This window comes from uncultured Desulfobulbus sp., assembly GCF_963662935.2.
In the GTDB taxonomy this organism is placed as follows: domain Bacteria; phylum Desulfobacterota; class Desulfobulbia; order Desulfobulbales; family Desulfobulbaceae; genus Desulfobulbus.
The window spans coordinates 345,911-461,253 of sequence record NZ_CAXXTL010000003.1 but is presented as its reverse complement, the minus strand read 5'-3'; the positions used below and the strand labels follow the sequence as shown (position 1 = coordinate 461,253).

Below are 115,343 nucleotides of genomic sequence, written 5' to 3'. Positions count from 1 at the left end.
TGAGCGGTGCAGATCTGGCAGCAGGGTACATTCGAGAGAAATATCGCAATAATAATTCGATAGCAACTGTTAAACAAGCCAGTTATGTGGCCTTGTCCTTCCTGCATTTCCTGAACAAAACAGGTACTAATCTTTATAAGGTTACCCGCCAGGATATCTGTGCCTTCGTGGAGCATGAACAGGATCGTGGATTGAAGGCCAACTCAGTCATAAGCAACTTGAGGAGTGTGTATACGTTTCTCAACTTTCTGGTTGAGCAGCAGATTCAGACACAAGCAATTCTGTCCAAGAAAATCCATCTGAAGTTGCCTGATTCCTTACCCAGAGCCATTCCGCCGGAACATATCACTCTTTTGCTTTCAGCAACAAGCAACACTCGCAATCGCACCTTAATCCTCCTTTTGTTGCGGACAGGCCTGAGAATTGGCGAATTACTCAATGTCAAAGCCTCAGATATTATTCTACCGGAAAGGAAGATCCTGATTTACCTGGCAGAAAAAACCGACCAGGGCCGTGTGGTTTACTTCAGCTCGGACGCTGACATTGCCCTTCAGGAATGGCTGAAGATGAGAAACCAACAAAAGGACTACCTTTTTTACAGCTCGAAAAGAGAGAAGATTACATATGCGGCAGCGAGGAAGGCATTTGTGAAAGTTCTCGAAAGGGCTGACTTATCTCACTATGGATACAGTATCCATAGCCTGCGCCATACCTTTGCCACAGACATGCTGAATGCCGGGTTACGAATAGAGGTTTTACAGCAAATCCTTGGTCACCAATCAATCGAGATGACCTTGCGTTATGCAAGGCTATCGGATGCGACACGGGAAAATGAATATTTTCGTGCAATGACCGTTATTGAAAAAGGAGGGCATCATGCATCTCACCGAATCAGTACTCAATTACAGGCGGTATTTGAAGAGAAAAAACTACTCACCTCACACCGTGAAAAATTATCTGCATAGACTGCAGGGATTTTTCACATGGCTCTCGGTTCCTCTCGAATTGGCGAGTCCGGAGAATGTAAATGGTTATATAGACTTCCTGCTCGGACAACAACTCTCTGCCCAGACTATCAATGGCCATCTTGTCGTAATCAGAATGTTTTACGATTATCTGAAGGATGAAGGAGAGGTCCAGATAGTCAATCCTGTCCTCAGAGGCATGCTGTTACGAGTTGGCAGACCGTTACCCCGACATCTACGAGACATTGATGTGCCTATATTTTTTGACGTCGTCACAAGGCATCGGGACCTGGCAATATTTATGCTTATGTTACGATGTGGCCTCAGAGTTGAAGAAGTAGCTGATCTCACACTCGGTGCCATTGATTATCAGCGCAACCGGATCTTGGTCAAATCAGGCAAAGGAGGAAAGGATAGAGTCGTTTTTATCAGCAACGATGCCACCGACGCTCTGGCGGCCTATTTGCGGATAAGGTTTCACACTCATGAACAGAAAGTCTTTTTAGTTGAGAAAGGTATCCATAAAGGAAAGCCCATATCGGTTCGAGGCATCCAGAAACGGATTGAGTACTACTCAAAGAAATGCGGTATATCTGTATCATGCCATCAATTGAGACACACCATGGCAACCCAACTCCTCAACGCTGATGCAGACCTGGTCACGATTCAATATTTGCTCGGCCATACAAGGATCAAAACGACCATGAGGTATTGTCATCTTTCTAACATAAAGGTACAGCCCGATTATTATAAGGCCGTTGCCAGGGTAATAGAAAAAAGCAAAGACGCTCTCACATAGAGCACGAGGTATTAACCCGCCCCGCCAAGGGCCGGCTGCTCCGACGAGCAATAAGTAGATGCCCATTCTCGCAGCCGGCCCTTGGCGGGGCTCCCTCTCGGAAAAAACTTGACTTATTAGGAGCTAAAAGAGAAAATAGCATTAAGCAACAGCTTAATATAAAAAGAAAAAACAGGTTTTGTTACGTATACTTCCAATACATCGGAACCATGACCTGGCCTGCAAATTCCACAGGGAGAGTGCCCAGCAGCAACTGCTTCCTCTCTCAATCGATACTTGAAAGTGCAGCTTAAACTCAAGGAATATTTGTCTTGACCAAGGGGCCCAGTTTAAAAAAAATAGTTCTAAAACTCCCGCGAGGTTACTTTAAGCCCCAGGTGATCCCACCGTAAACATTTGAGAAATACTGGTAGGCATCTGCTGTGTCCTGAGGGGGATAATTGAGTTGAGTTGGTTGGGAGTGCACTAAATCTGCACTAAAAACGAAAAAAGCACTTGCCGAATTAACGGTAAGTGCTTGAATTTGCATGGCTGGGGGACAAGGATTCGAACCTTGATAAGCGGAGTCAGAGTCCGCTGTCTTGCCGTTAGACCATCCCCCAGCAAAGTGCTGGAGAAAATAGAAGGATTCATCCCGGTTGTCAAGGGAAAATCCATTGCTCACACGGGGTAAGCCAAACTCACCAAGGGAGACTGCTGCGCCTCTCAGGAGATGATTAATCCGGCATAGCCGACGACCTGGCTGGTATCTCCGCTGGCCTCGCCGGAATCGGTGTAACGAACCAGTTCAGCCTGGGTCGCACCCAACTCGAGGGCGGTCAGGAGAGCGATGGTGGTGGGAATAGCGCCGCACATTGAGATCCGGTTACCGAGTACGGTGGCATATAACCCCTGCGGGTCGAGAGCGAGAATCCGCTCGATCGCCAGGCTGTCCTTTTGAGTCGCTTGCTGCCGCGATTCATAGTGGCTCATGTCAGTCGAGGCCACGATCAGCACCGGTTGGCGATGCGTCCGGATCGCTGCGGCCAAATCATGGGCTACGGTCAGGCAGAGGGCGTAGGGGATGTGCGAGACGACCATTGGTACAATCCGAAGCTGCTGCTGCACCTGCTGGAGAAAAGGAACCTGCACCTCAAGCGAGTGCTCAAAAAGATGCGCTTCCTGGTCTTCGACAATGGCAGACGATTGCTGGAGGATAGAGGCCGCAAGGTGATGGTCGACCGGAACCACGCCCATGGGCATGCGCCAGTCCTCGGTGCCCAGAGCAAGGGCAGCACCTCGGCCGTGATGGTTAGGTCCCATGATCAGCACAGTCTCCGGCACCCGGATTTGACTGATGGTTGCCCCGGCGGTAGCCCCGGAATAGACATACCCGGCATGGGGCAAAACTACTGCCATCGCCTGCTTTTTCACATCTTCGGCCACCTCGGGCACGAGGATGTCCATGGCGGATCGCAACTGTTCAGGGTTTCCGGGATAAAAACGGTCGGCAACAGCGGGTGTGCGCGTCATGGGGGTTCTCCCTTGTCCTCACGACCCCAAGATGGGGCTGCAGTTATTTCTTCACTTCCCAGGTGGTGCCTTCGGGGCTGTCTTTGAGGACAATCCGATGTGCCAGCAGAGAGTCGCGGACCTTGTCGGAAGCAGCCCAATCTTTGGCGGCCCGCGCCTGATTGCGCTGAGCAATGAGTTGCTCAATCATCTCCTCACTCAGGTCGATCCCTACCATCTCCTTGGCTTTATTACCAGCTACCACTGCTGCCGGGTCCCGTTGGACTAATCCAAGCACCCCGGCTAGATCGCGGAAGACGGCTGCTGTGGTCCGCAAAAGTCCTAAATCTTCAACCGTCGGTTGTTCCGGCAGGGCCCGCAATATTTTATTCAGAGATTTGACGGTGTCAAAAAGATGGGCTAGGGCTTGGGCCGTGTTAAAATCGTTGTCCATGGCCTCATGGAACCGGGTTGTTAGCGTTTCCAGGCCAAGCCGATCCTGCTCAGCGATACTGGAAGGCCCGGCCGAACCTTCGGCGGGCAAACAATCAACCTGGGCTAAACACTCGTACATCCGCTCCAGACCCGATCGGGCATCCTGGAGCGCGGTTTCGGTGAAATCAAGCGGGTTGCGGTACTGGGTGGAAAAAATGAATAATCGCAGCACCTCCGGTTCGTACTGTTTGAGCACGTCGCGGATAGTTAAGAAATTCCCCAACGATTTCGACATCTTTTCATCTTTGATGGTGACGAACCCGTGGTGCATCCACAGGTTGGCAAAGGGCTTGCCCGAAGCACCGCAGCTCTGCGCAATTTCGTTCTCGTGGTGGGGAAAGACCAGGTCTTTACCGCCGCCGTGAATATCGAAGGTTTCACCCAGGTACTTGCGGCTCATGGCTGAACATTCGATGTGCCAGCCGGGCCGCCCCTCACCCCAGGGGCTGGGCCATTTCGGCTCGCCCGGCTTTGCCCCTTTCCAGAGGACAAAATCCATGGGATGCTCTTTCTTTTCGTTGACCTCGATTCGGGCACCCGCCTGCATATCCTCTAGTCCTCGACCGGAAAGGCGACCGTAGCCGGTGAACCGTTCCACCCGGAAATAGACGTCACCATTGGACGGATAAGCCATGTCCTTACTGATCAAATCCTCGATCAGGTTGATCATTTCCGGGATATGCTCGGTGGCCTTGGGCTCAAGATCGGGGCGCAGGGTGCCAAGGGCATCCATGTCGGTATAGAATTCGTCGATGAACCGCAAGGCCAGGCTGGCGCTGTCGATGCCCTGTTCGTTGGCCCGGTTGATGATCTTGTCGTCAATATCGGTAAAATTGCGAACAAAGGTAACCTGGAGGCCACGGTGACGCAGGTAGCGCACCACCATGTCGAACACCAGGGCGGAGCGGGCATGGCCGATATGGCAGTAATCGTACGAAGTGATGCCGCAGACGTACAGTTTAACATGGCCCTCTTCGATGGGACGGAGCGGCTCCTTTTTGCGGGTCAGGGTATTGTAAATTTTGATAGACATCTGTTGTTCCGATAGAATAATCAAGGGACGGGGTTGGCGAATAGTCTGCCTAATGTACTACAACCGGACAAGAACTCAAAATGTTATTGCGAGTCCCGCCGGTATTGCCCAGCCACCAGAGGCAGGAGCAGTAAACCTGGAATCGCGGCCACCGCGCATCCAAAAAAAAACAGGGGCCACCCCACGAGCTCGGCCAGCCAACCGGCCGGAGCGGCGATAATCACCCGTGGGATGCCCATGCAACTAGACAGCAGAGCATACTGTGTGGCGGTGAATTTTTTGTTAGTCAGCGAAGCCATATAGGCCACATAGGCGCAGGTGCCCATACCGCTGGTCAATTGTTCCAGAACGATCGCAACAATCAACCCGGTGATTGTGTTCCCCATAAGGGCCAAGGCAGAGAAGCTGAGGATGCTCACCGCCTGGAGGATGCCGAATATCCAGAGACTCTTGATGATGCCGATGCGCAGCAGAATGGTGCCCCCAACCAGCCCGCCGACGATTGTTGACCAGAAGCCGAAGAGCTTGGCCACTGCGCCGATCTGGGTCTTACTGAAACCGAGATCCAGGTAAAACGGCGTGGTCAGGGTCGAGGCCATCTGGTCGCCTATTTTATAGAGAAGAATAAACAATAGGAGCAGCAGAGCCCGGTCACGGTTGAAATAGTCAACAAAAGGCTCCACGACCGCTTCCCGGAAATTCCGTGGTGTGCCCCTGGTTAAAGGCGGCTCACGGCAGACGAGGGTCGTGACGATGCCGACAAGCAGCGAGGCCGCCATCAGCAGATACACCTGATCAAAGGAAAGATAATCAGCCAGAATGAGGCCGCCGCTCCCAGCAAGGAGCATGCCGACCCGGTAGCCGTTGACGTAGAAGGAACTACCCAGGCCCAGTTGGTTATCGCTTAAATCCTCACGCCGGTAGGCATCGACCACAATATCCTGGGAGGCGGAAAAAAAGGTGACGAAAAAGGCGGCTAGGGCGACCAGCCATGGAGTCTGTCCTGGATCGGTCAACCCCAAACCGATCAGTGCCAGGATTAACGTCAGTTGCATCAGCAACATCCACCCGCGCCGACGGCCTAAAAAAGGCAGGGTGAAGCGGTCGAAAATCGGAGCCCAGAGGAATTTGAGGGTATACGGCAGGCCCACCAGAGAAAAAAAACCGATCACAGTAAGATCGACGCCCTGCTCGGTCATCCACGCCTGGAGCACGGTGGAAGTCAGGAGCAGTGGTGCCCCACAGGAAAACCCCATGAGAAAGGCAACCAGCATGCGGGGGGAGAAGAGTTGGCGGGTCAGGCGAGCATCCATAATTGGTCCGGTAGGGGAGCGACGGCAAGCAGCAAAGGCTCTCTTCTACCATAACAGCCTTGTTTGCAAAGCATAAATCAAGCTTTCCCTTCGTCCGGGAAGGAGAAAAAGCGGCCAGTCCCATCTTTATCGGGGAGCAAAGGGTCTGTAGAGGGGATCGCCGATCAGCACCATCTGCCAGGACAGGAAGGGAAGGCTGATCAAATAGCTCTCGCCGAGACTGAGATAACCTTCGGTCAGAGCAGTGAATAAGAGCTCTGGCAGGGGAAAGCCCTGGACATAAGGTTCATAGACTGGCCCGATGGTCGCTGCCACCCCATCCTCGAGCATGCGTTTGCACCAGACCGGCGAGTCTTTCTGTTTGAGGGTGACGCATTCGGAACTGGCGATGTGAAACCCGATCGCGCCGCGCACCCAGTCAAAGGCATCGACGTACCGCCCCAGGCTATACCAGCCGCAATAGAGGGCGGCCTTTGGGAAGTCGCCCGGTTGAAAGAGCTCGTTGCGCTCATCGAGCCGCACCTCCATTCGCCCACCTTTGCGGACGTTTTCCGCAGCCGCGTGGAGGGAAGCGTCGTAGAGAGCATAACCTTCAAGATTGTTGCCAGCGGGTTTGGGCCAGCGGGCATCGAAATAGGCCCGGCCCTGCAACCCCTCCTTCTCGGCCAACAGGGCGTCATCAACCAGCCGCCGCACCGTGGCTGGGTCCGGGCCGTCGAGCCGGCTGACCATCAGCACCGCATCCCGCTTGAGCAGGGTAGACTGATCGCGAAAGCCAAGAAAATAGGGATTGGGCAACCAGCCTTCCAGGGAATAGTCATCGGTTAAAACCAGGGCCAGCTCGGAATCGACCGCTGCCCGTGTGTCCATCTTTTCGTCTTGGGATAGTTGCTTGGCCTCCTCCGATTCGGGCGAACGGATAGCCAGCGGCACGCCGTACATCACTACCAGGCAGCGGATGAGGCTGCCTGATCCAAGCTTGGCAAGGGCCTGCCGAACCGGTTTTCGGATCGCTTCGTTATACTCCAGCCGTGAACACCGTTCCTTCCCTGTGGTGTTGATCCGAACCAGATGCTCGATGGGAATCTGGCGCCGCTGCATATAATACTCGGCCAGTTCCAGGCTGTCGTTGGCCCTGACATTGGCAATCACCAGCACCTCGCCGGGTTCAAGCGCCTCGCCGGGGGCCGGATACAGAATAAGCCACACCAGAACAAGGAGTATGTTGACCGGATTTTGACTGGCGCGGATGTTCATGACAGCTTACCTTTGGGCCGATGTTGTTCACACATTCCACCCAACATAGAGGAAGCACACGGTGATTGACAAGGAAAATGCGGCGGAGATCGATGACTGGCGGCACCGGCTGCTCGAGTGGTTCGCCACTCACCAGCGCCCTTTACCCTGGCGGACGACCTATACACCCTATCACGTTTGGATCTCGGAAATCATGGGCCAGCAGACCCAGATGGAACGGGTGGCCCAGTATTTCATCCGATGGATAGAACGTTTTCCCGATCTCGCTTCAGTGGCCGCTGCTCCGGAGCAGGCCATTCTCAAGGCCTGGGAAGGGTTGGGGTACTACAGCCGCGCCCGCAACCTTCAGCGGGCAGCCGTCCGGCTTCTCGAGACCGGACCGGGAGAAGTGCCGGCGGATTACCAGCAACTGATCGATCTTCCCGGCATCGGTCCCTACACCGCCGGGGCTATCCTTTCGATTGCCTTCAATCTGCCCTATCCTTTGCTCGATGCCAATGTTGAGCGGCTGTTCGCCCGCCTGGCAGATATCGACCGGCCGCTCAAGCAAGGGACGACCAAGAAACGGCTGACAGCTATGGCCGAGACCCTGCTTGACCGAAAAAATCCACGCAATTACAATCAAGCCCTCATGGAACTGGGCGCCCTGGTCTGCACTCCGAAAAAACCGACCTGTGCTCTCTGCCCGGTGCAGATGCACTGCCGGGCCTACCGGGCTGACACCGTCGAATTCCGTCCCCTGCCCAACAGTAAAAAACAAAAAATCGACATCGTCATGGCCTGCGTTATTCTCCGCAGCGGCTCGGAATACTTTATTCAGCAACGGCTACCCGACGATATCTGGGGCGGTTTGTGGGAATTTCCCGGCGGCCGGCTTGAGGAAGGGGAGTCGGCCCGGGAAGCGGCGATCCGAGAAGTTATGGAGGAAACCGGATGGCAGGTCAGCGACATAGCCACCTTCACCACGGTTACGCACCATTACACGCGCTATCGTGTAACCTTGCATGGGTTTCTCTGCACGATCCCTCCCTGTTCGACGGAACCGGTACTGACCGCCGCCAGTCAGTGCGCTTGGGTATCCCTCGAGCAACTTTCGGAGTACCCGTTTCCCGCCGGACATCGCCAGCTGGTTTCCGCCCTTCACACTACTATTTTTCCGGAAATTAGGTAAATTTACCTATTGGTATTTTTCTTTTTATTTCAGAGGGATGACGTAAAAATAAAAATATAAAATACGATTTACCGGAAAAAAATTGTCATTCACTGTCGGCGATGTTATCGTGCGCAACCACTCCTTTTCCCCTTCATTAGCGGATAGTGACAAAGTGCCATATAATCAACTGATTGTACCAAACATGCAGGACGAGGTTCTCCGCCTCAGTACCAACTGGCGGACCCTGCTTGACGCCATGCCGGAGATGGTCTTCCTGCTCAAGAACGATGGTGCCGTCCAGTACATGAATAGAAGCGCGAAGGCCTGTTTCGGTAACGCCTGCTCGCAAACTGTGACCGAGAGTCTTAAAATAATAGGTAAAAAATGTCGGGAAAGACTGCCGCACTCGGCGAGATCTTCTGTTGACGACGAGGTCACCGAAGCGTTTGTCGATACCACGCCGGTGGAGTATTCATCGGTTCCTTTTGTCGGCTACACGGGAGAAACGCTGATCATGCTGGTAATGCGCAATATCACTCAGCGCAAAAATTTTGAACGCGAACTCCTGCAGTTCAACACCAGCATTGAAACCATCCTGCAGCAGAAGATCGGTGAGTTGCAGGCCAGCGAAGAGATGCGGCTCCGGCTCTCCCGGCAGGTCAATAGTCTCAAAAGCCAGCTGGGCCACCACCACAAGGCGGACAAAATGGTGGGACGTAGCCGCAAGATGCGGGAATTGCGGGAAATGATCCATCAGGTTTCCGGATCTGACGCGACCATTCTCGTCACCGGCGAATCGGGAACCGGTAAGGAACTGGTGGCCAACCTGATCAAGGCGACCAGTTCCAGGGACGACAAACCCTTCCTCAAAATCAACTGCAACGCCATCAACGACTCCCTGCTTGAAGCCGATCTTTTTGGGTATGAAAAAGGCGCTTTTACCGGGGCCACGACCCGCAAAATTGGCAAATTCGAAGTGGTCGACGGCGGCACCATTTTACTCGACGAGATCGGCGACATCAGCCCCAGGATGCAGGTCTCCCTGTTGCGAGTCTTGCAGAACGGCGAGATCATCCGGGTCGGCGGCAATGAACCGTTGCGGGTGAATGTGCGGGTGATTGCCGCCACCAATGTTGACCTCGCCCAGGCTGTGAAAGAGAAAAAATTCCGCCTTGATCTCTACTATCGCCTCAATATCATCAATATCGACATTCCGCCTCTCCGGGATCGCAAGGAAGACATCGTCGAATTGGTTTCCTACTTTGTCAATCACTACCGGGAGGCATTTAAAAAGGAAATTGATTTTGTCCCCAAATCAATCATCAACCGCTTGTTGGCCCATGACTGGCCGGGCAATGTCCGAGAGCTGGAAAACGTCATCCAGCGGGCAGTGCTTATGGCCAAGGGCAAGATGATTACCGAGGCCGACCTGGTTTTTGATCAGGACCCCCGCGTGGAGCAGCAGCATGTGGATGGTTTTAACATCGACGAGAAAATCGGAGAATTGCCACTCAAATCGATAGTGGCAGAATTTGAAGCAACCATCATCCATCGCGCTTTGAACAAATTCAGCGGCAACGTCTCCACCGCCGCCGATCAACTCAAGCTCGGCAAGACAGCCCTCTACGACAAGATGAAGCAACACGGTATCTCCGCGAAAAACATCAAGCAGGTCAAAAAGGCATGAGGGGAAGGGGAAACGGTTGCCCAGAAAAATGTCAGGTAATGGCAGCTTTTGCTGTTCCATGTTGATCCTCTGTTTTTTCAATGAACAGGCTGGCTCGTCAATAAATCGGGCGGGAAATTGCCTCGTCAAGGTGTGGGCATGTTCACCGTCGTGATACAGCCATGAACCTCCTCCTGCTTGACTCAACTGAAATCACCAGCAACACGGCCATCCTCACCGGTCGTCGGGCCGAGCACCTGCTGAAGGTCTTACGGGTAACTCCGGGGGATACGGTTAGGGTAGGGGAGGTCAATGGCAACATCGGCAGCGGCCGGGTGTTGGCGATAGAGGGCGAGACGGTGCGGCTGGCCTTGGAGTTGGAGCGGGAGCCTGTCTGCGACCTCCAGGTGGAGCTGATTCTGGCCCTGCCGCGGCCGATCATGCTGCAGCGCATCCTCAAGCAGGCGACGGTGCTTGGTGTGCGGCGGTTTCATCTCATCCGTTCGCGGCGTGTGGAAAAATCGTTTTTCCATAGCCCGGTCCTGGAGCCGGAGAAAATCCGCACCATTCTTCTTGATGGCATGGAGCAGGCCATGGACACCTGGCTGCCCGAGGTGGCCATCCATCATCAGTTCAAGCCCTTTGTCGAGGATGTGGTGCCGACCCTTGCCGGTCAGGGCTTGATCGCACATCCCGATGGAAAAGGAACGTTGGCCGATGTCCCGGTGTCAGGTGTGCCGGGGCAGCGGTTGCTTCTGGCGGTCGGACCCGAGGGCGGCTGGTCTGACTATGAGTTGCAATGCTTCGTTGATCACGGCTTTCATAGTTTCACCATGGGCAACCGTATTCTTCACGTCGACACCGCAGTGGTCAGCCTGTTGGCCCAGCTGCAACTCCTTTACGATCTGCGAAAACGCTGAACCAGTTTGCCGGACAGCAGGGTGAATTCCGGTAACCCTAACAGCTGCAATCCCGCCACATACATCCCCACCGCCACTCCGATCAGCACCGTCAGCGCACCGATCTGCACCAGTATTGATCCGATCATCCAGGGGGCCAGCAATCGCTGCAACCCCCAAATCCCGCCACTCATCAGGGCCGTGGCCACAAGAATTTTGGCCAGTCCCTTCAGCAGGTAGCCGACTGGATATCCGGCAAGCTTGCGATACAGAATCACGCTGAGGAAAAGAAAATTGAGGATCATGGCGCAGGAAGTGGACAGGGCAATGCCCCGGTGCTGTAACTGATCGATCACCAGGGTGATGGTGAGGATGTTGATGGCCACGCCGAGAAAACTGCCAATGACCGGATACTTGGTGTTGCCGATGGCGTAAAAGACCGGCACCATCACCTTGATGGCCGAATAGGCGAAGAGGCCGACAGCGTAAAAGGTGAGAGCGTCGGCAGTTTGCAGGGTGTCGGCGGCGGTGAAGGCGCCGTGTTCGAAGATCAGGCGAATGATCGGCGTGGAGAGGAGCATCAGACCGGCAGTTGCGGGGATAGCCAGGGAAAAAACCAACACCAGGGAAGAAGTAAAGGTCTGCTTGAGGCTGGCCAGATCCTTCTCGGCCGCCTGCTTGGCCAGCACCGGCATGATGGCGATCGACAGGGCTACGCCAAAGACGCCGATGGGCAGTTGCACCAGGCGGAAGGCGTAGTTGAGCCAGGAAACTGAACCCTCCACACAGGAGGCGGCGAAGTTGGTGTTGACGAAGATGTTGATCTGGGTGGCGGACAGGCCGATGGTGGCCGGCAGCATCAGCAGCAGGATCCGCCGCAGACCGGGATCGGTGGGGTTGCAGTTGAAGCGGAATTGAAAACCCACCTGGCGTAGGGTGGGCAACTGCATCAAGAGCTGCAGCGCGCCACCGAGCAGGGTGCCCCAGGCCATGCCGGCAATGGCCGGTTGCCCGAACCCGGGAAAAAGCCAGGCCAGCGACAGGCCGCCGATGATCGAACCGAGGTTGAAGAAGGTCGACGACATGGCCGGTACGAAAAACTTGCCCTTGGTGTTGAGCATGCCCATCACCACCGCCGCCAGCGAGACAAAGAGCAGGAAGGGAAACATGATCCGGGTGAGTTTGACGGTCAGCTCGGTCTTGCCGGGAATCAGTTCGAAATCCGGGGCCAGCAGGTTGACTATCGGCTCGGTCCAATAGAGGCCCACAAGGGTGAATGCGCTGATCAGCAGGGCGAAAAAGATAAGGACATTGCCGGCCAGGCGCCAGGTAGCTTCGGCACCGCGGTTGGTGGTGTAATCGGTGAAAACAGTGACAAAGGCGGCGGAGAGCGCTCCCTCGGCAAAAAGATCCCTCAATAGGTTGGGGATACGGAAGGCGACGACAAAGGCGTCGTAGGCTAAACCTGCACCGAACAGTCCGGCAAAGACCTGTTCTCGGATCAGACCAAGGACACGGCTGCACATCACGGCGATGCTCACCGCCCCGGCGGAACGGGCTATTTTTCCGGTGGAACCTGAGGGTTGGACAGCGGGTTGCGTGGTCATTGATTGTTCAATTTTTCAGGAGGTTATCGCTTGACTTTGCAATCTTAATAAGAATATAACAAAGGTCGTTTTTGTGGACTCGATGGTTACCATTCCTGCCGCGAAAGAGCGAGGGCTTTTCATCGGTTTTCGGGCTTGAATGGACACCGTGAACATTGATACAGCACTCGTTGCACTCACTGGAGGTCTTCATGCAGGACGTACAGCAGATCAGGAATGTGGTTTTTTTCGGCCATGGCAACAGCGGTAAATCGACCCTTGCCGAAGCCCTCTTGTTTACCGCCGGTTCCCTGAAACGGCAGGGTAAGGTGGATGAAGGCACCTCTTCCATGGATTTTGAGCCGGAAGAAACCAAACGCAAGATCTCCATTGGTGCGGCATTCAACCATCTGAACTGGCAGAAGAACGATGTGTATCTGATCGATACCCCCGGTGACGATAATTTTTTCAACGAGACCCGATTCGCGGCTCAAGTGGCGGACAGCGCTCTCCTTACCGTCGGTGCGGTACTGGGCGTGCGGGCGCAGACGGAGAAATTCGTTGACCTGATTAAGGACAACAATCTGCCCTGCCTGGTCTGCGTCACCAAAATGGATCGCGAGCGAGCCAATTTCCAAAAGACGGTCACGGGCATTCGTGAAGCCACCGGCCTCAATCCGGTCATTCTCTATCTGCCCATTGGCGCCGAAGACGCGTTCGCGGGAGTGGTGGACATCCTGGCCAACAAGGCCCTGCTGTTTACCGAAGGCGGCAAAGCTGAGGTCGCCGAGATTCCGGCGGATCTGGCGGACGAGGCGGCAAGCCTGCGGGAAAGCCTGATGGAGAGTGTGGCCGAAACCGATGATGAACTGATCGAAAAATTTCTCGAGGAAGGCACCCTGACCGACGAGGAGCTGAAAGGTGGATTGGTTGCAGCGGTCAAGGCTGCCAAGGTGGCACCGGTTTGCGCCTGCGCCGCCCTGGGTAATAAAGGCTCCAGTGTGGTGCTCGATGCCCTCGTCAGTCTGCTGCCCTCGCCTGATCAGCGTCCCGCCCGAGTCGGGACCCATCCGAAAAGCGGCGAAGCTGTTGAACGCCCAGGTAAGGCCGATGCACCTTTCTCCGCTCTGGTGTTCAAAACCATGGCTGACCCCTTTGCCGGCCGCTTGACCATTTTTCGAGTTTTCTCTGGGACCCTGAAGGGCGATACCTTTTACAATACCTCCAAGGCCACTTCCGAGCGTTTTGGTCAGTTGTACATCATGGCCGGCAAAGAGCAGAAACCCGTGGAGCAGGCTCTGCCGGGGATGGTGGTGGCGGTAGCCAAGCTCAAGGAAACCACTACCGGCGACACTCTCTGCGAGGAGGGCAAGCCCATCCTCTACTCGATGATTGAGCCCCTGCCGTCAGTAATCGCCTATGCCGTCAGTGCAAAAAAAGGCGATGAGGAGAAGCTTTTTTCTTCCATTACCCGCCTGCTCGATGAGGATCTGACCCTGAAATTGACCCGTGAACAGCAGACCCATGAGATCCTTATTTCCGGCGTCGGCCAGGTGCACCTCGAAGTCATAGGCGAGAAGATCAAGCGAAAATTTGGGGTTGAAATGGAACTGCGACCACCCCGTGTTCCGTACCGAGAGACGTTGAAAGGAAAAGTTACCGTTCAGGGCAAGCATAAAAAACAATCCGGTGGGCGTGGTCAGTTTGGTGATTGTACTATTGAGATGGAGCCGTTGCCTCGGGGCGAGCAGTTTCAGTTCCTCGACAAGATAGTTGGCGGCGTTATTCCGGCGCAGTATCGGCCGGCGGTGGAAAAGGGTATCATCGAAGCCATGGAGCGGGGAGTTATAGCCGGGTATCCCTTTGTTGACCTCAAGGTTAGCCTGATTGACGGCTCCTATCATACCGTCGACAGTTCAGAGATGGCCTTCAAGGTTGCTGGATCACTCGCCTTCAAGAAGGGTGTGGTCCAGGCCAATCCGGTTCTGCTTGAGCCGATCATGGAGGTTGAAGTCCGGGTGCCTAAGGATTTTGTCGGTGATGTCATGGGTGATCTCAACAGCCGGCGTGGCCGAGTGCTGGGCATGGACTCGACCAGTAAGTATGAGGTCATCAACGCCAACGTGCCCCAGTCCGAAATCCTGCTCTATGCCCTCGATCTGACCTCAATGACCGGCGGGCGCGGTACCTTCCTGGTTAAGTTCTCCCATTATGAGGAGGTGCCCGCCCAGATCGCCGAGAAGATCATCGCTGACTACAAGGATAAATCGGAGGAATAGTGCCATCACCCGGCCAGCCGTACCGGTGCGGTGTCCTGACGCTGAGCGATAAGGGATCCCGTGGCGAGCGTGAAGACACCAGCGGTCCCCGAATCCAGGAGATGCTCCGGGCCGAGGGGTATGCGATAGCCGCCTATCAGATTATTCCAGACCAGCAGGCATTGATCGAACAGACCCTGATCGCCTGGGTGGATGAGCAGCAACTCGATCTGGTCGTCACCACCGGCGGTACTGGGGTTTCGCCCAGTGATCGCACGCCGGAGGCGACTAGAGCGGTGATCGAGATGGAGATACCTGGGTTGGGCGAGGCGATGCGGTTGGCTAGTTTGCGCAAAACGATGCAGGCGGTTTGGTCGCGCGGCATAGCCGGCATCCGCAAGGGCTGCCTGATTCTCAACCTGCCCGGCAGCCGAAAGGCGGCGCAGGAAAATCTCGAGGCAGTGTTGCCGGCCCTCTCGCACGGGCTCTATAAGCTGAAAGGTGGAGATGCCGACTGCGGGCGGCCAGAGTGAGGAGGATACAAAAAAAGCTCCGGTTGACTGAGAGACTCAGTCAACCGGAGCTTTTTTTGTCTATGCGTGGCTAAAAGGTCTGTGTCTCGCCTTACGGGATCAACACACTCCGTCGATCATAACCTGTTTTCCGTTGCTCCCCTGGGCGGCTTTGATTTCGCCGATCAGATAGGGTTGCTCACCGTGGGCCTGGAACTGTTGGAGCATGTCCTCAACGCTGTTTTCCGGGACAATAACCATCATGCCGATGCCCATATTGAAGGTTCGATACATCTCGTCGATTGAGATGTTGCCGTTCTTCTGGAGATAGGAAAAGGAGGGCAGTATGGGCCAGCTGTTCGGATACAAACGAGCCGCACAGCCAGCGGGTAGAATGCGGGGAATATTGTCGATGAAGCCGCCTCCGGTTATGTGCACCAGGCCGTGAATCTTGCAGCGCCGCAGGGTGTTGATCACACTGTCCACATAGATGCGCGTGGGCCGCAGCAGTTCTTCGCCCACGGTACAGCCGAATTCTTCGATATAATCGTCGACCTTTTTTCCTAGCTCCTCAAAGAAGACCTTACGGACCAGCGAGTAGCCGTTGGAGTGGAAGCCCGAGGAGGCAAGGCCGATAATCCTGTCGCCCACTCGGATGTCGCTGCCGTCGATGATGGCGTTCCGGTCGCCGATGCCAACCACGAAACCAGCAAGATCGTAATCCCCCGGCTGATACAAACCCGGCATCTCCGCGGTTTCGCCACCGATCAGGGAGCAATGGGCCTGTTTGCAGCCATCCGCGATTCCTCGCACCACTGCGGTGGCGACATCGAGGTCCAGGGCGTTGCAGGCAAAATAATCGAGGAAAAAGAGCGGTTTTGCGCCGCTGACAATGACGTCGTTGACGCACATGGCCACCAGGTCGATACCGATGGTGTCATGTTTATTGCACAGCTTAGCCACGTTGAGTTTGGTGCCGACTCCATCGGTGGAGGCGATCAGCACCGGATTTTTCAGGTCTTCGTTGCCGATGGCGAACATTCCAGAAAAGCCGCCGATATCGGAGAGCACGCCCCGTCGATGGGTCTCGGCAACGATGGATTTAATCCGGGAAACAAAAAGATTGCCCTTGTCGATATCGACTCCGGCTTCGCTGTATTTGGAGGGTGATTGCGTCATGAATAGTCGTTGCGTGTCTGCCTCCTGCGTTCAGATCGTCCAAAAAATACACATTACGAACCGCATCAAGCGCAAGAGTTATCAATTTATCAATAAATGTCGGGTCAAAGTACTTTTTTTGACCGTCCATTGTCAACACCTTTGTGGTGTATTGCACCGCATGCTGGTTTCTGGTAAGGCTCTGCCATGAAACTCTTGATAACACTGATAGGACTCGTTTTGGTTCTCGAAGGATTGCCGTATGTTGCTTCGCCCGAATCCATGCAGCGCTGGCTCCGGCAGATTCTGGAAATGCCGCCTCATCACTTGCGCCGGGTGGGGTTGGTCGCCATGGCCGTGGGGTTTTTGCTGTGTTATCTCGCCCAAAAGAGCAATTTTTTTAATTAAATCGAATTGTTTTGTGTTGGGGTTGGCGCGATTTACCCGAAGCCTTCCCCTGCACCTTTTCCCGATTGACTTTTCTCAGGGCCGGTCATTACAATAGATTTTTTTCTCTGGCACGGCTGGAATATTCCGGCGTGAACAGGGGGTGACCATTGCCGGACAGGGTTTTCTCCCGACATAAGCATCTCTCCCCAACAATTAATTGGATCCAGGAACGCTCTATGGTCAATTATTTTTTCTTAGAAAACAAGATGGTCAAGATGGAAAGTGGCAACAGTTCCGTCAGCCCTAACATTTTCTGGATCGATTTGATCAAACCCACAGAGGAAGAAATCCATCAGGTGGAAAAGGATTTCCGGGTGGAACTCTTTACCAAACAGGAGAGCGAGGAGATTGAGTCCAGTTCGAAGTATGTCGAAACTGAGGACGAAATCGGCATCAACCTCAATTTCCTGATTCCGGAAAACAATACCTTTTCCAGTGAACCGGTCTCGTTCATTCTCAAGGATAAGATTCTCATCACCCAGCGCTCCCGTGAGTTTCGTTCCTTTTCTGAGACCTATCGCAAACTGCGGGCGATTAAACCGGTGGATGGCGAGGACATCTTTCTCACCATTCTTGAGACCCGGATCGATTATGATGCGGATCTTATCGAACATGTCACCGATAGAATTACCGAAATCAGCAAGCAGATGATTGGAGACAAAGATCCCAACCGGGAACTGTTGCTTAAAATTACCGCCCTGCAGGAAACGACCATCGCCATCCGCGAGAATATTGTGGAAAAACAGCGCATCATCTCATCCTTGCTCAAAAGCAAGATGTTCCCCAAGGAAGACTACGAAAACATGCGCATCATGATCAAGGACGTGGGCTCGCTTTTGGACCATACCTCGTTTAATTTCGAGCGCCTTGAATTTCTGCAGAACACCTTCCTCGGTTTGATCGATATGGAACAGAACCGGGTGATCAAGATTTTTACCGTGGTTACTGTGATTTTCATGCCGCCGACCCTCATTGCCAGTGCCTACGGCATGAACTTCAAGTTCATGCCTGAGTTGGATCAATTGTGGGGGTATCCCTTTGCCATCTTGCTGATGATTCTCTCTTCGGTTATGACCCTGCTCTTTTTTCGGCGGAAAAAATGGCTTTGATGCGCGGGTGTCCCAGTTGTTTGGAAGCGGTTAGACTCTGCATTGTTTCCCTTCTCCGCGGGTAAAAAAATGAAGACTCTGTACCTCATCGTTTTCGCCTGTGTGATTGGTTGGCTGTTTTTTCAGACCTTTCAACCCGCGTTGCTCGATCCCAAAGCCGTTTCCCGCCCGGTCGAGGCCAGGGGGGATTTGGCCAGCGATGAGAAAAACACCATCGACATCTTCCGTAACGCCGCCCCTTCCGTGGTCTACATCACCAGCATTGCCGTACGCCGCAATTTGTTCAGTCTCAATGTGTATGAGATCCCCCAGGGTACGGGTTCAGGGTTTATCTGGGATAAGCAGGGCCGGGTCGTCACCAATTACCACGTCATTTCCGACGCCAGCCGCCTGGAGGTCACCCTGGCCGATCGCTCCTCCTGGAAGGCAGTGCTGGTCGGTGCGGCTCCGGACCGGGATCTGGCGGTCGTGCAGATCAGCGCCCCGGCCGACAAGTTGCGCCCCATCGTCCTTGGTGAATCCAAGGATCTGTTGGTTGGGCAGAAGGTCTTTGCCATCGGCAATCCCTTCGGACTTGACCAGACCTTGACCACCGGAATTGTCAGTGCGCTTGGCCGGGAGATCACCGCCGTCACCGGCCGCACCATCCACGATGTTATCCAGACCGATGCCGCCATCAACCCAGGTAATTCCGGAGGGCCGCTCTTGGACAGCGCCGGCCGCCTAATCGGCGTCAATACGGCCATTTACAGCCCATCTGGTGCCAGTTCTGGGATTGGTTTTGCCGTGCCGGTCGGCGAAGTGAACCGGGTGGTGCCGCAGATCATCAGCAAGGGCAAGCTGATCCGGCCGGGCCTGGGCATTACCCTGGCCAACCGCCGGCTGACCGAGGAATTGGGGCTGGAGGGGGTGATGGTGTTGCAGGTGCAGCCTGGATCATCGGCTGAAAAGGCTGGTTTGCGTGGCACGACTCAGGCGCGCGAGGGATTGGTGCTGGGAGATGTTATTGTTGCGGTCAACGGCAAAGAGGTCAAGGATTACGACAGCCTGCGCGATGAGTTGGAGCGGCACGAGGTTGGAGAGAGCGTGACTCTCAGTCTGATGCGGGATGCCTCGACGGTTGAGGTGGGTGTGGCGTTAGAGGCAATGAACTGAATGTCCTGCCGGCCGGGTTTTCAGGTAAGCAATGACGGCTTTTTTTTGCGGCCGTTACCGGTCAACCGGCCGACTAACCATCCCAACAGCAGGACAATGCCACCGGTAAAAAACCATTTGATCGATTGATTTTTTTTCAAGACTGTACATTCGATCTGGGCGGCAGCCAATTTCTGCCGCAATTCCTCGATTTGCCGCTGCGCCTCGCCAAGGGAAGTTTTGGCGTACAGGGCGCTGTCCGGGTCACTCGCCATGGTCTGATATTTATCAGCCAAGGTGCTACGGTCGGTGGTACAAGCAGCCAACTCTTTTCTCAGCCGGTCGTTGTCTTCAGCCCCATCCCTTAAACGCCCCTGAACATCGATGACCGCTCCGTCCGGTCCCACTCCCGGCTTGATATTGGCCACCGGAATAAGGGGAGAGCTCCCCAAAAAACGGCTTCGTACCCAACCGTCGCTTCCATCCTGCAAACGGATATGGGACCATTCTTTTCCGCCCTGGATCAGGTTCACGGCGGTGCCCATGGGTATGGTGGCGACTATCCTGGAGTTGTCACCCTGGTTTTTGCGCATGAGCACTTCCAGGCTCGGCTTGATGTATAGGATCTCAGCACAAGCCGGTGTGGCGGTAAACCAGGCAAGCGAAAGCAAGGCGAGGGCGGTGCATAAGGGCCGTTGAAGGGAAGATGGTCTGGTATTCATGAAACAGTCCTGGGTGGACGGCTAGGAAAAAACCGGGTTAAAAGTGTTATCCTGAAGCTCTCTTCAGTCAGGAACGACAATCGAGGGATACCAACGGTTACCGGCGAGGTAATTCTTTTTTCGGTGAGCATACTGGACCCCGCAGGGGTAGGCCATTGCCCCTACTGGGCGGCAAACTACCACAAATTGTTAGAGAAAGCCAGATTCGGCTGGATGCGGTTTTGATTTTTTAGGCTTTGTTCAGACAGTATGGAGCTTTTTTTTTCTGATCATGGCTAGTTCTCGCATATTGCGGGCCTTGTCGGATTCATCGACAATCTCCCGGCCGATGATCTCCTCCAAAATATCTTCCATGCTGATGACGCCGGTGACGCTGCCGTACTCGTCGACCACGACAAAAAGATGCTGGTAGCGTTCAAAAAAATCGATAAAAATTCGGTCGAGCGGCGCGGTTTCCGGGACAAAATGGACCGGCCGCATGATTTGCGACAACTGAATGGTGTCTTGGCCGACGGCGGCCGCCATGAGCACATCCTGGCTGAGGACGATGCCCACCACGTTGTCGGGCTCGCCTTCGTACACCGGCACTCGGCTGTGCATTCGCCATTTGCCCTCCATGCGTGCTGCTTCTTTGATGGTGAGGGTTTGGGAGGCTGAAAAAGTGACAGTGCGCGGGGTCATCACCTGGCGCACGTTTTTTTCTCCGAGTTGCAGGATGTTGGCAATCACCTTTTCCTGGTCGGCTTCGATTTCTCCCGATTTTCTGCTGAGGGTGGCAATGACTTTCAACTCTTCCGCCGAGATTTGATGGGACTTCTGACTGTTGGGCACCAGTCGGGTCATCAACTGCGCCATCCAGATAAGTGGTTTAAGAAGAGTGATCGTTATCTGAAGTGGAACAACAATATAGGGTCCCAGTTGCCTGGCAAAAGTCACACCGATGGTCTTAGGCAAGATCTCGGTGAACAGGAGGATGGCCAGGGTAAAGGTTAGGGAAAACCAGACCAGGCCGTTCTGGCCAAACAGGGCGACGGCCGAGGCGCCGGCTACTGTGGCACCGATGGTGTGGGCTGCGGTGTTGAGGGTGAGGATGGCAGTGATTGGTTGTTCAACGTTTTCCTTAAGCTTTTTTAAGTTTTTTGCTTGGCGAGGATGGGTTTCGAGCATCATTTCGACCTGTGAGGTCGATAAAGAGAGGAACACGGCCTCGAAGAGCGAACAGGTGGTTGAAACCAGCAGTGCGCTGCCCACGGCAAGAATGAACACAACCAACACGGGAAACCTCCGCGAAGTCTTAAAAGTTTTTTCGGGCTGTCGGCAAACTGAAGTTTTGCCGATTGAGGTTCAACCCGGTTTAGTGTATGAAAACCTACAATAAACAGTTCTTGCTACTTTTGAAAGTAGAATGCCGCCATCCCAAGGGGGAGGAAAAGATACCGTGCACAATCAGGTCGTCACCATCCAGTTGTTCGATAACGAACCGCACCTTTTTTCAGGCGATCTGCTGGTGTGTCCAGTAGAGGAAGATATTCCCCATCTTGGTTCGGATGCGGCCGCAACTGTCAACAGGTTGCTGCAACAGGTCAGGGAAACCGGCGACTTCAAGGGCGCCAAGGACCAGGTTTTTCTCGTCTACCCCGGATTGATGGAGCGGGAAAAAGAACAGGTTCTCCAAGCAAAAAGGGTGTTGTTCGTGGGCCTGGGTAAACAGGACGACGCCATCAATGTCCGCCGGGAACAGTTGCGGCATGTCGGCGGGACGATTGCCAAGCAGGCTGGTCTGATCAAGGCAAAAGAAATTTTAGTCATCTTGCCGAAAGATTTCCTCCTGGATGCTGTTGAGATTGTCCAATGTCTCACTGAAGGTTTGCTGCTGGGCAATTATTGTTTTGACCTGTATAAAAGCCTTAAAGAGGAGAAAGACACTCCGATCCGGATTGAACGGTTACACCTGCATGCTGGTGGTCTCGCCGTCAGCGCGGTACATACAGGCCTGGAGCGTGGCCGCGTGCTGGCCGAAGCAACCTGTGCGGCCAGAGATATGGCCAACCAGCCTGGTAACTACTGGACGCCCGCCGATTTTGCCGAATATGCCAAAAAAATAAGCAAAAAGACCAGTCTCAAATGCAAGGTGCTGGATAAGGGGGCCATGCAGAAACTGGGCATGGGGGGCATTCTCGGCGTCAATCAAGGGGCAGCCCTGCCGCCGCATTTGGTGATTCTTGAGTACCGGGCGAACAAAAAAAATCCAACTCTCCTTCTGGTAGGCAAGGGCTTGACCTTTGACTCCGGCGGCATCTGCACCAAACCGCCGGCCGGTATGGAGGATATGAAATATGACATGTGCGGCGGCGCGGCGGTGATCACTGCCATGCAGGCCATTGCCGAGGTCGGCATCAAGGGCGTCAATGTGGTGGCTTTGATTCCGGCCACAGAGAACCTGTCCGGCTCAGCGGCCCTTAAGCCCGGCGATGTCATTCGTCACTACGGCGGCAAGACCTCGGAGATTATCAACACCGACGCCGAGGGACGGTTGATCCTGGCCGATGCCCTGGCCTACGGCATCGAGGTGTATAAACCTGAGGCCGTGATTGATCTAGCGACCTTGACCGGGGCAGTGATCATCGGCCTTGGCCACCATTACACCGGCCTATTGAGCAACAACGATCAACTGGCCCTTCAGTTGACTGAGGCTGGAGCCCAAGTCGGGGAGCCCCTGTGGCGGCTGCCGCTGGGGCCGGAATACCGCAAGCAGATCGACTCACGGGTGGCTGACATCAAGAATGCCGGCAGCGACCGGAGTGGGGGCACCATCACCGCCGCCTGCTATTTGCAGGAGTTTGTCGGCGAGACTCCCTGGGCACATCTCGATATTGCCGGAACCGCCTGGGACTTCACCGAAAAAACGTATATCCCCAAAGGGCCGTCCGGTACCGGTGTCCGCACCCTGGTTGCCTGCCTAAGTCAATGGAAGTCGTTGCTTTCTTCCGAAAAGAAAAAATAAGGAGGGGGGCTGGCTGTGGCGCACGAATTTGATGGCAAGGGGTACAGCGGGGCGTCAACACACCAAAAAGAATGGGGATCTCAACTCATTAATGAGTTAGCCCTGCAAGGGCATGAGCATATTCTTGACCTTGGGTGCGGTGATGGCGTGTTGACCAAGGTTTTAGCGGACTTAGTCCCAAGGGGCGAGGTGATAGGAGTAGATGCATCCCGTGGGATGCTTGAGGCTGCGCAAAGCAAAACTTGCGGTAATTTGCAGTTTCTGCTGATGGATATTGATGATATTGATTTTCTTGACCGGTTCGACATTATCTTCTCAAATGCTGCTCTTCATTGGGTTAAGGGGCACGAACGACTGTTTTCAAATGTTTACCGTGCGTTACGTAACGGCGGTCGGATTCGTTTCAATTTTGCTAGTGACGGGAACTGTGCCCATTTTTTCAAAGTGGTCCGGGAGGCGATGGCGCGAGATGAGTTCCAACCCAGCTTTGTCGAATTCATATGGCCGTGGTACATGCCGACCCTTGACGACTACCATGCGCTGGTTGACGAGATTGGGTTTGATAATGCGTTGGTATGGGAAGAAAATGCAGACCGTTTCTTTTCGGATGAGTTAATGATGGTCCGGTGGATCGATCAGCCCAGTCTTGTCCCTTTTCTCCCGTTCTTGACGGGGCAGCAGCAAAAGGACTTTCGAGATTATGTTGTACAACGGATGATAGAGGAAACTCGACAGCATGACGGCAGGTGCTTTGAGACCTTTCGCCGAATGAATGTATCGGCTTGTAAGTAACCGATATTAAGATTCATCAGCCTCGTAAAAGCAGCATCAATCAATGGATGATAAAGCCAGAAATGGCCGCCGGTGAATGCCCGTATGCTTCGGGGTGGTTTAGAATAGATGATTTTCAAGGAGAACACGATGCTCGCCAAGCGAAAAGGAATTACCGTTAGCCGACAAATCATGGATGACCAGTTGTTGCATCCGGGGGCCACCGGCGAACTCACCGGTCTGCTCAACGATCTGGTTGTTGCCGGCAAGATTATCAGTGCTGAGGTCAATATGGCTGGACTGGCCGATATCCTGGGGCAGTCGGGCCGAACCAACATTCAGGGGGAGAGTGTTCAGAAGCTCGACGTCTTCGCTAATCAAACCATCAAGCGGCGGATGGAGCAGTGCGGTCACGTCTGTGTCATGGCCTCGGAGGAGGATGACGATATTATCCCGGTGCTGGAGGGTTATGAAGGCAACTACACCATTGCCTTTGATCCCCTTGACGGCTCCACTAACATCGACGTCAATATCAGCATCGGCACCATTTTCTCGATCCACCGTCGGCTCAGCCCCTCAGGGCAGGGCAACGCGGGCGACCTGCTGCAGAAGGGCAGCGTGCAGGTGGCGGCCGGCTACATCATCTACGGTTCTTCGACGGTGATGGTCTACACTACGGGTTCCGGCGTCTATGGCTTTACCCTGGATCCGAGCGTCGGTGAATTTTTCCTCTCCCACCCTGATATTAAGATACCCGAGGCCTCACTCTATTACAGCGTCAATGAGGCTTATGCCAACCACTGGTTTGACAGCACCCGCAATTTCGTCAATTATATCAAGAACGCCGACGGCGGCAAGGGACCGTATAGTTTGCGTTATATTGGGACGCTCGTCGCCGATTTTCACCGCAACCTGATCAAGGGCGGTATCTTCCTCTATACCCGTGACAAAAAAAGCGGCGAAAAATCCGAGGGTAAGCTGCGACTGCTCTATGAGGCCGCGCCTCTGGCCATGATTGTTGAGCAGGCCGGAGGGCGAGCGATCACCGATGATGGTCGGCGCATTCTCGATATCGAGCCCAGGAATCTACACCAGCGGGTACCGTTAATCATCGGCTCCAAGCGCGATGTCGATCTGGCGGAGAAATTCCTCCGCGGAGAAATGTAACTCTTCTGGAAAGGTGCTGGAGTTCCTGGTTTTCTTGCTTGACAAATAAGGCTGGGGCTTTACTATGAGGAAAACCTTAACGATGGACTGGATCATGACACAAACACTCGCTCTCCTTCTTCTAAGCCGACTGCACGGGAAAACCGTGGCAGGGAAGGGTGGTTTGTCCTGACGGGCCGAATCGAATCTGAACCTTTAAGCCACGGTTTTCAAAACCGTGGCTTTTTTTTTGACGTGTTGAAGGAGATGAATATGGATCAGGAAAAATTGCATAAATATCGTCCTTACCCGCCGGTCCGGCTGACGGACCGCACCTGGCCGGACAAGATCATTACCAAGGCGCCGGTCTGGTGCAGTGTTGATTTGCGTGACGGCAACCAGGCCCTTGTCCAGCCGATGAACCTGGAGGAAAAACTGGAGATGTTCCAGCTTCTGGTGCGGATCGGTTTCAAGGAGATCGAGGTCGGCTTTCCCTCGGCCTCGCAGGTCGAGTACGATTTTCTTCGCTTGCTGATCGACGGTAACCATATTCCCGACGGGGTAGTACCCCAGGTGTTGACCCAGGCCCGTGAGCAGTTGATCAAGAAATCCTATGCTTCCGTGCAAGGCGCTCGCGAGGCCATCGTCCATCTCTATAACTCCACCTCGACCCTGCAGCGCGATATCGTGTTCAAGAAAGGACGCAAAGAGATCATCGATCTCGGGGTGGCCGGGGCGCGGATTATCCGCGAGCAGGCGGGGCAAACAGCAACCAAGATCCGCTACGAATATTCGCCGGAGAGCTTTACCGGCACCGAGCTTGATTTTGCCCTGGAGATCTGCGAGGCGATCATGGACGTCTGGGAGCCAACCCCTGAAAACCCGGTGATCATCAATCTGCCGGCTACGGTGGAAATGTCCACGCCGAACATCTATGCCGACCAGATTGAATGGTTCTGCCGCCAGATGAAAAGCCGCGACTGCGCCCTGATCAGCCTCCATGCTCACAACGACCGGGGTGAAGCAGTGGCGGCCACTGAATTGGCCCTGATGGCCGGCGCCGACCGGGTGGAAGGCACCTTGTTTGGCAACGGCGAGCGCACCGGCAACGTCGATATCGTCACCCTGGCGCTCAACATGTTCACCCAAGGGGTTGATCCCGGCCTCGATCTGTCGCGGATCAACCGGGTGATCAATGTGTACGAGCGCTGCACTAAAATGGAGGTGCATCCGCGCCATCCCTATGCCGGCGAGTTGGTCTACACCGCCTTCTCCGGCTCGCACCAGGACGCGATCAACAAGGGCATGACCGCCCTCGATTTGACCGAAAGTGGTCTCTGGGAGGTGCCCTACTTGCCGATTGATCCCCAGGACGTCGGTCGTACCTATGAGTCGATTATCCGCATTAACAGCCAGTCGGGCAAGGGCGGGGTGGCCTACATCATGGATCATGAGTTTGGTTTTAAACTGCCCAAAGATATGCATCCGGGATTTGGCCGGGTTATTCAGGAGGTTTCGGACGCCCATGGCGACGAGCTGAGCGCGGAGATGGTTTTTCACACCTTTGAAAAGGAATATCTGCTCAACAGTAATGGCTACCACTTGAAATCCTTCAATGTTCTTAAACGCCATTTTGATAAGGATGAGGAGAGTTCGATTGCCGAGATAGCGGCGGTGGTGGTGGTCAAAGGCGCGGAAAAAAACATTGAAGCTGTAGGCAATGGCCCGCTCGATGCCTTCTGCAGCGCACTGCGGGACGGTCTCGGGTTGCGGTTCACGCTGAATTCGTATCACGAACACGCCCTGACCCGCGGTAGTTCCTCCAAGGCGGTGAGTTATATTGAGATTCTCGATCAGGATGAGGAGAGCTGGTGGGGTGCCGGCGTGGATACGGACATTATTGTCGCCTCAATCAAATCACTGCTCAGCGCCCTGAATCGCTCGGCGGCAAAACCCAAGAAGGAGTAGGTTATGCGGGAAAAACATCTGTTGGGACTGTGGTGCGGATTGCTGTTTTTGGCCGCAACCTCGGTTGGGGCCGAGGAGATCGGCCAGGTCAGCACCACCTTTAAGTTTGTCGGCGCCAACGATAAGATTGTTATTGAGGCTTTTGACGACCCTGATATCAACGGCGCGACTTGCTATGTCAGCCGGGCTAAGACCGGCGGGATTAAGGGGACGATCGGGGTGGCCGAGGATACCTCGGACGCCTCGATCTCCTGCCGCCAGACCGGGCCGATTAACCTGCCGGAACGGGTGCTTTCAGGTAAGGATGACGGCAAAGAGGTCTTCAAGAAGTCAACCTCTCTGCTGTTTAAAAAAATGCAGGTGGTACGCTTCTTTGACAAGAAGCGCTCCACCCTTGTCTATCTCACCTACAGCGACAGGATCATCGAAGGCTCGCCGAAAAATTCCATTTCCACCATTGTTCTGCCCCAGGCGATTCAGGGTGGAGTGCCGGTGGTGCCGGGTAACTGAAGCCCGAACAGTAGTTCGTCGCTGTATCTCTCACGGCGCTTCCTGCTTGCTAAAGGCTGCAAACAGGCAGGAAGTGCCGATCATGTTGGTTCCCTGGGCGCAGGCATCAAGGATGTCGCTGTCCTTCCAGCCCAGATCGCGCAGGCGGTGGACTTCGGCTTCGGCGATCTTTTCCTTGCGCAACACCTTGGCAACAATCAGCAGAAGAGTGTTCTCGGCCTCACTGAAGGCCTCCACGTTGCGACGGGCGGCCAGATCGGCCATGTCCTGTTCGGATAACCCGGTTTTGGTCAGCCAGAGTCTGTTCAGGTTGGTGCAATGGTCAAAACAGACCTCCTGAGCAGCGAGAAACCGGATGGCGGCCAGGAGGGGAAAAGTGAGCACCGGATGGTTCATAAAGTATGTGATTTGATCAAAGAAGACCTTGAGCAAGCCTGGACTGGTGCTCATAAGTTGCAGCGGCGCCGGAACCGGGCTTCGCTTTTTGGTGAAGTGGTCATAGATTTCGGCCACGCTTGCTGTTGCCTTTTCCGGTGTTTGATAATCGAGAATAAACATAGCGTTCCTCCTGGTAGTAGACTGGTCGTCTATTGAAATGATGCGGCTTGGCGGCAGCATGGGATTGAAAAATCTATGCCAACAAGACCTCAAAGGTCATGGTTTGAAAGGTATCCAGTGGTTCGGGGCCGGCAACGGCCTTCATCCGGATCAAGGATCCCTGCCAGGCCGAAATAATGAAGCGCGCTGTTGCCTCCGTTTCCAGGCGGGCGGACAGGTGCCCCTGGTCCTTAGCCTCTTGCAGCAGTCGAGCGATGAAACTGATCAGGCCATCAAGAGAGGCCTTGAGTTTTTCCCGGAAGGCCGGATTGATATCGCCGAGTTCCTGGGTGAGATTGCCGATGGGGCAGCCCTTGATAAATCCCTCTTGTTCAAAATAGTGCTGGAACCAGAGAAAGAATCCGGCCAACCGATCAAGCGGCGGCCGGGTTTCATCCTTAAGAATGGGGCGCACCTGTTCGGCAAACCAGGCCTGATAATAGTCCACCAGGGCCAGCCCGAACTCTTCCTTGCTTTTGAAATAGAAATAAAAGGAGCCCTTGGGCACTTCTGCTGCCTGGAGAATTTCTTGCAAGCCGGTAGCGGTGAATCCTTTGTGATGGATGATGCGGCCGCCGCAGCTTAGAATATGTTCTCGGATTGTTGAAGACATGGCGGATAATAGACCGGTCGTCTTGTGATGTCAAGTGGAAGGATGCGTTTGAAGAACTGGCCCCGGTTTGTCCAGAGGAAGAAAAAACACCAAGAAAAAAGCTGCGGAACGTAACAAGCGGACCGGAATGCCAGCGGCAGCAATGACGATGGCTACTGTTAAGAAAAAAGACCTTTTTCATATACCTTTTCCGGCGGACGGCTTTCATGGTTCCTGCCGGTTCTTCTGCACCAACAGGAAGGTGTTGACTGAAGAGAAAGGGGTTTGTAGAAGATGCCCATGATTTCGGTGACCAGAATACATCCAGAGGGGGCGTGGCGGCAAGAATGATTGGTGCATGCGTGTTGTTCTTTAAACCCCAAAACTAGCACCTCCTTTCTGTCCGTGAAGCGTGGGTGAAACCTATGCCTGACATTCTGATTGTTGAAGATGAACCGTCCATAGCAGACAACATCACCTATGCCCTTTCGACAGAGGGGTACAACGCTCACTGGCGTGCAAGCGGCGGGGAAGGCCTTGCTGTCCTGGAAGCGGGAGGGATCGATCTTGTCATTCTCGATGTCGGGCTTCCTGATATCAATGGCTTTGACTTAGCCAAAGAAATCAGAAAGCGTTTCGAAGTTCCTCTTATTTTTGTCACGGCCCGCAACAGCGAGATCGATCGGGTCGTCGGCCTTGAGATCGGGGGGGATGATTATGTGGTGAAACCGTTTAGTCCTCGCGAACTGACCGCCAGGGTGAGGGCCGTGCTCAGGCGAACCGCCGGCAGAACCGTGCCAGCACAACCGGCCGCGTCTTTGCCGGGTTGTCCGTTTGTGGTCGATGAGGCGCGATACATCATCTCTTTCCAGGGAAGCCCGCTTGAACTTTCACGGTATGAGTATCGGCTCCTCCGTGTTCTGGTGCTCAATCAAGGTCGGGTGTATAGCCGTGAACAACTCATGGAGAAGGTCTGGGATGAGCCGGACATGAGCCTTGAGCGCACCGTCGATACCCACATCAAAACGCTCCGACAGAAATTGCGTGCTTTCTCGCCCGGCGAAGAATGGATCGTCACCCATCGCGGCGTCGGCTATTCCCTGAAAGATCCCTCATGAAAACCAGGGTTCGCATCTTTCTTACCATCCTCGCAACCGTGGGGATCGGTTTTTTCCTCCTGGTCTACTGGATCACGAAAGATTTAAAACCCCAGTTCCGGGCCTCCACCGAGGAGCCTCTCGTCGACACGGCTTGGGCGCTGGCAGCCCTCGCCTCGGCGCAGGTGCGCAACGGCGCAGTTGACGTCACCTTGTTTCGGGAGATGTTTGCCCATATCTCCTCGGAGATTACGCCGGCGCCGATCTACGATTTTATTAAAACAACGATGGATTTGCGGGTTTATATAACCAATGCCACCGGGAAAGTCGTGTTCGACTCGATAGGCCGGGACGAGGGCATGGATTACTCCCGCTGGAATGATGTTGTGCTCACTTTGCAGGGCAAGTACGGCACCCGCACCTCCTCCGAGCCCTTCCTGGATCCGAAGTTGAGCATCATGTATGTGGCCGCCCCGATTAAAGTGGGGGAAGCCATTGTTGGTGTTGTCAGCGTGGGAAAACCGACCCGAAACGTCAACGCCTTTGTTGAAAAATCCCGGGATAAAATCATTCTCGGCGGCGTGCTCACATTCGTCGCCGTTGTCATTGTCACCATGGTGATCTCTAGCATGATCACCCGGCCGATTGAAAGGTTGATCGCCTATACCCGCTCGGTCAGCCGAGGTGGCCGTGAACCTTTGCCTTTGTTCGGCGGTGGCGAGATGGGTCAGTTGGCAATGGCTTTTGAGGAAATGCGATCAGCCTTGGAAGGCAAAAACTATATAGAAAACTATGTTCAATCCTTGACCCATGAGATGAAAAGTCCCATCGCCGCCATCCAGGGTGCGGTGGAGCTCCTGCGGGAAACCATGCCTGCCGAGCGTCGGGAGCGATTCCACGGCAACATCGAGAGCGAGATAGGACGGATGCAGCGCTTGATTGAGCACTTGCTCCTGCTTGCCGCCATCGAAAACAGACCAACCCTGCAAGAGCGCGAGATGATCGATTTGTTGACATTGGTTAAGCAAACAGCTCAAACCCTCGGCACCATTGGCTTGGCCAGGGGCGTTGCCATTCAAGTCAAGGGAGAAGCCCCTGCTCTCCTGCAGGGTGAAACCATGTTAGTGGAACAAGCCGTGTCGAATCTGCTCCACAATGCGCTGGAGTTTTCCCCACGGGGCAGTTTCATCCTGGCCACGGTCAAGAGGATTGGTGACGGCGTCCAGCTGACGGTGGAAGACCAGGGGCCAGGAATTCCCGATTACGCCCTCCATCGGGTCTTCGAACGTTTCTACTCCCTTAATCGCCCTGATACCGGGAAAAAAAGTTCCGGACTCGGCCTGAGTCTGGTGCGTGAAATCATGCTCCTCCATGGTGGGAGCGTCCTCTTGGAAAATCGCCATGGTGGGGGGGCGAGAGCGATACTTCTTTTCCCCTCCTGACACCTTCCTGCTTTTTCGCTGGACTTCTTCTATTCAACGCTTCTTTTCACCGTACGTTCTTCCGCTCTTCAAAGAATCTTCACAATGGCCTGCTATCTTTCTCCTGTAAATCGATCGTCATTCACTTTTAATTTCTTTCCAGGAGAAGACCATGAACACCACCCCGACAAACGAATCGCAATCACATCAAAACGAACAAGCGGAGAAAAAGAACAGTTATTCTGAATTATTAAAACCGATCGGCTCTCTCCGGGGCTCACAGATGACTAAAATCGTCATGATCTGCGTTCTTATGCTGCTGTTGCAGATCCCAATATACAAAATCGACGATACCATCAGGGAGCGACAGGTTCGAAGCAGCCAGGCCATGGAGGAGATCGCCTCCAAGTGGGGCCGGCAGCAGTCTGTTATCGGGCCGATCATTACCGTGCCTTTTGAGAGGAAGGTGGTGCGGGAAGCGGTTGGCGCCAACTTTCCAGGCAGCAAGACGGAGGAGGTGATTGTTGAGTATGCCCATTTCCTGGCCGAGGATTTGCGGATAGACGCTCAAACCGATAATTCGCTCCGCCATCGAGGGATCTTTGAAATACCGGTGTATCGGGTCGATATAACCTTGGGCGGCCGGTTTCATCGGCCGGATTTCTCGGATCTGGGGGTGGAACCCTCCCGAATCCTCTGGGAAAGAGCAACGCTCACTGTGCTCATCTCCGATCCACGGACCATCACCAATCAGGCGTCCCTGCTCTGGAATGAAGAAAAAATCGATTTTCAGACAGGCTCGCGGGACATATTGGGAGCCGGCAAGGGCATAGAAGTGTCACTGAAAGATAAACTCGGGGCTGACTCGTTCACCTTTTCGTGTCAGCTTTCCTTGCAAGGCAGCCGAGGTCTTTTCTTTGCGCCAATGGGGCGGAACACGACGGCTACCATCGTGTCAAACTGGCCGGACCCGAGTTTTCAGGGCGACTGGCTGCCGATCGAGCACACTATTGACACCACCAGCTTTCGCGCCAACTGGCAGATTGCTTCCCTTGGCCGGAAATACTCTCAACATTGGATCGACAAGCCTAATACGGATCAACAGGCTGTCGGCGATCTGTTTGGGGTTAATTTTATCCAACCGGTTGACACCTACCGGATGGCTGAGCGCAGCGTCAAGTATCAGTTTCTCTTTCTTGCTCTCACTTTTATCACGCTGTGGCTCATTGAGGTGCTGACCAAGACTCGTTTGCATGCACTCCAATACCTCTTGGTGGGCGGCGGGATGTGCCTTTTTTATCTCCTTGAACTGTCCCTTGCAGAACAGATGGGGTTTGCCGCGGCCTATTTTTTGGCGGCAGCGGCAATAGTAGCCCTGGAGAGTTGCTATTGCATGGCCATCCTCAAATCTTCACGGCGTTCGGCCATTGTCGGCGCTTTTATCATGCTTCTTTACGGCTATCTGTACACCCTTCTCGTGAACCAGGATTATGCGCTGTTGGCCGGTTCGGTGGGTCTTTTTCTGCTCCTGGCAACCATTATGTACCTAACCAGGAAAATCGATTGGTATGCCCTGAGAGCATGAAGACGCTTTTGGGATCAGGGGAGCGGTGATTTCTTTGCCTGAGATCGGTTTTCAGAGCCGGTCTCAGGCAGGGTGACCGTGCTGGCTCTCATGATCTGGAACCGGTAGGCCAGCAGCCCGAAACACACTATTCCGCCGTAATCGGCTGCGAGGTCGACGACGGAGAAGGTCCCGGTGGTGAACAACATCTGGGCCAACTCTTCGGCCGTAACCAGGATCGCAACGGCAGCAGAGGCCAAGAGAGAACCGAAAGGTCTGGTGACGGCCCAACGCACCGGCAGGCTCATGTTGACCAGGAAGTTGAGACCGCCCATGAGCAAGAAATGACCGACTTTATCCCCTCCCGGAAAGGCATACACGACCCGCAAGGCCCCTGGTAACCTGCCGGTGTCTGCCAGGAAGACGACGAGGCACAAAAAACAGAAAAAGACCAAGCTGAACCATTTCATGGGAGTGTGTATTTCCAGAGGATGAGTGCAATGGAGCTGCATCAGTTCTTTGCTTGCAGAAGATGCGAGCATTGTGCCTTGCGGTGCGGAGCAAGGCAATTCTTTTTCTTGCCTCCTTTGTGCTCAGGAGGACTTTCCTCACCATTCTGCCGGCTACCACCGGTGTTCAAGGACCGCTTGTTTTGGCCTTGCATTGATGGTAGTTTACTTTGGTAGTTCAACCTCTTACCCAAGGAGTTTCCATGGAACGATTTTCCACCAGTCTCCTCGGCGAGGCCAAGACCTTGCTGCTGGCTACGGATGGATCCCATTTCAGCGAGGGCGCCATTCAGGAGGCCATTTTTTTTGGCCAGGCCTGCCGTGCCCGAGTGATTGTCCTGCATGTGGTCAATGCTCAGGCGGAATCGATCGGTGCCGCCAATTTCGCGGTCAGGCAAGGCCGGGAGGCACTGGCGCCGCATCTTGACCATATCCGCATCATGGCAAGAGACAGCGGGGTGGAGGTCGAGGTGGTAGTGATCGGTTCCACCAAGCCGGAGAAGACTATTGTCGAACAGGCCCGGTTGCGCCAGGCCGATGTCATTCTCATGGGGCGCCACGGCAGGACCGGCCGCGTGTCACTTTTGGTAGGCAAGATGACTGCCAAGGTGATAGCCCAAGGCTTTCCCCGAGTGCTGGTGGCGCCCAAGGATTTCATTATCACCGGTTCCCATATTCTGCTGGCTGTGAATGATTTCCCCAACAGCCGCCGGGCGGCGCAAGAGGCCTTGAGTCTGGGGCGGACCTGCACCACGCTCCAACGGATGACGGTCATGGCCGTGGCGAGGCGTGAGGGTGAACGGTTGCCGGCCCAGGCATTGGTCGATGAGGTCTGCGCCCAGGCTCACCGGGAGGAAATGCCTCTCTCCTGTGATTCCCTGGTGGAGGTGGGCGACCCGGTGGAGATGATCGTTGCGGCGGCCCGTGAACGGCGCGCCGATATGATCCTCCTCGGGGGCCGGGGCAAAGGGGGGGTGGCCAAGATGCTCAAGGGGCACGTCACCGAGAATGTCATCGGCCGGGCCCATTGCGCGGTGCTGGTGGTGACCACCTGATGCCGCTTCGGCTCTTTCCTCAAGCCAATGAACCCCTTCCATCGGATCTCGTCTCATGGTAACTCAACTGGCTGTGCGCTTCTTTCCGTTTCTTGCCTGGTTTCCCCTCTCCATAGTTATTCTGCGCGGCGACTTGATCGCCGGAATCATCGGTGCTTTGGTGCTGGTACCCAAGGCCATGGCCTATGCCCAGCTTTCCGGTCTCCCTCTCCAGTTTGGCCTTTACACAGCCTTGGTCCCTGCTGTCCTCGGGGCCTTATGGGGTTCGTCGCGGCAGTTGGCCACCGGGCCAGTGGCCATCGTCTCGCTCATGACCGCAGCTGCCGTTACACCTCTGGCCATTCCCGGATCCGAAGAGTATATCGGCTTGGCGCTGCTGCTCACCCTCATGGTGGGCTGTGTCCAACTCGTTCTTGGAGTGGTCAAGCTCGGCAGTGCTGTCAATTTTGTCTCTCATCCGGTTATTCTCGGTTTCATGAATGCGGCGGCCCTCATTATCGGCCTCTCTCAAGTGGACCTGCTGCTAGGGATTCCCAAGGGCCGCAGCGAGTTTTTTCTCAAGGATATCTGGGAAATGCTCGGATATCTGCCTTTGGTGCACTTGCCCACCCTGGTCATGTCGGTCTTCAGTCTGGCGCTGATGTTGGTCGTGAAAAAGATATCGACTCTGGCGAAGCCCGGCGTCCTGATCGTCGTAGCCGTCACTACCCTGCTGAGCGCCTTGGCCGGTTTTGAACACAATGCCACCGGAAAAATAACCGAGATCGCCACGCCGGAGGCCAGGGAAATGGTCAAGGGCTATAATGATACCGCCCAGCGGATTGATGAACTGAGCGCTGGCTATACCAGCCTCTCCACACGATTACGGCAGGCAGAGAAAGAACAGGGCTCCCGGGCGGCAGCTGATCTGCGCTATCGGCTCGATCTGCTGGATCTCGACATCAAGGCTCTTGAAGTTGAAAACCGCAGCCGGTTGCGCGGTATCCGGAAGCTGTATTTTGTCCGGGGTAAGGTAGAGGAAGGCCGGGCCGCCGTTCTCTATCAGATGGGCCAGGCTCCGGCTGATCTGCAAACGGATGGCCGCCAGTGGCACATCAAGAAGATCGAGAAGGGGGATATGAAGCTGATCGGCGGTGGCGATGTGGTCGGCACGATTCCTTCCGGTCTGCCTTCGTTCCGTCTGCCCGCTATCAGCATTGAAGGTGTGCTCCAACTGTTGAGCGCGGCCCTGGTCATAGCCCTGGTTGCCTTTATGGAATCCATCTCCATGGCCAAGGCCATGGCCGGCAAGGCCAAACAGCGTGTCGACCCCAACCAGGAGCTGATCGGCCAGGGGATAGCCAACATCGGTGGCTCCTTTTTTCAAGCGTATCCGGCATGCGGCTCTTTCACCGGTTCAGCCATTAACCTGCAGGCCGGGGCAAAGACCGGACTGGCCATGGTGTTCAACGGTTTTTTTGTGGCTGTCACTCTGCTGTTTTTCACCCCCCTCATCCATCATCTGCCCAAGGCCGTGCTGGCGATGATTATTCTGCTGGCGGTAGCCGGGCTGGTTACCCCTAAGGCGTTCAAGCATACCTGGAAAGCCAGCCGGCCTGATGGCATCGTTGCGCTGATCACCTTTGTTGTCACCATGCTGGCCGCGCCTCATCTCGACAAGGGCATCATGATCGGCGCAGCCCTGGCCATCGGACACTATCTCTACCGCACAATGGCGCCGCGCGTCGCCATCCTCGGCCGCCATTGTGACGGTACATTGCGGGATACCAAGGTCCATCCCGACCTTGCCACTTCGACGCGGATGGTGGTCATACGATTTGACGGTTCGCTCTATTTCGCCAATGTCGCCCATTTTGAGGATGCGGTACTCGGCGCCATGGCAGATCATAGAGAGGCCAAGTATCTGCTCGTGGTCGGGGACGCCATCAACTCTATTGATTCCTCGGGAGAGGAAATGATCCATAATATGGTGGCGCAATTGCAGCAATCGGGGGTGGAAATCGTTTTTTCCGGGTTGAAGAAGCAGGTGCTTGATGTGATGCGGGCCACCGGGTTGTTCGGATTTGTCGGGGAGGCCAATATTTTTGCCACCGAGGACCAGGCCTTGGCCGCCATTTCCCTGCGGCTGGGCGATGAAGCCAAGTGCGACGCCCTGTTCTGCCAGCCCTGAAGGGGGACGAAAGCGGAGGACAGCACATGGAAAAAGAGGCTGGCCACGAGAGGGCATGCGAACGCGTTGCCGGTTATCATCAGCGGAGCAAGCATCATCTGGACCGCTACGCTAAGGGACCTGACCAGATGGACTGAGCGGCCCAACCCGATCCGTTCCGCCGTTTTCCAGTGAATCGGAGGTGCATTTGCCTCTGGCGGAATTCGACGCGGCGCTGAGCGCCGGGACCTGGTGGTATCGCCGTCTGTTCTGGGAAGCCGGGATGGATCGGTCAGGCTCTCTACCTGGAAGCCGAGGCGGCGGGGTTGCGGGGTACGGGCATCGGTTGTTTTTTTGACGATGCCGTTCATGCGTTGTGCGGCTTAAACGAAATCCGTTTCCAGGATCTCTATCATTTCACCCTTGGCGGTCCTCGCACTGACTCGCGAATTCAGACCTTGCCCCCTTACGGGCATCTGCGCCGGGCTTGACGACGGCTTTTTTTATTCCTTACTGCTTGCCGGTCCATGAAAGGAGAAGAGGGGCGTCACCTCAAATGGCGCCCCTCTTCTTGCTGATCAGTTCAATCCGGCCCGGTGTCCGGCGCTGTTAAATATTTGTTCAGGGCAGATATTTGACCCGCAGGGTCTTTTTGTCGGTCTTGCCGACGCTGGTCTTGTCGATGGCCTCGACCACCTTGACCTTGAGCAGCATGGCCTGCTTGGAGAGCAGTCCCTTGTCAATGAACTGATTGATATGGCTAACCAGTTGCCGAGGTGTGGGCATGGTTGCATCTTTTTTCGGCACCACTAGAGCCAGGGGCCGTTCCCCCCATTTTTTGTCGTTCATGCCGATTACCGCCACTTCACCGACTGAGGGATGGAGGCCAATGACATCTTCCAGTTCCAGCGAGCTGAGCCATTCGCCGCCGGTCTTGATCACGTCTTTGATGCGATCGGTGATGTTGACATAATTTTCATTGTTGATATTGGCGACGTCGCCGGTGTGGAGGTAACCGCCTTTCCACAGATTTTCTGAATTACGCTGATCCTTGAGATACCCCTGGGTCAGCCAGGGGGCGCGGACCACAAGCTCGCCCACCTGTTCGCCATCACGGACCACATCGTTCATCTGTTCATCTACCAGCCGTAACTGCACCAATGGGATAGGACGGCCAGTCTTGCAGCGCACGGTGACCTCATCGTCTGCTGCCAAATCTTCCTGGCTGACATGGGCGATGGTGAGGATCGGGCAGGTTTCGGACATGCCGTAGCCGGTGAAGACGTCGATGCCGCGGCTCAGCACTTTCTGGCACATCACCTTGGTCAGCGCCGATCCGCCGATCATTACCTTCCAGCGGGATAGGTCGATCTCCTCGAAACTGGGGTGATTGATCAGCATGTGCATGATAGTAGGCACGCAGTGGGAAAAGGTGACCCCTTCCCGGGCGATCAGCTGCAAGATCGAGCCCGGAGCGTATTTGCCCGGATACACCTGTTTGATGCCGAGCGAGGTGGCAACATACGGCAAGCCCCAGGCATGGACATGGAACATCGGCGTTAAGGGCATATAGACATCTTGCTGGTGGAGCCTGCCCTGGGTCATTGGGGTACCCAGCGCTGCCAGGTTGCCGAGTGTGTGCAGCACCAATTGCCGGTGGCTGAAGTAAACGCCCTTGGGCATGCCGGTGGTGCCGGTGGTATAGAAGGTGGTGGCCCGGGTGTTTTCGTCGAAATCCTCGAAATCGAAGGTGCTGGCAGCCTTGGCCAGCAGGGCCTCATACTCGCCAGCCAGAGGAATTGAGGTCTGGGGCGGAGTGTCGAGATCGGTGAGCAGGACATAGCGCTTGACCGTATCGATACGCCCTTTGATCTGTTCGATGATCGGCAGAAACTCGTCGTTGACCAGGATGTAATCGTCCTCGGCGTGATCAATGGTGTAGAGAATCTGTTCCGGGGAAAGCCGGACATTGATGGTGTGCAGGACCGCGCCGAGCATCGGTACGGCGAAAAAACATTCAAGATAGCGGTGGCTGTCCCAGTCCATCATTGCAACCGTGTCGCCCGGTTTGACGCCCAAGGCGGTGAGGGCATTGGCCAGGCGGCAGACGCGGCGGCGCATTTCGCTGTAGGTGGAACGGAGCTGGTCGCGGTAGATAATCTCCTGGTCAGGATTGTCGACGACCGGAGCAAGGAACATGTTTTTAATCAGCAGGGGATAGTCATAGGCCGAGGCTGTGCGTTGGATGAGCGTGTTGGTCATGTGATCGGTCCTTTGTGTGGGAAACAGGAGGAAAGAGAACGGTCTTAAAACCAGGTGCTCACCAATACTGAACTGACGCTTGCTTGTCAAACAGGTTCAGTGGGGCAGTTGAAATAACGAGGAGCGTTTCTGGTATTCTTGTCCCCCAAGCTCCGGATTGCAACTTCGGGTTCAGCCGCTGTGCCTCTCGATGGTGGTTGTGGGCTAGTGAGGAGTGTCTTGGTGTCTTTCTGATGGTGTGAAATGGGTTGGTGTGTACATGGGTAAGCGCAACGCAGCGGGTCGAACCAGCGGCGACTATGGAGCTGTTCGCGGCAAAAGATCCCCTGCAAGCATTCTGACGAGCATCTTTGGGGAACCCTAATGAGAGCGAAATTTAGTGTTTTATGGCACTCAAGAAGGGTAAGGAATATTTTCACGAATGCTATTTATTAAGGCGCTAGGGTACCATGTGGTGGTAGGAGAAATATATTGACGGATTAGTTTTCCGTTATGATAATGTTTGTGCTTGATAAAGAGCTTATGTCTGAAGTGTGATCGACTCTTTTTCGTCCTCCGAACCTCTTCCATTCACCTGTCGTCCTATCTGATTGTCCATGGCTGCCACTTGCATCGCCGCAACTCTTGCGCTGAAAGCGCGTTTTGTTGCCAATAGAACCGCGTATCTGCTTTTTAACCGTTATACTGTCTTTCTTCTCGGTGTGTACGCATACTCCCTAATCATCCTTGCCTTGGGTGGCCTGGGCGGCATGTTTGGCGCCATTGAGGTCCAGTCAATGTGGTTATTTCAGTTGGACGAACTCAGGGGAGTCTATCTGAAAAGAGAGTACCTGGAGCTGATTCTGCTGTTCTATTTCTACTGTTACTTCAATATGATCCTGCGGCCCTCCCGCTGGCAGGCGCTATTGGCGGCGGTGCCGCTGTTCTTGGCCTATCTTGGCCAGGATATCTATTTTCTGATGTACAGCAGTGTCTTTCGGTTCGCCGAACTGTCCGAGGTTCCAGAGTTGTTCAGGGTGCTGTCGTGGCCGTATATCGCCATGTTACTGGTGTTTGTCGTGCTTCCGCTGGGCTTTTTTCTCTGGTCCATCAATTATCGCCGGTTCGTGGTTCTTATTGCAGGGGCCTTGCCGCCCGCCCTGTTGATTTGTGCCGCCGTCTATTTTCCCGAACAGTACACCAGCACCTACCGGAAGGTGGGCGAGGAAATAGTCTACTGGTCCGATGCGGACAGCGCGGAAAACAACGGCCGCTTTATGATGCTGCTTTTCCGGGAGGCCGAACGGCATCTTATGCGGGTCAAGACCGAGACTTTTCGCAATCGCCCCCAGTACGATGAGCAGGCCCAACAACTGGCCGGCTGGATTCGGACCAATGGCAATAAGCGCAATGTCCACTTGGTGGTGATGGAGAGCTTTCTCGACCCGACGCTGTTCAAGGGCGCCACCTACACCAAGGACCCGTTTCACCCCAATTTCAAGAAGCTTTTCGGCAATAAGATGGGTTTTTCGCTTTCCCCCGTGGTCGGCGGCAAAACCGCCCAAGCGGAATTTGAGATCTTGTGTGGCGCCCCCGCCTTTGAGGAGATGTCGGGGGTGGAATTTAACAGTTTCACCGGATCGGCCGCCCACTGCCTGCCGGGTACGCTGCAATTGGCCGGCTATCAGACCATGGCCTCCAATGCCTATAATCCGAGCTTTTTTAATGCTCCCACCGCCTATAGAGGAGTGGGGTTTGCCAAGATGTTTTTTCCCCGCGAATATGCCAACGGCAGTGATACCTACCTGGCCAAGGGCGACACTTCGGGCGAAAAGGAATATATGTTTGATGGCACTATCTTTTCTCAGAATATCGATTTTATCACCCCTTTTCTCAAGGACAACGACGGGCCGCCGCTGTTTAATTACGTTCTGACCATATATGGGCATTTCCCTCATCTCCTCAACGAGGAAAAACGGCCGCAACTGTTGAAGATGATTTCCGATTTCAAAGATCCGCAACTTGAACGGGCCGCCAACCAAATGTTTTATCGTTCCGAGGCGGTGGCCGACTATGTCAATCGCCTACTCACGCTCGATGCCAAGAGTTTGATCATTTTGGTGAGCGATCATCTCCCGCCCGGTCAGCACGGCCGCAGGAGTTTTCAGAAGCTCCGCTACCTCAACAATACGGATGATAGTCTACGCATGAACCGGATTATGATCATTGAGGAGGGCAAGGTGAAGAAGTTTGCCACTATCCATCATTACGACATCCCGGCCATGGTGCTCAATTCGATCACTAAGGGGGCTTATTGCAAAGAGCACAGCTGTGGTTTTGCCGAGAATAAGCTGCTCGATGACCGCATGAAACGACATGACGACTACATGCGGGTCATGGCGCATGCCTCAGAGTGATTGGGGAGGGACGCATGGATGCCATGAAAAAGAAACGGGTGTCGTCGGGGATTCCACAGCTCGATAGTCTGCTCGGCGGTCTCTATATCGGTGACAATGTCCTCTGGTACGAGGATGCGGGCAGCTTTTCCGCCACCTTCTGCGTCCATTTTATTCGCGAATCGCTGGCGCTCAAAAAACCGACGATTTACGTCAGCTTTGATCGTTCTCCAAAAAACGTCGTTTCTTTTCTCGGGCCGCTGGCCGAAAGCCAGAACTTCACCATTCTCGACTGCTTCACCAACGGTAAAGGGAATCGCTCCGAGGTTTTTAATAGATTCTACGAGAAGGACGGCGCCCAGTGGCCGTATCAGGTGATCAGAGTCAACGATCCTGCCAATCCTGCTCAGGTGGGAGAAGCCATTTATGGCCTACACGGCAATCTTTCCGGCGATATCCGTTTCATCATGGACAGTCTCACCGGCATGCAGGATCTCTGGGGTGGCGAGGAGCAGGTAACCAAATTTTACGCCCGGACCTGTCCCCGGCTCTACGAACTCGACACCATCGCTTATTGGATTGTCGAGAAAAGCGCCCATACCAGCCGCTTGAAGGCCAATATCAACAAGATCGCTCAGGTGGCCATCGACCTGTCGGTGAAAAATAGCCAGCCGGCGCTGAAGATTCTCAAGGCGGAGAAACGCAATTCGCAGTTTCTCAACGACCCACAATCCTTCAGTTGCGAGGAGGCGGAGATCGCCTTCGACCTGCCGAAGACCCTGCCGGGACGATTCGATCTTGGCGGTACAATCAAGGCGATGCGCAAAAAACAGGGTCTGAGTCAAAAAGAGCTGGCCGAGAAGACCGGCGTTACCCCCAGTAGTATCTCCCAGATTGAGAAAAACCTTATCTATCCGTCCATCCCGGCCCTGTTTCGTTTGGCCGAGAGCTTGTCAGTTGAGGTGGCCTCTTTTTTTGAAGATCTGACAACCGACCGGCAGGGATGTGTCTATCGCGGCAGCGAGGGCGTGAGCGTCAGCCTGGAAAAGGCGCCCAAGGGGTTAATTTCCGGGACCCGGCTGCTTCCGCCGGACACGAAGGACGCAAGCGTTGACCCCTACCTTCTCAAGATCGAGCCGGGCAGTAAGCTGGTGAATCATTTTTTCAGCCACAAGGGCGAAGAAATGGGCTATGTCGTGAGTGGAACACTCGCCCTGTGGGTAGATGGGCAGAGGCACGAGGCGGGAACCGGTGATTTCGTCTATCTGACCAAGCAGATTCCGGAGCAGTGGGAGAATGTCGGCGAAAACGCTGCCGAGCTACTGTGGTTGAAAATCAAATAATTGCTTTTCATTGCCGGGCAGGTTGCCCCTGCCCGGCAATGAAAAGGTGGTGCATCAAGCGGCCAAGATTTTTTTGGCGCTCTCATCCTTGGCATCGGTGATATAGGTGATGCCGGTTTCACTCGCTGTTTCCCGGTTGCCGGCAAACAGATCATTGCGGGTAATTTTGTTGAGTTGGAACTTTCTTGCTCCGGCCATCAACTGCTGCAGGCCGCAGGCCAGTTTGTCCGCCATAGTCCACATGGCGATCGCCCCGTACGGAATATTCTTCATTTCATCCTTGCCCACTTTTTTCTGAACATCGTAGTAGGAGGCAAAGATCTCTTCCGGCGTTCCACCCATGGCGCTGATGCTGGCCGGCAGTTTATCCCAGTTGCCGTTGAGCTTTTCCTTTCTTTCCGGATGCAGTGCACCCTCGATGTTGGCGCCCAGAAATCCTGGGATCATGATGCCGCGTCCCATGCAGATCAGCTTGGTAAAAGGGGCGCCGAGTGCGATCCCTTTGAAGATGCTGTCTTCAAGCGCGAAACCGCCGGCAAAGGAGAGGTCGACCACCCGTTTTCCCTGAGCGGCCAGGATGCTGGCGTATTCGTAGGCCTTGGAATGGAGGTTGATCGAAGGCACACCCCAGCTCTGCATCATGTTCCAGGGGCTCATGCCGGTGCCGCCGCCTGAACCGTCGATGGTGAGGAGGTCCAGTTTGGCGTCGGTGGCAAATTTGATGGCCATGGCCAGCTCTTCCATGCCGTAGGAGCCGGTTTTGAGCGAGATGCGTTTGAAGCCGATTTTGCGCAGGTAATCAACCGACTTCATGAAATCCTCGCGGACCAGTTCAACGGAATCGAGATTGGTGCCGCCCAGCCGGCTGTGACGGGCAAAGGATTTGATCGCTCCTTTTTCATAGGCCATCTGGACTTCAGGCGAAGTCGGATCAGGGTCAACGATATAGCCGCGATTTTTGAGGAACTGGGCATACTTGATGCTGGATACCTGAATCTCGCCGCCGATATCTTTGGCGCCCTGGCCCCATTTCAATTCAACGATGCAACGGTCGCCGTATTTGCCGACCACATATTCAGCCACGCCATTTCGGGTGTCTTCGACGTTCAGCTGGACGATGATCGCCCCAAAATCTTCCTGGTAGCGCAGGTAGGTGTCAATGCGGCGGTCCAGTTCAGGAGCCTTGGTGATTTTACCGTTATTGATCTCAGAGGCCTTGTCGACGCCGACCACATTCTCACCGACCACGATCGGAATACCGACCAGTGCGCCGCCAATGGCAAAGGAATCCCAGTACTTGGCCGCGATGAAGGTCGAGCCCAAGGCACCGGTCATCAGGGGGATTTTGCTTTTGGTCTTGACCTCGTTGCCGAATTCCGTGGTCAGGTCGACATTGGGGAAGATACAGTTGTCCGCATCATTGGAAAGACCTTGGGCCATGCCATGGGCGCCATAGGCGTATCCCTGGATCCGCAAGGAATTGTAGGAAACGCCCACATGGGTGGTGTTATTAGCCCCAGCCGTGACAGTGCCAAAGTCGCGCGGGTATAGGAGTTTTCGGCCGACGAGGCTCGATTTCCAGGTCTCACACTGGCCCATACAATCGGCGCGGCACAGGGTACACAGGCCCGATTCTGCTGGATTTCCTCTGTTGGTGGTGCCCAAAACATCGTTACTTTTTGCAAAGCGCATAATTACCCTCTTGTTTTTTGATTAAAATACCTGCAGTTACCATTGTGCAGGCGTATGTGCCGACAAAAAAAGGCGTCTGTCCCTGGAAGAGGGGGACAGACGCCTTTGTCTTGTCATGGTATCGAAAAATTGAACCGAACGCACGCCGTTGTGGGTTCAGTTTGCTAGTTAGAATTTATTATAACTTAATTTATATGTCAATACATAAGTCAATGTCGAGTGTTCTTTCTCTGGTCTCGACCACTGCATTTGGTTGTGGAAGCAGGCGGGGGCTAATAGAGTTCATTCGAAAGGAGAATGGCTTCGGCCACCTCCAGCATGGTTTTGCGGGAATCCATACTCCGCTTTCTGATCCAACGATAGGCATCGTCACCGTTGAGTGACTGTCGCTCCATAATGATTTCCTTGGCGCGCTCAATTTTTTTTCGTGCCTTCAACTCCTCCTCAATAATCTTGGTGTTGATGATCAGTTCGGTGTTGAGAATGGCGACGGCCGCCTGATTGGCCACTGTGGTGAGTAGGTTGATGTCGGTTTTGGAAAACTCGTGGGGAACGGACGTGAAGCAGTTGAGCACCCCGATGATCTTTTCCTTTTTCCCCTGGAGCGGTACACCCACCATGGAAACCAGGCCCAACTTTCTCGCCATCTCCTTTTCCTTGAAAATCTCGCACTGCAACACGTCCGGTATGACCAGGGGTTTTTGGGTGGAGATAACATACCCCACGACCCCCTCATCCAGATTCAGAGAGCGATCGATCATATATTCCGGTTCAATGGCCTGGGTGGCTTTGAGACGGATTTTCGGCGGGTTGGAGTTCTCGTCCACCAGCCAGAGGGAACAGATGTCGACCCCTGTGACTTTGGCCACCACCATGACGATCAGCTTGAAGACATCCTCGAGAAAGAGATCCGAGGTGACGGCCTGACTGATGTCCATCAAGGCCTTGATGTAATGATCGTAACTCTGGTGATGGTTGTCTGGCATGGTGTGGGGCCAAATGCGTTAATGGGTGGTTTGTTTTTCCAGATAGTGCATCCCTTTCTGGGTAATGAGAGAGAGCTGGTTGTCCACGTTGCTTTCGATGACGCCCATGTCGTTGAGTACCTTGAGCAAGAGATGGGTTTCGGGCAGGCTGAGATTGAGTTGATTGGCAATGTCGTTGGAGTTAACCAGTTGAGGGTTGGGATTTTTCAGATTTTGCGAGAGAATGTGCAGGATCTGGAGTTTTCTGGTGGCGATCGACATAAGGAGCCTCTTTTTTGGAATGCAGTGCTTTCTCTTGTGGTTGGGTGATCCTCTGGTCAGGCTGAAGAGGGGGCCTGGTTCTGTTTTTGATTGCTTGGCAAAAGGGGCAAGTCAGGAATAGGTCGGAGGGTTGTTTTCCGGCCGCTCTACTGATCAGTCGCAATCGGAGAAGTATTACCGTGACTCAGCAATCCAGGCAACAAAAATTCATTTAAAATTAATTTTTAAATACTTAAATAATTTTAAATGAATTTAGCAGCCGGTGCGGTGGGTCGTCGAGAGGAAATGCGGGTCGTTGGTCCCTGGGGAGAAGGGCAAAGGGGGGAAATCTATTGCGGAGTGCGTGGAGGCACTTTGAAGAGCGCTGCAGAGAGGCAGCGAAGGAGTGTCTCTTGGCTAAAGAGCGATTTCCGGGCAGCGGATCCGTTCATCCTCTTCAGAGAAGAAGGTGGCCATGGCCTGCAACAGATACCAGCCGTCGAGATGGCCGACGGTTTCGCGGATTGAGTGCATGGCCAGTTGCGGCACTCCGACGTCAACAGTGGGAACACCGATCTCGGCGGCAGTCAGGGGGCCAATGGTGGAGCCGCACGCCAGGTCGTTGCGCATGACGAATTGCTGGCAGGGTACCTTCGCATTTGTGCAGAACTGGCGGAACAGGGCTGCGGTCAAGGCATTGGTGGCATAGCGCTGGTTGGCGTTCATTTTGATGACCGGGCCCCGATTGAGCAGCGGCAAGTGGTCTGGGTCATGTTTGCCGGCAAAGTTGGGATGGACCGCATGGGCGTTATCCACCGAGACGAAGAGCGAGCCCGCGATGGCCCGTTGCCTGAGGGCAGAGTCGGGGTAGATACGTTCCAGCACACTTTTGAGAAAGGGGCCTTGTGCCCCAGCCGTGGAAACGCTGCCCACCTCTTCGTGGTCATTAAGGACGATGAGGCGGTTTTGTTGGGTCTCGGCCTGCACGAGCGCCTGAACAAGGGCATGGCAGGAGAGGAGGTTGTCCAGCCTGGAACCGGTGATCAACTCGTTGTTTAGCCCAACCCGGCAAAGCGGCTGGGTGTCGTAGAGGAACAGGTCAAAGGCGAGAATCGTCGCATCGGCGGCGGTCGGGTCCTGGCGAGAGAGCTCGCTGGCAAGGAGGGTGTGAAAATCCGGAGGCGATGATTCGCCGGAGAGCATCAGCAGAGGCACAAGGTCGGTTTGCTTGTCAATACTCCGCTTGCTGTTGACTTCGCGGTCCAGGTGAATGGCCAGACTGGGTATGGTTGCCACCGGGCGTTGGAAATCGATCAGGCTGCAGTGCAGGGGACCGCTGTTCCGGCACCAACTGACCCGTCCGGCGATGGACAAATTCCGGTCAAACCAGGGGGCAAGAAGGGCGCCGCCGTAGATTTCGACTCCGATCTGCACAGAGCCATGCCGTAACTGCATAGGATTTGGTTTGATCTTCAGACCGGGACTGTCGGTGTGGGCACCTGCCATGCGCAATGGCCTTCCGGATTGCGAGCTATGGGCCAGGGTGAAGGCTACCAGGCTGGCGTCGTTGCGGATGACGAAGTAGGAGCCAGGCCCGAGTGTCCCCCATGCCTCACCTTCGTGCAGGCGTTGAAACCTCTGGCCGCTGAGGATGTTTACACTGCTGGCCACTGCATGATACGAGGTCGGTGCTTGGTTGATATAAGAAAAAAGATCGTCGAGGTAGTCGCTTGTTGGCGTCATCGGATTCGGTGTCGGTTAGTGGAGGAGAGGATGAGATGGGAATCGCTCAGGCGACAATGTGCAGGGCCGGGCTACGACGGGTGGCGAAGGCTGCTTTTTCGTTGGTTTGGTCAGGAACTTCGTTGTTGGTCTCCGAAGTACTTTGTTGTTCCGTTTGCCCTTGGGCAGGGTTTGCCTGCTCGCTCTGCAGTTCTTGGCGGGCTTGGCTTTCCAAGGCGGTGGCGGAAGCGGCGATACTGCGATCCGCAGATGAAGGATCAGCCGGTGCCAGAGCAGCGCGTTTGACGGCCTGCATTTTTTGAATGGTCTCTTCCGGCGTTTTTTCCTGGCTGACATCGATCGGCACTTCACCGCCAACGGCATATCGTCGACCATCGGGCCCCTGTTGGTAGGAATAGGTGGGACCACCCCGGGCATATTGGCCAGCGCTGGCCAAGTGGGCCATTTCGTGGGTCTTGACTTCCTGGTCGCGGTCTTGCAATTGTTGGGTTATCTTTGCCTCGGCGGCGGAGAGTTCCTGGACCCCGGATCGTTGTCTATCGGCCCCTTCCTCGGTGCTGATTTTGCCTGCGGCTGCTGTTGACGCTTCCTCGGTTCCTGTGGCGTCCATCTGCCGTGATTTCGCAATGCCTCCCTCTGATAAGGTAACTTTATCTTTGGGATTTTCAGTTGTTGTGCTACTTTTATCAGGGACAAGTGCGATGCGCCGTGCCGGTTCTGACTGGAGGAGGGAGGGCACCCGTCCGCTGCGGTCATAGGTGGCAAGAAACGATGTGTTGGTGGTGGCAGGTGCGAGCATGGGCAAGAAATGGTTAAAGGATTTTTAAGATATTATACGGCACGGCAAGGGACGGAGACAAGCCGAATTTTTCGTGATGACGGAGTTACCGAATTTTTTGGTCGGGCGAAGTAAAAGTTGCGAAACCATAGACAGAAACGAAAGGGCGGACACCGGTTCAATTGGGAGTCCGCCGGAGATTAAACCTCCATGAGGGTGAATCCATGTTTGATGCGGAAAAATTGTTGGGGAAAATAGTCGGCGAGGTCGTGGGCAAAGGTAGTGGTTCCTGGGGTGGTGGAAACAAGTCAATACTGGGCAGCCTTGGCTCTGGTAGCGGGTTGATGACCATGATTGGTCTCGGCGTCGGTGCTTTCGAAATTTTGAAACAGCAGCAGGAGCAGAAAAGTCAAACCGGAGGAATGGGCCAGGCACCTCCGCCTCCACCCGGCTCCGGATCCTTCGGCACGGGTGCACCTCCTCCGCCTCCGGGTGGGTTTCAGGCTACTGCTCCCTCACCGCCGCCACCAATGCCAAGCGGTGCACCGGTCATATCCTCGCCGATGAGTGCTCCAGCCACTGGCGGTCTCGCTGGTGCTGAGCTAGCAGTCCGCATGATTCAGGTGATGGTCGCCGCTGCCCATGCCGACGGCGCCATGGATGCCGAAGAAGAGCGGGCGGTGCTAGATAAGCTGCGGGGTGCGGATCTGAACCAGGAAGAAAAGATGTTTCTGCTTGGTGAGTTGCATCAACCCAAAAGCCTTGAAGCCCTGACCGCTGGTGTCAGCGATCCTTCGGTGGCGAAAACCATGTATATGCTGGCTGTTGCCGCCATCGAGATTGATTCCGAGGCCGAACGGGCCTGGTTGAACGAGCTGGCCAGGCAGCTTGGTGTCAGTAGGGAAATACAGGCCTTCATTGAGGAGCAGCGGTGATGGTTGGGATTGGCAACGAGTGGGTTTCCTTAGGGAGAAACCCACTCGTTGCTGTTTGCTGGACTCTTACCGTTTAAGAATATTAACCAGGCTACCAAGGGCCGAACCTTCATCTTGACCTCCGCCTCCGGTCTGCGGTGCCGCTTCCCAGATACGGCCAGCCAGTCGTGAGAACGGCAGCGATTGCAGCCAGACGTGCCCAGGTCCGCGCAGGTTGGAAAAGAAAAAACCCTCGCCGCCAAAGATAGCCGATTTGACGTTGCCGACGAATTCGATGTCATAGTTGACTGAAGCGGTCAGCGCCACCAGACAGCCGGTATCAACTCGCAGTGTTTCGCCGGCGGCCAGCTCCTTTTCGACGATGGTGCCTCCGGCGTGGACAAAGATCATGCCGTCACCATCGAGTTGCTGCATGATGAACCCCTCGCCGCCGAAGAGAGCCACCCCGATTTTCTTTTGAAAGGCAATCCCCACCGATACACCCTTGGCCGCGCACAGGAAGGCGTCCTTTTGGCAGATGATCCGGCCGTTGTACTTGGCTAGGTCAAGCGGAATGATCTTGCCCGGATAGGGAGATGCAAAGGCAACCTTGCCCTTGCCGGCGCCGGTATAAGTGAACATGGTGATGAACAACCCCTCGCCGGTGATCAGCCGTTTGCCTGCGCCGAGCATCTTGTCGAAAAAAGTCCCGGAACTTGAGGATCGGGAGGCGTCGCCGAACACCGTCTCCATAACCACCTGATCGTGCATGTACATCATGGCCCCTGCCTCTGAAATGACGCTTTCCTGCGAATCCAGCTCAATCTCGACAAACTGCATTTCGTTGCCGAAAATGGTGTAATCGATTTCATGCGCTTCTTTGCCGGAATAAGGCGGGGGGGCAAACGTTGCCTGGCCAGGCTGCAGTTCCTGCACCCTGCCTGCGGGTTGCCAGTCGGCGAAGCCATCGCGCCAGACCATAGTGGCCTCGTTGTATTGCCCCGCAGCCAGGCCGCTGAGAATCTGTTGGGTGGTGAAAGGGCCAAGGGATTTGCCGTCCACGGCAACAAACCAGTTCGACATGAAACACCTCAATTTTGTTGAAGAAAAGGAAGGGGAAGGGAAAAGCAGCGAGTCTTTGTAATGGTATACGGATTATCCGTTGGATGAAAGAGAATATTTATTCTGTGTGGTTGTCGGTAATCCGCTACAGGCCGCTGTGGGACAGGGGGAGAGATATTTTTAATCTGGTCCTGTTTAGGATTGCAATAGCTGAAAGAAGATATATAAAATCGCGAAAATTAATTGGTTCCTGCGTGTCGATGGAGTGGTTTGCTCAATCAGCCTCAACTTTGTTGGAATTTATTTCAATTGATTGAAATAAATAAGATTTTTTTATACCGAAAAAACGACGAGAGAAACGAACGATACGGCATTAGGTGGGTCTGGATTTGGAAAACAAAGCTCGTGAGGATGGGAAAATTTTTTGCGGGTCAGGGACGAGGCTCAATAACCAATTTCTGCGCAGGTGGGTATGTAATACTCCTACCTCGAGGAGAAGGATCGTCTTTGTTAGGAAAGATGTAATATCAGTACGTTATTCCGTTTGTTAAATTTCGAAAATCGTTGTTAAAAATGCTTGTCAGCTGTTCAGAATAACTGTATTTAGCGTCCTTATTTTTTCACCTACCTCCTGTCAACAGATGTGCTGTCGATGGGTTTGGATTCCTTCACGTTCTAGGAGAACATGCACATGCTTTACCCGGACCAGTTTGGAAAAGATCCCCTTTTTCCAAAACATTCTGATTTTGCTGTTGTTTTTAAAGATGAATTGGCCGGTAGAGGAGTGATCGCCTACCGCGCCTTTTCAAAAGGCGAGATCGTCGCCAGAATGGCAGGGTATGTTGTGCATGAAATTCGGCAGCATACACTTCAGCTAACCCCGGAAACCCACTTGTATGACCCCTATTTTTCAGGATTTTTTCTTCATTCGTGTTCCCCCAACATTTCCTTGAACATGGTTGACCTGACTATTGTCGCCCTCAAGGATATCCAGGCCAACAATTTTCTTTATATGGATTATGCTGAAACCGAAGATATTCTGTTTAAGCAGTTTCCCTGCTCGTGCGGTTCATCGAATTGTCGCGGCTGGGTCACGGGCCGAAAAGAAATGATCAGTGGTGAGATGGTTCAGCCGGAATTGCTGAATATCAATCAGGCAATGCGTTGAATCAGCAGTCCTACTATGGCTGGTGGCAGAGAGACGATCTCTGTTACCAGCACCAGCACCTCTTTTTCGCCGGCCGTTCGGTCCAATCGTTGGCCGATCAATTCGGCTCCCCAACCTTCGTTTATTCCGCCGCTCGGGTGAAAGAAAACCTTGAGCGGCTGCATGGTGCTTTGATTGCATCCGGATTGGCGGGCCGTTTTTCCCTTTGCTACGCCATGAAGGCCAACCGTTTTGCGCCACTGTTGACCTTCCTTAAGCAGACCGGGTTGTGCGGTATCGATGCCTGTTCGCCTGCCGAGGTCGAGCACGCGGTCAGTTGTGGCTTCTCTCCTGCGGAGATTTCCTTTACCGCCTCTAGTCTTTCCACGCGGGACCTGCATGTACTGGCTCGTTACGACGGCTTGTTCATGGATTGCGATTCCCTGCATGCCATCCGAAGTTGGGGCGCACTCAAGCCGGGAACCAAGATCGGTATCCGGATCAATCCTGCCATGGGGATCGGCCGGGCAGCCAACGACAAACTGCAGTATGCCGGCGAGACAACGACCAAGTTCGGCATCTATTGGGAGCAGTTCGCCGAGGCTCTGGAGCTTGCCAGGTCCTATGGTTTAAAGGTTGCGAAAATTCATTTTCATACCGGATGCGGCTATTTGACACCGCAACTGGAGCAGCTGGAACGGATCATCGGTCACTGTATGCGGTTCGTCGATGCTGCGGGCGGAGTCGAAAGGGTCAATATTGGCGGAGGGTTGGGGGTGCCCCATCTGGCCTCTGACCAATCTTTGGATCTGAAACGGTGGGCAGAGGTGCTTCACCGGCAATGTGCGGGGCGCGGACTGCATCTCGAGATTGAACCAGGCGATTATATCGTTAAGGACGCGGGCATCTTCCTTCTGGAAAAGACCTTTGTCGAGCAGAAAAAAAACACGGTTTTTGTCGGTGTCGATGCCGGGTTCAACCTTGCGCCGGAACCCGCCTATTACAGCCTACCCTTTCAACCGTTGCCGCTGCGCTACGATCAATCGCCCTGCACCCCGATGAACGTGGTTGGCAATGTCAATGAGGCCTTAGATGTGTGGTACGAACAAGCCTTACTGCCGAATTTAACCGGGCATACCCACCTGGTCCTGATCAACGCCGGCGCCTATTCTTCCTCCATGGCCTCAAATCACTGCATGCGCGGTCAATTCAAGGAATTCTTACTGTTCTGATCGTGGCCTTGCGGCAGTCAGGGATTTTTCACCTTTCTGTGTTTATTCATTTTTTTTGCAAACTCCAGCTTTAGTGAAAAAAGATCAGTAAAAAATATCGCAATATCAACCTATCCCTAATGCCCGCTGGACTGGCTTTAACGCAACCCTCTCTTCGATTTCTTTGGCTGTCCCCCAGCCCTTCAACCGAGCCTCGGCAATGTCCGGGGCTCATCGCACTGGATCCCGATGGCGTCACCGGGACACCCTTCCAAATCCACGCCCTTCAAGAGATGTAATCGCGGACTCTCTTTGCAACTGACACCAATCCGCTCCAACTCCTCAATATTGAATCCGACCAATTGAACTCCGTTGACCTCCATCAGGGGGCGGCGAATCAAGAGCGGATCAGCCAGCATAACATCCAAAGCCTGCTCCTCACCCATGGCCGCAATATCAATCTCACCTGATTTGACACGCGGTGCCAGACCGTTGAACCACTGGGCAACGGAGAGGGCACCGAAGTAGGAGCGCAGTTCTTCCCTGGTAAACGGGTAGGCAAGAAGATTTTCGATGATCAGCCGGTGGCCGGCGGAAAGCAGGATCGCTTTTTGGCGGGCATTGCCGGTGCAGTTGGGTTTCTCGAAAAAACGGATCGTCGCTTTCATGGCACATTCCTCCGTAGTCTATGACTATCAATGGGGGTGATTTTGGAACCCTGGCGCAGTTGGTTCCGGATGGCGGCGTGGATATCGTCAAGCGCTTCCAGGTCGGCGAGGAGGGCTTCCTCCTCATTGGTCCGATCATGGAGCGAATGCATGGCCCCGTTGCGCATGCACAGGCGGCGCGGCGCCAGCAGGGCGAGCAGCGGGTCGTGGGTGGCGGAGAGGACGATTTTGTCCTGCGACAACAGGAGGTTGAAGGCGGCTCTCCGGTCGATGCCGGCGTTTTCGATCTCGTCGATGAGCACTATCGGCGAGCGGCAGACCAGCGCGGTGTCGGCCACCATCAGGGCCCGAGTCTGGCCGCCGCTGAGGCTGGTGAGGGCGGTGGTGCCGAAAAAAGGTTCGCCCGACAACTCGTTGGCCGCTTCGATGGTATCGATGACCACGGATGCGGCCATGCCCCGGCTTTCTACATGCAGGCTGAGCAGTTCCTCGACGGTGGCATCGAGGACAAAGGACATGGTTTGCGACAACTGGGCGATGAGTTGGTCGCCGCCGGTGGAAAATCGTCTGTCTGCGGAGGGTTGACCGTCGATCAGGATCATCCGTCCGCTCGGGGTGTCTCCGGTGGCCAGCCATTCGATGTCGGCCAACAGGCGGCTCTTGCCCGATCCGGTGGGCCCGACAATGGCCAACAGGTCGCCTCGCTTGAGGAGGATGCGCTCGACCTGCTCCGGCTGGCCTGACTTATCGCGGCCGGCAACGATCTCCAACTGTTCAAGCGAGGTGGTGGAGGCGAGCAGGGCACCCAGTTCGTTGATCCGCGCCAGCATTTGATCGAGAAATCCTTCCGCCGAATGGTGGCGCAGGGCAGACCACTGGGCCAGCTTGGCCGCAAGGGTCACCTCTTCGGCCGGGTCGAATTCGATGCCCTGCTCCAGCAGCACCGATTCGAGCAGCGGGTAATCGGCCAGCAGGGCGGCGAGGCTGGTTTGGGTCAGCTTTTCTTGGGTGAGGGGTTGCACAATCATCCTTTGTCCAAAGCAAGGTACGGTTCAATGGCAGCGAGAGGGAGGCGTAGACCCCACCGAGCTGGTCATTTTGACCGCAGAGAGAAAACTCCGTGTTCCAGGGTGCCGAGATCTCTCCCCGGGGTCGAGATGACATTCGAGTAGATGCAAAAATTCCGGATTCACATCGCGGGCATGGCCCGCTCCTACCCCACGGGGTATCGCTTCTGCCGGTAGGAGCGGGCCATGCCCGCGAACAAGGTCCTGAACCACGATTTCAATCAATGCTCAGCTTGCGAAACTGGCCGATCTGGTACTCCGGGCCGACTCGGGTTTCGCCAAGACAATAGGAGCAGAGCGCCGCCGGCATGGGAAAGCGCAGGCGCAGGGTTTCAGAAGAATCCTGCAGTTCCGGGGCATCAATAAACATCCGCGCTAAGGCGTGCGAGCCCTGGCCGGTGCGGCCGTTGATCTGGATGATTCTGGCGCGCGGGGCCACGCTCTGTACCCGGTAGGCAAAGACCTCGCGCTCGGCCTGGGAAACGATGTCGCCCTTGGTGATCACCACCGCGTCGGCCAGCTTGAGCATTGGGCCGATTTTCTTTGGAGTGTTGAGGCCGCTGACGTTGTCGATGACGCAGACCGCGAGCGACCCCTTGATATGCGGTGAGCAGCGGTTGCACAGGCCGGCGCTCTCGATCACGGTCAGGTCCAGTTGGTTCTTGGCCGACCACTCCAGCACCCGGTCGATGTTGCTGACAAAATAGTGGTCCGGACAGAGCACGCCCGACAATCCTTTCTGCACCGGGATGCCTGCCGCCTGATAGAGGGCGTCGTCGTCGGTGAACAGACAGTCGAACTTGATCACCCCGGCCTTGACTCCGTCGGCAGCAACCGCCTCCAGGGTTTTGATCAGCACCGAGGTCTTGCCGCTGGAGGGCGGACCGGCAACCGTGATCAGCCGCATCCTGCCCCGCCTGTGCGCTGGTATTCTGCGGTGAATGTTTCGCCAACCGATTGCTTGACCTGTTCCAGGTCGTTGGCGTAGATGAAATTCCAGCCGATCCAGAACAGTCGTTTGCCCGCAGGGAGGATGTCGGCCACCTCGGGATGCGGGGTGGGAAAGAAATTGTCGCTGCAGTGCTGGTGCAGAGCCTTGCCCATGAGAAAATCGATCACCTGCGCCAGCTCCTTTTGTTTTGACTTTTTGACCAGCAGCTGCACCGGACTGACAAAGGCCCCTTCCTCGGGAAAGAGAATCTCAATCCGCTCTGCGGCCTTGATCTTTCGGGCAAAGAACCAAGGCATGATGAAAAAGGGCGGGCAGCCTTCGGCGCGGGCATCGATCATCTTGACCATCTGGGCGGGGTGCGTGCCGCCGCAGACATTGGCCGCCAGGCGGGGGATGGCCTCCATGCCGAACAGGCGGAAAAAGGGCACGAGCACCCCGGAGCAAAAAAAGCTGTCCTGGCCGCGCATGATGATCGATTTGCGGTACTCGGGTTGCAGGAGATCGGACCAGGACACCGGCGGCGCCAACTCGGGGCGTACATCCTTGACGTGCACCGCCACCAGGGCGTTGGCGCAGAACTGGGTGAAATGGCCGCGCGGGTCGGTATAGCCCATCTCGGCCATGCGCGGGTGCATCGGGCCGTTGACGCTGACAAAGTGGCCGGGGAGAACGAAGCGCTCCAGAAACCGACGGTGATAAAAGGCGTTGAGGTCCGAACTGAGGATCAGGTCCGGCAGTTCGTCCACCGACTCCACCGAATCGACGTAGGGGTAGTAGGACATTTCGTGATTGACGTTGCCTTCGGCCAGGTAGGCCAGCGGCGCGTTGCTGGCGGCCAGTTGCTCGGCAAAGGTCTGCAGGGCGCGATCGAGTGAGACTTTCAAGCCGCAGGGGAGCAGGGCCAATAAGGTCGGCTGGGCGGTTTGGATGTCGGCGGCGGAACTGGCCAGCTCGCTGGTGGAATCGGCTTCGGCTGCCTGGCAACAGCGCGCAAGGAACAGTTCCGGGTCGATCCGCTTGAATTTCAGCAGGGTGCGCAGCTTGAGAAACGGCCCCAGTTTGTCGCGGACCTGCGGGCTGTCGAAATCGTGAAAGCCGAAGCTCTGGAAAACCGGCAGGGTCTCCGGGTGGCCGTCAAGGCACTCCTTGACAGAGAGATCGAGGTGGATCGGCGGCATTGTTGTATCCTTGGCTTACTGGTCTTTGGTCTGAGGCGCCACTTTCCTGGAAGTTGCAACGAAAGGGCTTCTCGGTTCGGTTCAACCCAGCCCGTCTGTCATTCCGAACGCTTGTGAGGAATCTGGAGATTTCACCCTTCGGTTGAAATGACACAACCCTCCCATCGGTTGTTTGCTGCACCCAGGATCCTGGCGGGCAACGCTTTGGGTTTGATCGAAGAAAAAAAAGGGGCACAAGTCCACCGGGCCGGGAGCAATCCGGCCCGAAACCCTGTGCCCCGAGCGTTGGGAGGTGTGGTGACCGAGGGGGATCGATCAGCCGCACCCGTTCCCACCGCCGGCACAAGCGCCTTTGGACGAACATTTGCGCATCCGTCCCTGCAGACTGGAGAGTCCCTTGCCGGTGTAGACCGCCTCCAGGCCGCGCTCGATAAAGCCGACCATGGTCACCGGGAGCACGCCTCGCTTCTTCAACATTTCCTTGGGCGAGTCGCCGAGATCATTGACCAGGATGGCCCGGCAGTCGCTCAGGATGCGGCTAATGTTGAGCCAGCGCTGGCTGCCTCCGCCGGCGGGCGGGGCCTGGCGGTCCTCGACGTGATGGTAGCCGCCCTGACCGTCCTCGGCCCAGATCTGAAACCGGGTCGCCTCACCCAGATGCTGGTTGACCAGCACTCCCTCCAGGGTCGCGACCGCGACATAGGGGCGAACGGTTTCTTCCGGTTTGGGTAATTGGGCACAGGCGCTGAGGCAGCCGCGCATCTCGTCTGTGCGGTCGTTGTCAAGCAGGCCGACTGCATCGGCCCGGCAACGGGTGCAGTGGCGCATCTGCGGCAGGAACTGCTCGGCCTGGTTGCGGAGTGTGTCCATATGCTCCTTGGAAGGCTCGGCAATATTTTCAAAGGCTGTGTCCGCATTGGGGAACATGGCCATGCAGTTGAGCAGATCCACGCCCAGTTCCTTCATGCTCGCGGCCAGCACCGGGATGTGGTGATCGTTGATCCCCGGAATGACGATGGTGTTGACCTTGACCGTGATCCCGTGCTGCTTCAACAGGGAAATCGCCTGCAACTGACGGGCGAGCAGCAGCTCCGCGCCTTGGCGGCCGCGATACAGCACCTTGCCGTCCCGCACCCAGGCATAGATGTGCTGGGAGATCTCCGGATCGACAGCGTTGATGGTGATGGTCACATGAGAAACGCCGATCTCGGCCAGCTCCGGCACATGCGGCGCCACATTCATGCCGTTGGAGGAGAGGCAGAGAATGGTGTCCGGGTACTCTTTGCGGATCAGGCGCATGGTCTCCAGGGTCTCCTCGGCGTTGGCAAAGGGGTCGCCCGGACCGGCGATGCCGGCCACCGAGATGCGCGGTTCCTTTTCCAGCACCTTGCCCATGTAAACCAGGGCCTGATCGGGGCTGAGCAGGGTCGAGGTGACGCCGGGCCGCGACTCGTTGACGCAGTCGTACTTGCGGTTGCAGTAGTTGCACTGGATGTTGCATTTCGGGGCAACTGGCAGATGCACCCGGCCGTACTGGCCTTTGGCTTTGACGTTGAAGCAGGGGTGGCGATTGAAATCTTTTTCGTTAAGCATAACGGGGCTCCTTTATTACGGGGAAAGTGACCGTTGTCATTACATGTAGAAATAGCCGACCGGGGAATCGTCCTGTTTTTTCTCGATCATCGCATTGGCGACCAGATCGAACAGGTGTTGCGCGCCGGCATACCCGAGATGGAGAATGCGTTGGCCGCCGACCCGGTCATGGATGGGGAAGCCCACCCGGATGAGCGGGATGTTCAATTTTTTCGCCAGCGGGTAGCCCTTGGAATGACCGACTACCAGATCGAGGTCGAGCTGTTCCGCCATCTCGCTGATCTCGAAGAAATCCATGCCCTCGAAGACCTGCGGCTGTTCGAGCAGGGTATCACCGGTAGCGGCCGCAATCGCGGCTTTCAGCTTGCCCGAGGTGCCGCCCGAGGCGCAGAGCACCGGCTGGACGCCGATCTCGGCGAGGAAGGAGCACATGCCCACCAGCAGATCTTCCTCGCCGTAGAGGATGGCCCGTTTGCCGAAGATGTACTTGTGGCCGTCAACATAGGCGTCGACCAGACGGCCGCGCTGTTTGGCGTATTTTTCCGGGGTCGGGCGGCCGCTGATGGTCTCTAGCAGGCTGAAAAAGGCGTCGGTTTCCCGGATGCCCACCGGCATGCCGATCCGGTGATACGGCACGCTGAATTTTTCCGCCAGGACCGTGCCGCCGGTTGCGGCCAGGGTCGGGCCAAATTCAATGGTCGCCTGGGACTGGCCCATGGCTTTGATCGCCGCTATCGGGGTGCCGCCGCCCTGGATTTTTTCGTATTCGAGCAGGGCCGGGCCGTCCATGGTCTCGGAGAGATCGGGCAGCAGGGTGCAGCCCAGGCCGAAGTCGGTCATGGTTTCAGCGAGCAACCGGTAATCGGCCGAGCTGACGAAACCGGGCAGGAGATTGACGACATCGTTGCGTGGTCCGCCCTCGCTCAACTGAGTCACGACCTCACGGATGGCGGCGTGGAAGCCCTCCATGTGGGTGCCCGAATAGCTGGGGGTGGAGACGTTGACAAAGGTGGGCAAACCCACCGAGCCCTTGGTGTCCTCGGCGTACTGGTGCAGGTACATCTTGACGTCGTCGCCGATGGTTTCGGTCAGGCAGGTGGTGGCGATGCCGATCAGCTGAGGCCGGTACTTGGCGGCCACATTGGTCAGGCCGAGCTTGAGGTTGGGGCCGCCGCCGTAGACCGCGTGCTTCTCGGAGAGCGAGGAGGAGGCGATGTCGATCGGCTCGTTGTAATGGCTGATGATGTAGCGCCGCATATAGGTGGCGCAGCCCTGGGAGCCGTGCAGATAGGGCACTGCGCCTTCAATGCCTTTGAAGGCCAGGCAGGCGCCGAGCGGCGTGCACAGCTTGCAGGCGTTGGTGGTTGAAATGTAGTTGGGTTTCTTGGGCTTTTTGAATGTAGGTGGATTCGTGCTCATGGCGTTTTCCTTGGTCTCATATACTTTGCGCTGTCATCTCGACCAGCGGGAGAGGTCTCTTTCCTTGCTCGTCCGGGGATTTCTCCCTGCGGTCGAAATGACAAGCCGGGGAGTATCAGTGCAAAAACAATTTGGCGCTCTGTCGATCTTTCAGCCGCTGTGCTCGGCGCTTTTCTTGCGCGGCACGAACTGCCAGACCGGGCTCATCACCGAGGAGTAGACCTCGCGGGCAAAATTGAGCATGCCCTCGAATCCGGCCAGGGCCTCTTTGCGTTCATGGTTGTGGTCGCAGAAGCCGATGCCCAATTTGTAGGCAATGGGCCGTTCCTTGACCCCGCCAACGAAGATGTCTACCTCTTTTTCGGTGAGAAAGGAGGTCAGCTCCAGCGGGTTGGAATCGTCGACAATGATGGTGCCGGGATCGGTGATCGCGGCCAGTTCCTCGTAATCTTCCTTGGTGCCGGTCTGCGAGCCGACCATGACCACCTGCATGTCGATCAAGCGGAAAGCCTTGACCAGGGAAAAGGCCTTGAACGAGCCGCCGACGTAGATGGCCGCCTTCTTGCCGGCCAGGGCCTTGCGATAGGGCTCCAGGGCTACGGCCAGGGTTTTGACCTCGCCTTCGACGATTTTCTTGGTACGCTCCATCATCTCCGGATCCTTGAAGAAGCGGGCAATGTCGTAGAGGGCCTCGGCCATGTCCTCGATGCCGAAATAGGAGACCCGGATCGAGGGGATGCCGTATTTTTCTTCCATCATGTTGGCCAGCTGCATGGTCGATCCCGAGCACTGAACCACATTGAGGGCGGCGCCGTGGGCACGCTGGATGTCTGCCACCCGGCCATCGCCGGTGATGTTGGCCACCACCTGGATGCCCATCCGCTCGTAGTATTCGCGGATCATCCAGATCTCGCCGGCGAGATTGAAGTCGCCGAGGATGTTGAGGGAATATTTGGAGATGCCCGTGGTGTCGCCATTGCCGATCAGGCGGAAAAGGGCGTCGCAGGCGGCCTGGTAGCCCGCCCGCTTGTTGCCCTTGAAGCCTTCGGACTTGACCGGAATCACCGGAATTTTGTACTCGGCTTCTATCGTTCGGCAGACTGCTTCCAGGTCGTCGCCGATGATGCCGACGATGCAAGTCGAGTAGACAAAGGCGGCCTTGGGTTCGTGGCGCTCGATCAACTCGCGCAGGGCGGCGGTCAGTTTTTTCTCGCCGCCGAAGATGACGTCGGTTTCCTGGAGGTCGGTGGAAAAGGAGAGGCGGTGCAGTTCCGGCCCGGAGCTGAGCGCGCCGCGGATGTCCCAGGTGTAGACGGCGCAGCCGATAGGGCCGTGCACCAGATGAACGGCGTCGGCAATCGGGTAGAGCACCACCCGCGAGCCGCAGAACACGCAGGCCCGCTGACTGACTGCGCCGGCCAGGCTGTCCTTATTGCAGACGATGTCAAAGGTGGATTCACCCTTGACGAATATCTGATTTTCCCGGTCCTTCAATGCAAGTGCTTCCATGGCCGCCCCCTTTGAATGATGTATGCCTTGCCTCCCTTAGGGCAAGACGCATGCCAGGCGGGTTTTTATATATTTTATGTTTTATATCATTAAGTTGCTGTATAGGTGTTCGGTCGGTGGAGGTTGGGGTAAAGAAGGTTTTTTGTCGATAGTTGAACAATTATGAATGGGTGTGACAATTTTGTTGGAAGGTGACGGCGCCGGAGATCCGGGAATGTCGAGCTGGTCCCTCTTGCTTGAACGGCAAAGCGGTTGTCGCGGCCAGTCCCGTTAAGGATCAACATCAGGCTGGGTGTGAAAAGGAGGCGGTGCGGAGGCTGAGCAACAAAAAAAGCGGTTAGAGCCAAATGGCTCTAACCGCTTTTTTTCGGGGTGAATCAAGCCCTGCTTCTCATGAAGACTACTGGGGCAGGGCTCCTCAATGCTACATCTCAGAGTTCCGGAAGAGAGCCCGAAAAAGCGATGAAACCCTGTGTCTGCGAGGTGAAATTTACCGGCAAGGAATCACCTTGCGAAAACTATCTTTGGTCCAGATCATCTGACCATCAGGGGTTTTGCCGTCGGTTTTCCATTTGTCGAGCACCTGGAGGCAATAGGACCCCATATTGATGGTTTCCGGTTCTTTGTTGCCCGGGGCTTCTCCGCCGATGCGCATCAGGTCGGGGTTGGTTGAAGAGTAGTTGGGGGCGATTGTGGCCGCCCCGCAACCGGTTAAGGCGATGGCAACAACTGCATACACAAATAACGTACATATTTTTTTCATGGTTTGTTCTCCTTATCGTGATTGGTGGTACTTAGAGCCCTCAACCCGGCATTGCTCGCTCGCGGTTTGTAGGCTTTGAACTGATTGGGCCTCTTCGAGAGTGAGCCGACGGATGGGGCGATGTCAGGTCGAGGTAAAATGTAATTGATCCGAACGGTTAGCGAAAGGATTTTTTGAGAAATCTGTTCAGTTATGGTCGTATTGTCACGTAAAATCAGTAAGTTACAATGCATTGTTGCAAGTGGGGTGCAATAGGGTCTGTACCTTCAATGAAGAGGTGGGCGTTGCCTTTAGCAGACAAAATAGCCTGCGCCGAATGTCTGCAGTATCAGTTAAAATCGGGCACGCAAGCGCCAAAAAACGATGTTTTGCTATGGTTTCCCTCTATTCACTATAGCATATTGCCGATAGGACGATCGCCTTCTCTGATTCGCTCCAACTGATCAGCGAGATCATCAATCTCTGACTGCCAGTATTGGCGTGAGCCGAAATCGGGCACCACAGTGGTGGCTCCATCCTCGACCACCTGATGCGCACACCAGGCCGAATAGTGGATAAAGCGCATGGCCCGGAGGGGTTCGATCAGGCGAAGGCTGCTGCGATCAAACTGCCTAAAGGTCTCATATCCCTCGAGCAGCAAATCCACCGCAACAAAAGATTCATCCAGGGGGCCCGGCAGGAGCATCCAGAAATCCTGGACCGGGGGACCAATGGCCATATCGTCAAAATCGATCAGGAAAAACGACTCTCCCGGACGATAGATGAGGTTGCTCGAGTGGCAATCACCATGAATTCGAATAGATTCGCTGTGGGCAAAAAGGGGTTCGATTTCTTTGATTATTCTGGTGGTAATCTGGGTATACGACCCCATCAGGTCATTGGGAACCAGACCGCTTGTGCGGATGAATTCCACCTGGTTCGCCGTTGTCACCGCCGGGTGCATGCGGGCCCTGTCCTGGGGCAACTTTCGTGCCCCCACCATGTGCGTGCGCCCGAGCAGGGTTCCGAACGCCAACCATTGGTCATCAGTAAATTCATCGACACATCGCCCTCCTTTGCGCGGGAAAACGGCAAAGTACATGTCTTCATATTGCCCGAGCGTGCCGCCATTCTTCAGGGTGAGCGGGGCAATGACCGGAATTTCTTCCGCTGCCAATTCCAGCAGAAAATCATGCTCATCCTGCAAGGCCTGCCGCGACCAGCGTCCGGGTCGATAGAATTTGACGACCATGCCGTTGCCGTCCCTATCTTCCAGCTCGTAAACGCGATTGATATAACTGTTATAGGGCCGGCAGAGATTGGTACAGGCACGGCCCAGCGCCGATTCGACGTGCTGCAGGATACTCTCTGGCGTCAGCCTGTTTAAAGCCGAACCTTTATTCTTGAGGTCCAAAGTATCCATAAACGATTTTTCTCCCTGATTGTCGTCACTCTGTTTCATCCGGCAAACGCGTTCCTGAAAAAGGAAAGCAATGGACGTGCTCAGCCCCGGCACTGGTTGTTGACAGCATACGCACCACCGGCATGATACTAGAGAAGGCCCCCTGAGCACCCGGCGGACTATTCCGCTATAATGGGGGTATCAGCAACCCTTAGCAAGGAGGCCTTCTCATGCGATTGTACACCAAGCAACACAAGCATTACTGTGGAATCGACCTGCACACCAACAAAATGTACCTGTGCATCCTCAGCCAGGAAGGGGACATCCTGCTCCATCGCAACATCAAGACCGAGCCGGAAACCTTCCTCAAAACCATCGCCCCCTATCGGGATGATCTGGTGGTGTGCGCCGAGTGCATGTTCTCCTGGTACTGGCTGGCCGATCTCTGCGCCACGGAAAACATCCCCTTTATCCTCGGTCATGCGCTCTACATGCGAGCCATCCACGGCGGCAAAAGCAAGAACGACAAGATTGACTCCCAGAAGATCGCTGCCTTGCTCAGGGGCGGCCTCATTCCCATGGCCTACGTGTATCCCCAGCGGATGCGTGCCACTCGGGACCTGATGCGCCGGCGCAACCATCTCATGCGCAAGCGGGCCGAGCTCTTTGCCCACACCCAGAATACCGCCAGCCAGTACAACCTGCAGGTGCCTCTGGGCCGGATCGCCAAACCGCAAAACCGGGAAGGCTTGCTGGATCGGTTCGACGATCCCTCGGTGTGCATGTCCATGGCCGCCAATCTCGACATGATCGACGCCTATGACCGGGTGTTGGCCGTCCTCGAACAGGACATCATTGCCCACGCAAAGGAGCATGACCCGACTGCTTATGCCCTCTTGAAGAGCATCCCCGGCGTGGGCCGGATCAATGCCCTCAATCTGCTCTATGAGATCGAGGACATCAGCCGCTTTCCCAGGGTTCAGGATTTCGCCTCCTATTGCCGCCTGGTCACCTGCTCCAAGGAATCCAACGGCAAGAAATACGGCAGTGGCGGCAAGAAGATCGGCAACGCCCATCTCCGCTGGGCCTTTTCCTTGGCTGCGCAACTGTTCCTCAAAAGCAACGAACCGGGCCGGCAATTCCACGACAAGCTGGTGCGGAAACACGGCAAAGGCAAGGCGCTTTCCATCCTGGCGCACAAGCTCGGCCGAGCGGTCTATTTCATGCTGAAAAACCGGCAGGGGTTCAACATGCATACGTTCCTGGCCGTCTAATCGAGGGGACGGGCGAGCCCGACACCTAACTGGAGCTTTTTTCGAGCATATCCGCATGGCCCTCCGGAGCATATCCTCCGTCTGCCGTCAGCATTATGGGCCATGGTCTGCCGGTTGCACCGCAGCCAGAAGGCTTGATTGGCCGTCCGTCCCGCTCGTTGAACATCTGCTTGTTGATGTGGTTCTGCCCCTCACCCGAGCCCGGCTCTAACTCTGGCATGCCGCCGCATGACCAAGCCGTTTTGAATGGGACGGCACGAGGGTACGCGATTGTTTCTAGGACGCGACAACAAAATCCTTGCCGCAATCACCCGGCCTTCGTTCCCGGCGAGCCCGCGAATGGAACCCGGTCTCCGACGAGCAAGAGAGTGGCCCATTCTCGACCGGGTTCCATTCGCTCGTTGCTCTTGCCAGCATCGTCTTAACTGGCAAAGTGGTTGATCCTCGATAAGTGTTTGGCGCAGAGTCACTCTGTCGTCGAATATGAAACCCAAGTCAGGGCGCGCTTCATCGGGCAATTGGTCGGATTGTACCGACCACAGAGTGATAAGTTCATCGCTCCCGGATACCTTTATCCGTTGACAACCGGGGGCCTTCTAAGGGTTCGGTCATTTCCAAGCAGACACTCTACCACGCTTTGCCCATAAAAGGTGTAACGTATCGTTGTGTCCTTCTCCCCGGCAGGGCTCTTGATCACTTAGATCAAGAAGAACGTTAATCTCGATACAAAAGTCAAATTTCATCCAAATTACCTATTTGACTTTGAAGGAGAACTTGAGTGTATTGCCGGTACTTTAAGGGAAAATGACTGTGCGGTTGCTGTCGGGAGGCAAGGGGAATAACGATGGGCGTGGGCAGTCTCAAGGCACGAATGCACCGCTTCCTGGCTCTTGCCACCGTGGAACGGGGCATCCGCTGGGCGCTTGCCGGCATCTTCCTCTACTCCGGGCTGGTGAAACTTGCTGATCCAGCGAGATTTGCCACGGTGATCGCCGGTTTCGGACTCCTGCCCGAGGGATTGGTTGTTCCGGCAGCGCTCCTCCTGCCTGCCCTGGAAGTGGTTGCCGGGACGGGTATTTTTTTGGCGGTACGGGGCAGTCTAGCGCTCATCGCCGGGATGCTGATCCTGTTCATGGCTGTTCTCCTCTACGGCATACATCTGGGGTTGGATATCGACTGCGGCTGCTTCGGGCCTGAAGATCCGGAGCAGGCCTACAAGAGCCTCAGGGTTGCCTTGGTAAGGGATGCGGTGATGATGGCGGCGGTGTTGTTTGTTTACTGGCGTCGCGACCTGGTCCGATGGCGGACCGGTCGCCTGAAACAATAAATGGAAATCAAGGAGAAGAAGGATGCGGAAAAAAGGGATGGTTCATGGGCTGGTGGTGAGTTTGTTCCTGTTGGGCAGCACTGTTTCGGCCTTCGGTTTCGGCACCGATAAGTTCAAGGAAGAGGTGGTCAAGGAGCAGGAAGCTGTCAAGCTTGTCCGGGAAGTACAGCAAGGCGGGTATGGCATCGTAACCACCGAGGAGTTGAAGGCGAAGATCGACGCCAACACGGACATGCTGGTCATCGACACCATGTCCTTTGAAGATTCCTACAAGAAAATGCATATTCCCGGCGCCAAGCAGTTTCTTTTTCCCATCCCGGAGATGAAAGAATGGGACAGCAAGGAAACCGGCGGCAAAAGCGTGGAAGACTTTCAAAAACTGCTCGGTCCCGATAAGAACAAATTGATCGTCATCTATTGCGGTTTTGTTAAATGCACCCGTAGCCACAACGGCGCCCTTTGGGCAAAAAAACTCGGCTACACCAATGTGGCTCGCCATCCGGGCGGCATTTTTGCCTGGAAAGGCGCGGAGTACCCGGTCGATTCCGAAAAATGATCCTCATCGCTTGCCGCCGGGGAAGGGCTTGCTTTCCCCGGTGACAGTTTGTTCTCAAACCCTTCCCCGTTTTGTCTCCGCCCCCTCCTGTCCCCCGCTCTGCCTGCGCCTGCTTTTCCTACTGTCTTGTGCGAGCGTTGTGACCTGTCGAAAACGTTTTTCCATTCGGGCTGCAATGACGGGATCGGCCAATAGGTTCACACTCACCCTTCGCTGGTTCTGCCGCCTGCTGCAAGGGCGTCGGGATCTAGACCGTCAGGGCAAAGAACATCAGCAACGATCTGCACCACTGCTGAATGGGAATGCGGCAATGGTGCGTACGATGCAGCAGAATCTGCAGCAGGCCTGCACTGAGTGTGGCGCCTGTGTCAAGTCCTGCGCTTTTCTGGGGCAGTACGGCACGCCCAAGTCGATTGCATCCGGCTGGGATTTCAGCGATCCCGCCCACCGCACCCTTGCCTACGAATGCAGCCTCTGCGGCCTGTGTACAGCGGTTTGCCCGGAAAAGCTCGACCCGTGCCGGCTGTTTCTTGAGATCCGCCGTTGCCATGTTGCCGAGGGGTCCTTTGACGGCAGACCTTATCAACTGCTGACCGCTTATGAGCAGCGTGGGACCTCCCCCATCTTTTCGTGGCACGGTCTGCCGCAAGGGTGCAATACAGTGTTTTTCCCGGGTTGCGCGCTGCCCGGCACTCGGCCTGCGGTGACGATGAAGATGTATCAACAGCTCTGTCAGTCCATACCGGCGCTCGGTATTGTCCTGGACTGCTGTACCAAGCCGTCCCACGACTTAGGGCGGGAGGCACATTTTCATGCAGCTTTCGGCAATGTGGCCGGCTTTCTTTCCCGGCACGGCGTCCGCACCGTGGTGACTGCCTGTCCCAACTGCACTAAGATTTTTCGTCAATACGGAGACGGCCTTGCCGTGCAAACGGTCTACGATATCCTGCATGCAAGCGGAAAAGGGCGAGAAGGTTTATCCACGAGGGGGCTGGAGGTCAGCGTCCATGATCCCTGCCCCCTGCGTGACGACCATCAGGTCCAGGCCGCTGTCCGGGGGCTGTTATCGGATCTGGGGCATACCGTTGTCGAAATGCCCCATCATGGAAAACAGGCGATGTGCTGCGGCGAGGGCGGCGCGGTGTCCTTCGTCAACCAGCGTTTGAGCAAAGAATGGGCGAATCGTCGGGTACTGGAGGCGAAACTACGGCTACTCATCACCTATTGCAGCGGCTGCACAGCCACGCTGAATCGTGTGACCCCCACCGTTCACAACGTCGATCTCCTCTTCCGGGCGGATGAACCACTGCGCGGCAAAGAATTGGCGGCACGGCCGCCCTTCACCTATTGGAATCGCTTGCTGCTGAAGCATCGGCTGCAACGAAGGATGCGGTCAGCAATGGCATGATCTCATCCCAACTGCCAATAATGTTGAGGGAGTAGCATTCATCCCCCCGTGTACCCCATTGGGTTGCATCCACAAACCCGTCACCTCCGCCTTCTTGGGCTGACCACTTCGAAAACGATCCTGAAGGCCCGTGAGGCCTTGGTCTTTGAATCGCTTCCTCCAGCGGTAGACAGTAAGTGCAGTGGTCCCAAGCTGGCTTGCCACTTGCTCAACTGTCTTTCCAGAAGCCGTCAGCAGGATGATCTCCGCACGGAATACAAGGCTTTGCGCTGTTTTAGGTGAACGCAGCAGGGCTTCGAGGCTCCGCTGCTCGTCTTCAATAATTGTGTAGTTTTCATGTGTGCGTGGCATGACGCACTATAACACATAAGTTGATAAATATGCCCAATTAACCGCACGTTACACTAGCGAAACATCCTCATTCGCATTTGCATTGATGATGTCCTTTTTCTCTAGTGTGCTTCGCATTGCGACTCTCCGTTCTTTGTCATTCTGAACGCATATGAGGAATCTCGAGATTTCTCCCTATGGTCGAAATGACGGATCGTAAGTTTCATCTTGAATGCAAATTGGAATCCGAAGAAAGCAATCTGGAGCTGGAACCTCCGTCATCGGGGAAAGAACAAAGGAAAAGCATTTAAAATGCTATGCCAGCCTCTCAGAGGTTTGGCGAAGCGAAGCGGCTTCTCATTCGTCCACTTCATTATTTTTTTTTGAGTGAGATTCTTTCTTAACATTCGGTACACAAACAAAGAAAAATCAGATAATCTCTTGTGAGAGGCCTTCCTTCTCCAAACCCATTCAAAGACACGTACACCTCAACGCCACAGATTTGCGGGGGAGTCATTCATGGACCAGCAGAGACATCCTGATTCTTTGGAATTGGATGCCCTTAAAAAACGGGTTGCTCAATTGGAAGCTCGGGAATCACAATTGCGGAAGGGCTACGATCAGCTGAAGCAACTCTTTGACTGTGCGCCCCTCGGATACCAGTCTCTTGACGAAAACGGCAGGATTATCCTAGTCAATCAGACCTGGCAGGCGATCCTCGGCTATTCCAGGGATGAAGTTATCGGTAAGGAAATCATTGAGTTCCTGCACCCATCCTGGCACGAAAAATTCAGGGAGAATTTTCAGGTATTTAAGGAGAGGGGAGAGGTTAACGGCATCGAATTCGAAATGGTCAGAAAGGATGGCACTGCCCTTTTTGTCTCTTTTGACGGCAAGATCGGCAAGGATTCGGCGGGGCAATTTCAACAGACCCACTGTATTTTCAAGGACATTACCGAACGCCAACGGATAGCGGAGGCATTGCGGCAGAGTGAGGCTCAGCTGCGCGCTCTTACCGAATCGGCCAAGGACGCCATCATCATCATGGATCATGCCGGTTGTGTTTCTTATTGGAATCCCGCTGCGGAACAGATTTTTGGATATACGAAAGATGAGGCAATCGGAGCCAATTTGCATAGGCTCATAGCTCCCCAGAGATATGTTGCACGACATGAGGCGGCCTTTGCCAACTTTCAGGCAACAGGGCAGGGGGCGGCCATCAACGCAACCATTGAACTGGAAGCCTGTTATAAGGATGGCCATGAAATTTCCATTGAATTATCGCTTTCAGCCCTCCCCTTTCGAGACACCTGGCACACTCTAGGGATAATCCGCGACATTACCGCGCGCAAACAGGCCGACGAGGCGTTGCATCGCGAACAAATGCTGGTGGAAACGTTGTTGGGCAGCTTGCCGGGTATTTTTTACTTGTACACTTACCCTGAGCTGCGCCTTGTTCGTTGGAATACAAATCATGAAACTCTTTTAGGATTTGGCCCCGGTGAGATCAAGGATCGTCCAATTTTGGATTGGTTCCAGCCGCAGGTCAAAGCAGCCGTCGCCGATGCCGTAGCAGTGGTCATGGACCAAGGCCAAAGCGCCATCGAGGCACCTTTGTTGACCAAAGACGGACAGACTATCCCGTTTCTCTTAAATGGGACCAGAGTAGTATTTTTGGGGCAGGAATATCTCCTGGGGGTGGGGATCGACCTCAGTGAGCGTAAGCAGGTTGAAGAGGCCCTGCGGCAGAGCGAGGAAAAATATCGGCTGCTCTTTGACAGCGCCAAGGATGCGATTTTTATTTGCGATGTGCAAGGACGGATTCTGGAGGTCAATCCTCAGTCCTGCGAACGACTTGGTTATTCCCGTGCAGAACTGATGGCCATGACGGTCAATCAAGTGGACTCTCCTGAAGAAGCGCACCATGTGCCGGAACGAATCCAGCGGTTGATGGAGAAGGGTGCCCACACGTTTGAAACTGTGCATCAATGTAAGGATGGCTCACCCATCGCTACCGAGGTGAGCGTGCAACGGATCACCTGGGATGGGCAACCGGCGATGATGTCTATTTGCCGCGACATCACCGAGCGCAAGAAAATGGAGGAAGAGCTGCGCCTCACCCAGTTCGTTGTCGATAGTTCGGCCGATGAAGCGTATTGGATTACGGAAGATGCCCGGTTCTTGTATGTCAACGATCAGGCGTGCCATGCCTTGGGGTATACGCGGGAAGAGTTGCTCACAATGTCGCTCTTCGATATCGATCCATTTTTTACCGAAGAGCTGCTACGGGAGTCGCAACTCGTGCTGCAGCCAAGGAACAACAGGATTCTAGAGACCTACCACCGGACCAAGAGCGGGTCGCTCTACCCGGTGGAAGTGCGGGCTTCGCTGGTCGAGTTTGGTCAGCAAACGGTGAGCTGTGCCTTTGCCCGGGATATCACCGAACGGAAACGGACGGAAGAACGACTGCAGCAAAATCAATTGATCATCGAAAATAGCCCGGCTGTCCTGTTCCGCTGGCGGGCGACGGAACAGTGGCCGGTTGAACTTGTTTCGGAGAATGTGAAACAATTTGGCTATCAGCCCGAGGAATTGCTGAGCGGGTCGATTCTCTATGCTTCCCTCATCCACCCCGGCGATCTGGAGAGGGTGCGCCGTGAAGTGCAGGAATACTCTGCGAGCGGGGTCGACAATTTTCGCCAGGAATACCGCATCGTCACCAAGGATGGGCGAGTACGTTGGACGGAAGACCATACCTGTGTGGAACGGGACTGTAACGGCAACATCACCTATTTTCAGGGTGTTGTCGTTGATGTCACCGAACGCAAACGGGCCGAGTTCACATTGCTGGAATCGGAACGACGCTTTCGCGAGATGCTCTCCACTGTTAGGCAGGTCGCCCTCATGCTTGACGTGCACGGGAATGTCATGTTTTGCAACGATTTTGCGCTTGAATTGACCGGCTGGCACCGAATGGAGGTGCTCGGGCAGAATTGGTTCAAGTATTTTTTGCCCAAGGATATCTCTGAGCACGTCGGGGCGATCTTCACGACCGCTATCAGGCAGGGAACCATACCTGCTTACTTTGAAAATGAAATCGTCACCAGGCAGGGCGAGCGCCGGCTGATTGTCTGGTGCAATACGGTGCTGCGTGACGAACACGGCCAGATTATCGCCATTGCCAGCCTGGGTAATGATATTACCGAGCGCAAACAGATGGAAGAGGCACTGCGCGAAAGCGAGGTGCGGGCGCGGACCATCGCTGATTTTTGCCCCATTGGTCTCTTTATGGCCGATCCAACCGGACGAATTGTCTATGACAACGAAGCGGCCCGCCGGGTGCTCACTTGTGCGCCGAACCAGGCATTGGGCAACAATTGGGTCAAGGCCATTCACCCGGAAGATCAGGCGAGGGTGAACACTGGTTGGCGCCGGTTCGTATCGGGTGACCAGCAGGAGTATGATATGATGTTTCGGATCGTCTGCCCGAACCGGACGGAACGGTTGGTCCACGCGTGCGCGACGCGTGTTCAGGCCGATGACCGATTGCTGGGATTCGTCGGCATCCTCGAAGACATTGGCGAACGGAAACGGGCCGAGAAGGCGGAAGCGGCCAGCCGGGCGAAAAGCCAATTCCTCGCCCATATGAGTCATGAAATCCGCACGCCGATGAACGCGATTCTCGGCATGACGCATTTGGCCATGGAATCCCAGGAAGGGGAACAACGGCAGCGTTTCCTGCAGGTTATCAAACACTCGGCGGAAAGTCTGCTCGGCCTTCTCAACGATATTCTCGATTTTTCCAAGATTGAAGCCGGGCAGTTGCAGCTCGATGCCCGGCCGTTCAAGCTCTCCCGTCTTCTTGAAACCCTCGCGGCCACCGTGCGGTTACCGGCGAGTGAAAAGGGGCTCAAGCTTGAGGTGGCGATCCGGGAACTCCCGGCGGCCTTTGTCGGCGACGAGATGCGCATCAAGCAAATTTTGCTCAACCTGGTGGGTAATGCCATCAAGTTCACAGCGAGCGGCTCGGTCATCATCGGCGTCAAGCCAGCACAGGATCAGCCTCAGGATGGCACCGTCGCCCTGCATTTTAGCGTTGCCGATACCGGCATAGGCATTGCTCCGGATAAACTTGAGGAGATTTTCCGGAGTTTTGAACAGGTCGACAGCTCCTATGCCCGCCGATACGGAGGCTCCGGGCTGGGGCTGGCGATCAGCCGTCAACTGACCGCCTTGATGGGGGGGACACTGTGGGTTGAGAGTCAGGTCAACCTGGGGAGCACTTTTCATTGTATCCTCGAACTCCCGCTGTGGACCGAGGAACTGCCTGAGGAATTGCCTGTGCCGGATAGGCCGTCCGAGCAGTGCCTGCGGAATCTGCACATCCTGGTGGTGGATGACAACGAGGTAAACCGGGACGTCGCCCGCATGATGCTCGAGAAGGAGCATCGGGTCACCACTGCGGAAAATGGATTGGAAGCACTCCACCTGCTTTCCCGGGAAAGTTTCGATGTCGTTCTCATGGATGTGCAAATGCCGCTCATGGACGGCCTGACCACCACCACCATCATCAGGGCGCTTGAAGAGTGCAGGCCGGTGTCCCCGGACCTGCCGGCGGAACTGCTGATAGCGCTTCAGCGTAAACTGGCAAACGGCCATGTGCCGATTGTGGCCATGACTGCCCACGCCATGGTGGGCGACAAAGAGATGTGCCTCAAGGCCGGTATGGATAGCTATATCACCAAGCCCTTCCATCCTTCGCAACTGACCGAGCTGTTTGTCGCGATGGGGGAGAAAAATCCTGCACCGCAACCCGTTCCAGTGACGGTTGAAACAAGCCGATCCACGCAGGGAACCACCTGCCCGGAGGCGATAACCGCGTCGCAGGTGGCGGAATATCTGCGGTCGACCACCGGGTTAAAACCAGAACAAGTTGAGGGGCTGCTGCGTACGGCCCGGAAGAGCATCATCGTTTACCTGGCCGGGGCGAGGGAGGCTCTCCAGCGCCAGGATTACCCGGCCCTGGGAATCGCTGCGCATACTTTGAAAGGAGTTCTTCTCCAATGCGGCCTGGCCGAATTAGCAAACATTGCCCAGGAGATCCACTGCGCGGTCAGAACCAACAGCGATCTGCCGTTTGCTGAGCGCCTGGACACCTTGCATGCGCGGTTGGCGGGATTGATCGCCAATGACCACAACCACGTCGGCACCGCTCACTCCCCGCCCTGATCCGTGGCTCGTCCTGCCGTTTAATGGCCTAAATACTCCCGCCCCCAGTCGCACATCTGCTCCAGGATGGGGGAGATGCTTTTTCCTTTTTCAGTCAGCGAATATTCCACCTTGGGCGGCACCTGCGGGTAAACCTCGCGATGGACCAGGCCGTCGGCCTCCAGTTCTCGTAACTGCTGGGTCAGCATTTTGCGAGTGGTTTCGGCAAATTGCCGCTGCAGTTCGGAAAAGCGCATGGTCTCCCGAGCCAGATGCCAGAGGATCGAAGCCTTCCATTTACCACCGACCACCGCCAGGGTGACGTCGATACCGCAGGTGTATTCTTTTTCTCGATAGACCAGGCTGGCGGTGCTTGCCTGATCCAATTTGCTGTTTTTCTTGGGCGCGTTCATGGGTTTCCTAAAAGGTACTACGTTGGTTATTGGGTACTACGTTCCTGTAAAGTGCGTTATTGACGCCAGGAGTCCTATGGTTCATTATAGGCGCATTGACAGCGAAAGGGAAGTTGCATTGCATCATCACTCAACCTCAGGAGAACACGCATGAAAGTAGTCGCATTTAACGGCAGTCCCAATAAAAATGGCAATACCTGGCATGCCATCAAGATGGTGACCGATGAACTGGAAAAGGAAGGGATAGCCACCGAGATCATTCATGTCGGCAATAAGGCGGTCCGGGGCTGCCTGGCCTGCGGTCAGTGCGTCAAAAAGAAAAACGAGCAATGTATTCAAAGCGAGGATCCGGTCAACGAGTGGATTCAGCTCATGAAGGAGGCCGACGGCATCCTCATTGGTTCTCCGGTCCACTACTCGGCCATTGCCGGCACGATGAAATCGTTTCTTGACCGGGCCTTTTACGTGACCGGCGTCAATGGCTCAATGCTGCGGCACAAAGTGGGCGCGTCGGTGGTGGCGGTGCGGCGTTCCGGGGGTATACCGACCTTTAATCAACTCAATAATTTTCTTTGCTACTCGGAGATGCTGCTGCCATCGTCCAACTACTGGAACGTCATCCATGGAACCCGGCCGGGTGAGGCGACCCAGGATGAAGAGGGCAAACAGATCATGCGGACCTTGGGAAAAAACATGGCTTGGCTGATGAAACTGGTCGAAAATGGCAAGGGAACGATCGCACCGCCGGAAAGAGAGGGTAAGGTCTATATGAATTTCATCCGCTGAGAGGTTGCGGTTGGATGATGAGCTTGTGTTGATCCGTTCATCACGACAAAGGGAGAATAACTTGAAAGTATTCATTGTGTATTGGCATCCGGAACCCAAGAGTTTCAACCACGCGATGTTTTCCATGGCATGCAGGACGCTGACTGATGCCGGAGCAGAGGTGCAGACCTCGGACCTTCATGCCATGGCCTTTGATCCTGTCTCCAACCGCACCAATTTCCGGACCGTCAAGGATCCGGACTACCTCAAGTTGCAGCTCGAAGAGATCCACGCCACCGAGGTGCATGGTTTTTCCGATGTGCTTGAGGCCGAAATGTACAAAGTCGAATGGTGTGACCTGATGATCTGGCAATTTCCCTTGTGGTGGTTTGGCTTGCCGGCGGTGCTCAAAGGATGGGTGGACCGGGTTTTCGCCATGGGCCGCACCTACGGCGGCGGAAGGTTTTACGAGTCGGGGGTGTTTCAGGGTAAACGCGCCTTCCTGTCGTTGACCACCGGAGGTCCCGAGGAGGCCTATGTATCAGGAGGCTTCAACGGGGACATGCACGGGATTCTCAGGCCCATCCATCGAGGTATGCTCCAATTCGTCGGCTTTGACGTCTTGGCCCCGCAGATTGTTTATGGCCCGGCGCACATGCAGGATGAGCAAAGGAGACTGGAGCTGGAACGATTTGGGAAACGTCTGGCGCAGATTGCCGAGGAGTCGCCGATTGAGGTTGGCCGCTATTAGGGACTCTTATAAATATTTCACCGGGCGGCAATGGAGTGCAGGAATTTGCCGCCCGGTGAGTTCATCCAATATCTTTTTTCAGGAAAAGTATGGAACTCCTCGAAGCGATTAAAACTCGTAGAAGCATCCGCAAGTTTCAAGACCGGCCGGTTTCCGAAGAGCATATCATGGCCATTATTGAGGCAGCCATGCTGGCGCCTTCGGCGGGCAACCAGCAGCCCTGGCATTTTATCATCATCTCGGACCGGGCGAAACTCGACGCCATCCCCTCGTTTCACCCCTACAGCAAGATGGTGCTGCACGCGTCGGTGGCCATCCTGATCTGCGGCGACCCCACCGGAAAACCCTGGCCGGATTTTTGGGTGCAGGACTGCAGCGCCGCCACTCAAAACGCCCTCCTGGCTGCAAGGGATCTTGGCCTGGGAACAGTGTGGGCGGGTGTCTATCCGGCTGTGGATCGCATGGCCGGATTCCGCAACCTGCTGGCCATCCCCGACCACATTGTTCCGTTCGCCCTGATTCCGGTTGGCTGGCCGACGGGCGCGTTCCAATCGGTCGACCGGTTTAAACCGGAACTGATCCATCGGGACACCTGGTAGATTGCCAAGTCGGCCTTCGTATAGCCATATCCTCCACCTGGGGTGAGTCCTGGAAAAGGGCTCGCTCCATCCTTAGGCAAGAGCTTCGAGCATCGCTTGAAGGGCCGTTTGTGCCGCATGCCAGCGGCCTGCAGTGGTGTTCTGACCTGCCGAAGGCCTCCCCGTTACGGAACGCTGTAGTTGATACACTTGCTGGAGACACCAACGACCCAGCCGAGGGGTCTCCCGTATTCGTCAAATTTTTTTATACGTTCGTTCGAAATTATTGACGGGAGGTACGTGGTTTTGTAAAACCTTTTCTTGTTGAGGCAAGCCCCTGCTTCTCCATAAAAAACAGCGCACTGGTACGGCGTGCTGGCTGATGGTCTCAAGTGTGTTTTCAACCTGCCAAGGGGCATGAGAACTTCTATGCGACACAGACGACCTGGATATCATCACAATCAATCGCCGTACCACCTCACCTCCAGCCTTTCCTGCCTTCCCCCTTGACCTGTCTCGTATCCCCGACAATGCTTGTCCACGTAGTGCCTTTTTGTGTTTCCCCCATGGACCGATGTGCAGTGCCAATGCATTATTAAAGGGAGCAGTCCAATGAGTGTGCTCAAAGAAAGAAGACGGAACTGGTTGATATCCCATAAGGCGCAGCGCCAGCATCGTGTGCTTCGAACACGTCTCTTTCTCCTCCCACCTCTCCTCATCTGCCTCTTTCCCCCTCTTCTTTCCGCCGATTGTCAAGTCGAACTGGCAACCGGTGCCATTGTTACTTGCACAGGCGTTGATTTGGATGGCGTCGCCACGGGCGCCTTGAACGACACCGTGACGGTTGCTGCCGGCGCCATCGTCAGCAAGACTGATGAAAAAACGGTCGATACCACGGCCACGGCAGACGCTGTGACTATCAATGGAGGTAACGGGAACAACACGGTGACGAATGGCGGTGATGTTGAGGCCACAGCGACCGCAACCGCCAATCCCGCCAACAGCACGCTCTCCCAGGCCATGGCCAATGCGATTGCCCTCCAAACAGGGGATGGCCTGGACACATTTTTCAGCACTTCCGGAATCACGGCAACAGCCACCTCCCTTGCCCATTCATCCGATGTCTCCGTGACGCTGGCCGGTGCCGATTCCACCCAGGGGGCAACCTTGTCGGAGGCCACGGCCATCGGGATCTTAGCCGGTGGTGGCGCGGATACCCTGACTAATTTCGACCACATCACCACTTCAGCCACCGCAACGGCAAGCGCGCTCAACGTCGACCTCAGGATAATGGGATTATCGAGCAGTGACGCATCCACCACGGCTCACGCCAATGCCACCGGCATGGCGGGTGGCGAAGGGGCGGACACAATTACCAACCATCACCAGATCAATGCCACCGCTCTCGCCACCGTTGTCGCCAACGGCGTCACCGTCTCAGGCCTTCAGTTAGACTTCGCTTCTCCCACCGATGCCGGGATCAAGGCGATTGCCGAAGCCTACGGCATCACCGGTGATGGCGGAGACGACACATTAAACAATACCGGTGCTATCACCGCCAACAGTACTGCAACAGCCACCACTACCGGCATCGAGGTGCAGTTTGCTGGTTTGTCCGAAACAAGGACCGCGACCACCGCCCAGGCAACGGCAACAGGAATCGCCGGTCTCAGCGGATCGGATACCATCAGTAACTCCGGTGCGATCACCGCCGCCGCCATAGCAACTGCTTCAGCCACCGGCGTTTCCGTTTCGGCACTCCATGTCGCCCTCGGCACCCCCGAGAACGCCGGAGTCGAGGCGATTGCCCAAGCATACGGCCTTTCCGGAGGCACTGGCGATGATTCGCTCACCAATACAGGGAGTATCGCAACAACCGGAACGGCAACCGCCTCGGCCACCAATGTCGACGTGCAGGCGGTCAGCCTGTCCAGCACCATCGCTTCGACCCTGGCGGAATCGACGGCTATCGGGATCGACGGCGGCGAAGGGGCCGATTCGATCACCAATTTCAACGAAATTGAGGCAACCTCGACCGCCACCGCCAATGGCGTGGGGGTTTCCGCCACGATCTACGCTTTTGAAGTGGTCTCTGTGGACACCAAAACCAAGGCCACTGCCGAGAGCTACGGTCTCGCGGGTGGTGGCGGAAACGATACCATTGCCAACACCGGACCGATCACCGCCATCAGTACAGCAACAGCTTGGACTGATCAAGTCACCATGACCTACACCGGGTTTTCCGGCGGCAACACCTCCACCGAGGCCCAGGCCCAGGCCACAGGTCTCGATGGCCAGTCGGGAGCCGATACCCTCGTCAACGTTGGAACGGTGACCGTCGTCGCCAACTCGGACTCAGATTCCTTATTTGTCGATGTCAAGCGCAACGGTGTGCCCACGGCTCCGTTTGAGTGGATCGGTCTCGATCTGGGGAAGGCCGCAACCGCCGCCTCTTCGACGGCCATTGGTCTCGCGGGAGGAGAAGGAGCGGATGTTCTCTACAATCTGAATACTCTAGATGTCCGCGCCATTGCCGATGCGGAATCGATCAAAGTAGGCGTGGAAGTTTCCATTCCTTTTGAGGGCGAGGCCGCGATGAGCGCGGCGGCGGCTTTTGAACCAGCGGCGCTACCGGTGGCCGCATCGGGCTCCGCTGCCGTGGGATTGCTGGCCGCCACTAGCGAAGAGGGTGAAGACAGCGATCCGGTGGTCAACGCACCGACACACGCCGAATCAAGCGCAGTCGGGATAGGAGGCGGCAGCGACAACGATTTCCTCCTCAATCTTGGCTCGGCAACCGTTTATGCTCAGGCTGATGCCACCTCCGCCGATATCGGGTTGACTATTTCCCAGGAACGCTCGGAAATTTTAGACATCTTGGGAGAAATTGGTTTGGCCGAAACCTCGACCAGCGCCCTGGCCACCGCCTCTGGGATGGCTGGGGGAAATGGCGCTGACATCCTGTTCAACTACAGCGCTCTCGGCGCGGAAGCAGTGGCCAACGGCTACAGTACGACCGTGTCCATCCGTTATCAGGGCGATTTCAAGAGTGAAGGGAAAATGGAATTCGAGATTGGCACTGCCCTGGTCAAGAGCGGAACTTCCGCAACTGCCTTGGCTGTCGGCCTCGAAGGTGGTGAGGACGGGGATACGCTCACCAATGAAGGCACCATCACCGTGAAAGCCACACCCACTGCCGATGCCTCCAGTGGAAGTGCCGTCATAGTCCTGGCAAAAGACGGTCTGACCGGGGGGGCAACCTATGCTTATGCGGCCACGGAAGCAATGGCAACGGCAGCGGGCATGGATGGAGGGGCGGGCAACGATAGCCTCACTAACCTAAACGCATTGAATGTGACGTCCACGGCTACGGCCGAAAGCACAAGTGTCAGCGCGACGATCACCAGCTCGATCAAGGGTGGAATCTCCGGTGGTGCCGCATTGACCGACGGTTCCACCAAGGCCACGGCCTATGCCGCTGGCATTGAAGGCTTTCTGGGGGACGAGTCGTTAGATTCTGTAACAACACCTCTCACCAATCCGGATAACGACATCATCATCAGTTCGGGAACGATGGATATAGATGCCTGGGCGGCGGCTCAATCTGCTTCGGTTTCTGTTGATATCGTTGCGAGCTTGGGCCAGACAGGCCTGATGGGAGGCGTCAGCTACGCCGATGCGGAGACCACCGCGCAGGCGGACGCCGTCGGCTTGAACGGTGGCCGGGGCATTGATCACATCACCCATTCCGGGTCCATGGATGTGGATGCCACCGCCAAGGCCACCAGCACGACGGTGACCCTGACAGCCGTAGGAGTGCGAGGAACGGGTGCGGCCGTTGGTCTATCGATGACCGATGGCACCACCAAAGCGACAGCATCGGCCATCGGCATCGAAGGGGGAACGGGTGGGGACACGCTTGCCAACAGCGGTACACTCACTGTCGACGGACTCTCCGAGACAATTTCCGGTACTGTGGGCGTGACAATGGCCGCTGCCAACGAAGGTATGTCACTGGCAGGAGGCTTTGCCGACGCCACCACAACGGCGCGGACGACAGTCGTTGGCATCGATGGCGGAGACGGTGCTGATCAGGTCGCCAACACCGGGGCGGTAGGGCTTGCCTCCACCGCCACAAGCACAAGCGGTACCGTGACGGTAAGCGCTTCCGGAACCATGACCGGCGTGGCAGCGGGTGTTGCCCTGGCCGATGCCACCATGACCGCATTGTCCGACACGACTGCTCTCTCAGGTGGGGCTGGAGACGATCTGATCGAAAATTTTGGGACCATGACCGTATTCTCCACATCGGAGTTAACCGGCGCCAGCGTGACTGTCAATTTGGGGGCGGCCGATACCGGGCTGACAATCGGCTTGGCCGCCGCCGATAGTACCTCCACCGCCGGCGCGACCGCAGTGGGGATTGATGGAGGCACGGGCGACGATACAGTGCTCAATGCAGGTGACAGCAACTCAACAGCCACCTCGACCATCTCCAATGCCTCGGTTTCGGTGAATGCCGGCTTTGCTGTCACCGGTGTGGCTGCTGGTGCTGCAATGGCGGATGGTGAGTCGGTGGCCACCACCAGCGCCACCGGCCTGGCTGGAAATGCAGGAAGCGATACCCTGACCAACCAGGGAACCAACAGGGTCCAAGCCACCGCGACAGTCACTGCCGCCAGCGTGGGCGTCGATTTTCAAGGGACGACTGCCGGGGTCGCTGCCGGGGTGTCCCTCGTCGACGGAGAAAACCGGGCAACTTCGTTCGCAACAGGCTTGGACGGTGGCGCCGGCAACGACTGGCTCTATAACTCTAACCAAACCATCGTCAATGCCATCACCAACAGCACGCGCGGCAATGTGAGCGTGACCGGCACCTTTGCCCTGGAAGGGGTGGCCGCCTCGGGAACCTTTGCCGATGCCGCCAACACCGCCTCGGCGACCGCCATCGGTATCGACGGCGGCACGGAGAATGATACCCTGATCAATACCGCCATGTTGGAGACGAATGCCGCCACCAATGCAACCACCGCGAGTGTCTCGGTTGGCGTTACCGTTTCCGGCAGTTTTGTCAGCGCAGGGGCCTCTCTGGCCTCAGCCGAGACCACTGGGACGAGCGCAAGCACAGGCATGGCTGGCGGCGCGGGCAACGACCGGCTCGAAAACCGTCAGGGCGCTGAAATTTCGGGTGCCTCGACCATGAGGGCAGCGACGACGGCTGTTTCGGTTGCCATTGCCAATGCCGCCTTTTCCACGGCTGATGCCACCACCACCGCAAACGCCTTTTTCACCGGTCTTGCCGGCGGTGGAGGCAACGACTTCCTGATCAATTGGGGCGTTGTCGACGAGGGTACGGCCGACATCGAAGGCGACACGGCAATGGAACACATCAATGCCTTTGCCAATGGCAGGGGGCAAGCCACGGCCGTCAACCTGACCGGTTATGCGGCGGCCGATATCAGCGTCAATTCAATGGCGGCCGCAACAGGTTTGGACGGCGGTGACGGCGGCGATACGCTCATCAACGAAAATGAGATCACCCTGTCCAGCAAGGCAACGGCCAGGGGCAGCTCCGTCAGCTTCAATCTGGCTGGCGCGGTGGCCGCCAAGGGAACGACCACGGCCGAATCTTCCTCCACGGGCCTGAGCGGTGGCGCCGGTGACGATCATGTGGCCAATAGCGGCCTGATCGATTTGACTGCTGATGCAATAGCCGACATGACCGGTGTTGCCGTTACCCTGGGCGGCTATTCCAATGCGGACGGCAGCAGTCGTGCCACTGCCACTGTTACCGGCATGGATGGCGGGGCAGGAGGCGGCAGCCTCATCAACGAGGTTGACGGCACTATTGATGCCACTGCCTCCGCCAATGCGACCGCAGCTTCCGTTGCTATCACCCCCCTGGGTGCCACCAACGCCAAAGCGGGTTCGGCCGTCTCGGCAACTGCGATCGGCATGACTGCCGGTGGTCAGGTTGAGAACCTGCAAAATCTTGGTGCCATCGACTTGACGGCAAATGCCACGGGACACGCCAGCAGCTACAGCATCACGCTCTTTGGCGGTGGATATGCTGCGGCCGGTACAAAAGCCGAAGCCTCTGCCTTCGGCATGCAGAGCGGAGCAACGGCCGATGTTCTCGCCAACGCCGGCACGATCGACCTATGGGCTGAATCGACCCTGACGGCAACAAGCAAATCGTTCACCTTAGCCGGCTCCGGGTCGGCCGAGGCGGAGAGTGTGGCCTCGTCGATTGCTGCCGGCATCGACGCTGGCGGGGGTGCCAATACAGTCTTCAATCAATTCGGAGGCACCATTACCGCCAATGCCCTGGCCACCGCCACGGCCACCGGCAACACCGTGACTGTCGGCGTCACCGATGTGGATGCAAGTACGACAGCCTTCTCGGAGGCAGCGGGCATCCGGACGGGCGATGGCAGGGATGCCATTTATAACGATGGCACCCTAGAGGCGAAAGCGAAGGTTCATACCTTCACCGGTCAAAGTAACCTCAGCCTTGTCAGCATTGACACGCTGGATGCCACCCCGGGCGCCACGGTGAAAGGTATCGTCTCCGGAGGCGGCAACGATGTTATCCTCAATACCGGATCCATTTTGGCCGGTGGCATCGGCACCGACCCGATCGCCTATGTCGAGGTCCTCAGCGTTGGTTTCATGGAGTTGGTCAACCTGAGCAGCAGTCAATTCGATGCCAAGGTCCTCGCCGTCGGTATCGACGGCGGCAGGGGAGACGACATCGTCACCAACCTAGGCGCCATCACAGTGGGAAGCTCCAGCCCCATGGCCGATGGCATAGCGGGAGGTTTCACCTTCACCGCCGCCTCGCTTTTTGATATGTCGACAACCGTCGCTCGTTCCGAAACCACTTCGCGGGGCATTGACGGGGGGAACGGCACCGATATTCTCACCAACGCTGGTGCCGGTCACCTGACGGTCTTTGCCACGTCGGAGGCAAGCTCATCGAGCGGCTCAGTGGCACTGGTCGGCCTTTTCCAGACCGGCGCGGCCATAACCCAGACACAATCGACGGCCACCGGCATCGGTGGCGGCAGCGGGATGGATGTCATCAACAACTATGGTGCGATGGATGTGACGGCTGATACCTCGGCTGCGGCAACCTCCGATCTCTATGCCGAAGCCTCTTTTCTCGCAACGAATGCCACTGCTCATGCCAACGCCTTGAGTTACGGATTGGACGGCGGCGCGGGATGGAATTGGATCGCAAACGATGGGAACATCGCGGTCCATGCCCTTGCCGAGTCCACGGCTGCCGCCACGGCCGATACGGACGCGTTGGACAACGAGGCCGATGCGACGGCGACTCCCGTAGCATCGGCTATCGGTATTCGGGCGGGAGATGATGGCGGCCTCATTCTCAATGGTTCGGGTGGGACGGTTGAGATCCATTCGGCGGCGAAGGGGCCTGCGAACGCGACCGCCGACGAAGAGGCCGATGCCACTGCCGATTTATCAGCAACAGCCTGGGGCATTCATGCAGGGGCAGGAGAACATGTGATTCGGAACCTTGGGGAGATCACGGTCGAATCTGCCACCGGTGCCACAGACTCGACCCCGGATGCCTATGCCTATGCCTCATCGGTGAGCGAAGCCAAGGCTTATGCGAGACGGAAAGGCACTGCTGGCGCGATGGGCATCGGGTTGGGCGACGGCAACAACGATGTCGAGAATGCCGGAACACTCAACGTGCAGGCCACCAACACGGCGTATGCCCTGGCAGGATGGCCGAGCGAACATCTGGATACGGCGTATGCCTATGCCGGCGCAGGTGGCTCCTCGCTTCTCGCCACAGCCACCGGTATTGGCGGCGGCAACGGCAACAATAGCATCGTCAACCAAGGAGAGATGGAGGTCGAATCGATACTGACCGTACGGGCAACATCGTATGCCGACACCTTCAGCGATCCAAACGCCGCCCGGGCCTATGCTGGAGGAACAGCCCTGGCGAAGGGTATCTCGACCGGCAACGGCGCAAATCGAATCGGCCTCTTCGGGGATCTCACCGTGAATGCCACCGCTACCGCCACCGCATATGGCAATGGAGAGGATTACGGCGAAGCGTACGTGGGCAGCGCCACCACGGCCGGGATCATTGCCGATGCCCGTGGCGTGGTCGTCGGCAACGGCAATAACACCATTGTCAACGCCGCGACATTGCAGGTCACGGCACACTCGACGGCATCGTCCTCCGGCATTACCGATGACGACGACGATGTCAGCGCAGCCGTTGCCAATGCGCAAGCAAAGGCGTATGGCATATTTACCGGCAACGGCAACAATGCCCTTACCAATTACGGAACAATCGATGTCACCGCCGAAGCACAGGCAACTGTGTATTCGACCACCTCAAACCAGCAAGCCTACTCGAGCGCGCAAGCCTTCGGCATCCAGACCGGCAGCGGCAACGACCTGGTGGCCAACTACGGCACAATCACCACCAGCCAGGTCGCGGCCGATACCACCTCCCTTGGCATTGCCATCGATACCGGTGCCGGCGACGACCTGGTCATGCTGGGGGCACACTCCAACTCCGTCGGCGACATTCTGCTGGGTACAGGTCATGACACCCTGATGTTCCTCGGTTCGGCGGCCATCAATGGAACCATTGATCCAGGAACCGGCAGCAACACCTTGGTGTTTGATGGAACTGGAATGTTGAGTTATGCCTTTTCCGGATTTGAAAACACCATCAAACAGGGTGACGGCACCTTCACCCTGGCCAGCCTGCCGACGATGCGGCGGCTCGACATTCTCCAGGGCACGTTGCATCTTGAGAGCAGCTATGTCATGGCCGGTGACAGCAGCTACCATACGGTGGTCAACCGCGATGGCAGCCACGGCCAGCTGTCGGTCGAGGGCACGGCCACTCTCGATGGGGGCTTGGCGGTGAGCAAGGGACCGGGACTTTTCTTCAATGGCATGACCTATGACATTTTGACCGCGGATACGGTCCATGGGCAATTTGCCTCGGTGGTGCTGCCCGCGCCTAAAAAACTGTTGAGCTTTGGGCTGCGGCAAAGCTCTGACCGCGTGCAGGTCGTCACACGGGCCAAAAGCTTCACCGCGGCGGCTACCGATCCGGTTGAGATGGCGGTGGCCGAGTACCTGGACCGGATTCAGTATACCGTATCCGGTGATTTGCTCAATATTTTGGCCCAAATCCAGGATCTCGAGGACTCGGAGTTCGGACAGGCCTTCCACAGTCTGAGTCCCTATTCGTATGATCAGTACACGACGGCAAGTTTTATCGGCGCACAACAGAATGTGCGATCGGTGCAACACCGCATGTCCTCTGTTCGCACGCACAACCTCGCAGCTGGTTCGACCAGAAAAACCGAACCAATCCTTCTGGCTTCTCTCGGACCGTATAATTTTCGTCAGCTGTTTGCCACGGGCGAAGAGTCCGAGTATCAGAATCTAAATAATTTGTGGGTGAGCGGTTTGGGGCTCTGGGGGGATCAGGACGAAAAGGCCGGATATCCAGGTTATGATTTCAATATCACCGCCGGTACGATTGGTTATGATCACACCTTCCCGTCACGTGTGACCCTCGGTGCAGCTGTGAGTAAAGGCAATATCGATGTCGATCTGGCCAACAACACCGGCGACGGCTCGATCGATACTTTCTCCGGCATGCTGTACGGCAGCTATTTTACCTCAGCTGCCTATGTTGAAGGCGCACTTTCTTACGGAGGAAATTCCTATGAGAGCCATCGCTTGCTGACTATTGGATCTATCCAGCGTACTGCGGCAAGCGAACATGATGGCGATGTTTATTCGGCCTATCTGGGCGGAGGATATTTCTTTCAATTTAGCAACTGGTCCGTCGGACCGACAGCCGCGCTGCGATATGTGTATCTCGACGAAGAGGGGTTTGCGGAGTCCGGTGCCGGGAGCGTGAATCTTACGGTTGATGGCCGTCAGACGCAGTCGCTGGTTTCGGAGGTAAGCCTGCGGGCTGCGGGAGCGGTCAAGACGTCCTGGGGTACGCTGATCCCGGAGGTGAGCGCGGGGATCAGCTATGATTTTGATATCGACGACCGGGTCATCACTGCTGCGTTCGAGGGTTCACCCGGCGCTTCGTTTTCAACCAATGGTCAGGATGCGGAACAACTCGGGGCGGTCTTTGGCTGCGGCTTGACCTTGATGGCGTCAAACGGAATTTCCACCTCGTTGGAATACAAGGGCGAGTACCGGGACACCTATCAGTCGCACGGAGTTATGGGGCTGTTGCGCGTATCTTTTTAAACGGTTGCGGGTAAAGGCCCATCCGCATCGCGATTACATCCAGCACAGAGCGGGTTAGTATGTCGGCTAACAGGCAGGCAAAGCACTTTTTTTTCAGATCCTATGAGAGCACTTCTTTCAACAGTCGAATATGGGCAGGACCAATGCCGCAGCACCCACCAATGATATGGGCCCCCATCTCGACCCACTGCATGGCTGCTCTTGCATAGGCTTCAGGTGAGATCACATTGGAGAATTGCCAGTTCGGCATGATAAATCTCCCGGAATGCGCATACACACCACGCTTGCCGTGCCAGCGGGCGCTAAGAATGGCAAAGGCTTCCGCTGCGTCCCTGGTTTCGGTATGCATGATAAGAGCAGCGTCGCCACCGAAAGGAGCCAAGGCCTTGATGCCCTCTGCCAGCGTATGTTCAAATTCCCACAGCATGAGTTCTCCGCTCGCCTTTCTCCTGCAACTGAATCCAAGCCACACTGGAAGGCCCGTTTTGACTGCGGCCTCAACAGCCAGCGATCCCTGGGTGATATCTTCGATCATTTCGATAATCAGCAGATCAGCCCCTGCTTCTGCAAGGATCAAGGCTTGTTGTTCATACCAGGAAAAAGCATCGGATAAGGGCGGGTAACATTTTCGAGGATCAGCACAGAAGGTGGTCGGCGCGATAGACCCGGCGATGGCGACCGGATTGTTTGCCACCTTTTCGCGTGCCTTCAGTGCCAGGGTAACCGAAGCCGCATTCAGGCGTTGAAACTCGGCCTCAAGCCCTGCCCGGATAAGCATGTGTTTGGCCAATGAAAAAGAATTGCTGGTGATGATATCCGCCCCGGCACGGATATAGTCTTCATGCACGGCTTGGACGATTTCCGGAGCAGTGAGAATTGCCTCTGCACTCCATGCCGCACTGTTCATCGGCACACCACGTTGCTCAAGTTCGGTCCCGGTGGCTCCATCGAGAAGAACTATCTGCTGGCGCGCGATTTTTTCATCGATGAAATTGAGGCTGATCAACGCGCTTCTCCTAGTATCATATCTTATTCCGAACGTAGGGCTTCCAAGGGGACGAGCAGTGCCGCCTGCCGCGCGGGCAGGATTGAGGCGAGGATGCCGATCACTAGGGCCAGCAGTTCGGCCAGAATGACAAAACTCCAAGGGGTATGCACCGGCAGGAGCGGCACAAAGGTATGGATGAGGGTGGCGCAGACAAAGCCCACGGTCAGCCCGGCTACGCCGCCCAAGGCTGCGAGCAAGGTGCCTTCAAGGAGAAAGAAAAGCAGAATCTGGGCGCGGGTGGCCCCCAGGGCCCGGAGCAGGCCAATCTCGCCGGTCCGCTCGCGCACCGCAATCGTCATCACCGTGAAAATGCCCACGCTGCCCACTAGCAGCGAAATTCCGCCCAAAGCCCCGACCGCCACGGTCAGCATGTCCAGCACTGAACCGAGCACATCGAGCATCTGCTGCTGGGTGGTGATGGTGAAATCCTCCTGGCCATGGCGCGAGAGCAGCGTTCGCTTGATCGCCGCCACCATTTCCCCGGAATCGGCCCCCTCACGATAGAGAATATCGATCTCCATCAGCCCGTCGCGGTTGAACAGGTCCAGAGCCCGCACCGCCGGGATATAGACGGTGTCGTCCATGTCAAAGCCAAGAATCTGCCCTTTGGATTCCATCACCCCAATCACCCTGGCCGGCTGGTTGCCGATCTGGACCCGCTCGCCAAGCGGATTGCGGCCGGGAAAGAGTTCCTGCCGCACCTTGTGGCCGAGGACCACAAAGGGCCGGGCGGTGCGGGGGTCGTCGGGCGGCAGGAAACGGCCGTTTTGCACCTGCATGCGGAAGGCCCGGTCCATCTCCGGGCCGACACCGTAGAGGGTGATCCGCCGAGTCCGGTTGCCGGCCTTGACCTCGACGTTGCCCTGGACCATGGGCACGGCGGCCTCGATCCCTGGCAAATGGCGCAGAGCTTCGGCATCGTCGAGCGTGAGCAGCCGCTCCGAGCCGATCACCCCCAGCGAGGTGCCCATGGTAGTGACTTTTCCCGGATTGATGGCGATCAGGTTGGTGCCGAACTGGGTGAACTCGGCCAGCACAAAGCGTTGCAATCCTTCGCCCATGGAAGTCAGCAGGATGACGGCAGCAATACCCACCGCGATGCCTAGGCCGGTGAGAAAGGAATGGAGCCGCTTGGCCCGGATAGAGGTGGTGATGAACTGAACCTGATCGAGGATGTCCATATCGTTTAGTGCCGGGCCAAGGCCTCGATTGGATCGAGCCGTGCCGCCCGGCGAGCTGGCAAAAGCGAAAAGACAAAGCCGGTAGTCAAGGCTGTGCCGAGGGCGGCGGCAATGGCCCAGGGCGGTGGGGTAGTCTGCAGGGTGGGGTAAAACTGGACCGTAATCCAGGAACCGGCAAAACCAAGTCCCAATCCGAGCAGGCCGCCGATGCTCGAGAGCAGCAGGGCCTCGGCGACCAGCAGGGCCATGATCTGTAACTGCCCCGCGCCCAAGGCTTTGCACAACCCAATCTCGGCGGTGCGCTGGGCCACGGCCATGAGCATGACGTTCATGATCAGGATGCCCGCCACCACCAGGCTGATGCCGGCGATCCCGGCCACGGTCAGGGTTAGCACCTTGAGGATCTTGTCAAAGGTGGCCAGGACCGAATCCTGGGTGATGACAGTCACATCCTCTTCGCCGTAATGGCGTTTGGCGATGGTGGTCTTGATATGGGTTTTCAGCCGGTCGATGGCCCCCAGATCTTTGGCCTCAAGCAGGATACGGAACAAGCCCTCGGTGTTGAGTAGCGCCTGGGCAAAGGCAACGGGTACAATCACCAGTTCCTCGGTGTCGAACCCCAGAGACCGGCCTTGGGAGCCGAGGATGCCGATCACCCGGCAGCGGAAACCGCCGAGGTTCACCAGCTCGCCCAGGGCATTCTGCTGGCCGAACAGCTCACGGTAGACCTTGGCTCCAATGACGCAGACCGGGCGGGCAATTTCCATATCTTCATCAGGCAGAAACGACCCCCGCTCCATTTTGAGATGATGCAATGGCAGTAGGGGTGCCGTGGACCCTAGCAGCGGCACCTGCCGTTCCTTGCCGCGCCAGGCGATGTTCATCTCGCCGATGTTGAGCGGGGCAAGCCTTCGGACCGTGTCGCCCCGTTCCAGGGCCTTGGCGTCGTTGAGCGTCAGGTCGCGGGGCGTCTCGCCGATGAGCGTTGCCGGGGTGTTGGAGGCGGTCTCGGCCCGGCCGGGAATGACGATCACCAGGTTGGTGCCGAGTGAGGAAAACTGATCGACGATATACAGCCGCGCCCCATTGCCGATGCCGGTGAGCAGCACTACCGCTGCCACGCCGATGCTCATGGCCAGCAGCATCAAGAGAGTACGGACCCTATTGCTGCCCAGGCTCATCAGGGCAAAGCCGATAATGTCAAAAAATCGCATGACTCAAGCCCTTTGGGTATCGCTGGCGATGCGGCCGTCCACCACCCGGATCCGACGCTGAGCCCGTTCGCCGATTTCCGGGTCATGGGTCACCACCACCAGGGTTAAGCCTTTGCGATTTAGGTCTTCCATCAGTTCGATGATCTCACCGCCGGAATGCCGGTCGAGGTTGCCAGTGGGTTCGTCGGCGAGCAGCACGGCAGGTTCATTGATCACTGCCCGGGCAATGGCCACCCGCTGGCGCTGGCCGCCGGAGAGTTCATCCGGTTTATGGTGTTGTCGAGTGCCAAGCCCGAAGGCCTCGATCAGACGGGTGCTCCGCTCGTTCCGTTCCCGGCGCGCAACCCCGGCCAGCAACAGGGGCAGCTCGATGTTCTGCTGGGCGGTGAGACGGGGGATGAGGTGGAAAAATTGGAAGATGAAGCCGATGGTGCGCGAGCGGGTAGCGGCTAGCTGGTTATCGTCGAGGCTGGTAACGTCCTTTCCTTCGAGGAAATAGCTGCCGCTGTCGGGGGTGTCGAGCAGGCCAAGGGTGTTGAGCAGGGTCGACTTGCCCGACCCCGATGGTCCCATGATCGACAGGTACTCGCCCGGTTCGATGGTCAGCGAGATCCGGTCCATGGCCCGCACCTCCTGGCCGCCGACAGTGAAAATACGGCTGACCTCGCGCAGTTCGATCATTTTTTCGCCGCTTTATCCGGGGATTGTTCCACCTGCACCAGCACGCCTGCGGCCAGGCCCTGGCGGTCGATGGAGGTGACCACGGTATCGCCCTTCTGCAATCCGGAACTGACCTCGGTGAATTTCCAATTGGTCAGCCCGGACTTGATCGGTCGGCGCTCCACCCGGTCGGCGCCCGCCGGAAGCAGATAAACCGATCCGTCGACCAGCACCGCTTCCGTGGGGACGCGGATAACCTCGGGCCGGGCATCGAGGATGATTTCAACATCAGCGCTGTAACCGGCGAGCAAGGTGCCGCTGGTCAACCCTTCAAGAAAATCGGCCTCGATTTCAACGGTGCGTGCCTGCTTGGCCACCTCCAGCACATAGGGCGAGATGCTCCGCACCCGTCCCTTGAAGCTCTGCTTGGGAAAGGCGTCGAGGGTAATTCGCACCGCCATCCCCGGTCGGATCTGGGCCGCATCGATCTCGTCAATGGGTGCGGCCACATACAGGGTTTCCATGTTGATTAGGTCGACGGCGGGCAGGGTGGCGATCCCCGGCGGCGAGGGGGTGATGTATTCGCCGACCTCGCCGTTGACCTCGGCAACGATGCCGTCAAAGGGCGCCAGCAGCGTGGTCCGCTCCAGGGTGGCGCTGGCTGCCTCAATCCTGGCCGCACTCACCGCCCGCCGGGCGGTGGCGGCCTCGCAGCCCGCCCGTTTTGCCCGGGCTGCAGCCTGGGCCTCGTCGTAGGTGGATTCCGAGGTGGAACGATTCCGGCGCAAATCGGACTGACGTCCGGCCTGTCGCTGGGCCAGATCGGCCATCAGGCAGGCCTCCCGGACAGCGGCCTCGGCGGCGATGGCCTCACTTTTCGCCAACTGCAGTTCTGCCTGCAGGTCCTTGTTCCACAGGGTCAGCAGCACCTGTCCGGCCTTGACCGTATCGGCTTTGCGGACATTGAGGGCGGCAATCTGGCCGCCGATGGCCGGGGTGAGATTGGCCCGGTGCCGGGCCTTGACAGTGCCGGCGCGGGTGTTGGCCACCGTGGCCTCCACCGCGCCGCTGTCCACCGTTTGCACGGTCACCTTGATCGGCATTTCCCTGGTCAGGTAGCGGTAGCCGGCAAAGAGGCCAAGGGCCACTACCGGAATGATGAGCAGATATTTTTTGTTCACGGGGTTTCCGGGTGCATTGAGAAGCGAAGCATGGGAGACGAAGCGGGTCGGCCGTTGCCGGTTCGGTCTGGAACGCGGCCGGAAACATGGTCCTTCAACTAACCGCAGGGTCGCTGCCTCCAATAAACAAACTGACTACTGTCTAAAAAGAATCCCGAGAAAAGACAAAGAAAATTTCTTGCCGTACCTCTTGATTTGAGTCGCCGCTGAAGTCGGGAGGGGGAAAAGAGAAGAGTCTGAAACGGTGGTGGCGCAAGGCTCGTTGGCTACCTTTTTACCTTGAATTCCGGTTCGTAGCCCACGGTGTACGAGTAGGTTGGATTATTCCTGAGGCCGAGAAAATGCGTATTGCCTTTATTAAGCGGACAAAGCGGCAGGGCGCACCGCTCAAAACCAAATTTTAGAAACAATGCGGGATTTCCCACCACAAAGATCGTGCTTTCCTTGATGACCTCTTGCCGCAAGGCGAAACGGAGTAATTCAGAGCAAATCCCCTGGTTTTGCATCTGCGGCTTCACGGCCAGCGGTGCCAGGTGCAGGCCGCACACCTTGGCGCCGTCATAAGCCTTTGAAAAAGCAATATAGGCAGTGACCGTATCGCGATGCAGGCAGACCCACTCATGCAGAACCCGCCCTTTTTGATGGAGTTTTTCAAAGAGTTGGACTTCATTCTGGTTGCGGGGAAAGGCCTGCAGCAGCAAAGCCGCAACCTTGGGGTAATGTTCCGGGGTGAGAGGACGTATTTTCATGTGTTCAATGTGTCGTCGATTATATTTGCTGGCGAGTGAGTTGATAAAATAAATGTTCTGGCCAATTGCTATTGAGCGCAATATTGGTATCCTTCTCTCAGAAGGCAAGGAAAGCGTCGCTTATATTTTGCTCCTTGCCATCAAAGGCAGGGGTATTTGAGATGGTGTTTGGGGCGCTTGCTCCCTAGCTTTGAGAAGATGAAGAAAAGAAATGCTATGCTGGCTGGGTTCCCTCTAAAAAAGAAGGGTCGGGCAAGAAGTGAAATTGGAGCCCGGATTCTGTCTTACCTCCAACCGGGCTCCTTGCTGTTGATCAGGGTGAAAGGATCTATATCGCATGAATATTTTAATTGCCGAGCCATCTAATATTTTTCAGCGAGCCCTTGAAAGAATCTTCAGGGTATACGCAACAAATGTCTTCATGGCAACATCTGGAACTGAAGCGATGGACATATACAATACAGTTCGAATTGATCTGATCTGTGTGTCGTTTTATCTTTCAGATATGGATGGTATCGAATTTGTTTCGGACGTCAGAAAGCTTAAGTTCGGCGAGACAATACCAATTTTGATGATCACATCAAAGAAAATTCAAGAGGCGACAGTAAAGAGCTTGAGCTCCGGAGCGACTGAGATCTTTCGTAAAAATGACCTTGGTGAAATTGAGAAATTCCTGAAAATATTTGCAGAACATGCACGGCAGCAGGCACAGGTCGAAGGAAACATATTACTGATTGACAAAGACCAGAAACAGGCATCCGACATTCGCGCCTTTTTCAAAGACACTCACCTTAAATTTATCCACTTCACAACCGCGGAAGAGGCAGCAGAAATTACCAGAGCCGCTGAATTCGATCTGGTTATTACAGATGTCGTCTTGGACGGATCGATGACCGGTTTTGCGCTTATCCGTGAGATTAGGGAAATCAACGAAACAATGTATCGCGTCCCTATACTCGCTATTTCTGCAATATCAAACGTCTCGCAAAAAATTGGACTTCTTCGAGCGGGCGCAAACGACTATATTCAAAAGCCAGTTCTTCTTGAAGAACTCAGCGTTCGGATGAAAAACCTGCTGCTCAACAAAAAACTGTTCGACACCGTTGAGCTTCAGAAAGGACTCCTCGAAAAAATGGCCTCCAGCGACCAGCTCACCGGACTCTACAACAGGCACTACCTTTCTGGTATTGTAGACAAAGCCATTCAGGAATCATATCGATACAAGTATCCTTTTTCAGTGTTTTTCGTTGACCTTGATCATTTTAAAAAGGTCAATGATACGTACGGACACCCGACAGGAGATGCTGTGTTGAAAGCTGTAGCAAAGCTTTTGCTGCAAACATTTCGAGGAAGCGATACTCCCATTCGTTTTGGAGGAGAAGAATTTATTATTCTTTTGCCGCATTGTGATGGAGAAAATGCAGTCATGAGGGCGCATACACTCCTCGCCCAGATCAGGGCACTCCGCCCGGCCTCCATTCCTATTTCGGCAAGCATTGGCGTCACGCAAACACCGCAAACAATTCAGGTTGGATCCGAAGAATTATTTGCCGCGGCAGACAGAGCTGTTTATACGGCAAAGTCAAACGGTCGTAATTGTGTTGTTTTTAATGAGGTGAACTTCCGGCCTTAGAGCTTGTCTGTCCCTGCCACTCACCTTTTTGAAGAGGTGAAATTGTAGCCCGGACGCAGAGCGACGGAATCCGGGGTGGGCTGCTCCTTAATTGCCCGGATTACGCTTTGGCTTCATTCGGGCTACTTGCTGGTTTTATCACGGCTATCTTCTCATGCCCGTTCCTCTTCAAATCCCCCTTGCAATCCCATGACAAATAACATTTAGTATCATTCGCATAAGGCTTTTCCCACGGCAAAACCAGCCTCTTGGAGGTCAGATGGACCGGCGGATTGTTCTAGCCTACGATGGATCGATCAATGCGGACTGGGTTGCCCGTTACGCCATCCAGATGGCGGCATCTATTCCTTGCCGGGAACTCCTCCTGATTCACATCCTCGATGGTTCCTTCACCCGTGAGCGGATCGAAGCGAAATTTGCCGCCATTGCCGCCGAATGCGAACAGCATGCCGTCACCTGCCAGAGCCTGATCCGCGACTTGAGCAGCGATGTTTTTTCCAGCCTGCTTAAGGCTATCCCCCCAGGTGAACAGTGCACCTGCCTCTGCGGCACGCGCATTGCCTCCAAGGGACGGGGCTTTCTCGCCGGCACCATTGCGGAACGGTTGCTCCGCTGCCAGCGGTTCAACGTCCTGGCCATCCGGGTAGTCAGCCCCGGACTGCTCGGCTGTCCCCGCACCTTGCTCTTTCCTTTGGCCGGTCATCCGCGCGGATTTCAAACAGCCATGCCCTTCCTGCAGATGCTGGCCGCCTCGGTTAAACGGCTCTATCTCCTGCGGGTGATGACGGTCAACCCCTTCCATTTCCGTTACATTTCCACCCTGGCCGCCAAAAAGAGGATTGCCGAAGGCCATGCGTATCTTAGCCGGATCGTGGCGGAGATCCGGCAGCAAACCGCCGGTGCCTCCTGGCATCTCGACCGCCAGGTGGTGCTCTCCGACGACTGGGCCAAGGAGATTCTCATCCAGGCGGGAAAGATCAATGCGGGTATGATCCTGCTCGGAGCTACGGAGCGCAACCTGCCCTCGCGCTACTTCTACGGCAATCGGATCGAGCAGATCCTCCGCACCACCCCCTGCGACGTCGGCATCTATCGCACAATATGAACCCGCGACCCGCCCATATCGGCCAAATTCCGCCGGACCAGGTTTACGGATCGCTGCATACCGGTCCCGAAGGGTTGACGCCGTCGGAGGTGACCGAGCGGCTCATCCACGTCGGCCCTAACCTATTTGAAGTTGTCGACCGCTGGAAGCTGCTCCGCACCCTGGGGCGCCAATTCACCAATTTTTTTGCCATTCTCCTCATCGTTTCGGCGCTCATCTGTTTTGTCGCCCACCGGATCAATCCCGAAGAAGGCATGGGGGTGCTCGGCTGGGCTTTGCTCGTGGTGGCGCTGCTCAACGCCCAGTTCAGCTTTATCCAGGAATACCGGGCGGAAAAGGCTATGGAGGCTTTGAAGAAATTTCTGCCCCACCTGGTTGAGGTCTGCCGAGGTGGCCGCATCAGCCGAATTCCGGCCGCAGAAATTGTCCCCGGTGACGTGGTGATCGTCTCCGAGGGCGACAAGATTGCCGCTGATCTGCGGATTGTCAGCTCGGATGGCTTGATGATCGATAATTCGCCGTTGACTGGTGAATCGGCGGCCATCCGGCTTACGGCCCAGATGCAGGAAAAGAGCCTGGAGGAGTGCGGAAACATCGGGTTTGCGGGCTGCACCGTGGTCAAAGGGACCGGCCGAGGGGTGGTCTTTGCCACTGGGCTGCGCACCCGTTTTGGCCGCATCGCCCAATTGTCCCAGACCATCCGCCGCACCGGTTCGCCGCTGGAGCGCGAGATTTCGCGGATGATCCGCATCCTCACCACCATCGCCTGTACCATGGGTTTTTCTTTCTTTTTGTATGGCGTGATGAGCGGCAAGCCGTTGTGGATGAATCTGGTGTTCATGATGGGCATCATCGTGGCTAATGTGCCGGAGGGACTGCTGCCCACTCTGACCCTGGCCCTGGTGATGGGCAGCCTGCGCATGGCCAATAAGAATGTGCTGGTCACCAGTCTCAACGCGGTGGAGGCTCTGGGTGCGGTGCATGTGATCTGTACCGATAAGACCGGCACCCTGACCCTGAACCAACTGACCATCACCCGGATGGTGGAACCGCGATCCGGGGCGGCGATGCACGCTGAGCGGGAACAGGAGTTAGCCACCCTGGCCCTGGCCGCCTCCGATGTCCGCCAGTCGGGGGAGCAGTTGCTCGGCGATCCTTTGGACGTGGCGGTGGCCAACAAATGGCTCAGCCTGGGGCTGGGGCAACTGGGGGTGGCGCAACAGCAGGTGGAGCGCTCTTTTGCCTTTGATGTCGAAAAACGGCGGTCAGGAGGGATTGTCAACATCGGAGAGCAGCGTTTTTTTGTGGTCAAGGGGGCCTTTGAAGCGATCCGGCCCATGGTGAGCGCGGCCGGTGCGGACGAAAACGACGGGAACGCTGTACCGCTTGCCGAACAGCTGACGGCCAGTGAAACCATCATGCAGCAGTTGGCGGCCCAGGGTCTGCGGGTGATTGCCATTGCCTATCGGCCGCTGTCCGATGCGGAAAAGGGCGAGACGATAACCGATGAGGCGGGTGCCGAGAGCCTGGAGCACGATCTCATTCTGGCCGGATTCCTCGGTATTGAAGATCCGGTTCGGCCCGAAGTGGCACCGGCGGTGGCCAAATGCCACGGCGCCGGGATCGAGGTGCTGATGATCACCGGCGATCATCCGGCCACGGCGTTGGCGGTGGCAGCCAAGGTCGGGATCGTGGCGTCCGGCTATACGACCCATCTCACCGGTAAAGCGCTCAAACAACTGACGGTGGAAGCTCTGGTCGAACAGCTGCAGCAAGGAGTGCGCGTCTTTGCCCGGACCACGCCGGAACAGAAGATGAAAATCGTCACCGCCCTGAAACACATGGATAAGGTGGTGGCTATGACCGGCGACGGGGTCAACGATGCCCCGGCCCTGCGGGCAGCGGACGTCGGCATCGCCATGGGCAAGATGGGCACCGATGTGGCCAGGGAGTCAGCTCAAATCATCCTGCTCGACGACAATTTTGCCTCCATCGTCGATGGCATCGAAGAGGGAAGGACCGTGTTCGAGAACATGAAGAAGTTCACCAGCTATGTTCTGGTGAGCAACGGCCCGGAGATCCTGCCTTACCTGTTGTACATCGTCCTGCCGGTGCCGCTGGCGCTGGGTATTATTCACATTCTTTCTATTGATCTGGGCACGGACCTTGTGCCCTCCATGGGGCTCGGCCAAGAACCCGCCGATCCTGAAGTGATGAACAAGCCGCCGCGCAATCCTGCCCAAGGATTGCTGGACCGGCAGTTGATGGTCCGGAGCTATCTTTTCCTCGGTCTGATCGAGGGAATCTGGTCGCTCTTGCTCTTTTTTTACGTGCTGCTCGATGGCGGCTGGCGCTACGGCATGCCGCTGGATGCCTCTTCGCCGCTCCATCAAGCGGCCACCGGCATTACCCTGTCGACCATTCTCCTGATGCAGATTGGCAACCTGGTGGGCCGCCGCTTTGAGTTCAGGTCCGGCCTAGACCTGGGCCTCTTCCGCAACCGGCTGATCTTTGCCGGCATCCTCATTCAGGTCGTCCTGTCCTGGGCCATTCTCTACTGGCCGCCGCTGGCACGGGCGCTGAACACTGGGCCGGTGGCGCCTGAGGTCTACGGCTTGGCTTGGCTGGGAATTGTGGTCATTTTCGCCATCGATTATCTCCGTAAAGTACTGCTGCATCGGCGGCAGGCAGGGTGGAATACAGCAGGGTAAACCGGTTGCATCGGGCAGTTGTCGTTATCACCCTTTTTTTCCTTCCGGTCGAACCCAGACGAGCAGCAGGAACGCGGCTGTCAGGGCGCAACCGCCGGAAAAGAAGAAAGCGGCCTGCGGTTGAAAGGCCTGGTAGAGCCAGCCGAAGAGGATCGATGCGGGGAGCAGCAGGGTGCCGGTGACCAAATGAAACCAGCCAAAAGCTGTGCCCTCTTGCCCGTCCGGGGCGAGGTCGGCGACCAGGGCTTTTTCCACGCCCTCGGTGGCAGCCATAAACAGACCGTAGCCGCCAAAGAGAAGAAACAGGAAGAGGCCATCGTGGCGCATCTGTCCCAGGGCCAGATAAAATAGGCCATAGGCCAGGTATCCGGCTCCAAGCAAGGGGACGCGGCCGAACCGGTCCGAGAGTGCCGACAACGGTGTGGAGCAGCACATGGCCACCAGCGAGACCGCTGCCCATAAAAGCGGTATCTGGGCCTGAGCCACTCCCAGTTCTTGAGCCCGCAGCAGCAGAAACATGTTGGAGGAGTTGCCCAGGGTGAAGAGCGCCACCACCATGAGGTAGCGTCTGAAGGCGGGTGGCATATCCCGGAGGCGCCAATCGAATTTCCGAACTGGTGGGCGGGTGACTGGCTCTGGTTCTTTGATCAATAGGGCAAGGGCCAGGCAGCAGAGCGCAGGCACTATGGACCACAGGAAAATTGCCTTCAGGCCCAGGCCCGCACTGAGCAGGAGAGCGGCGAGGATCGGGCCAACAACCGCGCCGGCATTGTCCATGGCACGGTGCAGGCCAAAGGCGAGACCGCGATTTTCCGGTCCAGCGCTGGCGGCCAGCAAGGCGTCGCGCGGCGAAGAGCGCAATCCTTTGCCTACCCGGTCGGCAAAACGGATCATCAGCAGGGCCGGCCAACTGGAGACCAGGGCGATCAACGGCCGTCCCAGGCCAGCCAGCCCATAGCCAAAGATGATCCAAGGTTTGGCACGCCGGGTGCGGTCGACGATTACGCCGGAGAAGAGCTTGAGCAGGCTGGCTGTCGCCTCGGCTATGCCTTCGATGAGGCCCATGGCCTTGGGGCCGGCCATCAGGACTGAAGAGAGATAGAGCGGGATCAGCGGGTAGAGCATTTCCGAGGCGGAATCATTGACCAGGCTGATTAAGCCGATCAACCAGACGGCGCGGGGCAAGCTGCGGAGGTTTCGCAGCATTCATCGTTCCCCGGTCATGCCGAATTCGATCGGTGTTTTAACAAAAAAAATGTTGATTTTCTCCTCCTTGAGTCGAGCGAAAAGCCGGTCGGCATCGGCCTCGCTCACCGCCATGGTCACCTCCAGAGGTTGATCGGCCAATTCAAAGAAGCCGATGGAGCGCAGCTTGCGGTCATGACCGAATCCTTCAGCCGCCGGAATCAGGGTGGCACCGCCGATACCGAGGTTTCTTGCCTCTTCCAGCAGCCATTTGGCCAGGGATCGTCCCTTGTGGTTGCGATCCTGCTGGGTGAAAAAGGTGAGTTGGTAACCGAGCATCGATGTTTCTCCGGATCAGAATCGTTTGATGAGGGCAACTGTGGCCAGGCCCAGCAGGGTCATGGCCAGGGAGCCGGCCACATGGACGGAAACCGCTGCCCCGGCCCAGAGCAGACGGCCCTGTTGCAGCAAGGTAGTCACTTCAGCGGAAAAGGTGGAGAAGGTGGTGAGGCCGCCGAGAAAACCGGTGATGATCAGCAATCGCCACTCCGGCGACAAGCTGGGCATGGTTGCAAAGACCGCCATGGCGATGCCGATCAGGTAGCCGCCGATTAGGTTGGCGGCCAGGGTGCCGAGCGGAATGGTGGGGAAGAGGGTATTGAGCGAGCGGCCAAGCAGCCAGCGCATGACCGCGCCGGCCGAAGCCCCGATACTGATCGCCAGGATGGAATGGAACATGGGTTTAATGCACTCCTTGGGCGAAGGGAGGGAGAAACACCGAGCGCATGACGCTCTTCATCGGCGGACCTGATCGAGGATTGATCCCTCCGGGCCGATCAGCTCCACTATCAGGGGCATGGTCCCGACCGCATGGGTGGAGCAGGCCAGGCAGGGATCAAAGGCGCGGATCACGGCCTCGATCCGGTTAAGCAAACCCTCGTGGAGGGTGGCGTTGTTAATGTAATGCTGTGCTGCCTGGAGGATACCCCGATTCATGGCCAGGTTGTTGTGGCCAGTGGCGATGATCAGATTGGCCCATTCGATCAGGCCATCGCTGTTGACCTTGTAATGATGGATCAGGGTGCCGCGCGGCGCCTCGGTCATGCCGATGCCTTCCAGATTGTTGACCCCGGCGACCGCCCGGACATTCTTGTCGAGAATGGTCGGCTCGGCCAGCAGCATCTCGATCATCTCCACTGCATACAACACCTCGATTAACCGGGCATAGTGGTACTGAAAGGAACTGAGTATCGGGCCTGATTCCAGGCTGCGAAACACGGACAGTTCCCGGTCGGCAAGGGGGGTGCCGCAGCGGGCAGCGAGATTGAGGCGGGCGAGCGGGCCGACCCGGTACATGCCGCCCGGATACCCCTGCGGTTTGTAATAGGGAAATTTGAGATAGGTCCAGGGTTCGACAGCCTCGCCGATATAGTCCGGGTAGTTCTGGGGATCGAGGCCCTCGGCAACGGGTGCACCTGCTCCGTCGATGATCCGCACCCGGCCGTCGTAATATTCGAGGTCGCCGTCGCGGCTGACTAGTCCCAGAAACAGGCTGGGGAAGCAGGCGAACACCCGGATGAATTCCTCGTATTGGTCCAGTGACTGCTTGAACCGTTCCAGATGTTTGCAGACAAGTGTCTTAATTTCGGGAAGTTCGCCGAGGATGGCCGTTCGTTCCTTATCGCCTAAGGGTGAATTGACGCCGCCGGGCACCACCCAGGCCGGGTGGATCCGCCTTCCGGCCAATCGTTCGATTACCTGCTGACCGAACTGGCGCAGCCTGATGCCGTCGCGGGCGAATTGGGGATCGGCCGTGGCAATGCCGAAAAAATTACGGGTTTCCGGCGGATGATCCATGCCCAAGAGCAAATCCGGGGCGGACAGGTAAAAAAAGCTGAGCGCATGCGATTGGATGAGCTGGCCGAGGTTAAGAATGCGGCGCAGTTGAGTGGCGGTTTTTGGGATAGTGACCGCCAGCAGCTGGTCGCAGGCCTTGGCCGAGGCCAGTTCGTGGCTGACCGGGCAGATGCCGCAGGTGCGGGCGGTCAGCGAGGGCATCTCGTAAAAGGGACGCCCAACGATGAATTGTTCAAAGCCTCGCACCTGGGTAACCTGAAAATGGGCGTCGTGGACCTGGCCGGAGGGGTTGAGAAACAGGCTGATTTTGGCATGGCCTTCAATGCGGGTAACCGGTTCGATGGTAATGCGGTGTTCCATGGCAGGCTCCTAGGCGCCGAACCGGGTGTCGAGCCGCAGCTCGGCAGTCTTCCCCGCAACCAGGGCACTGAGCGCGGCGAACAGGGTTTCGGCGGCGGGCGGGCATCCGGGAATAAACAGATCCACGGTGACGAAATGGTGCAACGGCAGGGCTTTGTCGTTGAGGATAGGCAGCTCTGTTGCGGGAATCTGCGCGCCCAATGGTTGTTGATCCACATAGACCGCTTGCAGGATCTTGTCAGCACCAAGGATATTGCGCATGGCCGGGATATTGCCGGTAACAGCGCAGTCGCCCAGAGCGATTAAGAGTGTGCTCCGTTGCCGTACAGTTTGCAGTTTGCGTTCATCCTCGGCCGAACTCACCGCCCCCTCAACGCAGGCGACATCGACGGCCTCGGGAAAATCTTTGACGTCAACCAGTGGGCTGTAGACAAATTCAACCGAGGCGGCCAGATCAAGCAGCCGTTCATCCATGTCGAGGATCGACATATGGCAGCCCGAACAGCCATCGAGCCAGAGGGTGGCAAGTCGCAGCTTTTTCATCGATGCTCCTGGGCGCGATTGGCCATGAGATAAGGGAGGAAAGGCCTTTTTTTCAGCATTTCTGCCACGGACTTGCCTTTTTCCGAGAGGGCGCCGGTCGGGCAGACGTGGACGCATTTGCCGCAGCCGGTGCAGGTTTCCGAGGTGCCCCATGGGGTGTCGAAATCAGCGACGATCAGGCTGCGGATGCCCCTATTCTTCACGTCCCAAGTGTGCGCACCTTCGATCTCGCTGCACACCCGGACGCAGCGGGTGCAGAGCACGCAGCGGTTATGGTCAAGGACAAAACGGCTGTGGGAGGCGTCGACGGACAGGGCAGGGTAAAGGTAGGGGAAATCGATATGATTGACGCCCAAATCGCGAGCCAGATCCTGCAGTTCGCAGTGGCCATTGGAGACACAGACCGCACAGACGTGGTTGCGCTCGGAAAAGAGCAGTTGGATGATGGAGCGGCGGTAGTGGAGGAGCCGCTCCGACTGGGTGGTCACTTCCATCCCTTCCTGAATCAAAGTGACGCAGGCGGGATGCAGTTTGGCGCTGCCTTTGATCTCGACCATGCAGAGACGGCATGAGCCGTGGCTGGAAAGCCCTTCCAGGTAACAGAGGGTGGGGATGGCAATATCGTTTTCGCACGCTACCTGGAGGACGGTTTCTGAGGCTAGGCCGCTGACTTGTTTGTTGTCAATGGTCAGGGTGAGGATTTGTATGGTCATTGGTCGACCTCCTGCGCGGATGCGGGGTCTACTATCCGGTCGAGATACTCTTGGCGAAAATATCTCAGCGTGCTCAGGACCGGGTTGGGGGCCGATTGACCGAGGCCGCAGAGACTGGTGTTTTTCACCAGATCGCAGAGCATCTCCAGTTGAGCGAGATCGGCCCCAGTGGCCCGTCGTTCCTGAAATTTGGTCAGCAGACTGTGGATCTGGGCAGTGCCCACCCTGCAGGGGATGCATTTGCCGCAGGACTCGTCCATGCTGAACTCCATAAAATATTTAACGATATCGACCATGCTTGAGGTCTCGTCAATAACGATCATTCCGCCCGAGCCCATGATCGATCCCAATTCGCTCAGGCTTTCATAGCTGACGGGGGTGTCCAGATGTTCGGCCGGGATGCAGCCGCCCGAAGGACCGCCGGTCTGAATGGCCTTGAAAGCGTGGCCGCCGGGAATGCCCCCGCCGATATCAAAGACGATTTCGCGCAGGCTCGTGCCCATGGGCACTTCGATCAGGCCTGCGTGTTTGATTTTTCCTGTGAGGGCAAAGACCTTGGTTCCTTTACTTTTTTCCGTACCCAGGCTGGCGAACCATTCGGGGCCGCGCTCGATGATCAGCGGCACATTGGCGTAGGTCTCGACATTGTTGATCAAGGTAGGGCAGCACCAGAGACCTTTTTCCGCAGGGTAGGGCGGCCGGGGCCGGGGAATGCCGCGGCGGCCCTCGATTGACTCGATCAGGGCGGTTTCCTCACCGCAGACAAAGGCGCCGGCGCCGAGCCGGATTTGGAGGCTGAGGTCAAAATTGGAGCCGCAGATGGCGTGTCCTAGGAGATTTTTTCGTTCCGCTTCACGGATGGCCAGCATAAGCCGTTTGACCGCCAGCGGATATTCGGCCCGCACATAAATGTACCCATTGCGGGCGCCGACCGCATAAGCAGCGATGATCATGCCCTCCAGCACAGCGTGGGGCGTGCTTTCAAGGACGGACCGGTCCATGAAGGCCCCGGGATCACCTTCGTCGGCATTGCAGACCAGATATTTTTTTTCGCCCGTCGCTTTTGCCACGGTGGACCATTTCAGACCGGTGGGGTATCCGGCCCCGCCTCTGCCGCGCAGGCCGCTCTCCTGGATGCGGCGAATGATATCGGCTGGTCGCATTGCGGTGATAGCCGTGACCAAGGCAGAGTAGCCGCCTGCAGCCAGATAGTCGTCGATACTTTCCGGATCGATTCGTCCGGACAGGGCGAGTACATTTTTGTGCTGTCGGGTGAAAAAAGGCAGGTCCGGCGGCAGGAGCAACCGTTGGAGCGGTTCTTTTTCCAGGGATTCGATAATCTCGCTGGCATCCTCAGGGCGCACGGTCTGGTAAGAGATATCCTTAGGCTGGATGAGGACGACCGGTCCCAGGGCGCAGAGGCCCATGCATCCGACCTTGCGCACCAAGACCCGTTCTTTCAGGCCCCGTTCGGCGATAACCCTTCGCAGGGCCGCGACGATTTCCTCATTGCGCGGGCAGCCCAGGCCGGCACAGACCAGGATGTGGTGGGCGAAACTATCGAGATAGAGCCGACGTTCATCCGCAAAACGATTCAGTTCTTCACGTTGCATCGCCCAGCCACTCCCTGATAATGGTGGTTGCTTCCTCGAAGCTTTTTTTGCCGGTGAGGGTCCCGTCCGGAAGGATGACCGGCGCCAAGGCGCAGGCCCCGACGCAGCGGACCTCGACCAGAGAGAGCCGGTTGTCCGGCGTGGTTTCTCCGGGCACCAATTGGTAATGGTCATGTATCCAGGTGAGAACCCGGTCGTTCCCTTTGACGTGGCAGGCTGTGCCGGTGCAGACAACCAGAGTATGGTCACCCTTAGGTTTCAGAGTGAAATGATTGTAAAAGGTGACAACTCCAAACACCTTACTTGGTGGTGTTTTAAGTTTGGACGAAATGTAGGCCAAGGTTGCGGAATCCAGATAACCGAAGGTCTCTTGAGCGGCATGCAGGGCCTCAATGAGGGCATCGGGACGATAATCATGGCGTTGCATGGCCAGATCGATAGTTCTCCGTCGCCTGTCATCTGGGGGGGTGAGATCGTTTGCGCAGGCAACCATGCGGCGTCTCCTCCGGGTAAAGGATGGGGTGCATCGGAAACACATTGAACACAATGCATATTTTCCTATTTCGCTGGGAGATGCAATCCTTCTTTTTGTCGGCTAGGCCACGATGGGTCAACTTTCTTCCATTTTGCACCAATATTGTCAAAATTGTCATTTCAATATTAAAATATATACAAAAATGAATTGTATTTTCGATCCCACGGAGATGGGTACGGATATTTTCACTTTAACATGAAGAAATTATGTATTTTTTTTATTTATAATAATTTGGCACTTTTTTTGTAAAGATACGACTAATTAATTCAGCATCCCTGAATCTTAGGTTATGCAAAGAACAATAACAGACAAAAAGGGGGGGACATGAAAGGACGTATCGGTTTGGGGGTGATCACCGGTTTGGGGCGGTTTAAGAGCCAGTCTGGTAGGGCAAGCGGTTATCTCAACAGGTCTATCGGTTTGTGCCGGTAAAAAGTTTCAATCAACAGGGCAGGGCGGGAACGCGAAACGGCTGCCGAGAAAGGAGTGATCTATGAAGTTTGTCAGTGCGATAATCAAACCCTTTAAGTTGAACGAGGTGCGGGAGAGTCTGACGGCGCTGGGCGTCAAGGGCGTAACCGTAACGGAAGTTAAAGGTTTCGGTCGGCAGAAAGGTCATACCGAAATGTACCGAGGTGCGGAGTATGTTATCGAATTCTTGCCGAAACTGAAGGTGGAGGTGGCCATCGATGACAGTCAGCTTGATCAAGTTATCGAAGGGATTAAAAAGGCAGCCTGCACCGATAAAATTGGTGACGGTAAAATCTTTGTTTTCGATCTCGAACATGTCATGCGCATCAGAACCGGCGAAACTGGCCCGGAAGCGCTTTAATTTATAGGAGCCCATCAATGAAAAAGTCGACTGTTCTTTTTTCCTCTCTGATGTTGGCGGCAATGGCCGCCATGGTTACCGGCACTGCCTTCGCCGAAGAAGCTGCTGCTGTGGTTGCGGCCGTTCCTGTTCCCAATAAGGGCGATACTGCTTGGATGATCGTGTCCACTCTGCTGGTTACCCTCATGACCATTCCTGGGTTGGCCTTGTTCTATGGCGGCTTGGTTCGCAGTAAAAACATGTTGTCCGTTTTAATGCAGGTTTTTACCGTTTTTTCTCTTTGTACAGTTTTGTGGGTTATTTACGGCTACAGTCTCGCCTTCACCGAGGGAAATGCCTTTTTTGGTAGTTTCGACAAAATTCTGCTGAAGGGAATCACGGTGGATTCAGTGGCTGCCACGTTCAGCAAGGGTGTTGTTATCCCTGAGTTGATCTACGTTTTTTTCCAGGCCACCTTTGCTGCTATTACCCCGGCCTTGATTTTAGGCGCCTTTGCCGAAAGAATGAAATTCTCTGCTGTGCTCGCCTTTATCGTCTTGTGGTTCACCTTTGCTTATCTGCCGATCGCGCACATGGTCTGGTATTGGGCCGGTCCTGACGCGTATACCGATGCTGCCGCTGGGCTCAAGGCAGGTGAAACCGCAGGTTTTCTCTTCCAGAAAGGGGCCATTGACTTTGCCGGTGGGACTGTTGTCCATATCAACGCCGCTATCGCAGGTCTGATCGGTGCTTTCATGGTGGGCAAGCGGGTTGGATACGGCAGGGAATCCATGGCTCCGCACAGTCTGACCATGACCATGATCGGTGCTTGCCTGCTCTGGGTTGGCTGGTTCGGTTTTAACGCTGGTTCCAACCTTGAAGCCACAGGTTTGGCTGCCCTGGCTTTTGGCAACACCATGACTGCCACCGCTGCCGCAGCACTGGCGTGGACCTTTACAGAGTGGATGATTAAAGGGAAGCCGTCTATGTTAGGCGGGGCATCAGGTGCGGTAGCTGGTCTGGTAGCGATCACCCCGGCTTGCGGGTGGGTTGGTATTGGGGGTGCGTTGATTATTGGTTTGCTCGCCGGCGTCATCTGTCTTTGGGGGGTTAATGGCCTTAAGCGCATGCTTGGTGCGGACGATGCCCTGGATGTCTTTGGGGTGCATGGTGTTGGCGGTATCCTGGGAGCAATATTGACCGGCATCTTGGCTGATCCGGCTCTCGGCGGAGTGGGTGTCTACGACTATGTGGCCAATAAGGTGGCCGATTATTCCATCGCTACTCAAGTGACCAGTCAGCTCTGGGCTATTGGCACAACCATCGTCTGGTCGGGCGTTGTTTCCATTGTGGCCTATAAATTGGTTGATTTGACCATCGGGCTACGAGTAACCGAAGAAGAAGAGCGGGAAGGCCTGGATACGGTCAGTCATGGCGAGTCTGCCTATCGTTACTAATGGATTTGTGATTTAAATCTGGTTAGAGGGAAAAACGGGCGCCCTGCAGGCGTCCGTTTTTTTTGTGCGGTGGCTGAGCGGATGAGGGGTGTTCGGTGGAATGAGCGCTGAACAAGTTTTGCAATAACCGGCCAATTGGTATATGGTTCTCGCGAAATTATTCTGGACGAAACGGTTTGTTGATTCCTCGAGTAACACTCTACCTGCAGGTGAACAATGATCAATAAAGTGATATTAATCGGTAATCTGGGGGCGGATCCGGAGATTCGCTACACCCAAGACGGTACGCCCGCTGCATCGTTCACGGTGGCAACCACGGAAAGGTGGAAGGGTAAGGATGGGCAGATGCAGGAACAGACTGAATGGCACAGGATCACTGCCTGGCGGCGTCTTGCTGAAATCTGCGGTGAGTATCTCTCAAAAGGCTCCAGGGTGTATATTGAGGGTAAGTTGCAGACCAGGAAGTGGAAGGATCAGAGTGGGAATGATCGTTATACAACCGAGATCGTTGCCCGTGAAATGAAAATGCTCTCTCCTCGGACCACCGCAGGCGGCGGCGGTGGCGGTGCCGAGTATGGTGTGGCTGCCGGCGGTTTCGGCGGCGATCCGTTTCCAGAGCCACCACCGATGGGGGATGATGTCCCGTTTTAATCAGAAGTATGTGGTAGAAGTACAAAGCCCGGCCGGATCGTTGATCTGTCCGGGCTTTTTATTTGGGCAACGCGAGTTCCCGATTGATTGGCCAGGGTGTTGTTCTTCGGTGATATTGGATTGTAAGCAGTTGAGCGACAGAGCTGGTTAGCTTTGAGGTGAGATGCGTGAAAGATCCAGAACATCTAGGTTGTAAAACCAAATCGAGAACGGGGCCTTCACGATAGGGTTTGGTTGTTCTCGAGGCTGGTGTATTATTCTCCCCGGTTAATGTTGGCCCATCATGTTTGCTTGGTTGTGCGAATTGGGCTGATGAACGTGGGGTGTTCGGAATGAGATAGGCCAGTTGCTTGGTGGGTTATTGGAAGAGCTGTGGTTTGTCGTTTGCCGGGAGCATGTGTGCGGTTGAAGGTTAGAGAGAACTGGAATCAAGGTGGGTTGAGTGACCAATATGCCAAGTTTGCACAAAGGCTTTTTGCCGGGCATGAAAAAGGTGATCCGGGAGCCGGTCTTTTTGAAAAACTATTTTTCTTGACAGAAGATACCTGTACCGGTAATGAATAGCCGTTCATTTTTTATTGTTTGCAGTAACCTGCTGTTCACAGAAGGTTTACGTTTATTCTTTTACGTCTATGGGAGAGGTCTGATTCATGGTAACGGAACTGGTGCTTTCAGCAATGGCCCTCATCGGAATTGCTATCGTTATCCCGCTGTTCATGCTGGCGACAACGGTCTTCGGTCCCCGTGCCGGCGGAAGGGCTAAAAATGATCCCTATGAGAGCGGCGTCAAGCGCACGATCGGGTTGGCCGAGCAAAAATTTAGCGTTAAATTTTATTTGCTCGCCATTTTGTTTCTGCTGTTTGATATCGAGGCGGTGTTCATGTACCCGTGGGCAGTAAGTGTACGCGAACTGGGTTGGTTCGGGTTCGCGGAAATGGTTGTCTTCATGCTACTGCTTTTGACTGGACTTATTTACATTCTTAAGAAAGGGGTGCTCAATTGGCGTTAGGATTAGAAGCAAGTTTGGGTGATACGGTACTGACCACCAAGCTCGATGCAGTCATCAATTGGGGGCGTGAGTACTCTCTGTGGCCGTTTGTCTATGGAACCGCCTGCTGTGCAATCGAATTCATGAGTGCAGCCGCAAGTCAGCACGATATTTCCCGTTGGGGTGCCGAGGTTGTGCGTTTTTCACCCCGGCAGGCTGACCTGTTGCTTGTCTGTGGCACTATCAGTTACAAGCAAGCTCCGGTTCTCAAGCAAATTTATGAACAAATGCCTGAACCCAAGTGGGTCGTGGCCATGGGTGCTTGTGCCAGTTCCGGTGGAATCTATGACAACTACTGCACTGTTCAGGGAATCGACACCATTATTCCGGTAGATGTCTATATCTCAGGGTGTCCTCCACGGCCGGAGGCGGTTTTGGATGCATTGATGAAGATTCAGGATCAGGTCAGGGGCGAAAGTGTGCTCAATGATCGCCACAAAGACTTTAAAGGGATTTTTGACTGATATGAATACGACGGCACTTGAATTAATCCAGGCCGCGTTTCCGGATGTCCCCTGCACCGCCTCTGTCGATGCAGTGGTGCTCACGGTGCAGCCTGCGCAACTCGAAACAACGCTTGCCCGCCTGAAAAATGATCCGAGCCTCAATTTCGGATTACTCCTTGATGTGACTGCGGTCGACTACCTCGATTACCCGATCCAGCAAGAGGCGCGTTTTTTTGTTGTGTACACCATTCGTAACTGGCAACAGAACTTGCTGGTTCAGGTGCGGACCCCTGTTGTTGATCCTGAAATTGGGATACCCTCTGCCACCCCACTGTGGGATTCAGCCAATTGGGGCGAGCGTGAAGCGTTCGACCAATACGGTATTCATTTCCAGGGACATCCTGATCTCCGCAGAATCCTCAATCACTGGCAGTTTCAGGGGCATCCCCTGAGAAAGGATTATCCCATTGAGCAGGGGCAAATTTGCTTTGAGACCGACAGTCTGGAAAAAGAAATTAAGAATCGGCTGCAGGTGAAAGGTATTGGTCAGACCCTCATGGAGGACATCAACACCGAGATTATGTATCTCAACCTGGGACCGTCGCATCCAGCTACCCACGGCGCCATCCGTATCCTCACAGCCCTTGACGGCGAGACTATCCTCGCTAATGTCAATGAGATCGGCTATCTCCATCGCGGCTTTGAGAAAACTGCAGAGAACAGGACGTATAACCAGGTCATTCCGCTCACCGACCGGCTCAATTATTGTTCCGCCCTCATGAATAACATTGCCTACGCTAAGGCGGTTGAATCTTGGCTCGGCATTGAAATCACCGAGCGGGCCAAATTTATGCGGGTCATCCTGTCCGAGTTCTTTCGCGTTCAAGATCATCTCGTTTGCATTGCCGCCAACCTGGTTGATATGGGTGGTTTGACCAACTACTGGTATTTGTATAACGAGAAAGAAGCTTCCTACGATTTCATCAGCCGTCTAACCGGTGCCCGCCTTACCAGTTCCTTCACACGAATCGGCGGTATGTACCGCGATTTTTACGAAGGCTGGGAAGGGGACATGGAAAATCACATCCGCGGCATAGAAAAAGGCGTCAGCGACTCTTTGAAATTGGTATTGAAGAATCGGATTGTTCACGACCGGACCCAGAATGTCTGCGTTATGCCGGCTGAACTTGCGCTTTCTTACGGGTATACCGGACCCTGTCTGCGGGCCAGCGGAGTGCCCTTTGATCTGCGCAAGGATAATCCATATTACAACTACGAAGCCTTTGACTTCACCATTCCGCTTGGATCAAAGGGCGATATCTATGACCGGATTATGATCCGCTATGAGGAGATTTTTCAGAGCATTAGTATCATCCGGCAAGCGATGAAGATGATCCCCAAGGGACCGGTCACCATCAGTAATAATAATGTAACCCTGCCACCAAAAGCTGAAGTTTATCAGAACATCGAAGGGCTGGCCAGCCACTTCAAGTTGATCTTTGAGGGTGTCAAGGCCCCGATCGGTGAATGGTACGACTCCTTTGAGGCGGCCAATGGTGAGTTGGGCTTTCATTTCATCTCCGATGGGTCAGGACGCCCCTATAAATGCAAAGTGCGGCCGCCATGTTTTTATATGATGAGTGGATTCCACGAAATGGTTGAAGGCGAGATGATTGCCGATGCCGTTATCAATCTCGGCAGCATCAATATTATTGGCGGAGAGTTGGACAGATGAGTGATCGATCACAGCTGATAGAGACGGGAAAACCGTTCACTTTTGATGCACAGCGGGATGCGGAATTTGAGCGCCTGGTTAAACGTTACCCCACCCGGGAATCCTTGATCTTGCCTGCACTTTGGCTCATTCAGGAGCAAGAAGGATGGATCAGCGCGGAAGCTATGGCGTATGCCGCCGATCGCATCGGGACGTACGCCAGCGCGGTGTATGAAGTAGCCACCTTCTACACCATGTACAATTTGCACCCCACAGGGAAATATCATATCTGTGTTTGCCGGACACTCTCCTGTTATCTGCTTGGAAAACAAGAGATTGTTGACTACATCCGACAAGAACTGGGAATTAAACCCGGAGAAGTCAGCGCGGATGGACAATATAGCCTGGAGGAGGTGGAATGCCTCGGACATTGCGGTACCGCTCCCGTGGTCCAGGTGAACGGAGAGTTCTACGAGAACATGAACGTTGATACACTCAAAGAACTCTTGGCCACGCTGAAATAAGGAGAGCGAACGCTATGCAAGTAAAAGTACTCAGTGCCAGGTTTGATATACCGGACGCCCACAAGATAGAAATTGCCAAGGAACATGGCGCTTATTCGACCCTGGAAAAGGTCTTCGCGATGCAACCCGAAGAGATTATTGAGCTTGTCAAGGCAAGCGGGTTGCGTGGTCGTGGCGGTGCCGGATTCCCTACCGGCCTTAAGTGGAGCTTTCTCCCGAAAAATATTGATAAGCCAGTTTATCTAGCCGTCAATTCAGACGAGTCAGAACCGGCTACCTTCAAGGATCGCTACATTCTTGTACGCGATCCTCATATGCTTATCGAAGGTATTATTATCTGCTGCTATGCGATTAAAAGCCATGCAGCCTATATTTACATTCGTGGTGAATATACTACCCAGGTCAAGGCATTGCAGATGGCCATTGATGAGGCCTATGCTGCCGGCTATCTCGGAGAGATCATAGCCGGGAAGGATTTCAAACTCGATGTGACCGTCCATAGAGGAGCTGGCGCCTATGTCTGTGGCGAGGAAACAGCCCTGCTTGAATCCATTGAAGGGAGAAAAGGACAACCTCGAAGCAAGCCACCGTTTCCTGCGGTTGAAGGTTTGTACGGGTGCCCGACCATCATCAACAACGTGCAGAGCATCGGTTCCTTACCTTTTATTCTTGCCAACGGCCCTGATGCCTACAAAGCCTTTGGCACTGAAAAGAGTCCTGGCACCCATTTGTTCGGGATATCGGGACTGGTAAAAAATCCTGGGATGTATGAGTTGCCCTTGGGATTGCCTATCCTTGAGGTTATCGAAAAGGTCGCCGGTGGTCTGCGTGATGGGCGCAGCCTGAAAGGCGTTATTCCCGGCGGCAGTTCGACGCCAGTCCTGACGCCTGAAGAAGCCCAAACGGTAACGCTTGATTATGAGTCCATGGCAGCTCACAAAACCATGTTTGGTTCTGGTGGTATTGTTGTTTTGGATGATACCGTAGATATCGTGAAGCTGGTAGAAAACCTGATTCACTTCTATCACCACGAATCTTGCGGACAGTGCACTCCGTGCCGGGAAGGACTTGGCTGGATGCTTAAAATTGTCAAAAAGATTATCCGAGGTGAGGGAACAACAGCCGATATCGATCTACTGACCGAATTGTGCGATAACATCGAAATGAAGACTGTATGCGTTCTTTCGGCAGCTTGTACCATGTCGACACGCAGTTACTTGAACAAATTCCGGCATGAATTCGAGGCGTATGTCACCAACGGCGCTTCGAATCAGGCCGCGATGTAACAGGGATAAGGGTTACCATGGCTGAAAAGGTAAAACTGTTTGTTAATGGTCAAGAAGTCGAAGTTGAATCAGGTAAGAATCTGATCGACGCTATTGGCGCTGTCGGCATTGAAATTCCTCATCTTTGCTATCATCCTGCATTGGGCGCAGACGGCAACTGCCGCATGTGCCTGGTTGGCATAGAAGATGGCAGACCTCCCCTCGTCCCCGCGTGTAAAACACGGGTGGCTGAAGGGATGAAGGTGCAGTTGGACACGGAAAAAATTACCAAAATCCAGCACGACGTCATGGAATTTGAGTTGATCAACCATCCGATTGACTGCCCCATTTGTGATCAGGCAGGTGAGTGTAAGCTGCAAGATTACTACATGAAGTACGATGGGCAAAAAAGCCGGATGACGGTCAAGCCGGTGCTGAAGGCGAAAAAATTAGATTTTGGTTGTGGGGTTGTGCACGACCAGGAGCGGTGCATTCTTTGTGCCCGCTGCGTTCGCTTCACCCGCCTCATCACGAAGACTGGAGAATTGGGCATCGTCAATCGCACCGACGCCGCTCGGGTCAACATTTTCCCTGGTCGGCCGCTGGCTAACCGCTACGCATTGAATGTTGTCGACCTTTGTCCGGTTGGCGCTATGACCAGCAGGGACTTCCGCTTCAAGCAACGTTCTTGGTTCCTTACCAAAAGCCCCAGCATCTGTCATGGATGCAGTAAGGGATGCAATATTTTTATCGATCACAATCGAGAAAAATATAAAGACGATATCATCTATCGATTCCGGCCTCGATTTAATGAAAAGGTGAACGGCTACTTCATGTGTGACGAAGGCCGGATGACCTATAAACTCGAAAATGACAATCGCCTCAATGTAGCGCAGGTGGCCGGCAGGGATTCAGGATACAATGAAGCAGTGGAAACGGTTCGTCGGGCTATGAGCCAGGCTCAAAAAACCGTAATGTTAGTCTCCCCCAATGCTTCTCTTGAACAATTGTTTACGGTGCAGCAGTTAGCCGTGGCCATGAATGCAACCCTCACAGGATACAGCGACGGCTATATCAAGAAAGACGAAGGCGATGATTTCCTCATCAAGGATGACAAATCCGCCAACCGTAAAGCCTTTGCCCTTCTGGGGATTGACAGTTCCAAGGCTGGTTTCGATGCTGCCATCAACGGCGCCGACCTCCTGATCAGTTTTCAAAACGATTTGAGCCGGTCGTTGAATGAAGGGGAAATGACCAAAGTATTGGAAACGGTCAAGCTGATTTCCATCAGCAGTTCTCTCGACGCTAATGCCTTGAAGGCAGCCGTGGCCCTGCCAATCGCCTCCTATAGTGAAGACACCGGAAGTATTCTCAATGAAGACAACATGCTTCAGCGGTACGAGAAAGCGGTAGTCAAAAACACTCCGGCCTTTGATCTGATTCATGTTGTTCATCTCTTGGGGGGCGATATAAAGAATTGTCATGAGGCCCGGACCGGATTGAGCACCACCATTGCTGCATTGAAGGATGTCGATTTGGAGCAGATCCCCGGCGAAGGATTAGCATTAACTGAAAACGAGGTCGCAAATGTCGCAGCTTGATATCCTATTACTTATTCTCAGAGTAGCATTTGCAGCGTTTGTACCGCTCTGCTTCATTGCCGTCTGTGTCTGGATTGAACGACGTGGGTGCGCATATATTCAAGATCGGTCGGGGCCTAACCGAGCCAATATTTTTGGATTTAGGGCAGGTGGTCTGGTTCAGAATCTCGCCGATGCGATTAAGCTCATCACGAAGGAAGATGTTATCCCCGGGCATATCAAACAAAAATTTTATTTTGTCCTTGCTCCGGTGATCGTATTTGTCATTGCTTTAGTTTCCTTTGCCGCTGTTCCTTTTGCAGATGCGCTCGTCATCAACGGCAAACAGTATCTCATGCAGGGCATCCCGACGGATCTGGGAATCCTGTGGTTTTTGGCTCTGGCAGGATTCGGCGTATACGGCATTATCCTTGCTGGCTGGTCCTCCCACAATAAATACGGGGTATTAGGTGGCTTACGAGCCGCAGCACAGGTCATCAGTTACGAGATCCCCATGGGGTTGGCAGTCATCAGCGCTTTGGTCGTCTACGGGACCGTCAACTTAACGGAAATCGCCCAATTCCAGGGGCAGCTGCTGTTCGGCTTCATCCCCATGTGGGGCGTGGTTGTGCAACCCTTGGGAGCGATCATCTTTATTATCGCCGCCTTTGCCGAAACCAACCGTACGCCATTTGATCTTGCCGAAGGTGAGAGCGAATTGGTTGCAGGCTTTCATGTTGAATACAGTTCCATGAAGTTCGGCATGTTTTTTATGGGGGAATATGTGGCCATGTTCACCTCCAGTGCCCTGATCGTTACCCTCTATTTCGGAGGGTTTCAGATCCCCTGGTTTGCTACCGAAACCCTGGTGAATTTTGCCCGCCCCGTGGCAGTGCTGCTCATGCTGCTCATGCCGGTGTTCGCTAAAGTGTTCACCGTGTGGATAACGAAGAACAACAAAAGCCATTATGAGCGGGTTGATGACCCCAGAGTCAAAGAGGCACAGGTTTATATCAAAGGTATATGGGGCCTGGTCGCCGCTTTGGAGATCGTTCTCTTTATCTATCTGATCACCGTTTCCGGTGGCGTCGCTGACCGGGTTTTGGTTACCATCTTACAGATTATTACCTTCCTGGTGAAGACGACCCTGATGTGTTTTGTCTATGTCTGGGTTCGTTGGACCTTGCCTAGATTTCGTTATGATCAGTTGCAAAAATTGGGATGGCAGATTCTGCTACCCTTATCGCTGCTGAACATTTTTGTCACGAGTGCAATCGTCGTCGCATTGGGTTAATAGGAGCTGGCATGAGTGGAAAAATTAGAATAATGGAGCGTAAGGGAAAAGATCTTTACGAACGTCTGTATCTTATTGAAGTCTTTAAGGGGATGGTAGTGACCTTCGGTCATTTCATTACCAATCTCCTTGATAACTCGAAACTGTATGTTCGACATTACCCCGAGCAACAGCCTGAAATTACAGCTCGTTGGCGAGGCCGCCATCGCTTGACCAAACACGAAGACGGGACCATGAAATGTGTGGCGTGCTTCATGTGCCAGACTAATTGCCCTGCCAAGTGTATCATTATTGAGGCAGGTGAGCGGATCGACGGTAGAACTGAAAAAATGCCGGTCAGATTTGATATTGACCTGCTTGAATGCATTTATTGCGGATACTGTGTCGAGGCCTGTCCCATGGATGCTATTCGCATGGATACAGGAATATTTTCAGTCACCGGTAACGAGCGCGCATCCTTTGTCATGGGACTCGATGGGCTGCTCGCCACACAAGGTGCATTTACCGAAGAAGAGTACAAAAAAGGGGGCGCTTGATATCATGTTTGCCGACGGGCTATTTTTAGGATTTGCCGTTCTGGCCGTGCTGGGTGCGGTCGGGCTGGTTCTGTTTCGACATCCGATGAACGGAGCGATGAGCTTTGTCGTGACGCTGATTTCTTTGGCTGGATTGTACGCGCTGCTCTCTGCCAAACTGATTTTCGC

At 55.5% G+C, this 115,343-nt stretch carries 94 protein-coding genes, 1 tRNA gene and 1 pseudogene (2 of these 96 running past the window's edge); 51 read left to right on the top strand and 45 right to left on the bottom strand.

The window, feature by feature from the left end:
* A protein-coding gene (locus ACHZCX_RS20795) for a tyrosine-type recombinase/integrase (RefSeq protein WP_319589123.1) crosses the window boundary here: on the top strand, window positions 1–965 show its 3' portion. Its footprint begins 232 nt before the window's first position; 965 of the gene's 1,197 nt are visible here — the last part of the coding sequence; the start codon falls outside the window, past its left edge; the stop codon is at window positions 963–965.
* The gene (locus ACHZCX_RS20790) at window positions 877–1,764 is read left to right on the top strand and encodes a tyrosine-type recombinase/integrase (protein WP_319589122.1); all 888 of its coding nucleotides are present in this window, start codon (window positions 877–879) and stop codon (window positions 1,762–1,764) included. The genes ACHZCX_RS20795 and ACHZCX_RS20790 overlap by 89 nt, the downstream gene beginning before the upstream one ends.
* Window positions 1,765–2,292: 528 nt before the next feature.
* On the opposite strand, the gene ACHZCX_RS20785 is transcribed toward ACHZCX_RS20790, so the two are convergent.
* The 5 genes from ACHZCX_RS20785 to ACHZCX_RS20765 all read right to left on the bottom strand — a co-directional run bounded on the left by ACHZCX_RS20785 (window position 2,293) and on the right by ACHZCX_RS20765 (window position 7,353).
* A tRNA-Gln gene (locus ACHZCX_RS20785) sits at window positions 2,293–2,366 on the bottom strand.
* A gap of 103 nt (window positions 2,367–2,469) precedes the next feature.
* The gene (amrB, locus tag ACHZCX_RS20780) at window positions 2,470–3,276 is read right to left on the bottom strand and encodes an AmmeMemoRadiSam system protein B (protein ID WP_319589121.1); all 807 of its coding nucleotides are present in this window, start codon (window positions 3,274–3,276) and stop codon (window positions 2,470–2,472) included.
* 43 nt (window positions 3,277–3,319) lie between these two features.
* Window positions 3,320–4,783 (bottom strand): cysteine--tRNA ligase, encoded by a 1,464-nt coding sequence (cysS, locus tag ACHZCX_RS20775; RefSeq protein ID WP_319589120.1) that lies wholly within the window; start codon window positions 4,781–4,783, stop codon window positions 3,320–3,322.
* An 83-nt stretch (window positions 4,784–4,866) separates the two neighbouring features.
* Window positions 4,867–6,096 (bottom strand): AmpG family muropeptide MFS transporter, encoded by a 1,230-nt coding sequence (locus ACHZCX_RS20770; RefSeq protein WP_319589119.1) that lies wholly within the window; start codon window positions 6,094–6,096, stop codon window positions 4,867–4,869.
* A 126-nt stretch (window positions 6,097–6,222) separates the two neighbouring features.
* Window positions 6,223–7,353 (bottom strand): TIGR03790 family protein, encoded by a 1,131-nt coding sequence (locus ACHZCX_RS20765; RefSeq protein WP_319589118.1) that lies wholly within the window; start codon window positions 7,351–7,353, stop codon window positions 6,223–6,225.
* 61 nt (window positions 7,354–7,414) lie between these two features.
* Here ACHZCX_RS20765 and mutY point away from each other — a divergent pair, with 61 nt between their 5' ends.
* From mutY to ACHZCX_RS20750, 3 genes are all read left to right on the top strand, one after another.
* Entirely contained in the window at window positions 7,415–8,524 is a 1,110-nt protein-coding gene (gene mutY, locus ACHZCX_RS20760) for an A/G-specific adenine glycosylase (protein WP_319589117.1), read from the top strand.
* A gap of 154 nt (window positions 8,525–8,678) precedes the next feature.
* The gene (locus ACHZCX_RS20755) at window positions 8,679–10,193 is read left to right on the top strand and encodes a sigma 54-interacting transcriptional regulator (protein WP_319589116.1); all 1,515 of its coding nucleotides are present in this window, start codon (window positions 8,679–8,681) and stop codon (window positions 10,191–10,193) included.
* A 161-nt stretch (window positions 10,194–10,354) separates the two neighbouring features.
* A complete protein-coding gene (locus tag ACHZCX_RS20750) occupies window positions 10,355–11,092 on the top strand; it encodes a 16S rRNA (uracil(1498)-N(3))-methyltransferase (RefSeq protein ID WP_319589115.1) in 738 nt (245 codons plus the stop codon).
* Here ACHZCX_RS20750 and murJ read toward each other — a convergent pair.
* Window positions 11,071–12,678 (bottom strand): murein biosynthesis integral membrane protein MurJ, encoded by a 1,608-nt coding sequence (murJ, locus tag ACHZCX_RS20745; RefSeq protein WP_319589114.1) that lies wholly within the window; start codon window positions 12,676–12,678, stop codon window positions 11,071–11,073. The two genes, ACHZCX_RS20750 and murJ, sit on opposite strands and share 22 nt — an antisense overlap.
* A gap of 191 nt (window positions 12,679–12,869) precedes the next feature.
* Here murJ and fusA point away from each other — a divergent pair, with 191 nt between their 5' ends.
* Both fusA and ACHZCX_RS20735 read left to right on the top strand, forming a co-directional pair.
* A complete protein-coding gene (fusA, locus tag ACHZCX_RS20740; protein ID WP_319589113.1) occupies window positions 12,870–14,936 on the top strand; it encodes an elongation factor G in 2,067 nt (688 codons plus the stop codon).
* Window positions 14,936–15,448 (top strand): MogA/MoaB family molybdenum cofactor biosynthesis protein, encoded by a 513-nt coding sequence (locus ACHZCX_RS20735; RefSeq protein ID WP_319589112.1) that lies wholly within the window; start codon window positions 14,936–14,938, stop codon window positions 15,446–15,448. The genes fusA and ACHZCX_RS20735 overlap by 1 nt, the downstream gene beginning before the upstream one ends.
* A gap of 99 nt (window positions 15,449–15,547) precedes the next feature.
* On the opposite strand, the gene purM is transcribed toward ACHZCX_RS20735, so the two are convergent.
* Complete coding sequence (gene purM, locus ACHZCX_RS20730) at window positions 15,548–16,606, bottom strand: phosphoribosylformylglycinamidine cyclo-ligase (RefSeq protein ID WP_319589111.1); 1,059 nt, start codon at window positions 16,604–16,606, stop codon at window positions 15,548–15,550.
* A 186-nt stretch (window positions 16,607–16,792) separates the two neighbouring features.
* Here purM and ACHZCX_RS20725 point away from each other — a divergent pair, with 186 nt between their 5' ends.
* From ACHZCX_RS20725 to ACHZCX_RS20715, 3 genes are all read left to right on the top strand, one after another.
* The gene (locus ACHZCX_RS20725; RefSeq protein ID WP_319589110.1) at window positions 16,793–16,993 is read left to right on the top strand and encodes a DUF2065 domain-containing protein; all 201 of its coding nucleotides are present in this window, start codon (window positions 16,793–16,795) and stop codon (window positions 16,991–16,993) included.
* Window positions 16,994–17,211: 218 nt separating this feature from the next.
* Entirely contained in the window at window positions 17,212–18,144 is a 933-nt protein-coding gene (gene corA / locus ACHZCX_RS20720) for a magnesium/cobalt transporter CorA (protein ID WP_319589109.1), read from the top strand.
* A 69-nt stretch (window positions 18,145–18,213) separates the two neighbouring features.
* Window positions 18,214–19,299, top strand: coding sequence for a trypsin-like peptidase domain-containing protein (locus tag ACHZCX_RS20715; protein ID WP_319589108.1), 1,086 nt, complete (start codon window positions 18,214–18,216; stop codon window positions 19,297–19,299).
* 20 nt (window positions 19,300–19,319) lie between these two features.
* Here ACHZCX_RS20715 and ACHZCX_RS20710 read toward each other — a convergent pair whose 3' ends face one another.
* Window positions 19,320–20,000 (bottom strand): SH3 domain-containing protein, encoded by a 681-nt coding sequence (locus ACHZCX_RS20710; protein WP_319589107.1) that lies wholly within the window; start codon window positions 19,998–20,000, stop codon window positions 19,320–19,322.
* 240 nt (window positions 20,001–20,240) lie between these two features.
* Window positions 20,241–21,275 (bottom strand): hemolysin family protein, encoded by a 1,035-nt coding sequence (locus tag ACHZCX_RS20705; protein ID WP_319589106.1) that lies wholly within the window; start codon window positions 21,273–21,275, stop codon window positions 20,241–20,243.
* A gap of 163 nt (window positions 21,276–21,438) precedes the next feature.
* Between ACHZCX_RS20705 and ACHZCX_RS20700 the strand changes: the two genes are divergently transcribed.
* The 5 genes from ACHZCX_RS20700 to ACHZCX_RS20680 all read left to right on the top strand — a co-directional run bounded on the left by ACHZCX_RS20700 (window position 21,439) and on the right by ACHZCX_RS20680 (window position 27,399).
* Window positions 21,439–23,004, top strand: a complete 1,566-nt coding sequence (locus ACHZCX_RS20700) for a leucyl aminopeptidase (RefSeq protein ID WP_319589105.1) — start codon at window positions 21,439–21,441, stop codon at window positions 23,002–23,004.
* Window positions 23,005–23,019: 15 nt separating this feature from the next.
* Window positions 23,020–23,796 carry a methyltransferase domain-containing protein gene (locus ACHZCX_RS20695; protein WP_319589104.1) on the top strand — a complete coding sequence of 259 codons (777 nt, stop codon included), beginning with the start codon at window positions 23,020–23,022 and terminating at the stop codon, window positions 23,794–23,796.
* Window positions 23,797–23,925: 129 nt separating this feature from the next.
* Window positions 23,926–24,942 (top strand): class 1 fructose-bisphosphatase, encoded by a 1,017-nt coding sequence (gene fbp, locus ACHZCX_RS20690; RefSeq protein ID WP_319589103.1) that lies wholly within the window; start codon window positions 23,926–23,928, stop codon window positions 24,940–24,942.
* 252 nt (window positions 24,943–25,194) lie between these two features.
* A complete protein-coding gene (gene leuA / locus ACHZCX_RS20685) occupies window positions 25,195–26,889 on the top strand; it encodes a 2-isopropylmalate synthase (RefSeq protein WP_319589102.1) in 1,695 nt (564 codons plus the stop codon).
* Between the two features lie 3 nt (window positions 26,890–26,892).
* Window positions 26,893–27,399 carry a CreA family protein gene (locus tag ACHZCX_RS20680; protein ID WP_319589101.1) on the top strand — a complete coding sequence of 169 codons (507 nt, stop codon included), beginning with the start codon at window positions 26,893–26,895 and terminating at the stop codon, window positions 27,397–27,399.
* Window positions 27,400–27,429: 30 nt separating this feature from the next.
* Here ACHZCX_RS20680 and ACHZCX_RS20675 read toward each other — a convergent pair whose 3' ends face one another.
* Together ACHZCX_RS20675 and ACHZCX_RS20670 are read right to left on the bottom strand one after the other, a co-directional pair.
* Entirely contained in the window at window positions 27,430–27,957 is a 528-nt protein-coding gene (locus ACHZCX_RS20675; protein WP_319589100.1) for a hypothetical protein, read from the bottom strand.
* A 73-nt stretch (window positions 27,958–28,030) separates the two neighbouring features.
* The gene (locus tag ACHZCX_RS20670; RefSeq protein WP_319589099.1) at window positions 28,031–28,609 is read right to left on the bottom strand and encodes a TetR family transcriptional regulator C-terminal domain-containing protein; all 579 of its coding nucleotides are present in this window, start codon (window positions 28,607–28,609) and stop codon (window positions 28,031–28,033) included.
* A gap of 404 nt (window positions 28,610–29,013) precedes the next feature.
* Between ACHZCX_RS20670 and creB the strand changes: the two genes are divergently transcribed.
* The 3 genes from creB (at window position 29,014) to creD (ending at window position 32,691) form a co-directional block, all read left to right on the top strand.
* Entirely contained in the window at window positions 29,014–29,706 is a 693-nt protein-coding gene (gene creB / locus ACHZCX_RS20665) for a two-component system response regulator CreB (RefSeq protein ID WP_319589098.1), read from the top strand.
* Complete coding sequence (gene creC / locus ACHZCX_RS20660) at window positions 29,703–31,127, top strand: two-component system sensor histidine kinase CreC (RefSeq protein ID WP_319589097.1); 1,425 nt, start codon at window positions 29,703–29,705, stop codon at window positions 31,125–31,127. Before creB ends, creC begins: the two co-directional genes overlap by 4 nt.
* A gap of 151 nt (window positions 31,128–31,278) precedes the next feature.
* Window positions 31,279–32,691: a cell envelope integrity protein CreD gene (gene creD / locus ACHZCX_RS20655; protein ID WP_319589096.1), complete on the top strand. Its 1,413-nt coding sequence runs from the start codon at window positions 31,279–31,281 to the stop codon at window positions 32,689–32,691.
* 14 nt (window positions 32,692–32,705) lie between these two features.
* Here creD and ACHZCX_RS20650 read toward each other — a convergent pair whose 3' ends face one another.
* Complete coding sequence (locus ACHZCX_RS20650; RefSeq protein ID WP_319589095.1) at window positions 32,706–33,140, bottom strand: hypothetical protein; 435 nt, start codon at window positions 33,138–33,140, stop codon at window positions 32,706–32,708.
* Between the two features lie 242 nt (window positions 33,141–33,382).
* On the opposite strand from ACHZCX_RS20650, the gene ACHZCX_RS20645 reads away from it, so the two are divergent.
* The 3 genes and pseudogenes from ACHZCX_RS20645 to ACHZCX_RS20635 form a co-directional block, all read left to right on the top strand.
* On the top strand, window positions 33,383–34,234 hold the full coding sequence (locus ACHZCX_RS20645; RefSeq protein ID WP_319589094.1) for a universal stress protein: 852 nt from the start codon (window positions 33,383–33,385) through the stop codon (window positions 34,232–34,234).
* Window positions 34,235–34,289: 55 nt separating this feature from the next.
* On the top strand, window positions 34,290–36,404 hold the full coding sequence (locus tag ACHZCX_RS20640; protein WP_319589093.1) for a SulP family inorganic anion transporter: 2,115 nt from the start codon (window positions 34,290–34,292) through the stop codon (window positions 36,402–36,404).
* Window positions 36,405–36,597: 193 nt separating this feature from the next.
* Window positions 36,598–36,874 (top strand): annotated as a pseudogene (locus tag ACHZCX_RS20635) (nitroreductase family protein); the annotation flags it as partial.
* A gap of 130 nt (window positions 36,875–37,004) precedes the next feature.
* On the opposite strand, the gene ACHZCX_RS20630 reads toward ACHZCX_RS20635, so the two are convergent.
* Complete coding sequence (locus ACHZCX_RS20630) at window positions 37,005–38,645, bottom strand: fatty acid--CoA ligase (RefSeq protein WP_319589092.1); 1,641 nt, start codon at window positions 38,643–38,645, stop codon at window positions 37,005–37,007.
* 596 nt (window positions 38,646–39,241) lie between these two features.
* Here ACHZCX_RS20630 and ACHZCX_RS20625 point away from each other — a divergent pair.
* Window positions 39,242–41,041 carry a sulfatase-like hydrolase/transferase gene (locus ACHZCX_RS20625; protein ID WP_319589091.1) on the top strand — a complete coding sequence of 600 codons (1,800 nt, stop codon included), beginning with the start codon at window positions 39,242–39,244 and terminating at the stop codon, window positions 41,039–41,041.
* Window positions 41,042–41,055: 14 nt separating this feature from the next.
* On the top strand, window positions 41,056–42,363 hold the full coding sequence (locus ACHZCX_RS20620) for a helix-turn-helix domain-containing protein (RefSeq protein WP_319589090.1): 1,308 nt from the start codon (window positions 41,056–41,058) through the stop codon (window positions 42,361–42,363).
* Between the two features lie 54 nt (window positions 42,364–42,417).
* Here ACHZCX_RS20620 and ACHZCX_RS20615 read toward each other — a convergent pair whose 3' ends face one another.
* The 5 genes from ACHZCX_RS20615 to ACHZCX_RS20595 all read right to left on the bottom strand — a co-directional run bounded on the left by ACHZCX_RS20615 (window position 42,418) and on the right by ACHZCX_RS20595 (window position 47,823).
* Window positions 42,418–44,055: a glutamate synthase-related protein gene (locus ACHZCX_RS20615; RefSeq protein ID WP_319589089.1), complete on the bottom strand. Its 1,638-nt coding sequence runs from the start codon at window positions 44,053–44,055 to the stop codon at window positions 42,418–42,420.
* Window positions 44,056–44,327: 272 nt separating this feature from the next.
* The gene (locus tag ACHZCX_RS20610; RefSeq protein WP_319589088.1) at window positions 44,328–45,041 is read right to left on the bottom strand and encodes a GAF and ANTAR domain-containing protein; all 714 of its coding nucleotides are present in this window, start codon (window positions 45,039–45,041) and stop codon (window positions 44,328–44,330) included.
* 18 nt (window positions 45,042–45,059) lie between these two features.
* Window positions 45,060–45,302, bottom strand: coding sequence for an Lrp/AsnC family transcriptional regulator (locus tag ACHZCX_RS20605; protein ID WP_319589087.1), 243 nt, complete (start codon window positions 45,300–45,302; stop codon window positions 45,060–45,062).
* Between the two features lie 396 nt (window positions 45,303–45,698).
* Window positions 45,699–47,024 carry a M18 family aminopeptidase gene (locus tag ACHZCX_RS20600; RefSeq protein ID WP_319589086.1) on the bottom strand — a complete coding sequence of 442 codons (1,326 nt, stop codon included), beginning with the start codon at window positions 47,022–47,024 and terminating at the stop codon, window positions 45,699–45,701.
* A gap of 46 nt (window positions 47,025–47,070) precedes the next feature.
* Window positions 47,071–47,823: a putative metalloprotease CJM1_0395 family protein gene (locus ACHZCX_RS20595; protein ID WP_319589085.1), complete on the bottom strand. Its 753-nt coding sequence runs from the start codon at window positions 47,821–47,823 to the stop codon at window positions 47,071–47,073.
* A gap of 203 nt (window positions 47,824–48,026) precedes the next feature.
* On the opposite strand from ACHZCX_RS20595, the gene ACHZCX_RS20590 reads away from it, so the two are divergent.
* Window positions 48,027–48,737: a DUF533 domain-containing protein gene (locus ACHZCX_RS20590; RefSeq protein ID WP_319589084.1), complete on the top strand. Its 711-nt coding sequence runs from the start codon at window positions 48,027–48,029 to the stop codon at window positions 48,735–48,737.
* A 66-nt stretch (window positions 48,738–48,803) separates the two neighbouring features.
* Here ACHZCX_RS20590 and ACHZCX_RS20585 read toward each other — a convergent pair whose 3' ends face one another.
* Complete coding sequence (locus ACHZCX_RS20585; protein ID WP_319589083.1) at window positions 48,804–49,799, bottom strand: TIGR00266 family protein; 996 nt, start codon at window positions 49,797–49,799, stop codon at window positions 48,804–48,806.
* 670 nt (window positions 49,800–50,469) lie between these two features.
* Between ACHZCX_RS20585 and ACHZCX_RS20580 the strand changes: the two genes are divergently transcribed.
* Together ACHZCX_RS20580 and ACHZCX_RS20575 are read left to right on the top strand one after the other, a co-directional pair.
* The gene (locus ACHZCX_RS20580) at window positions 50,470–50,946 is read left to right on the top strand and encodes an SET domain-containing protein-lysine N-methyltransferase (protein WP_394708853.1); all 477 of its coding nucleotides are present in this window, start codon (window positions 50,470–50,472) and stop codon (window positions 50,944–50,946) included.
* Window positions 50,943–52,157, top strand: coding sequence for a diaminopimelate decarboxylase (locus tag ACHZCX_RS20575; protein WP_319589081.1), 1,215 nt, complete (start codon window positions 50,943–50,945; stop codon window positions 52,155–52,157). The genes ACHZCX_RS20580 and ACHZCX_RS20575 overlap by 4 nt, the downstream gene beginning before the upstream one ends.
* 182 nt (window positions 52,158–52,339) lie before the next feature.
* Here the strand turns inward: ACHZCX_RS20575 and ACHZCX_RS20570 are convergent, their stop codons facing one another.
* The 9 genes from ACHZCX_RS20570 to ACHZCX_RS20530 all read right to left on the bottom strand — a co-directional run bounded on the left by ACHZCX_RS20570 (window position 52,340) and on the right by ACHZCX_RS20530 (window position 62,726).
* On the bottom strand, window positions 52,340–52,804 hold the full coding sequence (locus ACHZCX_RS20570; protein WP_319589080.1) for an ArsC/Spx/MgsR family protein: 465 nt from the start codon (window positions 52,802–52,804) through the stop codon (window positions 52,340–52,342).
* Window positions 52,801–53,832, bottom strand: coding sequence for an ATP-binding cassette domain-containing protein (locus ACHZCX_RS20565; protein WP_319589079.1), 1,032 nt, complete (start codon window positions 53,830–53,832; stop codon window positions 52,801–52,803). The genes ACHZCX_RS20570 and ACHZCX_RS20565 overlap by 4 nt, the downstream gene beginning before the upstream one ends.
* 256 nt (window positions 53,833–54,088) lie before the next feature.
* A complete protein-coding gene (locus ACHZCX_RS20560; RefSeq protein WP_319589078.1) occupies window positions 54,089–54,778 on the bottom strand; it encodes a GTP-binding protein in 690 nt (229 codons plus the stop codon).
* Window positions 54,769–56,001, bottom strand: coding sequence for an ABC transporter substrate-binding protein (locus ACHZCX_RS20555; protein WP_319589077.1), 1,233 nt, complete (start codon window positions 55,999–56,001; stop codon window positions 54,769–54,771). Before ACHZCX_RS20555 ends, ACHZCX_RS20560 begins: the two co-directional genes overlap by 10 nt.
* A gap of 315 nt (window positions 56,002–56,316) precedes the next feature.
* The gene (nifB, locus tag ACHZCX_RS20550; protein WP_319589076.1) at window positions 56,317–57,594 is read right to left on the bottom strand and encodes a nitrogenase cofactor biosynthesis protein NifB; all 1,278 of its coding nucleotides are present in this window, start codon (window positions 57,592–57,594) and stop codon (window positions 56,317–56,319) included.
* Between the two features lie 39 nt (window positions 57,595–57,633).
* Window positions 57,634–59,013 (bottom strand): nitrogenase component 1, encoded by a 1,380-nt coding sequence (locus tag ACHZCX_RS20545; protein ID WP_319589075.1) that lies wholly within the window; start codon window positions 59,011–59,013, stop codon window positions 57,634–57,636.
* A 150-nt stretch (window positions 59,014–59,163) separates the two neighbouring features.
* On the bottom strand, window positions 59,164–60,522 hold the full coding sequence (gene nifE, locus ACHZCX_RS20540) for a nitrogenase iron-molybdenum cofactor biosynthesis protein NifE (RefSeq protein WP_319589074.1): 1,359 nt from the start codon (window positions 60,520–60,522) through the stop codon (window positions 59,164–59,166).
* Window positions 60,523–61,012: 490 nt separating this feature from the next.
* Window positions 61,013–61,285, bottom strand: a complete 273-nt coding sequence (locus ACHZCX_RS20535) for a hypothetical protein (RefSeq protein WP_319589073.1) — start codon at window positions 61,283–61,285, stop codon at window positions 61,013–61,015.
* Window positions 61,286–61,676: 391 nt separating this feature from the next.
* Window positions 61,677–62,726, bottom strand: a complete 1,050-nt coding sequence (locus ACHZCX_RS20530) for a serine/threonine protein kinase (protein ID WP_319589072.1) — start codon at window positions 62,724–62,726, stop codon at window positions 61,677–61,679.
* A gap of 170 nt (window positions 62,727–62,896) precedes the next feature.
* Between ACHZCX_RS20530 and ACHZCX_RS20525 the strand changes: the two genes are divergently transcribed.
* Window positions 62,897–63,940 (top strand): IS110 family transposase, encoded by a 1,044-nt coding sequence (locus ACHZCX_RS20525; protein WP_319585255.1) that lies wholly within the window; start codon window positions 62,897–62,899, stop codon window positions 63,938–63,940.
* Between the two features lie 25 nt (window positions 63,941–63,965).
* Here the strand turns inward: ACHZCX_RS20525 and ACHZCX_RS20520 are convergent, their stop codons facing one another.
* A complete protein-coding gene (locus ACHZCX_RS20520) occupies window positions 63,966–64,160 on the bottom strand; it encodes a hypothetical protein (RefSeq protein ID WP_319585256.1) in 195 nt (64 codons plus the stop codon).
* 624 nt (window positions 64,161–64,784) lie between these two features.
* Between ACHZCX_RS20520 and ACHZCX_RS20515 the strand changes: the two genes are divergently transcribed.
* The 3 genes from ACHZCX_RS20515 (at window position 64,785) to ACHZCX_RS20505 (ending at window position 67,231) form a co-directional block, all read left to right on the top strand.
* Window positions 64,785–65,267, top strand: a complete 483-nt coding sequence (locus ACHZCX_RS20515) for a MauE/DoxX family redox-associated membrane protein (protein ID WP_319589071.1) — start codon at window positions 64,785–64,787, stop codon at window positions 65,265–65,267.
* A 22-nt stretch (window positions 65,268–65,289) separates the two neighbouring features.
* Complete coding sequence (locus ACHZCX_RS20510) at window positions 65,290–65,823, top strand: rhodanese-like domain-containing protein (protein ID WP_319589070.1); 534 nt, start codon at window positions 65,290–65,292, stop codon at window positions 65,821–65,823.
* 139 nt (window positions 65,824–65,962) lie between these two features.
* The gene (locus tag ACHZCX_RS20505; protein ID WP_319589069.1) at window positions 65,963–67,231 is read left to right on the top strand and encodes a (Fe-S)-binding protein; all 1,269 of its coding nucleotides are present in this window, start codon (window positions 65,963–65,965) and stop codon (window positions 67,229–67,231) included.
* Here ACHZCX_RS20505 and ACHZCX_RS20500 read toward each other — a convergent pair.
* On the bottom strand, window positions 67,217–67,582 hold the full coding sequence (locus ACHZCX_RS20500; protein WP_394708852.1) for a transposase: 366 nt from the start codon (window positions 67,580–67,582) through the stop codon (window positions 67,217–67,219). The genes ACHZCX_RS20505 and ACHZCX_RS20500 overlap by 15 nt on opposite strands.
* Window positions 67,583–68,080: 498 nt before the next feature.
* Between ACHZCX_RS20500 and ACHZCX_RS20495 the strand changes: the two genes are divergently transcribed.
* Window positions 68,081–72,790 (top strand): PAS domain S-box protein, encoded by a 4,710-nt coding sequence (locus ACHZCX_RS20495; RefSeq protein ID WP_319589068.1) that lies wholly within the window; start codon window positions 68,081–68,083, stop codon window positions 72,788–72,790.
* 20 nt (window positions 72,791–72,810) lie between these two features.
* Here ACHZCX_RS20495 and ACHZCX_RS20490 read toward each other — a convergent pair whose 3' ends face one another.
* On the bottom strand, window positions 72,811–73,182 hold the full coding sequence (locus tag ACHZCX_RS20490) for a helix-turn-helix domain-containing protein (RefSeq protein ID WP_319589067.1): 372 nt from the start codon (window positions 73,180–73,182) through the stop codon (window positions 72,811–72,813).
* 150 nt (window positions 73,183–73,332) lie between these two features.
* On the opposite strand from ACHZCX_RS20490, the gene ACHZCX_RS20485 reads away from it, so the two are divergent.
* The 4 genes from ACHZCX_RS20485 (at window position 73,333) to ACHZCX_RS20470 (ending at window position 85,560) form a co-directional block, all read left to right on the top strand.
* Window positions 73,333–73,968, top strand: coding sequence for a flavodoxin family protein (locus tag ACHZCX_RS20485; RefSeq protein ID WP_319589066.1), 636 nt, complete (start codon window positions 73,333–73,335; stop codon window positions 73,966–73,968).
* Window positions 73,969–74,029: 61 nt separating this feature from the next.
* Window positions 74,030–74,698 (top strand): NAD(P)H-dependent oxidoreductase, encoded by a 669-nt coding sequence (locus ACHZCX_RS20480; protein WP_319589065.1) that lies wholly within the window; start codon window positions 74,030–74,032, stop codon window positions 74,696–74,698.
* Window positions 74,699–74,787: 89 nt separating this feature from the next.
* Complete coding sequence (locus tag ACHZCX_RS20475) at window positions 74,788–75,297, top strand: nitroreductase family protein (RefSeq protein ID WP_319589064.1); 510 nt, start codon at window positions 74,788–74,790, stop codon at window positions 75,295–75,297.
* A gap of 591 nt (window positions 75,298–75,888) precedes the next feature.
* Window positions 75,889–85,560 carry an autotransporter outer membrane beta-barrel domain-containing protein gene (locus ACHZCX_RS20470; protein ID WP_319589063.1) on the top strand — a complete coding sequence of 3,224 codons (9,672 nt, stop codon included), beginning with the start codon at window positions 75,889–75,891 and terminating at the stop codon, window positions 85,558–85,560.
* A 100-nt stretch (window positions 85,561–85,660) separates the two neighbouring features.
* Here the strand turns inward: ACHZCX_RS20470 and ACHZCX_RS20465 are convergent, their stop codons facing one another.
* The 6 genes from ACHZCX_RS20465 to ACHZCX_RS20440 all read right to left on the bottom strand — a co-directional run bounded on the left by ACHZCX_RS20465 (window position 85,661) and on the right by ACHZCX_RS20440 (window position 91,593).
* Entirely contained in the window at window positions 85,661–86,566 is a 906-nt protein-coding gene (locus ACHZCX_RS20465; RefSeq protein WP_319589062.1) for a homocysteine S-methyltransferase family protein, read from the bottom strand.
* Between the two features lie 23 nt (window positions 86,567–86,589).
* Window positions 86,590–87,789, bottom strand: a complete 1,200-nt coding sequence (locus tag ACHZCX_RS20460; RefSeq protein ID WP_319589061.1) for an ABC transporter permease — start codon at window positions 87,787–87,789, stop codon at window positions 86,590–86,592.
* 5 nt (window positions 87,790–87,794) lie between these two features.
* Window positions 87,795–89,003 (bottom strand): ABC transporter permease, encoded by a 1,209-nt coding sequence (locus tag ACHZCX_RS20455; protein WP_319589060.1) that lies wholly within the window; start codon window positions 89,001–89,003, stop codon window positions 87,795–87,797.
* Window positions 89,004–89,006: 3 nt separating this feature from the next.
* Window positions 89,007–89,684 carry an ABC transporter ATP-binding protein gene (locus tag ACHZCX_RS20450; protein ID WP_319589059.1) on the bottom strand — a complete coding sequence of 226 codons (678 nt, stop codon included), beginning with the start codon at window positions 89,682–89,684 and terminating at the stop codon, window positions 89,007–89,009.
* Window positions 89,681–90,844 (bottom strand): efflux RND transporter periplasmic adaptor subunit, encoded by a 1,164-nt coding sequence (locus tag ACHZCX_RS20445; protein WP_319589058.1) that lies wholly within the window; start codon window positions 90,842–90,844, stop codon window positions 89,681–89,683. Before ACHZCX_RS20445 ends, ACHZCX_RS20450 begins: the two co-directional genes overlap by 4 nt.
* A gap of 266 nt (window positions 90,845–91,110) precedes the next feature.
* Window positions 91,111–91,593, bottom strand: coding sequence for an N-acetyltransferase (locus tag ACHZCX_RS20440; RefSeq protein ID WP_319589057.1), 483 nt, complete (start codon window positions 91,591–91,593; stop codon window positions 91,111–91,113).
* A gap of 337 nt (window positions 91,594–91,930) precedes the next feature.
* Between ACHZCX_RS20440 and ACHZCX_RS20435 the strand changes: the two genes are divergently transcribed.
* The 3 genes from ACHZCX_RS20435 (at window position 91,931) to ACHZCX_RS20425 (ending at window position 97,042) form a co-directional block, all read left to right on the top strand.
* Window positions 91,931–93,226 carry a diguanylate cyclase gene (locus tag ACHZCX_RS20435; protein WP_319589056.1) on the top strand — a complete coding sequence of 432 codons (1,296 nt, stop codon included), beginning with the start codon at window positions 91,931–91,933 and terminating at the stop codon, window positions 93,224–93,226.
* Between the two features lie 259 nt (window positions 93,227–93,485).
* Complete coding sequence (locus tag ACHZCX_RS20430; RefSeq protein WP_319589055.1) at window positions 93,486–94,331, top strand: universal stress protein; 846 nt, start codon at window positions 93,486–93,488, stop codon at window positions 94,329–94,331.
* Entirely contained in the window at window positions 94,328–97,042 is a 2,715-nt protein-coding gene (locus ACHZCX_RS20425) for a cation-transporting P-type ATPase (RefSeq protein WP_319589054.1), read from the top strand. Before ACHZCX_RS20430 ends, ACHZCX_RS20425 begins: the two co-directional genes overlap by 4 nt.
* Before the next feature lie 27 nt (window positions 97,043–97,069).
* Here the strand turns inward: ACHZCX_RS20425 and ACHZCX_RS20420 are convergent, their stop codons facing one another.
* From ACHZCX_RS20420 to ACHZCX_RS20385, 8 genes are read right to left on the bottom strand one after another with little or no spacing between them, the layout of a single operon-like run.
* Window positions 97,070–98,248, bottom strand: coding sequence for an MFS transporter (locus ACHZCX_RS20420; protein WP_319589053.1), 1,179 nt, complete (start codon window positions 98,246–98,248; stop codon window positions 97,070–97,072).
* Window positions 98,249–98,566, bottom strand: a complete 318-nt coding sequence (locus tag ACHZCX_RS20415) for a DUF190 domain-containing protein (RefSeq protein ID WP_319589052.1) — start codon at window positions 98,564–98,566, stop codon at window positions 98,249–98,251.
* Window positions 98,567–98,581: 15 nt separating this feature from the next.
* Window positions 98,582–98,965 (bottom strand): fluoride efflux transporter CrcB, encoded by a 384-nt coding sequence (crcB, locus tag ACHZCX_RS20410; RefSeq protein ID WP_319589051.1) that lies wholly within the window; start codon window positions 98,963–98,965, stop codon window positions 98,582–98,584.
* A gap of 57 nt (window positions 98,966–99,022) precedes the next feature.
* On the bottom strand, window positions 99,023–100,444 hold the full coding sequence (locus tag ACHZCX_RS20405) for a Ni/Fe hydrogenase subunit alpha (protein ID WP_319589050.1): 1,422 nt from the start codon (window positions 100,442–100,444) through the stop codon (window positions 99,023–99,025).
* 9 nt (window positions 100,445–100,453) lie between these two features.
* On the bottom strand, window positions 100,454–100,987 hold the full coding sequence (locus tag ACHZCX_RS20400) for an NADP oxidoreductase (RefSeq protein WP_319589049.1): 534 nt from the start codon (window positions 100,985–100,987) through the stop codon (window positions 100,454–100,456).
* A complete protein-coding gene (gene hoxU, locus ACHZCX_RS20395) occupies window positions 100,984–101,700 on the bottom strand; it encodes a bidirectional hydrogenase complex protein HoxU (protein WP_319589048.1) in 717 nt (238 codons plus the stop codon). The genes ACHZCX_RS20400 and hoxU overlap by 4 nt, the downstream gene beginning before the upstream one ends.
* Window positions 101,697–103,313, bottom strand: coding sequence for a NuoF family protein (locus ACHZCX_RS20390; RefSeq protein WP_319589047.1), 1,617 nt, complete (start codon window positions 103,311–103,313; stop codon window positions 101,697–101,699). The genes hoxU and ACHZCX_RS20390 overlap by 4 nt, the downstream gene beginning before the upstream one ends.
* The gene (locus ACHZCX_RS20385; RefSeq protein WP_319589046.1) at window positions 103,303–103,806 is read right to left on the bottom strand and encodes an NAD(P)H-dependent oxidoreductase subunit E; all 504 of its coding nucleotides are present in this window, start codon (window positions 103,804–103,806) and stop codon (window positions 103,303–103,305) included. Before ACHZCX_RS20385 ends, ACHZCX_RS20390 begins: the two co-directional genes overlap by 11 nt.
* A 535-nt stretch (window positions 103,807–104,341) precedes the next feature.
* On the opposite strand from ACHZCX_RS20385, the gene ACHZCX_RS20380 reads away from it, so the two are divergent.
* The 13 genes from ACHZCX_RS20380 to ACHZCX_RS20320 all read left to right on the top strand — a co-directional run.
* Window positions 104,342–104,680 carry a P-II family nitrogen regulator gene (locus tag ACHZCX_RS20380; RefSeq protein ID WP_319589045.1) on the top strand — a complete coding sequence of 113 codons (339 nt, stop codon included), beginning with the start codon at window positions 104,342–104,344 and terminating at the stop codon, window positions 104,678–104,680.
* Window positions 104,681–104,742: 62 nt separating this feature from the next.
* Entirely contained in the window at window positions 104,743–106,116 is a 1,374-nt protein-coding gene (locus tag ACHZCX_RS20375; protein WP_394708860.1) for an ammonium transporter, read from the top strand.
* A gap of 216 nt (window positions 106,117–106,332) precedes the next feature.
* Window positions 106,333–106,767: a single-stranded DNA-binding protein gene (locus ACHZCX_RS20370; protein ID WP_319589043.1), complete on the top strand. Its 435-nt coding sequence runs from the start codon at window positions 106,333–106,335 to the stop codon at window positions 106,765–106,767.
* Between the two features lie 399 nt (window positions 106,768–107,166).
* Entirely contained in the window at window positions 107,167–107,331 is a 165-nt protein-coding gene (locus tag ACHZCX_RS20365) for a hypothetical protein (protein ID WP_319589042.1), read from the top strand.
* A gap of 86 nt (window positions 107,332–107,417) precedes the next feature.
* Window positions 107,418–107,777 carry an NADH-quinone oxidoreductase subunit A gene (locus ACHZCX_RS20360; RefSeq protein WP_319589041.1) on the top strand — a complete coding sequence of 120 codons (360 nt, stop codon included), beginning with the start codon at window positions 107,418–107,420 and terminating at the stop codon, window positions 107,775–107,777.
* Window positions 107,768–108,280, top strand: a complete 513-nt coding sequence (locus tag ACHZCX_RS20355) for an NADH-quinone oxidoreductase subunit B (RefSeq protein WP_394708851.1) — start codon at window positions 107,768–107,770, stop codon at window positions 108,278–108,280. The genes ACHZCX_RS20360 and ACHZCX_RS20355 overlap by 10 nt, the downstream gene beginning before the upstream one ends.
* 1 nt (window position 108,281) lies before the next feature.
* Window positions 108,282–109,997 (top strand): NADH-quinone oxidoreductase subunit D, encoded by a 1,716-nt coding sequence (locus tag ACHZCX_RS20350; protein WP_319589039.1) that lies wholly within the window; start codon window positions 108,282–108,284, stop codon window positions 109,995–109,997.
* Window positions 109,994–110,500 carry an NAD(P)H-dependent oxidoreductase subunit E gene (locus ACHZCX_RS20345; protein ID WP_319589038.1) on the top strand — a complete coding sequence of 169 codons (507 nt, stop codon included), beginning with the start codon at window positions 109,994–109,996 and terminating at the stop codon, window positions 110,498–110,500. The genes ACHZCX_RS20350 and ACHZCX_RS20345 overlap by 4 nt, the downstream gene beginning before the upstream one ends.
* A gap of 14 nt (window positions 110,501–110,514) precedes the next feature.
* A complete protein-coding gene (gene nuoF / locus ACHZCX_RS20340; RefSeq protein ID WP_319589037.1) occupies window positions 110,515–111,786 on the top strand; it encodes an NADH-quinone oxidoreductase subunit NuoF in 1,272 nt (423 codons plus the stop codon).
* A 17-nt stretch (window positions 111,787–111,803) separates the two neighbouring features.
* Window positions 111,804–113,366 (top strand): 2Fe-2S iron-sulfur cluster-binding protein, encoded by a 1,563-nt coding sequence (locus tag ACHZCX_RS20335; RefSeq protein WP_319589036.1) that lies wholly within the window; start codon window positions 111,804–111,806, stop codon window positions 113,364–113,366.
* On the top strand, window positions 113,353–114,639 hold the full coding sequence (locus ACHZCX_RS20330; protein WP_319589035.1) for a complex I subunit 1 family protein: 1,287 nt from the start codon (window positions 113,353–113,355) through the stop codon (window positions 114,637–114,639). The genes ACHZCX_RS20335 and ACHZCX_RS20330 overlap by 14 nt, the downstream gene beginning before the upstream one ends.
* 11 nt (window positions 114,640–114,650) lie before the next feature.
* Window positions 114,651–115,175, top strand: a complete 525-nt coding sequence (locus ACHZCX_RS20325; RefSeq protein WP_319589034.1) for an NADH-quinone oxidoreductase subunit I — start codon at window positions 114,651–114,653, stop codon at window positions 115,173–115,175.
* Between the two features lie 4 nt (window positions 115,176–115,179).
* Window positions 115,180–115,343 carry the start of an NADH-quinone oxidoreductase subunit J gene (locus ACHZCX_RS20320; RefSeq protein WP_319589033.1) on the top strand. Its footprint extends 346 nt past the window's final position, so the window shows 164 of its 510 coding nt (coding positions 1–164); it begins with the start codon at window positions 115,180–115,182; its stop codon lies off the right edge, out of view.

What these genes read in the sequence shown, in the direction of transcription:
- ACHZCX_RS20790 (WP_319589122.1), top strand. Translation starts at nt 877, where the DNA reads ATGCATCTCACCGAATCAGTACTCAATTACAGGCGGTATTTGAAGAGA.
- amrB (WP_319589121.1), bottom strand. Translation starts at nt 3,276, where the DNA reads ATGACGCGCACACCCGCTGTTGCCGACCGTTTTTATCCCGGAAACCCT.
- cysS (WP_319589120.1), bottom strand. Translation starts at nt 4,783, where the DNA reads ATGTCTATCAAAATTTACAATACCCTGACCCGCAAAAAGGAGCCGCTC.
- ACHZCX_RS20770 (WP_319589119.1), bottom strand. Translation starts at nt 6,096, where the DNA reads ATGGATGCTCGCCTGACCCGCCAACTCTTCTCCCCCCGCATGCTGGTT.
- ACHZCX_RS20765 (WP_319589118.1), bottom strand. Translation starts at nt 7,353, where the DNA reads ATGAACATCCGCGCCAGTCAAAATCCGGTCAACATACTCCTTGTTCTG.
- ACHZCX_RS20750 (WP_319589115.1), top strand. Translation starts at nt 10,355, where the DNA reads ATGAACCTCCTCCTGCTTGACTCAACTGAAATCACCAGCAACACGGCC.
- murJ (WP_319589114.1), bottom strand. Translation starts at nt 12,678, where the DNA reads ATGACCACGCAACCCGCTGTCCAACCCTCAGGTTCCACCGGAAAAATA.
- fusA (WP_319589113.1), top strand. Translation starts at nt 12,870, where the DNA reads ATGCAGGACGTACAGCAGATCAGGAATGTGGTTTTTTTCGGCCATGGC.
- purM (WP_319589111.1), bottom strand. Translation starts at nt 16,606, where the DNA reads ATGACGCAATCACCCTCCAAATACAGCGAAGCCGGAGTCGATATCGAC.
- ACHZCX_RS20725 (WP_319589110.1), top strand. Translation starts at nt 16,793, where the DNA reads ATGAAACTCTTGATAACACTGATAGGACTCGTTTTGGTTCTCGAAGGA.
- corA (WP_319589109.1), top strand. Translation starts at nt 17,212, where the DNA reads ATGGTCAATTATTTTTTCTTAGAAAACAAGATGGTCAAGATGGAAAGT.
- ACHZCX_RS20715 (WP_319589108.1), top strand. Translation starts at nt 18,214, where the DNA reads ATGAAGACTCTGTACCTCATCGTTTTCGCCTGTGTGATTGGTTGGCTG.
- ACHZCX_RS20710 (WP_319589107.1), bottom strand. Translation starts at nt 20,000, where the DNA reads ATGAATACCAGACCATCTTCCCTTCAACGGCCCTTATGCACCGCCCTC.
- fbp (WP_319589103.1), top strand. Translation starts at nt 23,926, where the DNA reads ATGCTCGCCAAGCGAAAAGGAATTACCGTTAGCCGACAAATCATGGAT.
- leuA (WP_319589102.1), top strand. Translation starts at nt 25,195, where the DNA reads ATGGATCAGGAAAAATTGCATAAATATCGTCCTTACCCGCCGGTCCGG.
- ACHZCX_RS20680 (WP_319589101.1), top strand. Translation starts at nt 26,893, where the DNA reads ATGCGGGAAAAACATCTGTTGGGACTGTGGTGCGGATTGCTGTTTTTG.
- ACHZCX_RS20675 (WP_319589100.1), bottom strand. Translation starts at nt 27,957, where the DNA reads ATGTTTATTCTCGATTATCAAACACCGGAAAAGGCAACAGCAAGCGTG.
- ACHZCX_RS20670 (WP_319589099.1), bottom strand. Translation starts at nt 28,609, where the DNA reads ATGTCTTCAACAATCCGAGAACATATTCTAAGCTGCGGCGGCCGCATC.
- creB (WP_319589098.1), top strand. Translation starts at nt 29,014, where the DNA reads ATGCCTGACATTCTGATTGTTGAAGATGAACCGTCCATAGCAGACAAC.
- creC (WP_319589097.1), top strand. Translation starts at nt 29,703, where the DNA reads ATGAAAACCAGGGTTCGCATCTTTCTTACCATCCTCGCAACCGTGGGG.
- creD (WP_319589096.1), top strand. Translation starts at nt 31,279, where the DNA reads ATGAACACCACCCCGACAAACGAATCGCAATCACATCAAAACGAACAA.
- ACHZCX_RS20650 (WP_319589095.1), bottom strand. Translation starts at nt 33,140, where the DNA reads ATGAAATGGTTCAGCTTGGTCTTTTTCTGTTTTTTGTGCCTCGTCGTC.
- ACHZCX_RS20645 (WP_319589094.1), top strand. Translation starts at nt 33,383, where the DNA reads ATGGAACGATTTTCCACCAGTCTCCTCGGCGAGGCCAAGACCTTGCTG.
- ACHZCX_RS20640 (WP_319589093.1), top strand. Translation starts at nt 34,290, where the DNA reads ATGGTAACTCAACTGGCTGTGCGCTTCTTTCCGTTTCTTGCCTGGTTT.
- ACHZCX_RS20630 (WP_319589092.1), bottom strand. Translation starts at nt 38,645, where the DNA reads ATGACCAACACGCTCATCCAACGCACAGCCTCGGCCTATGACTATCCC.
- ACHZCX_RS20625 (WP_319589091.1), top strand. Translation starts at nt 39,242, where the DNA reads ATGGCTGCCACTTGCATCGCCGCAACTCTTGCGCTGAAAGCGCGTTTT.
- ACHZCX_RS20620 (WP_319589090.1), top strand. Translation starts at nt 41,056, where the DNA reads ATGGATGCCATGAAAAAGAAACGGGTGTCGTCGGGGATTCCACAGCTC.
- ACHZCX_RS20615 (WP_319589089.1), bottom strand. Translation starts at nt 44,055, where the DNA reads ATGCGCTTTGCAAAAAGTAACGATGTTTTGGGCACCACCAACAGAGGA.
- ACHZCX_RS20610 (WP_319589088.1), bottom strand. Translation starts at nt 45,041, where the DNA reads ATGCCAGACAACCATCACCAGAGTTACGATCATTACATCAAGGCCTTG.
- ACHZCX_RS20605 (WP_319589087.1), bottom strand. Translation starts at nt 45,302, where the DNA reads ATGTCGATCGCCACCAGAAAACTCCAGATCCTGCACATTCTCTCGCAA.
- ACHZCX_RS20600 (WP_319589086.1), bottom strand. Translation starts at nt 47,024, where the DNA reads ATGACGCCAACAAGCGACTACCTCGACGATCTTTTTTCTTATATCAAC.
- ACHZCX_RS20595 (WP_319589085.1), bottom strand. Translation starts at nt 47,823, where the DNA reads ATGCTCGCACCTGCCACCACCAACACATCGTTTCTTGCCACCTATGAC.
- ACHZCX_RS20590 (WP_319589084.1), top strand. Translation starts at nt 48,027, where the DNA reads ATGTTTGATGCGGAAAAATTGTTGGGGAAAATAGTCGGCGAGGTCGTG.
- ACHZCX_RS20585 (WP_319589083.1), bottom strand. Translation starts at nt 49,799, where the DNA reads ATGTCGAACTGGTTTGTTGCCGTGGACGGCAAATCCCTTGGCCCTTTC.
- ACHZCX_RS20580 (WP_394708853.1), top strand. Translation starts at nt 50,470, where the DNA reads ATGCTTTACCCGGACCAGTTTGGAAAAGATCCCCTTTTTCCAAAACAT.
- ACHZCX_RS20570 (WP_319589080.1), bottom strand. Translation starts at nt 52,804, where the DNA reads ATGAAAGCGACGATCCGTTTTTTCGAGAAACCCAACTGCACCGGCAAT.
- ACHZCX_RS20565 (WP_319589079.1), bottom strand. Translation starts at nt 53,832, where the DNA reads ATGATTGTGCAACCCCTCACCCAAGAAAAGCTGACCCAAACCAGCCTC.
- ACHZCX_RS20560 (WP_319589078.1), bottom strand. Translation starts at nt 54,778, where the DNA reads ATGCGGCTGATCACGGTTGCCGGTCCGCCCTCCAGCGGCAAGACCTCG.
- ACHZCX_RS20555 (WP_319589077.1), bottom strand. Translation starts at nt 56,001, where the DNA reads ATGCCGCCGATCCACCTCGATCTCTCTGTCAAGGAGTGCCTTGACGGC.
- nifB (WP_319589076.1), bottom strand. Translation starts at nt 57,594, where the DNA reads ATGCTTAACGAAAAAGATTTCAATCGCCACCCCTGCTTCAACGTCAAA.
- ACHZCX_RS20545 (WP_319589075.1), bottom strand. Translation starts at nt 59,013, where the DNA reads ATGAGCACGAATCCACCTACATTCAAAAAGCCCAAGAAACCCAACTAC.
- nifE (WP_319589074.1), bottom strand. Translation starts at nt 60,522, where the DNA reads ATGGAAGCACTTGCATTGAAGGACCGGGAAAATCAGATATTCGTCAAG.
- ACHZCX_RS20535 (WP_319589073.1), bottom strand. Translation starts at nt 61,285, where the DNA reads ATGAAAAAAATATGTACGTTATTTGTGTATGCAGTTGTTGCCATCGCC.
- ACHZCX_RS20530 (WP_319589072.1), bottom strand. Translation starts at nt 62,726, where the DNA reads ATGAAACAGAGTGACGACAATCAGGGAGAAAAATCGTTTATGGATACT.
- ACHZCX_RS20525 (WP_319585255.1), top strand. Translation starts at nt 62,897, where the DNA reads ATGCGATTGTACACCAAGCAACACAAGCATTACTGTGGAATCGACCTG.
- ACHZCX_RS20520 (WP_319585256.1), bottom strand. Translation starts at nt 64,160, where the DNA reads ATGCCAGAGTTAGAGCCGGGCTCGGGTGAGGGGCAGAACCACATCAAC.
- ACHZCX_RS20515 (WP_319589071.1), top strand. Translation starts at nt 64,785, where the DNA reads ATGGGCGTGGGCAGTCTCAAGGCACGAATGCACCGCTTCCTGGCTCTT.
- ACHZCX_RS20510 (WP_319589070.1), top strand. Translation starts at nt 65,290, where the DNA reads ATGCGGAAAAAAGGGATGGTTCATGGGCTGGTGGTGAGTTTGTTCCTG.
- ACHZCX_RS20500 (WP_394708852.1), bottom strand. Translation starts at nt 67,582, where the DNA reads ATGCCACGCACACATGAAAACTACACAATTATTGAAGACGAGCAGCGG.
- ACHZCX_RS20495 (WP_319589068.1), top strand. Translation starts at nt 68,081, where the DNA reads ATGGACCAGCAGAGACATCCTGATTCTTTGGAATTGGATGCCCTTAAA.
- ACHZCX_RS20490 (WP_319589067.1), bottom strand. Translation starts at nt 73,182, where the DNA reads ATGAACGCGCCCAAGAAAAACAGCAAATTGGATCAGGCAAGCACCGCC.
- ACHZCX_RS20485 (WP_319589066.1), top strand. Translation starts at nt 73,333, where the DNA reads ATGAAAGTAGTCGCATTTAACGGCAGTCCCAATAAAAATGGCAATACC.
- ACHZCX_RS20475 (WP_319589064.1), top strand. Translation starts at nt 74,788, where the DNA reads ATGGAACTCCTCGAAGCGATTAAAACTCGTAGAAGCATCCGCAAGTTT.
- ACHZCX_RS20470 (WP_319589063.1), top strand. Translation starts at nt 75,889, where the DNA reads ATGAGTGTGCTCAAAGAAAGAAGACGGAACTGGTTGATATCCCATAAG.
- ACHZCX_RS20460 (WP_319589061.1), bottom strand. Translation starts at nt 87,789, where the DNA reads ATGGACATCCTCGATCAGGTTCAGTTCATCACCACCTCTATCCGGGCC.
- ACHZCX_RS20455 (WP_319589060.1), bottom strand. Translation starts at nt 89,003, where the DNA reads ATGCGATTTTTTGACATTATCGGCTTTGCCCTGATGAGCCTGGGCAGC.
- ACHZCX_RS20450 (WP_319589059.1), bottom strand. Translation starts at nt 89,684, where the DNA reads ATGATCGAACTGCGCGAGGTCAGCCGTATTTTCACTGTCGGCGGCCAG.
- ACHZCX_RS20440 (WP_319589057.1), bottom strand. Translation starts at nt 91,593, where the DNA reads ATGAAAATACGTCCTCTCACCCCGGAACATTACCCCAAGGTTGCGGCT.
- ACHZCX_RS20435 (WP_319589056.1), top strand. Translation starts at nt 91,931, where the DNA reads ATGAATATTTTAATTGCCGAGCCATCTAATATTTTTCAGCGAGCCCTT.
- ACHZCX_RS20430 (WP_319589055.1), top strand. Translation starts at nt 93,486, where the DNA reads ATGGACCGGCGGATTGTTCTAGCCTACGATGGATCGATCAATGCGGAC.
- ACHZCX_RS20425 (WP_319589054.1), top strand. Translation starts at nt 94,328, where the DNA reads ATGAACCCGCGACCCGCCCATATCGGCCAAATTCCGCCGGACCAGGTT.
- ACHZCX_RS20420 (WP_319589053.1), bottom strand. Translation starts at nt 98,248, where the DNA reads ATGCTGCGAAACCTCCGCAGCTTGCCCCGCGCCGTCTGGTTGATCGGC.
- ACHZCX_RS20415 (WP_319589052.1), bottom strand. Translation starts at nt 98,566, where the DNA reads ATGCTCGGTTACCAACTCACCTTTTTCACCCAGCAGGATCGCAACCAC.
- crcB (WP_319589051.1), bottom strand. Translation starts at nt 98,965, where the DNA reads ATGTTCCATTCCATCCTGGCGATCAGTATCGGGGCTTCGGCCGGCGCG.
- ACHZCX_RS20405 (WP_319589050.1), bottom strand. Translation starts at nt 100,444, where the DNA reads ATGGAACACCGCATTACCATCGAACCGGTTACCCGCATTGAAGGCCAT.
- ACHZCX_RS20400 (WP_319589049.1), bottom strand. Translation starts at nt 100,987, where the DNA reads ATGAAAAAGCTGCGACTTGCCACCCTCTGGCTCGATGGCTGTTCGGGC.
- hoxU (WP_319589048.1), bottom strand. Translation starts at nt 101,700, where the DNA reads ATGACCATACAAATCCTCACCCTGACCATTGACAACAAACAAGTCAGC.
- ACHZCX_RS20390 (WP_319589047.1), bottom strand. Translation starts at nt 103,313, where the DNA reads ATGCAACGTGAAGAACTGAATCGTTTTGCGGATGAACGTCGGCTCTAT.
- ACHZCX_RS20385 (WP_319589046.1), bottom strand. Translation starts at nt 103,806, where the DNA reads ATGGTTGCCTGCGCAAACGATCTCACCCCCCCAGATGACAGGCGACGG.
- ACHZCX_RS20380 (WP_319589045.1), top strand. Translation starts at nt 104,342, where the DNA reads ATGAAGTTTGTCAGTGCGATAATCAAACCCTTTAAGTTGAACGAGGTG.
- ACHZCX_RS20375 (WP_394708860.1), top strand. Translation starts at nt 104,743, where the DNA reads ATGGCCGCCATGGTTACCGGCACTGCCTTCGCCGAAGAAGCTGCTGCT.
- ACHZCX_RS20370 (WP_319589043.1), top strand. Translation starts at nt 106,333, where the DNA reads ATGATCAATAAAGTGATATTAATCGGTAATCTGGGGGCGGATCCGGAG.
- ACHZCX_RS20360 (WP_319589041.1), top strand. Translation starts at nt 107,418, where the DNA reads ATGGTAACGGAACTGGTGCTTTCAGCAATGGCCCTCATCGGAATTGCT.
- ACHZCX_RS20350 (WP_319589039.1), top strand. Translation starts at nt 108,282, where the DNA reads ATGAATACGACGGCACTTGAATTAATCCAGGCCGCGTTTCCGGATGTC.
- ACHZCX_RS20345 (WP_319589038.1), top strand. Translation starts at nt 109,994, where the DNA reads ATGAGTGATCGATCACAGCTGATAGAGACGGGAAAACCGTTCACTTTT.
- nuoF (WP_319589037.1), top strand. Translation starts at nt 110,515, where the DNA reads ATGCAAGTAAAAGTACTCAGTGCCAGGTTTGATATACCGGACGCCCAC.
- ACHZCX_RS20335 (WP_319589036.1), top strand. Translation starts at nt 111,804, where the DNA reads ATGGCTGAAAAGGTAAAACTGTTTGTTAATGGTCAAGAAGTCGAAGTT.
- ACHZCX_RS20330 (WP_319589035.1), top strand. Translation starts at nt 113,353, where the DNA reads ATGTCGCAGCTTGATATCCTATTACTTATTCTCAGAGTAGCATTTGCA.
- ACHZCX_RS20325 (WP_319589034.1), top strand. Translation starts at nt 114,651, where the DNA reads ATGAGTGGAAAAATTAGAATAATGGAGCGTAAGGGAAAAGATCTTTAC.